Below are 114,138 nucleotides of genomic sequence, written 5' to 3'. Positions count from 1 at the left end.
CGCCGCTAGGGGTTGTTACTGAGAAGTATGTAAGACGTGCCGTCAGCTGCGCCGCGACGACACCCCGGCGGCAGGTCCCCACCACGACCGGAATCGAGGTCCCATGACCCGCACACCCACCATCGCCCTGCTCGGCGGCGGCTTCTCCGACGATCCCGACACCCTGCTGGACGACTTCCTGCTGGAGACCGCCGGGCGGCCCCGTCCCAAGGTCTGCTTCCTGCCGACCGCCAGCGGTGACGCGCCGGGGTACATCGAGGGGTTCCACGCGGCGTTCGCCGCGCGCGGGTGCGAACCGAGCCATGTGGAGCTGTTCCGGCGCACCGTGACCGATCTGCGGTCATTCGTCCTCGACCAGGACATCGTCTACGTCGGTGGCGGCAACACCGCCAACATGCTTGCCGTCTGGCGGGTGCACGGTCTGGACGCGGTCCTGCGCGAGGCGTACGCGGCAGGGGTGCTGCTGTGCGGCATCAGCGCCGGGGCCTGCTGCTGGTTCGAGAGCGCGTTCTCCGACTCCTTCGGCCCGCCCGTGCCGCTGTCCGACGGGCTGGGACTGCTGCCGGGCAGCCTGTGCCCGCACTACGACGGCGAACCGGAGCGCAGACCCGGCTATCTCGCAGCGGTCAACGACCGCTCACTGCCCGGAGGTTGGGCGGTCGACGACGGCGCCGCCGGGGTGTTCGCCGACGGCCGCCTCGTGGACGTCGTCACCCGCAGACCGGGCGCCACGCTCCACCGGGTGAGCGTCGGCGGGGACGGCTCGCCGGAGGAAGTGGCACAGACGGCGCGGCTCCTGGGGGCGTGACCCCGGTGACCGGCCTCCGGCCCGCCGTCAACTCCGTTACCGGTTGCGGGAACAGGGGTGGACCGGGGTGTCGACCAGGGGGTGGCCCGGGGGTGGACCAGGGGGTGTCGCCGACCTCCCGTCGTCCGTCCGCAGAGCGGGCCCGCGGCGCGTGGGGTGGGCGACTGCCCCGTGCGCGCCACGCCGGTTCGGTGGCTGTCAGTGGTGGCCCGTATCCTCAATGACCATGCTCGAAGACCGCATGGCAGCAGCCGACCCGATCGCGCCGAAGATCGGGCAGCAGCCGGGCCCGCAGACGCCGCCGGCTCCCTGGCCGTCCGCATATCCCCAGGGATACGCGGTGGTCGACGTCGAGACCACGGGCCTGGCCCGCGACGACCGGATCATCTCCGCCGCGGTGTACCAACTCGACGCACAGGGCGAGGTCCAGGACCACTGGTACACCCTCGTCAACCCGCAGCGGGACCCGGGGCCGGTCTGGATCCACGGCCTGACCAGCGCCGTGCTGGCCGATGCCCCGCTCTTCCCGGAGATCGTCCCGGAGCTGTCCCGGCGCCTGGCGGACCGCGTACTGGTCGCGCACAACGCCATGTTCGACTGGTCGATGATCGCCCGCGAGTACGCCCGCGCCGCGGCGACGGCACCGGTCCAGCAGCGGCTGTGCACCATCGCCCTGTCCAAGGAGCTGCGGCTCCCGCTGCCCAATCACAAGCTGGAATCCCTCGCCGCGCATTACGGCGTGGTGCAGGAGCGCGCCCACCATGCGCTGGACGACGCCCGGGTGCTGGCCGAGGCGTTCCGTCCCGGTTTGCGGCGGGCCGCACAGGAGAATCTGCGCCTGCCGCTGATGAGCTGTCAGGCGCTGACGGAGTGGTCGGACACCCCCGCACCCCGGCAGCACGCCACCGCCTCGGCGTACCGCCCCACGTCCTGGCGGCCCTCCCGTAAGCGCCCGGCGTGCCCGTACCCCAACCCGGGGCGCTACGAAGCGGGTGGCCGGCTCGTCCAGGGAATGCGGGTCGCCTTCTCCGGCGACACCTCCGTGGACCGCGAGCTGCTGGAGGACCGGGCCATCGAGGCCGGGCTCCATGTCGCCACGAGCCTGTCCCGGCTGACCAGCCTGCTGGTGACCAACGACCCCGACGCCCGGACCTCCAAGACGGCCAAGGCCGCCTCGTACGGCACGGTCGTGATCGATGAGGCGGCCTTCATGCAGCTGCTGCAGGATGTCGAGCCGGCGGGCTCGGCGCCTGCGTCCGGGTGAAGCCCGTCCAACACACCCGCCGGCACCTCGCCCCGCAGGGGTGCCGCCCGCACCCTGTGGCGCATGGCACGTTGTGAGGTCTGCGGAAACGAATACGGCATGACATTCGAGGTGCACGCGCAGGGCGCGGTGCACGTCTTCGACTGTTTCGCCTGCGCCATCCACCGCATGGCGCCGATCTGTGAGCACTGCCGGTGCCAGATCATCGGCCAGGGCGTGGAAGCCGACGGGCAGTGGTACTGCGGTGCGCACTGCGCCCGGTCGGACGGGAGGGTGGGCATCGTCGACCGGGTCTGATCCCGCCCGATCCCGCCCGGTCCCGCCCGACCCGCCCGGTACCACCTGGGTCTGATGCCACCTGGTCCGACGGCACCGGATCCGACGGCACCGGGTCTGGTCCGAAGGGCCCGTCCGGACCGGTCCGGACCGGTCCGGGCGGCCGCCCGGCCGGCCCCTCCCCCCGGCCGCTACCGGGGACCCCCGGCTCGGGGGCTTCGGCGGTCCGGGTACCGTCGAAGCCGTGTACCGCTTCCTGTTGTCCCGGCAGTGGGTGATCCTCACCCTCGTGGCTCTTGTGCTGATCCCCGTCATGATCAAGCTGGGCTTCTGGCAGCTCCACCGCCATGAGCACAAGGTGGCGCAGAACCAGCTGATCGCGAGCAGCCTGGCCGCCAGGCCGGTCCCGGTCACCCAGCTGACCGCGCCCGGCCGGGACCTGCCCCACGACGACATGTGGCGCACGGTCACCGCCACCGGCACCTACGACACCGCGCACGAGGTCGTGGTCCGTCAGCGCACCGCCGCCGACGAGCAGAGCATCGGCTACTACGTGCTGACCCCGCTGGTCCTCGGCGACGGCAGGGCCGTGCTGGTCAACCGCGGCTGGATCTCGGCGGGCAACGACCTCACCCGGTTCCCGGACGTCCCGGCCGCCCCCCAGGGCAAGATCACCGTGACCGGCCGGATCATGGCCGACGAGACCACCGCCGTCAGCGGTATCAAGGACACCAGGGGCCTGCCCGCCCGCCAGATCATGCTGATCAACAGCAAGGAGCAGGCGCAGCGGGTCGGCCGGCCGCTGCTCGGCGGCTATATCGAACAGACCGGGCCCAAGCCGCCCGGCGGCAAGCCGGAGCTGGTCCCCGAGCCGGACCACGACTCCATCGGGCCGCACATGGCGTATGCGGTCCAGTGGTGGCTGTTCGCGGCGGCGGTGCCGGTCGGCTGGGTGATCCTGGTCCGCCGTGAGCGCCGCGACCGGCTGGAGGCCGCCGCCAAGGAGGCGGCGGCAGAGGCCGAACCGGCCCCTGAGGCCGACGACACGGCGCCGGTGCCGGCCACACCGTAGCCCGTACAGCCGCCACAGCGCGTGGCGCACCCGGTGCGCGGGAAAAGGCGCTGGGTGCACCCACATATCGAGGACTATGCGCTCATCGGCGATCTGCAGACCGCCGCACTCGTCGGCCGCGACGGCTCCATCGACTGGCTGTGCCTGCCCCGCTTCGACTCCGGGGCCTGCTTCGCCGCGCTCCTGGGCCACAAGGACAACGGCCACTGGCGGCTGTCCCCCCGCTCCTCCGAGGCCCGCGCGGAGCGCTCGTACCGCGGTGATTCACTGATCCTCGACACGGTGTGGGAGACCCCCACGGGCAGCGTCCGGGTCATCGACTTCATGCCGCAGCGCGACCGTCAGCCCGATGTCGTACGGATCGTCGAGGGCCTGAGCGGCAGCGTCGAGATGCGGGGGGTGCTGCGACTGCGGTTCGACTACGGCCGGGTGGTGCCCTGGGTGCGGGCCACCGAGGGCTCCCGGGTCGCGGTCGCCGGGCCGGACTCGGTATGGCTGCGCACCCCGCACCGAAGCAGCACCTACGGCAAGGACTTCAGCACCCGCTCGGACTTCACCGTCACCGCGGGCGAACGCACCGCATTCGTGCTGACCTGGCACCCCTCGCACGAGCCCCGGCCGGTCCGGATCGACCCGTTCGAGGCGCTCCAGGACACCCTGGACGACTGGCACACCTGGTCCGCGCGCTGCCGCTACCAGGGCCCCTACCGCGAGGCCGTGATGCGCTCGCTGATCACCCTCAAGGCGCTCACCTATGCGCCCACCGGCGGCATCGTCGCGGCCCCCACCACCTCGCTGCCCGAGGAGCTGGGCGGCGTACGCAACTGGGACTACCGCTACTGCTGGCTGCGCGACGCCAGCCTCACCCTGAACTCCCTGCTCTCTGCCGGATATCTGGAGGAGGCCGGCGCCTGGCGGGACTGGCTGCTGCGCGCGGTGGCCGGCGCCCCCGACGATCTGCAGATCATGTACGGGCTGGCCGGTGAGCGGCGGCTGCCGGAGTCCGAGCTGCCGTGGCTGTCCGGATACGCCGACTCCGTGCCCGTACGCATCGGCAACGCCGCCGTCGAACAGCGTCAGCTCGACGTCTACGGCGAGGTGCTCGACTCCTTCCACATCGCGCGCGCGGCCGGGCTGCCGTCGGAGCCGCACGCCTGGAGCATCCAGCGCGCGCTGGTCGACTACCTGGAGTCCGCCTGGCGCGACCCCGACGAGGGGCTGTGGGAGATCCGCGGGCCGCGCCGGCACTTTGTGCACTCCAAGGTCATGGCCTGGGTGGCGGCCGACCGGGTGGTGCGGGCGCTGGAGGCCAATCCGAAGCTGGGCGGGGACGTCGACCGCTGGCGGGCGATGCGCGACGAGGTGCACCGGGAGGTGTGCGAGCACGGCTATGACGCCGACCGCGGCACCTTCACCCAGTTCTACGGATCGGCGGAACTGGATGCGGCGACCCTGCTGATCCCCCGGGTCGGCTTTCTGCCGGGTGACGACCCGCGGGTCTCCGGCACCATCGACACGGTGCGCCGGGAGCTGACCTTCCCCCCTTGCCCCGACCGCATGGAAGGTACCCCCCTCGGTCTGGTACGCCGCTACAGCACCGAGGGCGGCTCGGTCGACGGGCTGCCGGGCGACGAGGGCGCCTTCCTGGCCTGCTCGTTCTGGCTCGTCGACGCGCTGCGGATGAGCGGACGGCGGCACGAGGCCCGGGAGATGTTCGAGCGGCTGCTGGACCTGCGCAACGATGTGGGGCTGCTCTCCGAGGAGTACGACCCGGCGGCCGGCCGCCAGCTGGGCAACTATCCGCAGGCGTTCAGCCATATCGGCCTGGTGGGGACCGCCTTCGGACTGCAGGAGGGGGCAGGGGCAGACTAGGGCCATGGATCTTGGACTCACCGACCGGACGTACCTCGTCACCGGGGCGACCCGCGGCCTCGGCTTCGCCACCGCCCGTGAACTGGTCGCCGACGGCGCCAACGTCGTGCTGACCGGACGCACCGAGGAGAGCGCGGCCGCGGCCGCCGCCACGCTCGGCGAACGCGCCCTGGGGGTGGCGGCCGACAACGCCGACCCGGAGGCCCCCGGCCGCCTGGTGGCCACGGCCCGGGAACGCTTCGGCCGCCTGGACGGCGTGCTCATCAGCGTGGGCGGCCCGCCGCCCGGCGGCGCCCTCGACAACACCGACGACCAGTGGCAGCAGGCCTTCGAGTCGGTCTTCCTCGGCGCGGTACGGCTGGCCCGCACGGCCGCCGCCGAGCTGGCGGAGGGCGGCGTGATCGGCTTTGTGCTGTCCGGCTCGGTGCATGAGCCGATCCCCGGGCTGACCGTCTCCAACGGGCTCCGCCCCGGCCTCGCCGGCTTCGCCAAGTCGCTCTCGGTCGAGCTGGGCCCGCGCGGCATCCGGGTCCTCGGCGTACTGCCCGGCCGGATCGCCACCGACCGGATGACCCAGCTCGACGCGCTCTCCGGTGACCCGGAGGGCAGCCGCGCCCGTAACTCCGCGGCGATCCCGCTGGGCCGCTACGGCACACCGGAGGAGTTCGGCCGGGCCGCGGCGTTCCTGCTGTCGCCGGCCGCGTCGTATGTCACCGGGGTGATGGTGCCGGTGGACGGCGGGGCCCGGCACGGCTTCTGACGGGAGCCCCCCGCGCGGCCGGGCGGCCGGGCCGGGGCGCTTGGCAAGAGGCGCCCTAACTGACCCGCTCGGGCCGGTGCTTGACCGCGCGCAGCCGGACGTCTCCCGGCAGCCGGTCGAGCCCGGCCGAGCGGCGGGCGTGGGCCACCGCCTCGTCCGACAGGCGACGGACCACGGTCCCCGGGTCGGCGTGCGGGGCGAGGGACAGCAGGGCCCGGACCCGCGGTTCGCTCCGGCGGCCGGTCAGCAGTACCCCGGCCCGGTCGACGCCTTCCAGCGACTCCGTTTCGGCCGCGAGCACGCCCTCCAGCGCCCGGGCGCGCAGTGTGGCGCCCTCGCCGTCGCCGCTGTCGACGAGGATCTCGTTCAGCCGGTGCCGCCGTAGCTGGGACAGCAGCCACCACAGCATCAGCAGCACGAAGACGGCCAGGGCGGCGATCACGGCGGGCCAGAACCAGCCCTGGCCACTCCAGCGGGTGCGGGCGTGCGCCGGGAGCAGCACCTCGTCCGGCCGGGACCAGGGCCAGCCGGCCGGCAGCCGCAGCTGCCACTTCGCGGGCAGGCCGAGACCGCCGAACAGCACCGCACCGCCGGCGCCGAACAGCACCGCACCGGACAGACCGAGCAGTACCCGGTTGATCGCTCTGCCGACCCTGCGCATCGCTTCCTCATCCCTTCTTCGGGCGCCGGACGCGCACGGTCAGGCCGAGCCGGTGCGCCAGCCCCAGCTGCCGCAGGCCCTCGCCCAGCGCGATGTCGAGGTCGGCGCGGACCTCGTCCAGCCCGCGGAAGTGCGAGACGGCGTGCGCCTTGGCCTTACGGCGGCCGACCTTCATCCGTACGGACTGGACGCCGGCGACCTCCATGGCGCGGTCGCGCAGCACCAGCGCGGCGGCCGCCCGGTCCAGTCCGGCCCGGATGTCCGGCGCCGTCGGCCGCATCGGCAGCACCTGGCGCAGTCCGGGGGTGAGCGCCAGCACGATCAGCCAGCTGCCGAGCACCACCGCGAGAGCGGCGGCGGCCAGCACCCAGGGGGTGTCGAGGTGACGGGTGGCCAGTTCGCGGGCGAGCCACCGGCGCCAGGCCATCGCGGGGTGGTGGGCGCGCACCGCGACCACGTCGTAGAGCAGCAGCCCGGCGGCGGCCAGCAGCACCAGCGCGACCACCGCGGCCGGAATCCGGCGGGCCGACCAGAAGCGCCCGGTGCGGCCGTCGTCCGCCCCGTCCGTCGCGGCCGCGTCCGAGGCGGACTCGCTCCGGCCGTCCGCGGCGTCGGGCGTCTTGTCGAGCGTGGGCATCCGCCGGGTGTCCGGCTGCTCCGCGTCGTCGCTCATCGCACCCTCCCGCGGCCCGTACGCTCCTCCAGCGGGGAGTGCAGCCGCTCGACCTCCACGGCGACCTCGGGCACCTCCATGCTCGCCAACGCCTTGACCCGCTCGGTGACGTGACGGCGTACCACCCGGCACTGGGCGCCGATGTCGGAGGGGTAGCCCAGCTCCACGGCGATCCGCACCCGTGCCTCGCCGAAGTGCCGGCGGTCATCGCGCCGGTGCACGGTCACCGTCGCCTGCGCGTCCGTGCGGGCCGGCGGCGACTGCCGGCGCAGCGCCTCCCGGGCCGCCTGTGCGGCGATCTTCGCCACCACCCGGTCCGCGATGCTGGTCGCGCCCCGCTCGCCCGCCGCCACGCCGGCGGCAGCGGTGGCCTGGGACACCGTCGCCACCCGGCCTCACCGCCGCCGCTCGTAGCGGTCGCTGCTGCGCGGACGGAAGAATTCACCGGCCTGCAGATCCCCTTCCAGGAATCTGCCGACCACGAAGCCGACGGCGCCCAGCGCCGCCACCAGCACGAAGGCGCCGAAACCGCCGAAGTATCCGGCGAAGCCCAGCGCCATACCGGCCAAGAGGCCGACCACTGCCATGCTCATCGTGCGCTCCTTCGCTACCCCTCCGGACGGGCCCGGCTATTGGAGCCGCTGCTCCGGTCCCTCATCTTCGTCTTCCTCGTCGGGCAGCTTGACGTCGCTGACCGCGATATTGACCTCGACGACCTCCAGGCCCGTCATCCGCTCCACGGCGGAGATGACGTTCTCCCGGACGGAGCGCGCGACCTCGGCGATGGCAACGCCGTAGTCGACCACGATCTCCAGGTCCAGCGCGGTCTGCACCTCGCCGACCTCGGCCTTGACCCCGCGGGTCGCGGTCGCGGACCTGCCGCCACCGGGCACCCGGTCGCGTACCGCGCCGAGCGTACGGGCGAAGCCGCTGCCCATGGCATGCACGCCGAGGACGTCCCGGGCCGCCAGTCCGGCGATCTTCTCCACCACCCCGTCGGCGATGGTGGTCCGCCCACGGGTCGCGGGGTCGCCGCCACCCCGTTTGGCAGGAGTCCGGGGCCCCTCTGCATGCTGCTGGCTCTCGCTCATCGCCGTGGTCCCTTTCCGCGAGGAGAAGCGGTCTGCTTCCGCGAGGAGAAGCGGTCCGCCCGCTCCGCTGTCCACAGTAGGTCCGCATCTCCCGGTCCGCTCCGGGGATGTGGCAGCGGAGTGCTCCGCACGGCGACCGCCCGGCACACCGCCCTGCCGTACGGGCCGTACGGGCCGGTCTGCGGCAGGCTGGTGGAGTGGTGCGGGACGTGTCCGGAACAGGTCCGGGGACTTGCCGGGAAAGGGGTGACGCGGTGGCCGCGAACCAGTGGGCACAGGCGGTGCGGGTAGCGCTCGGGATCGGCCGGGTGCTGCCGCTCGGCGGGCCCGCGGACGGATCGTGGATCACCGAGCAGGCGGCAGCCGGGGTGTTGCGGGCGGCCGCCGGGACGCCGGCCGGTGTGCACCTCGGCGTGCTGCGGCTGTCCGTCGCCGACGCCGCCCGGGCCCCCCGGCCCGTGGTGCCGGCCCCGCCGAGCGCGCTGCCACCCGGCCCGCTGCGGATCGAGGCGGATTTCGCCACGGTCGCCGACCGGCCGCTGACCACCGTCGCCGACCAGGTGCGCACCGCGCTGCTGGAGGCCTCGGTCCGGGAGCTGGGGCTGGTGGTAGGTGTGGTGGATCTGCAGGTCAGCGGGCTGCTGGACGAGGGCGAGGTACCGTCACCGCCGCCCGCCGCCCGTACGCAAGGTCCCCGTGCCACTCCTGTGCCGGATGAGGGGACCGGTGCGGCGCAGGAGGGCCCGGCGGGGATCAGTGCCGTCGCGCGGGGCGTGCCGGGCGTGGCCCGGCTGGAAGCGGTGCTCGGCGGGGCGTCCCGTCCGGTGCGGTGCACCGATGGCCATGTGCTGATCCAGCTGGCGACCGCGCCCGGCTACCGGGCCCTGGATGTCTCGTGCGCCGTACGGCAGGCGGTGGCCGCCGCACCGGCGGCGCCGTCGACGGTTGCCGTGCTGGTCACCGCCGTGGAACAGAGCTGACGGGCGCCCCGGCCGGTCGGTACGCCCGTCGCGGAAGGGGTGCGGCGGGGCTACTCCCCCACGCCTGCGAGGTCACGCAGCCGGCGCGCCTGCGCGGCCCGTTCGGCGGTGCGCTGCTCCTCGTACGTACGGCCCGCGGCGCCGGCCAGCAGGGCCTTGGTCTCGATGACGGCGTCCCGCGGCGGGGCGGTGAGCGCGGCGGCCAGGTCGGTCACCGTGGCATCGAGTTCGTCCGCGGGCACCACGAGGTTGGCGAGGCCGATCCGCTCGGCCTCCTCGGCATGCACAAAGCGGCCCGTGGCGCAGATCTCCAGCGCGCGGGCGTAGCCCACCAGCCCGACCAGGGGGTGGGTACCGGTCAGGTCCGGTACGAGTCCCAGGCTGGTCTCGCGCATGGCGAACTGGACGTCGGGCGCGACCACCCGCAGATCGCAGGCCAGGGCGAGCTGGAAGCCCGCGCCGATGGCATGGCCCTGCACGGCGGCGATGGACACCAGGTCGTTGCGCCGCCACCAGGTGAACGCTTCCTGGTACTCGGCGATCGTGGCATCCAGCTCGCTGTCCGAGCCGCGCGCCAGATCGATGAACGACGGCTCGCCGTCGAAGCCTTCGGGCGTGAACGCCTGACGGTCGAGGCCCGCGGAGAAGGACTGGCCCTCACCACGGAGCACCGCGATCCGCACGTTTCCCGGCAGCAGCGAACCCGCCTCGGCGAGCGCCCGCCACATGGCCGGCGACTGCGCATTGCGCTTCGCTGCGTTGGCGAGGGTCACCGTGGCGATCGCACCGTCAACGGTGAGTCGCACACCGTCCTTGTCGAGCAGAGTCATGAGCGCCTCCGAGTCAGCCGGCCGCACCTGCGTGCGTAAGTGACTGAACGGTAACCTCCCGGTCGACTGTTCGGTCGACCGGGGGGACACCGTTGCTCCCGGAGTCGCAGCCGTCAGGCCGATGCGGCCTTCTTGCCCCTTGTGGCTCCGCCTCGACCGCGCAGGACCACACCGGATTCGCTGAGCATCCGGTGCACGAATCCGTAGGAGCGGCCGGTTTCCTCGGCCAGCGCCCGGATGCTCGCACCGGAGTCGTACTTCTTCTTCAGGTCTGCCGCGAGCTTCTCGCGCGCGGCGCCGGTTACCCGGCTGCCCTTCTTCAGAGTCTCGGCCACCCGTGCCTCCTCGTGGGAAGTGCGCTCTGGACTCTCATGATCACCCCTCCCCGGCTTCCTGGCCACCCATTCCGCAGGGTCAGTACGACATCCTTTGCCGCCCGGCGGCCGCTCATGCGGACCGGAATGCCTCATTCCGCCTCTACAGAAGGCCGCCCGTCCCCGGCTTTGTGCGAGAACGGGCAGGTCAGGCGGTATGCCGCCGAAATGGTGACGGCCGGGCCCCAAGGACCCGGCCGGATGCCGCAGACTCGCCGGTGTACGAGCCGTTCTCACTCAGATGATGGATCACACATCGGCCGAATGATCCATACGGCATGATCCATACGCCGTGATCAGGCCAGCGCGACCAGGTCCGCGTAGTCCTGGCCCCACAGATCCTCGACACCGTCGGGCAGCAGGATGATGCGTTCCGGCTCCAGCGCGTCCACCGCTCCCTCGTCGTGCGACACCAGGACCACCGCGCCCGTGAAGGTGTGCAGCGCGCCGAGGATCTCCTCGCGGCTGGCCGGGTCGAGGTTGTTGGTGGGCTCGTCGAGGAGCAGGACATTGGCGGAGGAGACGACCAGCGTCGCCAGGGCGAGCCGGGTCTTCTCGCCGCCGGAGAGCACCCCGGCGGGCTTGTCGACGTCGTCGCCGGAGAAGAGGAAGGAACCCAGCGTCTTGCGGATGGCGACCAGGTCCATGTCCGGGGCGGCCGAGCGCATGTTCTCCAGGACCGTGCGGTCCGGGTCCAGGGTCTCGTGCTCCTGGGCGTAGTAGCCGAGCTTGAGACCGTGCCCGGGGCGGACCTCGCCGGTGTCCGGTGTCTCGACGCCGGCCAGCAGCCGCAGCAGGGTGGTCTTGCCGGCACCGTTCAGACCGAGGATGACGACCCGGGAGCCCTTGTCGATGGCCAGGTCGACATCGGTGAAGATCTCCAGGGAGCCGTAGGACTTCGACAGGCCCTCGGCGGTGAGCGGGGTCTTGCCGCACGGCGCCGGGTCCGGGAAGCGCAGCTTGGCGACCTTGTCGGAGGCGCGCACCGCCTCCAGGCCGGCGAGCAGCTTGTCGGCGCGCTTGGCCATGTTCTGGGCGGCGACGGTCTTGGTGGCCTTGGCCCGCATCTTGTCGGCCTGGGTGTTGAGCGCGGCGGCCTTCTTCTCGGCGTTCTGCCGCTCGCGCTTGCGGCGCTTCTCGTCGGCCTCGCGCTGCTGCTGGTAGAGCTTCCAGCCCATGTTGTAGATGTCGATCTGGGAGCGGTTGGCGTCCAGATAGAAGACCTTGTTGACGACGGTCTCGACCAGGTCGACATCGTGCGAGATGACGATGAAGCCGCCGCGGTAGGTCTTGAGGTAGTCGCGGAGCCAGACGATGGAGTCGGCGTCGAGGTGGTTGGTGGGCTCGTCGAGCAGCAGGGTGTCGGAGTCCGAGAACAGGATCCGGGCCAGCTCGACGCGGCGGCGCTGACCGCCGGAGAGGGTGTGCAGCGGCTGGCCGAGGATGCGGTCGGGCAGGCCGAGGCTGGCGGCGATGGTCGCGGCCTCCGCCTCGGCGGCGTACCCGCCCTTGGTCAGGAACTCGGTCTCCAGGCGCTCGTACTTCTTCATCGCCTTGTCGCGGGTGGCGCCCTTGCCGTTGGCCATCCGGTCCTCGTTCTCGCGCATCTTGCGCAGCACGCTGTCGAGATCGCGGGCGGACAGGATGCGGTCGCGGGCCAGCACGTCCAGGTCGCCGGTGCGCGGGTCCTGCGGCAGGTAGCCGACGTCGCCGGAGCGGGTGACCGTGCCGGAGGCGGGGATCCCCTCGCCCGCCAACACCTTGGTGAGGGTGGTCTTGCCGGCGCCGTTACGGCCGACCAGGCCGATGCGGTCACCCTTGGCGATACGGAAGGAAGCGGACTCGATGAGGATGCGGGCGCCGGCGCGCAGCTCGAGGCCGGAGGCGGTGATCACGGAAAAGACTCCAGGGCAGGAAGACGGCGGAATGGACGGACGGTCCGAGAGCGGGCTGCGCCGTCTAATGAACCCGGGGGAGAACTGCCATGGGAGGCAGTCTAACGGCCGTGTGCAAATACTTTTCCGGGCCGCGGGCGCAGGCGCCGCCCCTGCGCGGTGCCCCGCCGGGCCTGCCGTGCGCCCCGGCCCGGGGCGGGGCGCGCCGAGCTGCGGCGGGCGGGCGGATGCCTGGTCAGGACCCGCCGCGAGACTGTGAGGCAGGTCTCAGTACGGAGTCCCGGCCCGCGCCACGGAGCCGACGTCGCCGGCCGCCCGCCACGGGGCTCAGGCGCCGCCCGTGTGGACCTGGAACGCCGCGCGCCGGACGGCCTTGGCGAGTGCCGGGTCGGGGTGGGCCGCGGCCAGCGCCACCAGCACCTGGACGGTGCGGGGGTGCCCAATGGCGCGCACCTCCTCCAGGAGGCGCGGCACCGAGCCCTGGACCGCCGAGTCGAGGTGCCGCACCAGCAGTTGGGTCTCGCCGTGGTCGGCGACGGCCGCCGCGGTGTCCACCCACAGCCAGGTCGACTCCTCACGGGTGAGCACATCGGGTGCGGTCTCCGGGTCGCCGCCCTCGTGCTCGACCAGCCACAGCAGGGCGTACGGACGCAGGCCCGGTTCGTCGGCCGCGGCGCGTACGGCGGGCTCGGCCGGGGCGCCGACCGCGCGCAGCGCCTCGAAGGCGAGGCCGCGCAGCAGCGCGTCCTCGCCACGGGCCACGGTCAGCAGCTCCTCGACGGCCGCACCGACCGAGCGGGCGGCGAGCCAGGCGCGGTATTCGGCACGGGCCGGCCCGGGGGTGAGCCGGGCACAGCCGCGCAGCATCGCCTCCGCCGACTGCTCGATATGGCCGGCCGGGCTCTGCGCGGCGACGCAGATCTGCTCCAGCTTGACCCACACCGACCAGTTGCCGAGCGGCGTCAGCTGCGCCTCGGACGCGTCGTGGAAAGCCTCGTGGACACCGTCGTGCGCACCGTCCGGCGCCACCAGCGCGCCGACGGTCAGCAGGGCGTCCAGCGCCCAGCCCAGCAGCTCGGCCAGCGACGCCCCCGCGGCGTCGTCGGCCGCCACCGCGGCATGGTCGGCGCTGCCCGGGGCCGGGTCCTGGCCGTAGGGGACCTCGCAGCGTTCGGTACGCAGCTCGGCGACGCGCTGGTCCAGCATGTCGAGCAGCACCGGCAGCCGGACGGGCCCGGCCGACAGGTGCAGCAGGGACAGCAACTGCGGCAGCGCCTCGACGACTTCGGCGACTATCGTGGGGCCGGCGGTGGCCGGCGCGGGGCGGGCCAGCGACCAGGCGTCGAAGAGCGCGACCCAGCCGCGCAGCACGGCCGTGTCGTCGCGGTCCCAGGCACGCAGCCGCCAGCCGGGGCGGGCGAGGCCGTCATGGAGCTCGACGAGACCGGCGAGCCGGGCCCGGTCCCAGTCGGTGCGGACCTGCTGCGGCGTCAGACCCAGGGCTTCGGCGGCGCGTTGCGCCGCGGCCTTCGGCAGCGCCCCGTCCGGGCCGGCGCGCAACGCGGCGCCGTCGGCCCAGCGGGCGAGGCGGGCCGCGCCGGCCAGTACGGTGCGGGCCTGCCGGGCCAGTTCCGCGGGCGGCGGCGTGCCCTCGGGCGGGCGGGGCGCCGGACGCTTGGTCCGGGTTGTCACCGCCCGGCGGGCGGCCGCAACCGGTTGACGGGGGACGATGCGGAGCCGGGAGTCGCGCGGGGTACGGGACGTCACAGGAGCAGTGTTCCCGCTGTCGGCCCGAAAGCCCAATCGGAACCCTGCCTGCGACCTGCCGGGGCCATGTCATCTTGCCGGCCCGTCCCTGATGGGGGGAGTTGTCGCCCCGTATGCCCGGGCGTCACCGGGCGCCGGCTCCCGGCGGGGGCGTCGGCGGACCCGGAGGGCGGGGCAAGTGGCCGCGGCGGGGGGCAGCGGGCGCGGCAGGGCGCAGCAGGACAGGCGGGGGGCAGCGGGACAGGCGGGGACACGTGCCCGGCTTGCGCACCGGGGCGGGGCCGCCGGACCGGGGCCGCCGGTGCAGAGGTGTCACATGAGCGGGGTGAGGAAGCGCCGCAGTGCCTCCTCGTAGCCCGGCGGGTCGGCGTTCCACATCGCGGCGTGCGGTGCGTGCGGGACCGGCTGGAAGGTGACCAGATCGGCGCGGCGGGCGGCGAGGGAACGGGAGGCCGTCCAGGGGGCGATGAGGTCGTCGGGCCCGTGGAAGAGCAGGATCGGGACGTTCAGCCCGTCCGGGTCGACGGCATCGGCCGGCCGGTCGACGGGCATCCCCGTGGCGCCCTCGGCGGCGCGTACGACCAGCGGCAGCAGGACCCGCGGGACCCGCCGGGCGGCGGCCAGCGCCCGGATGGTGGCGCCCCGGTCGAGGACCGGGGAGTCCAGGACCAGGCCGCTGATCCGGGCCCGCAGTGCGGAGTGGGCGGCGGCGCGCAGTGCCATGGTCGCGCCGGTGGACCAGCCGTAGAGGACGATGTCCTGGGCGCCGTAGCGGACCGCGTAGCGGATCGCGGCGTCGAGGTCGCGCCATTCGGTGTCGCCGAGGTGGCTGAGGCCGTCGGCGGTGCGCGGGGCGCCGACGTCGTTGCGGTAGGCCAGGTCGAGGACGGGCAGCCGGTGGCGGTGCAGGAACGGCATCACCACCATGGGGTGTTCGCGGGTGGTGCCCAGTCCGTGGGCGGTGATGATCCAGGTGTCGCGTACGCCGGGGAGGAACCACGCCGGGAGGGCGCCGAGTTCACCGGGGACGTCGACATCGGCGCAGTCCAGGCCGAGGGCGTCACGGGGGTTGCCGAGGTGCACCTGCGGGGTGAGCCGCATCCGGTTGCCCGGCTTGAGGGTGCCGTGGGTGACCCGCACCAGGCGCCGTACGACCGCGTCGGCGGGGTGCGGCACGCCGTGGATCACATCGCCGACCACCGCGTGACAGCCGGAGCCGGTGAGCCCGTAGGTGCCGGGCCGCAGGGTCGCCAGACTGCGGGTGAGGGCGATGCGGTTCTCGGTGGCGGAGTGCACGGTGAGACGGGAGTCGCCCGGGAAGGGGTCGTCGGGCGACGGTTTCAGGGCAATGTCGCCGGCGTACCGGCCGACCGCCACGGCGGCCGCCCCGGCACCGATCACGGTGGTGGCGGCCACGGCCGCCGCGGTAACCAGGCGCACCTGTTCAGTGTGCGCAGCGGCGCCGGGCGCGGCCACTTGGCGCTGCCGGGCGGGTGACCGAGGGGGACGGTGACCAAGGGGGGACGGCGACCGGGGGACGGCGGCCGGGGGACGGCGGCCGGGTGCCGCGCCGCCGTCCACGACGGGTGCTCAGCCCTGCCTGCCGTAGCCCCGCAGCTGTGCGGCGGCCGCGTCGAGCTGCCCGGCCGACAGCAGGTTCGGCGTGTGCCCCGGCACGGAGCTCGCGGTCAGCCAGACCCGGCACATCCACTCCAGCTGGGCGGTGCGGTCCAGCGCCTGGTCGAGGCTGTCGCCGTGGGTGAGGGTGCCGTGGTTCTGCAGCAGACAGCCGGTGCGGTCGCGGAGCGCGTCGAGCATGTTCGCGGCGAGCTCGTCGCTGCCGTACAGGGCATAGGGGGCGACGCGTACGGGACCGCCCAGTGCCGCGGTCATGTAGTGGACCGGCGGGAGTTCGGGGACGAGGGTGGAGACGGCGGTGGCGTACGGGGCGTGGGTGTGGACCACGGCGGTGGCCGTGGTGCTGCGGTAGACCGCCAGATGCATCGGGAGTTCGCTGGTCGGCCGGAGCGTGCCGATGATCTGGCGCCCTTCGAGGTCGACCGCGGTGGTGTCGCCCGGCCCGAGCCGGTCGTACGGGACGCCGCTGGGGGTGACCAGGACCAGGTCCTTGATGCGGCGCGAGACATTGCCCGAGGTACCGACGACCAGGCCGTCGGTGACGGTTCTGCGGGCGGTGGCGACCAGTTCGCCCCAGGCTTCGGCGAGGCGGTCGGCGCGGTCCTTCATGGGTCCTCCGGCGCGGTGCGGCGAGTGACGGATGTGTGCGCGACACCGTACGAGCAGGCCGGGGCAGAGTACGACGGGTCCTACCCGGCCGGTATCCGCCATATAGGGATATCTGTCCCTCTGTCAGAGTTTGGCCGGAGACAGGTCACCTTGCATTGGTTCTCCGTTAATGTCATCGAGGAGTCTGCGCGCGACGCCATCATGGGAACGGCTCGCCGGCACAGCTCATCAAGTTCGCCAACGGATGAGGCGGAAGTGACGCGGGGGATTCCTCCGTATGAACACTGCGGGGGCGTCATCACCGCGCCCGTCCCAGTTCACTTTCCGTTCATCCGTTCTCCGTACGGTCCCAACGTCACTGACCTTCGAACTGATTGCCTGGGTGAATGGAACACATCACGCTTCTCATCGGGATCGTGATCGTCACGGCCTTGGTGTTCGACTTTACGAACGGCTTCCACGACACGGCCAATGCAATGGCCACCACCATCTCCACCGGGGCATTGCGACCCAAGACCGCGGTGGCGATGTCGGCAGGGCTCAACCTCGTCGGTGCCTTCCTGTCCGTGGAGGTGGCCAAGACCATCTCCGGCGGGATCATCGACGAGAGCGCCGGCATCAGACCTGAAGTGATCTTCGCCGGCCTGGTCGGCGCGATCGTCTGGAACCTGCTGACCTGGCTCGCGGGGCTCCCCTCCAGCTCCTCCCACGCTCTCTTCGGCGGTCTCATCGGCGCCACCCTGGTGTCCGTCGGCACCAACGGGGTGCACGGCGACGCCGTCGTGATGAAGGTCCTGATCCCGGCGGTGGCCGCCCCGATCGTCGCCGGCCTGGCCGCGATGGCGGCGACCCGGCTCACCTACCGGCTGACCCGCAACCGCGACGAGGCGGACACCGCCAAGGGCTACCGCGCGGGGCAGATCGCCTCCGCCGCCCTGGTCTCCCTCGCCCACGGCACCAACGACGCCCAGAAGACGATGGGTGTGATCACCCTCGCGCTGATCACCGGCGGTGTGGTCGCCCCGCACGCCGACCCGCCGCTGTGGGTCATCGCCTCGGCCGGTCTCGCCATTGCCCTCGGTACCTACCTGGGCGGCTGGCGGATCATCCGCACGATGGGCAAGGGCATCACCGACATCCAGCCGCCGCAGGGCTTCGCCGCCCAGACCGGCGCGGCGGCCACCATCCTGGCCTCCTCCCACCTCGGCTTCGCGCTCTCCACCACCCAGGTCTGCTCCGGTTCCGTGATGGGCTCGGGACTGGGGCGCAAGGGCGGCGTGGTGCGCTGGTCCACGGCCGGCCGGATGGTCCTGGCCTGGGGCCTGACGCTGCCGGCCGCGGGTCTGGTCGCGGCGGGCGCCGCGTTCCTCGCCGACCAGGGCAGCTGGGGCGTGGCCGCGGTGGCCGTCCTCGCCCTGGGCATCTGCGGCGCGATCTGGGCCGCCTCCCGGCGCAAGCCGATCGACCACACCAATGTCAACGAAGGCGCGCCCGCGGAGCCGGTGGGCGTGGTGACCGCCGCGCTGCGCACCGTCTCCCCTCCCCCGGCGGGCCAGCCGGCCCCGGTGACCGATGTCCCGGTGACCGATGTCCCGGTGACCGATGTCCCGGTGGCCGACGCCCAGCCGGCCGACGCCCCGGAGACCGCCGGGATTCCGGCCCGGGCATCCGGCGCCGACACCCCCACGACACCCGCCCGGCGCGCCAAGACCGCGACGGCCTCCCGCTAGCTGTCATCACGTAAGGAACTCCATGAGCATCGACTGGGCAGCTCTCGGCCAGGTCTTCGGCGTCACCCTCGCGGTGACGGTCGGGATCGTGGGCCTGTTCACCGTCGGCATCGTCGGTACGTCCCGCAAGCCGCAGCCGGAAGGCGCCGCAGCAGCAGCCGCAGCCACGGTCGCCGCACCGGGTGCGGGGGCGCGGGCCGGCGCGGTGGCCGCCTTCGCCCTGTGCGCGGCGGCGGTGGCCTATGGCATCTATCTGATCGTCGCCGCCTGACCCCACCGGGGACGGCAGCGGGCCGCGGCAGCGGACAGCGCAAGGCGCCCGGCGGACCACGGCATCAGCCGTCGTCCGCCGGGCGCTTCGTTGCCGGTGTGCCCCGTCCGCCGAGCGCGTCATCGGCCTCCCGGGCCAACTGGTCGGCGATGGCCGTGCCGCCGCGGCCGTTGAGGAAGGCGGACACCCCGAGCTGAACGACCTTGCTGAAGGTCTGGTAGTGGGCGCTGCGCGGGCGCGGTTCGGCCGCCAGCAGCGCCTCGTGCAGGGTGCGGGGGTCGGGGCGCGGCTCCGGCGCTCCCGGGACGCCGCGCTCCGCATCGCGGGGCGGCAGCGGGCAGCGCGGCGCCGTGGGCCCGTCCCGGTACGCCGAGTCGCGGGTGGCCGCGAATCCCCGCTCCAGCAGACAGCGTTCGCTGCCCGCACCGGTCAGCGCCTCGATCAGGGACCGGGCGCCGGCCGGCCGCTTGCTGCCCGCGGAGATCGCGAGGTTCTGCCCGCCCAGCACGGACATCCGTTTGCCGTCGCTGGGGCGGGCGGGCAGCTGGGTGACGTCGAACTCCTTGCCCGGCGTGAGTTTCTCGGCGACCGAGGCGTACTCGACCGGCCAGTTGCGCATGAACAGCGCGCGGCCGTCGGCGAACCAGCGGCGGCTCTCCGTCTCGTCCATGGCCGTGGCCTCGTGCGGCATGATCGAATCGAGCCGGTTCTTCAGCTCCGCGACGCCCAGTTGCAGCGCGCCGACCTGCTCGCCCTTGGTGAAGCTGGTGGCCTCCGGGTCGCCGCCGTGGGCCCAGGCCGACTCCAGGGTGTTGACGGTCAGCCCCTCGTAGGGCCGCAGCTGGGCGACCATGCCGTACATCGTGGGCCGCTTCTTCTTGCCGGCGGCGGCGTCCCGGGCCGCCTTGTGGTTGTAGTCCTTTGCCACCTCGATCGCCACGTCCTTCAGTTCGCCCCAGTCCGACGGGGCGCCGTGGTGGTACGCGCGCAGGATGTCCTTGCGGTAGTAGAGCAGCCCGGCGTCGGTGTTGAAGGGCACCCCCCACACCTTGCCGTCGTACTCCACGGTCTTGGCCACACTGCCGAGGAAATCCCCGTCCAGGCTCGCGGGCCAGGGGCGGATCACGCCCGCCTCGGCGAACTCCGCGGTCCAGGCCACATCGAGGTTGAGCACGTCGTACCCGCCGTTGCCGGACTGGCCCGCCGCCAGCAGCTGGCTGCGCTGGCCGTCGGCGGTGTCGGGGAGTTCGACGATCCGGACCGTGCGGCCGTGCTCCTTCTCCCAGGCGTGGATCAGGTCCTGGCGGATGCCGGAGCTGCTGAGGTCGCGGCCGGTGGCGAAGACGATCGCGCCCTTCTCCGGGACGTCCTGCTCCCCCGGCGTACAGCCGCTCACCGCCAGCGTCAGCAGCAGACACAACAGGACGGCGGGCGCGGTGGTGCGCACAGCGGTCATCGGTCCCCCTGGGCGGCCGTGCCGATGGAGGCGATCCGGCCGGCCAGCGTGTCGACGGCCTGCGGGCCGGCGGGCACGCACTGTCCGTGCGAGGCGCCGGCCAGCTGCCGGAAGGCGAAGGTGTCACAGCCGGACTGGCCCATCACCAGCGCCAGGATGGGCACTTCGGGTTTCTCCTCGACGAGGGTGCTGAGCGTCCGCTCCACGCTCGCCGCACGCCGGCCCGCGCCGTCGTCCTGGTCGAGCAGGAGCACGATGGCCTTGTTGGCGGCCGGGGACTTCTTCATCGTGCGCAGGGCGCGGGTCAGCGCCTCCTCCATCGCGGCGCCGTGCTCGACCAGTTCGCCGCCGGCGATCCGGTCCAGCGCCGCCTTGCCCGGGGCCGGGTCGGCGCTGCCCGGCGGGACGAGCTCGCGCACCGCGTCGGCGTCGGCGGGGTGCGCGCGGTCCGGGAAGGCCCACAGGCCGTAGGTATGGCGCGGGCCGGCCATCTCCAGGGCGCGTCCGGCGGCGCTCAGGGCGACCGGGAGCTTGCCGCCGTCCGCCATGGAGGTGGAGGTGTCCATGAGGATCAGCACCTGGCTGGACTTCTGTGCCTTGTCGTAGCCGTCCAGCACCTGGGAGACCTGCTCCGGGCCGGCGGTGAAGGGCACGATCCGTCCGACGGGGTCGACGTCCGCGCGGCTGTCCCGCAGCGGTGAGCCCGGTGGGGGGCTCGCCTCCCGCACCCCGCGGTAGCCCTGCGCGGTGAGGGTGCGCTGCCCGCCGTCGGGGTCGCGCAGCCAGCCGGCGAAGCGCGCCACGGCGGCCTTTCGCACGGTGGCGTCCGTGGCGCCCTGCCAGTCGACGCGGACCAGGGGGTGGTCGAGCGCGGGGACGTTCTCGGGGTAGTAGGCGAGGTAGCGGTTGCGGAACGGGAGCGCGGACGGGCGGGCCGGGCAACTGCCGATGGCGTGGCCGAGGTTGTAGTCGGCGAGGGACTTCTCCGATACCAGGGGCGCGGACTTCGTGCGGTCGACGAAGCCGGCGGCGTCGCTGTCGGTGTCGGGCCGCAGCGAACACAGCAGTTCGGTGCTGCCCGCGTACTGGCTGCCCGGGGCGGAGAGCCGCTCCTCGGCCTGCCGGGCGAGGGTGAGGTCGGGCGCTCCCGTCGAGGTGCTGCCCGGGCCGTCGTGGGCGAGGTAGAGGCCGATGGTGTGCAGCAGCCCGGTGCCGGACAGCACCGGGCTGGGCCGCAGGAGTCTGAGGTCGTGGTGGGCGCCGTCGGTCCGGTCGAGCAACTCGGGCCAGGAGGCGTGGGCCGGATCGACGTCGGCCGGCCGCCGGTTCTCCGGGATGCCGACGACCAGGGGGGTGTAGGCGACGGGGGCGCTGTAGTGCAGGGTCGCCGGGGAGCCCGTGGCGGGCATACCGCGGCGGGCCTCGTAGTAGTCGGCGGTGGACTCGGGGATCCAGATGTCGGGCTGTGGTCCGGGCCGGTTGAGGGGGTCGATGCCCTTGTCGGCCGGCCGGGCCCTCCCGGTCCCCAGGGCCTCGCCCTGCCAGCGCTCGGCGGCGGCGAAGCCCTGGTCGACCTGGTCGCGGGCGGCGGAGTAGACGGTGATCTGGGCGCGGCGGCAGCCGTCGGGGAGGTCGCTCTCGCCGTTGAGGGGCCGGGTGTTGGTCTCGGACATCTCGTAGTCGAAGGCGGCCCGGCGCAGCGCGGGTTCGGCCTCGGGGGCGGTGAGCAGCCGCAGTTCGAGGGCGGGCGGACAGGGCGCCTCGCCGTGCGGGAGCCGGAGCAGGACGATGCCCGTGATGGCCGGTACGAAGATGATCGCCAGGATCAGCAGGAGTCGGGGCCAGTGCCGGAGTCGGGGCCAGTGCCGGAAGGACGACTTCAGCCGGCGGCGTAAGCGGATCCGCAGCGGGGTCGGCGGGCGGGCCTCGGGGGTGGCGAAGGACAGGATGACGTCGTCGACGGTGTTCTGCTTCGCCGAGCGCGGCTCCCAGACGTCGCCCATCGGGGTCCGCTCACCGGCCAGTTGTTCCTGCAGGGCCCGGACGAGGTCCTCGAAGGTGACGAACCGTTTGCCGGGAATGCCCCGTTCCAGGGTCCGGACCAGGGCGCGGTTGAAGACACTGCCCCCGGTGGGTTCCTCGCCGCTGAAGATCCGGCGGTTGGGCTGCGCGGCCATCAGCAGCGAGGTGGGGTTGCGGCAGGAGTGGAAGGCCTCGCTCGCATTGCCCGCGTAACAGCACTCCAGGACGATCACGATGCGGTCGGCCCGTGCGTTGTCCAGATAGGACAGCACCGTGTGCTGCCAGGAGACGGTCTTGTGACGCCGTTCCGAGGCGCCGACCATGAGGTGCAGATTGCCGCCGTCGCTGGCCACCCGGCCGTGGCCGGAGAAGTACACCAACAGCAGCCCGCGCGCCTCCTGGACGACGGTGTCCAGCGCCTGTTCCACCTCCCAGGGCTCCTGGGGCCGGCAGGTGACGACCTCGCCCTTGGTGAACAGATCGACGCCGGGGGCGAGCAGGGCCTGCTCCAGCTTCCGGACGTTGTCCTTCACCGCGGGCAGCGGGCGCAGCGTGCGGTAGTCGTCGACGCCGATCAGCAGCGCCCGGTTGACCTTGCCCCGTGCGTCGTATTCGGACATCCGGCTCAGTCCCCGTCGGTGCTGCCGCTCTCGTCCGCCGGGCTGCCGGGATCGGGGTGCCCGGGGGCCGCGGCGCCCGGGCCCGCGTCGCCGAGCGCGCACAGGTCCCCGTCACCGGCCCCGACCGCGACGGCGGGCCGCTCGCCGGTGTCGCGCTCCTCCCGGCGCCGTCGCAGCCACTCCTGCAGGGCGATGGTGAGGCTTTTGGTGATCTCGGCGGCGACGGCGCCGACGATGACCAGGATCAGGTCGTCGACGCCGACGGCCATGTCACCGGGGCCGTCGTCGCTCTCGTCCGCCGGCCGCGGCCGGAGCTGCCAGTCGTGGCCGTGCCGGTCCAGCCACGGCTCGCGCTCCAGCCAGGCCCTGAGGTCTTCGATGTCCTGGTCCGGATTGTTCGTGCCCGTGATCCTGAGGCGGATCTCGTGACGGTCAGCGCTCTGCGGCATCCCCCGGCCCCCTTCCGGCGGCCCCGTCGCCACCGTGCACCAGATAGTGACGTGAGATCAGGGGCGGGGGCAACCGTCTGTGACCTCGCTGCCACGCTGTGGCGTGCACCACAACGCGTGCCACAGGACAGCGTTGCAGGTCAAGGGCGAGTTGACGGGCATCGCGGGGCGTGGTGGACTGCCGGAGCCATTCGGCGACAGCTGAGGAAGTCCGGTGTGAATCCGGCGCGGTCCCGCCACTGTCACCGGGGAGCGTTCCTCCAGCGAAGGCCACGGTCCGCCTCGCGTACGTCCGATGACGTACGCAGGACTGGAAGGCCGGAGGATTTCGCCGATCCGGGAGCCAGGAGACTCTTGTCGCCGTCACGTCGAGCCAGGGCGCGGACCCTGAGTGAGGACACACCGCCATGCCCGGCCGCCCTTCGAGATCTCCACTGCCCGCCGCAGGGCCCCTTGGACACGCCCCAGCGGCGGTCTGACCCGATGCGCGGCGAACACGCGGGATATGCGTGCGGCGCGGCCCTCGGCTTTCTCGGCGACCTGATCGCGGCGGACCCGCGGCGCGGCCATCCGGTGGCCGCCTTCGGCCGGGCCGCGAGCGCCGTCGAACGCCGGCTGTGGCGCGATCACCGCGGCTACGGAGCGGCGCACGCCGTGCTGTGTGCGGGCGGTGCCGCCGCCGGTGCCGCACTGCTGGAGCGCACCGTACGGGCGGCCGCCCCGGCCCCTCTGCGCGACGGCGCCCGGATCGCGCTGACCGCGGCGACGGTCTGGGCCGTGCTGGGCGGCACCTCGCTCGGCCGCGAGGCGCGGGCCGTCGGTGGTGCGCTGACGGCGGGCGACCTGGACGTGGCGCGGGAGCGGCTGCCGCATCTGTGCGGCCGCGATCCCCAGGCCCTGGACGGGTCCCAGATGGCCCGCGCGGTGGTGGAATCGGTCGCCGAGAACACCTCGGACGCCGTGGTGGGCGCCCTCGTGTGGGGCGCGCTGGGCGGGGTGCCCGGCCTGGTGGCGTTCCGGGCGGTGAACACCCTGGACGCGATGGTGGGGCACAAGTCGCCGCGCCACCGCCGCTTCGGCTGGGCCTCGGCCCGGCTCGACGACCTCGCCGGCTGGCCCGGCTCCCGGCTGACCGCCGCCCTCACCGTGCTCGCGGGGCCCGACCGGCGCGGTGCGCTGCGGGCCTGGCGAGCGGACGGCGGCGCCCATCCGAGCCCCAACGCGGGCCCGGTGGAGGCGTCGTTCGCGGGTGCGCTGGGCGTACGGCTGGGCGGCACGCTGGCCTACGGCGGACGGGTGGAGCACCGGCCGCAGCTCAACGGCGGGGCGCCGCCGGTCGCGGTGCCCGACATCGAACGGGCCGTGCGGCTCTCGCGCCGGGTGGGCGTCCTTGCGCTGGCGACGACGGTGGCGGCGCGGCTGGCGGTCGGGGCGCTGCGACGGGCCCCGGTGGCCACCGCCCGCCCGGCCACGGGTGCGGTGACGCCCAGGACCGTGCGCGCACTGGCGCGTACGGCTCACGACAGCCGGAGGCCCGGCGCATGAGGAGGACCCGGTGAACGGGCGGTTCAAGGCATCGGGCGGAGCCGTCGGCGGTGGCCTGTTGGTGGCCGGTACGACGTCCGACGCGGGCAAGAGCGTGGTGACGGCGGGCATCTGCCGCTGGCTGGCCCGGCAGGGTGTGCGGGTGGCGCCGTTCAAGGCACAGAACATGTCGCTGAATTCGTTCGTCACCCGCGAGGGCGCGGAGATCGGACGGGCCCAGGCGATGCAGGCCGCCGCGGCGCGGGTGGAGCCGACCGCGCTGATGAACCCCGTCCTGCTCAAGCCCGGCAGCGACCGCAGCAGCCAGGTGGTGCTGCTGGGCAAGCCGGTGGGCGAGCTCAGTGCCCGGGGCTACCACGAGGGCCGCCAGGAGCAGTTGCTCGGCACGGTCACCGACTGCCTGGCGGAGCTGCGGCGTACCCACGACGCGGTGATCTGCGAGGGCGCCGGCAGTCCCGCCGAGATCAATCTGCGGCGTACCGACCTCGTGAACATGGGCCTGGCACGGGCCGCGCGGATCCCGGTGGTGGTGGTCGGTGACATCGACCGCGGCGGGGTGTTCGCCTCCTTCTTCGGCACCACCGCGCTGCTGTCCAAGGAGGACCAGGCGCTGGTCGCCGGCTATCTCGTCAACAAGTTCCGGGGCGATGTGACGCTGCTGGAGCCGGGGCTGGAGATGCTGCGCGGTCTCACGGGGCGGCAGACGCTGGGTGTGCTGCCCTTCTCCCACGGCCTCGGCATCGACGAGGAGGACGGCCTGCATGTGTCGCTGCGCGGCGCGGTGCGCGAGAGCGTGGTGGCTCCGCCGCACGGCGCCGAGGTGCTGCGGGTGGCGGTCGCCGCCGTACCGCTGATGTCGAACTTCACGGACGTGGACGCGCTGGCCGCGGAGCCGGGCGTGGTGGTGCGGTTCGTGGACCGGGCCGAGGAGCTGGCCGATGCGGACCTGGTGGTGCTGCCGGGGACCCGGGGCACGGTCCGGGCGCTGCAGTGGCTGCGCGAGCGCGGACTGGCGGACGCGGTCGTCCGGCGGGCCGCCGAGGGCCGTCCGGTGCTGGGCATCTGCGGCGGCTTCCAGATGCTGGGCGAGCGCATCGAGGACGACGTCGAGTCGAAGGCGGGCACGGTCGACGGGCTGGGGCTGCTGCCCGTCCGCGTGCGGTTCGCGGCGGAGAAGACCCTGGCGCGGCCGGTCGGCGAGGCGCTGGGCGAGCCGGTGGCGGGCTACGAGATCCACCACGGGGTCGCCGAAGTGACCGGCGGGGACGAGTCGTTCATGTCCGATGGCCAGGGGCGCAGCCTGGACGGGTGCCGGACCGGCTCCGTATGGGGCACGCACTGGCACGGCTCGCTGGAGAGCGACGGCTTCCGGCGGGCCTTCCTGCGGCGCGTCGCGGCGGACGCGGGCCGGGCGTTCGTGCCGGCCCCCGACACCGCCTTCGCCGCCCTGCGCGAGGAGCAGCTCGACCGGCTGGGCGATCTGATCGAGGAGCACGCGGACACCGGCGCACTGCTGCGGCTGATCGAGGAAGGGGTACCGGAGGGGCTGCCGTTCGTGCCTCCGGGGGCGCCATGAGGGTAGGCAGTGGAGGACCGCGACAGACGCAGAAGACGCAGCCGGCCGACGACCTGGAGGACGACACAGCATGACAACCGCTCACAACACCGCCCCGCAGTACCCCTTCACCGCGGTGGTCGGGATGGACGATCTGCGGCTGGCGCTGCTGCTGAACGCGGTGAGCCCCGCGGTGGGCGGTGTGCTGGTCCGCGGGGAGAAGGGCACCGCCAAGAGCACCGCCGTGCGTGCGCTGTCGGCACTGATGCCGCACGTGGACGTGATCAGCGGCTGCCGCTTCGCCTGTGCCCCGGCCGCGCCCGACCCCGGCTGCCCCGACGGGCCGCACGAGGCGGGTGCCGTCGAGGACCGCCCGACGCGGATGGTCGAACTGCCCGTCGGTGCCTCCGAGGACCGGCTCGTCGGCGCGCTGGACATCGAGCGGGCCCTGTCGGAGGGTGTGAAGGCCTTCGAGCCGGGCCTGCTGGCCGATGCGCACCGCGGGATCCTCTACGTCGACGAGGTCAACCTCCTCCACGACCATCTGGTGGACCTCCTCCTGGACGCGGCCGCCATGGGCGCCTCCTACGTGGAGCGCGAAGGCGTCTCCGTACGGCATGCGGCCCGTTTCCTGCTCGTCGGCACCATGAACCCCGAGGAGGGCGAGCTGCGGCCGCAGCTGCTGGACCGGTTCGGGCTCACCGTCGAGGTCGCGGCCTCGCGCGAGCCCGACCAGCGGGTGGAGGTGGTCCGGCGCCGGCTGGCGTACGACGCCGACCCGGCCGGTTTCGCGGCACGCTGGGCGGCCGAGGAGGACGCGCTGCGCCACCGCATCACCGCGGCACGGGAGTTGCTGCCGGGCGTGATGCTGGGGGACGCGGCGCTGCGGCAGATCGCCGCGACCTGCGCGGCGTTCGAGGTGGACGGGATGCGCGCGGACATCGTGATGGCGCGGACCGCCGCGGCGCTGGCCGCATGGGCGGGGCGGACCGATGTCCTGGAGGAGGACGTACGCCAGGCGGCGCTGCTGGCGCTGCCGCACCGCCGGCGCCGTAATCCCTTCGACGCCCCCGGCCTGGACGAGGACAAGCTCGACCGGACGCTGGAGGAGTTCGGCGGCGCGGACGAGGGCACGAACGGCGAGGGCGCGGACGGCGAGGACGATCCGGACCCGGACGGGCCGGACGGCGGCCCCGGCGGGGGCGGCCCGGACGGCGGCGGAGCACCCCCGCAGGACGGCCGGGACGGTGGTCCGCAGGAATCGCCCACGGCGCAGAGCCCCGAACTCCCGCACCAGCAGGAACGGGAGACCGCCGAGACCCCCGAGCGGCCCCAGGAGGAGCCCGCGGCCCCGGAGCAGTCCCAGGAGGGCACCCCCGCCGCGGGCGGCGAGAAGGCCGCGGTCGGCGCCGGCGAGCCGTTCCGTACCCGGCGGCTGGATGTGCCGGGCCTGGGCGAGGGCGCGGACGGCCGCAGGTCGCGGGCCCGCACCGCGCACGGCCGCACGACCGGCGCCCGGCGTCCGCACGGCGCCCTGGGCAAGCTGCACCTGGCGGCGACCGTGCAGGCCGCGGCGCCGCACCAGCGGGCCCGCGGCCGTCACGGGCGGGGCCTGGTGGTGCGCAGGGACGATCTGCGCGAGGCGGTACGCGAGGGGCGGGAGGGCAATCTGGTCCTGTTCGTCGTGGACGCGTCCGGTTCGATGGCGGCACGCAAGCGGATGAGCGCGGTCAAGGGCGCGGTGCTCTCGCTGCTGCTGGACGCCTACCAGCGGCGCGACAAGATCGGCATGATCACCTTCCGGGGCTCCGGCGCCGAGCTGGCGCTGCCCCCGACCTCCTCGGTCGAGGCCGGCGCGGCGCGGCTGGAGCAGTTGCCGACGGGTGGCCGTACGCCGCTGTCGGAGGGGCTGCTGCGGGCCCATGAGGTGCTGCGGGTGGAGCGGCTGCGGGATGCCTCGCGGCGGCCGCTGCTGGTGGTCGTCACCGACGGACGGGCGACCGGCGGCCCGGAGCCCGTCGTGCGCGCCACCCGCGCGGCCCGCCTGCTGGCGGGCCAGGGCACCGCTTCGGTGGTCGTGGACTGTGAGGCGGGCCCGGTGCGGCTGGGTCTTGCGGGCGAGCTGGCCCGTGAGCTGCAGGGCACCGCGGTCACCCTCGACGAACTGCGCGCGGACAGTGTCTCCGCGCTCGTACGGACCGTACAAGGCAACAGGAAGGCCGCGTAATGCCGCAGGGACAGCCGTCCGTCGTACCGAACGACGGGCTCACCACCCGCCAGCGCCGCAACCGCCCGCTGGTGTTCGTCCACACCGGCCAGGGCAAGGGCAAGTCCACCGCGGCCTTCGGGCTGGCGCTGCGCGCCTGGAACCAGGGCTGGCCGGTCGGGGTGTTCCAGTTCGTGAAGTCGGCGAAGTGGAAGGTCGGCGAGGAGCGGGCGCTGAAGGTGCTCGGGGAGTCCGGCGAGGGCGGCACGGTCGCCTGGCACAAGATGGGCGAGGGCTGGTCCTGGGTGCAGCGCGACATCGCCTCCAGCGAGGAGGCGGCGCGCGAGGGCTGGGAGCAGGTCAAGCGGGATCTCGCCGCGGAGACCTACAAGCTGCTGGTGCTGGACGAGTTCACCTATCCGCTGAAGTGGGGCTGGATCGACGCCGAGGAGGTGGTCTCGGCGCTGCGCGACCGCCCCGGTACGCAGCATGTCGTCATCACCGGACGGGACGCCCCCGAGGCGCTGCTCGACTACGCCGATCTGGTGACGGACATGACCAAGGTCAAGCACCCGATGGACACCGGCCAGAAGGGCCAGCGGGGCATCGAATGGTGAAGAGCGGGAGCGCGGCATGAGCAGTGGCTCGATCCCCCGGCTGGTGATCGCCGCCCCGTCGTCGGGCGCGGGGAAGACCACGGTGGCCACCGGCCTGATGGCGGCGTTCGCCGAGGCCGGGCTCGTGGTGTCGCCGCACAAGGTGGGCCCGGACTACATCGATCCGGGCTACCACTCCCTGGCCACCGGCCGGCCCGGCCGCAACCTGGACGCCTATCTGTGCGGGCCCGGCCGGATCGCGCCGCTGTTCCTGCACGGCGCGGCCGGTGCCGATCTCGCGCTCGTCGAGGGCGTGATGGGGCTGTTCGACGGGGCGTCCGGAATGGGCGAACTGTCCTCGACGGCGCAGGTGGCCAAGCTGCTGCGGGCGCCGGTGGTGCTGGTGGTGGACGCCTCCTCGCAGTCGCGGTCGGTGGCGGCGCTGGTGCACGGCTTCGCCTCCTGGGATCCGGAGGTGCGGCTGGCCGGGGTGATCCTCAACAAGGTCGGCTCGGACCGCCACGAGGAGCTGCTGCGGGAGGCGATGGACTCCTCCGGGGTGCCGGTGCTGGGCGCCCTGCGCCGGGACGGGCGGGCCGGTACGCCGTCCCGCCACCTGGGCCTGGTGCCGGTCGCCGAACGGCGGGCCGAGGCGGTGGAGTCGGTGGGCGAGCTGGCCGCGCGGGTGCGCGCGGGCTGCGATCTGGAAGCGCTGCTGGCGCTGGCGCGTACGGTGCCCGAGCTGCCGGACGCCCCCTGGGACCCGGCGGCGGAGCTGTCCGTGGCCGAGGGGGTCACCGCCCAGGAGAAGCCGCTGATCGCCGTGGCGGGCGGCCCGGCGTTCACCTTCTCGTACGCCGAGCACGCCGAGCTGCTGGCCGCGGCGGGCGCCGAGGTGGCCGCCTTCGACCCGCTGCGGGACGAACAACTGCCGCCCGGCACCCGGGGCCTGGTGATCGGCGGGGGCTTCCCGGAGATGTACGCGCCGGATCTGTCGGCGAACGCGCCGCTGCGCGCGGCGGTGGCCGCACTGGCCGCGTCCGGGGCGCCGGTCTCGGCCGAATGTGCCGGGCTGCTCTACCTTTCCCGGTCGCTGGACGGAAAACCGATGTGCGGGGTGCTGCCCGCCGAGTCCCGGATGACCGAACGGCTCACCCTCGGCTACCGCGAGGCGGTGGCGCTGCGGGACAACGCGCTGGCGGCGGCCGGGACCCGGGTGCGCGGCCACGAGTTCCACCGCACCGTGCTGGAGCCGGGCGCGGGCGCGGACCCGGCATGGGGGCTGACCCACCCGGAACGGCGGGTGGAGGGCTTTGTGTCCGGCGGGGTGCATGCCTCGTATCTGCATGTGCACTGGGCCGCCGAGCCGTCGCTGGCCGGACGTCTGGTGGCGAGCGCGGCGCGGGGCACCGTGGCCGGGAGCTCCGTGGGACGACCCGCGTGATGACCCACGTGATGGCCCACGTGATGACTCGCGGAAGCGGCAGCGGGGAGCCCGGGGGCCGCGACGGTCTCCCCGCGGTCCCGGCGGGCCGGTCCGGACCGGCCGCCGTCCTTCGGGGAGCCGCCGGCCGGGGAACCGTCGCGGTATGAGCGGCCGGGCGGCCGACCAGGCCGACGAGGCCGAGGCGCCGCTCGCGCCGCTGGTCGCCGGCGTGGGCGCGCGCCGTGGCGTCCCGGTGTCGGAAGTACTGGAGCTGATCACGGCCACCTGCGCGGCAGCGGGGTACGCCGCCCGCCAGGTCGTCGCACTGGCGACGGTGGCGGCCAAGGCGGACGAGCCGGGGCTGACCGGGGCGGCCCGGGAGCTGGGGGTGCCGTTGCGGTCGTTCCCGGCAGAGTCCCTGGCGGCCGTACGGGTACCGGAGCCGTCCGCGGCCGCGGCGGCCGCCGTCGGAACGCCGAGCGTGGCCGAGGCGGCCGCGCTGCTGGCCGCGGGGCCGGGCGCCGCCCTGGCCGCCGGCAAGCGGAAGTCGGCGCCGCCGGCCCGGGCGACCTGTGCGCTCGCCGTGCCGGCTGTAACGGACGGCGGCGTCCTTACCGCTGGTAGGGAGGGAGCGCCCGCCGTGCCGTCCGCCGGGACGGTTATCGTCATGACCTCCCCCAACCCGCCCCGCCGTGGCCCGGATCGGTGGACGGCGGTCGTCGGCGACCCGGCGCCCGGCAGCGCAACCCCCGGTAGCAAGGAGACCCAGTGACCACTCCTCCCGCACTGCTCATCGCCGGTCACGGCACCCGTGACGAAGGCGGGGCCGAGGCGCTGCGCGCACTGGTGCGCATGCTCGGCGAGCGCCACCCCGAAGTGCCCGTCGCCGGCGGGTTCTTCGGCGCCCCGGCCGCGCCGCTGCCGCTGGGCGACGCCGTCGACGGACTCGTCGAGCGGGGCGCGACCCGGCTCGCCGTCATACCGCTGCTGCCGGCCCCGACCGGGCCGGTACCGGACGCGCTGCCCTCGGCGCTGGAGCGGGCCGCGGAGCGCCACCCGGGGCTCGGCTACGCCTGCGGCGCCGAACTGGGCCCCCACCCCAAGGTGCTCGACGTACTGGAACGACGGCTGGACGAGGCGCTGGGCGGCGGCGCCCGCAGGCCCGAGGACCGGGCACGCACCACGGTGTTGCTGGTGGGGCGCGGCGCGGCCGATCCGTACGCCAACGCCGAGGTGGCACGGGCCGCGCGGCTGCTGTGGGAGGGGCGCGGCTTCGCGGGTGTGGAGACCGCGTTCGTCTCCCGGGCGGTGCCCGATGTGCCGACGGGCCTCGACCGGTGCCGGGCACTGGCGGCCGCGTCGTCGGCACGCAGGCCGGGCCGGATCGTGGTGCTGCCCTACTTCTTCTTCCCCGGCGGCCTGCTGGAACGGCTGCGGATGCAGGCCGAGGGCTGGGCCGCGGCCCACCCCCGCACGGAGGTGATCGGCGCGGAGGTGATCGGCCCGGAGGCCGAGGTGGCCGAGGCGGTCATGGAGCGCTACCGCGCGACGGTGGCGGACGATCCGCTGCTGAGCGGCGCGTCGTGCGGTTGCCGGGCGGCGGCGGACGCCCGGGCGACGGACGGCACGGCGCGGCGGACCGCCGCGGCGGCGGACGCCGGGGAGCGATGAGCATGCCGGCACACACCGGGCCCGCCCCGCTCCGGCCGCCCGGCCGGGACGCCCCGCCCCCCGTCCGGGACGCACCGCCCCACGAGCCCGACCTGCGGCACCACGGCGATGCCGAAGTACGGGGCGCGGACGGCGGATTGACGGATTTGGCGGTCAATGTCCGGACCGGCACTCCCCCGGGCTGGCTCAAGGCCACGATCGCCGCGTCGCTGGACGGTCTGGCCGCGTACCCCGACGGCAGCGCGGCACGCCGGGCGGTCGCGGCCCGCCACGGTCTGCCCGTGGAACGGGTGTTGCTGACGTCGGGGGCCGCGGAGGCATTCGTACTGATCGCGCGCGCCCTGCGGGCCCGCCGGCCGGTCGTGGTGCACCCGCAGTTCACCGAGCCCGAAGCGGCACTGCGGGACGCGGGGTACGACGTCGGGCGGGTGCTGCTCGACGCGCACGACGGCTTCCGGCTGGATCCGGCCGCCGTGCCGGAGGATGCCGATCTGGTCGTCGTCGGCAACCCCACCAACCCCACCTCGGTGCTGCACCCGGCGGGCGTACTGGCCTCCTTGGCGCGGCCCGGCCGGACGCTGGTGGTGGACGAGGCCTTCATGGACGCGGTGCCCGGTGAGCGGGAGGCGCTGGCCGGGCGCACGGACCTGCCGGGGCTGGTCGTGCTGCGCAGCCTGACCAAGACCTGGGGGCTGGCCGGGCTGCGGATCGGCTATGTGCTGGCCGCCCCGGACATCGTCGCCGCTCTGGAGCGCGCGCAGCCGCTGTGGCCGGTCTCCAGTCCCGCGCTGGCCGCCGCCGAGGCGTGCTGTACGCCACGGGCGCTGGCGGAGGCGGCGGCTGCGGCCGGGGAGATCGCCCTGGACCGGGCGCATCTGCTGGCCCGGCTGGGCGAGTTCGGGCAGATCCGGGCGGCCGGCCCGGCGGAGGGCCCGTTCGTGCTGATCCGGCTGCCCGACGCGGACGCGGTACGCGCCGCGCTGCGGGCCCGTGGCTTCGCGGTACGCCGTGGTGACACCTTCCCCGGTCTGGGCCCCGGCTGGCTCCGGCTGGCGGTACGGGACCGGGCCACGACGGACCGGTTCGCGGCGGCGCTGGGCGAGGTGCTCCGCTAGGCCGTGGGGTTCGTCGGTCGCAGAAGCGCGCCGCCGCCGGGTGGCGGGCCGGCCACCGCGTCGGCGGCCCACCGCACCCTCCATGGGCCCCGGCGAGGGTGAGGTGCGCCGCACCCGGCCGTCTCCGGCCCGGTACGGCGCACCTCGGGCCGTACTCCGCGCGCGAGGCCCCCACAGCACCGGCGCGGTGTACGGGGTCCGTCAGCCGCGGCCGCCCTGCGCGGCGTTGCGGCGCCGTCGGGCGTAGCCGACCGACCCGGCGCCCACGGCGACCAGCAGGGCCGCGCCCCCGGCGAGATACGGGGTGGCCGAACTGCCACCGGTCTCCGCGAGGTTCTCGGTGCCGGGCCGCGAACCGGTCTGCTGCACCTCGGTGCCCTTGCCGCCGGCCGGCTTGGTACCACCGTCCGGCTTGGTGCCGCCGGTCTGGCCACCGCTGGTGCCGCCGGAACCGTTGTGCTCGGGCGCCTTGACGCCCGGTGCGGTGCAGGTGGCCCGGGCCAGTGTCACCCGGCCGTGCACCTCGGCGACGCCGAGCTTCAACGGGTTGAGGGAGACCTTGAGGTCGAGCGCGGTGGCCGCGGCGCTCTTGGACAGGACGTTCTTCCGGGACAGGTCGAGCCGCACCTCGCCCACGCCCGGCACCTTGACGTCCGTCGTCCCGCCCGCCGTGAGCCTGACCCGCTTGCCCAGGACGAGCACATCGCCCAGCACGTTCGCCTCGGCCCGGGGCCGCTCGCCCGCCTCGCACACCGCCTTGGCGGTGACCTGCCGGACCTCGATCAGGGACAGCAGCGCCAGACCGGGCACCTGCACCTTCGCCTTCACGAGGTTGGCGTAGCCCTCGGTCTTGCGGCGGTCGGCGGTGGCCCGTGCGGTGGCGGCATCGGCGCGCAGCACGCTGAACGGCTTGCCGTGGTTGATGCCGTCGAGGTTGACGCTGAGCGCGGTCTTGCCGGCCGAGGCCGGGGCGTGCACCTCGTTGAGGACGGCGTTCAGCGGGACGTCGAGCGTCTTGTGGAGCAGCCCGACGTTCAGGCCGGTGCGCAGCACGACCGCGTCTGCGGTGCCGCGGGCCGGGCCGTGATCTCCGGTGGCATGCGCGGGCACGGCGCCGAGCAGGAGGGCGGGGCCGGCCGTGAGCGCGGTGGCGACGAAGGTCGCGGCGAGGCGTCGGGGCATGCCGAAGGAGCGGGCGGGACTGGTGGACACGTGTGTGGAACCCTCACAGGAGAAATGGAGCCGCCGGCCGCGCCAATGGGGGACATCACGCGGGCCGACGACCTCGACCCGCACATCGTGTCCGCACAGAGGGTGAACGGGGAGCCACGCGACGTCAGTTCATCCCAATGGGTGGTTTCCGCGTATCTATTCGATTCCTGCGGCACGTGGCACCACCCTCGCCACAGCGGCCCCACCGCCCGGGGGACCCGGGTTGACCGGGCCGGGTGGCGCCGGGACACCCGATCGGGCACCCCGGCGCCACCTGCCGCCGACTACCCCACGACCTGCCCGCGGAGCACCACCCGCCGCGGCGCGGCCAGCACCCGGACGTCCTCGCGCGGATCGCTGCCGTAGACCACCAGATCCGCCGGAGCGCCCTCGGTGAGGCCGGGGCGGCCCAGCCAGTCCCTGGCGCCCCAGGTGGTGGCGGAGAGGGCCGCCACGGCGGACAGACCGGCCTTGGTCAGCTCGGCGACCTCCTCGGCGACCAGGCCGTGGGCGAGCGAGCCGCCGGCGTCCGTACCGGCGAAGACGGGCACACCGGCGTCGTAGGCCGCCCGCACGGTGTCGTAGCGGCGTGCGTGCAGGCGCCGCATGTGGTCCGCCCAGCGCGGGAACTTTCCCTCACCGCCGTCCGCGAGCCGCGGGAAGGTGGCGATGTTGACGAGCGTGGGAACGATGGCGACGCCACGCTCCGCGAACAGCGGGATGGTGTCCTCGGTGAGCCCGGTGGCGTGCTCGATGCAGTCGATGCCGGCCTCGACCAGCGGGGCGAGGGAGTCCTCGGCGAAGCAGTGGGCCGTCACCCGGGCGCCCAGCCGGTGGGCCTCGGCGATGGCCGCCTCGACCGCCCCCTGGGGCCAGCAGGCCTCCAGATCGCCCGTGGAGCGGTCGATCCAGTCGCCGACGAGCTTGACCCAGCCGTCGCCGCGGCGGGCCTCCCGGGCGACATAGGCGACCAGGTCCTCGGGCTCGATCTCGTGCGCGTAGTTGCGGATGTAGCGCCTGGTGCGGGCGATGTGGCGGCCGGCCCGGATGATCCGCGGCAGATCCTCGCGGTCGTCGATCCAGCGGGTGTCGGACGGGGAGCCGGCGTCACGGATCAGCAGCGTGCCGGCGTCACGGTCGGTGAGCGCCTGCTTCTCGCTGGTGGGGGCGTCCACCGGACCGTGCGCGTCCAGGCCCACATGACAGTGCGCGTCGACCAGGCCGGGCAGTGCCCAGCCCGTCACGGTGGTGGCATCCCGTGCCATCACCGGCCGGTCGAAGGTGACCCGGCCGCCGACCACCCACAGCTCGTCGCGCACGTCGTCCGGCCCGACGAGGACCCTCCCCTTGAGGTGCAGCACCGCACCTTCGCTCATGGACGTCATAGGGGCACTTTAGGCGGCGGCACCGCCGGTGTGACCCGTGCGGTCACACCGGCTGCCCGGCAGCATTCCCCCGCCGTTTCCCGGACACCCGGCGCTGCGCCGCGCTTTTCGCCCCGGTCGCTCTCCGTAGACCTTCTGTACGTGCGGCGCACACTTCCGCGCAGGTTCTCCGCACGTTTTGGGACATCGTCTCGCACATGTTCTTACGGGTCTTGCCACGGGCTTGCCGCGCAGGTTTCGATGGGCCTTACGCCACGCCTTCCGGGGACGAATTCCCAATTACCCGCGCGTACAGCTTCCCGTATTCTTCTGCCCGCTTTTCCTCACCCCAAACGCCAAGATTTCGCTAGTGGCAAGTTCCGCAATTCGGACGGATCTCAGTGGTGTTACGGAGCTGTGACCGACTACACAACGTGTCCGTTTCGCCCCGAACATCCCCGTCAAATCGGGACATTCTGCGGTGGGATCGCGTGCACGGGCGCCCCCGCGCGATAACACATCTTCGGCGCTTCCGTAACCCCTGCCCACGATGCAATTTCCTTTTTCCCTGGGTAAATTTAATTTCTATGACCGCCGCACAAGCAGACCATGCAGGTGCCCGAAGCGATATCAGAGAATTGCCGGAGGGCTTCAAGCTCGACACCCCACGCGTGGAGGACGGAGCCGCGATCTGGCGTATCGCCCGCGACTCGAAGGCGTTGGACCTCAACTCCTCGTACAGCTACCTCCTGTGGTGTCGCGACTTCGCCGCCACCTCCGTCGTCGCCCGCGACACGGAGGGCGAGCCGGCCGCTTTCGTCACCGGATACATCCGCCCCGAGCGCCCGGAGACCCTCGTCGTCTGGCAGGTAGCCGTCGACGACGCGCACCGTGGCCAGGGGCTGGCGGCAGCACTCCTGGACGGGCTCGGCGCCCGTGCCAGGGACGAGCTGGGCATGCGCTTCGTCGAGACCACCATCACCCCCGACAACGCCGCATCCAACCGGTTGTTCGCGTCCTTCGCCGAGCGGCACTCAGTGCCGATCAAGCGCGAGGTGCTCTTCGACGCGGGGCTGTTCCCCGAGCAGGGCCACGAGCCGGAGGTCCTGCACCTCATCGGCCCGTTCGAGCCACCGGCCGGCCCGGAGCACTGACGCCTCCCAGGACCGCGCGGCCACCGCGCCGCAGCGGCCATGCGGGACCCGGCACCACACCCGCGACACCGCCGGCACCGCCCAGCCCCCCACAGACTTCCTGAACCTTTTCGCCACTCATCTCCCAGGAGCATGTTGTGACCATCACCCAGCCCGATCTGAGCGTCTTCGAGACCGTGGAGTCGGAGGTGCGCAGCTACTGCCGTAGCTGGCCCACCGTCTTCGACCGCGCGCAGGGCAGCCGCATGACCGACGAGGACGGCCACACCTACCTCGACTTCTTCGCCGGGGCCGGCTCGCTCAACTACGGCCACAACAACCCCGTGCTCAAACGCGCCCTGATCGACTACATCGAGCGGGACGGCGTCACCCACGGCCTGGACATGTCCACCACGGCCAAGCGGGCGTTCCTGGAGTCGTTCCAGAACATCGTCCTGCGGCCCCGCGACCTGCCCTACAAGGTCATGTTCCCGGGCCCGACGGGCGCCAACTCCGTCGAGGCCGCGCTCAAACTGGCCCGTAAGGTCAAGGGCCGCGAGTCGATCGTGTCCTTCACCAACGCCTTCCACGGCATGTCGCTGGGCGCGCTCGCCGTCACCGGTAACTCCATGAAGCGGGCCGGCGCCGGTATCCCGCTGGTGCACGGCACCCCGATGCCGTTCGACAACTACCTCGACGGCACCTACCCGGACTTCCTGTGGTTCGAGCGGCTGCTGGAGGACCAGGGCTCCGGCCTGAACACCCCCGCCGCCGTGATCGTCGAGACGGTCCAGGGCGAGGGCGGCATCAACGTCGCCCGTCCCGAGTGGCTGCGCGCCCTCGCGGACCTGTGCGAGCGCTGGGACATGCTGCTCATCGTCGACGACATCCAGATGGGCTGCGGCCGTACGGGTGCCTTCTTCTCCTTCGAGGAGGCGGGCATCGTGCCGGACATCGTCACCGTCTCGAAGTCCATCAGCGGCTACGGCCTGCCGCTCGCGCTCACGCTGTTCAAGCCTGAGCTGGACATCTGGGAGCCGGGCGAGCACAACGGCACCTTCCGCGGCAACAACCCGGCGTTCGTCACCGCCGCCGCGACGCTGGACACCTACTGGGCCGACGGCCAGATGGAGAAGCAGACTCTCGCCCGCGGTGAGATCGTCGAAGCACACCTCAAGGCCATCGCCGAGGAGCACCCGGACGCCATCGCCGAGTACCGCGGCCGCGGTCTGGTGTGGGGCATGGAGCTCAACGACAAGCCCGTCGCCGACAAGATAGCCAAGCGCGCCTTCGAGCTGGGTCTGCTGATCGAGACCTCCGGCCCGGAGAGCGAGGTCGTCAAGCTGCTGCCCGCGCTGACGACCACCCCCGAGGAGCTGGACGAGGGCCTTCGGATCCTCGCCCGCGCGGTCCGCGACTGCGTCTGACCACTCCAGAGCCCCTTACCGTTCCACAGAAAGGCACCGAGTCACCGTGATCGTCCGATCCTTCAAGGACATCGAAGGCACCGACCGCCACGTCAAGGCCAAGTCGGGCACCTGGGAGAGCAAGCGCATCGTGCTCGCCAAGGAGCGCGTCGGCTTCTCGCTGCACGAGACCACCCTGTACGCCGGGACGGAGACGTCGATGTGGTACGCGAACCACATCGAAGCCGTACTCTGCGTAGAGGGCGAGGCCGAGCTCACGAACGACGAAACCGGCGAGAAGCACCTCATCACGCCGGGCACGATGTACCTGCTCGACGGGCACGAGAAGCACACCATGCGGATCAAGAAGGACTTCCGCTGCGTCTGCGTCTTCAACCCGCCGGTCACCGGCCGCGAGGACCACGACGAGAACGGGGTCTACCCGTTGCTCACCGAGCCCGAGCCCGAGGCCGAGACGGTCTGAGGCGATCGGCACCCGCCTGCCCCGTCCGGCAGATGAGGAAGGCACGCCCACACGCACGGAAGCCAGAGCCCGTACGAGAGGAGAGGAAGGCAACACCATGACCACCGCACCCGAGCGCACCGCCGACCTGTACCCGACCCGTGGGACCGCTGAGGTCATCACCCCGCGGAAGGACCCGGTGGTGTGGTCGCAGCCCGGAACGGCCGGCCCGTTCGCGCCGTCCGAGCTGAGCGACTTCGAACGTGACGGCTTTTTCGCCATCGGGGAATTGCTCACGGCGGAAGAAGTCGCGGTGTACCGCGCCGAACTGGACCGTCTCGTCCTCGACCCGGCGATGCGCGCCGACCCGCGCTCCATCGTCGAGCCGAAGTCCGGCGACGTACGGACCGTGTTCGAGGTGCACAAGATCAGCGAGGTGTTCGCCAACCTGGTCTCCGACCCGCGTGTGGTCGGCCGTGCCCGGCAGATCCTCGGCTCGGACGTCTACGTCCACCAGTCGCGGATCAATGTGAAGCCCGGCTTCGGTGCCACCGGCTTCTACTGGCACTCGGACTTCGAGACCTGGCACGCCGAGGACGGTCTGCCGAACATGCGCACCGTGTCGGTCTCCATCGCGCTGACGGAGAACTACGACACCAACGGCGGCTTGATGATCATGCCCGGCTCGCACCAGCACTTCGTGGGCTGTGAGGGCGCGACGCCGAAGGACAACTACAAGCGGTCCCTGCAGATGCAGGACGCGGGCATCCCGTCGGACGAGGTGCTGACGAAGATGGCGGACAAGCACAGCATCCGTCTCTTCACCGGCAAGGCCGGCTCGGCGACCTGGTTCGACTGCAATGCCATGCACGGCTCGGGTGACAACATCACGCCGTACCCGCGCAGCAATGTCTTCATCGTCTTCAACAGCGTGGACAACGAAGCGGTGGAGCCGTTCGCGGCGCCGGTCCGGCGCCCCGAGTACATCGGAGCCCGGGACTTCACGCCGGTGAAGTAGTCACGGCGGGTTACGTACGGGTGGCGCGGCTGCCGCACAGCAGGGTCTGTGCGGCGGCCGCGCTTGTGTGACCGGCGGTTTCCGGTGCCCGCCGGTTTCCGGTGACCGGCGGTTTCCGGTGACCGGCGGTTTCCGGTGACCGGCGGTTTCCGGTGCCCGCCGGCAGTACGGGCGGAGTGCACCGGGCACCGCCCGTTACTGCCGGCGGTCGCTCAGGCGTCCAGCGCCGGGTAGTCGAGGTAGCCGGTGTCGTCGCCGCCGTAGAAGCTCGCCCGGTCGGGGGTGTTGAAGGGGCCGCCCTGCGCGAGCCGCCGGGGCAGGTCGGGGTTGGCGAGGAACTGCCGCCCGAAGGCCAGCAGATCGGCCGTGCCGTCCTCGACCAGCGGCAGGTCCTCGGGGCCGGTGGGGCGCCCCTCGTCGGCCGGGTTGAGGACGAAGGTCCCGGTGAAGTGCTTGCGCAGCCGGGCGATCAGCTCGTGGTCGGGGACGTCGCACAGATGCAGATAGGCCAGGCCGAGGGGTTCGACGGCCTGCAGCAGCGCAGTGTAGAGCGGCTCGGGTGCGGGCTCGTCGATGCCGTTGAAGGGGTTGCCCGGGGAGAGCCGCAGACCGGTGCGGTGGGCGCCGACCGCCTCGGCCACCGCGCGGGTGACCTCAAGGGCGAAGCGGATGCGGCCCTCGGCCGAGCCGCCCCAGTCGTCGGTGCGCAGATTGCTGTTGGGGGCGAGGAACTGGTGCACGAGATAGCCGTTGGCGCCATGGATCTCCACCCCGTCGAAGCCCGCCTCGACGGCGTTGCGGGCGGCGGCCGCGAACTGCTCGACGGTCGTGCGGATCTCGGCGTCGGTGAGCTCGTGCGGGGTGACGCAGTCCTTCATGCCGTCCTCGGTGAAGACCTGGCAGGCCGCGGCCACGGGGGACGGGCCGACCGGGACCAGCCCGTCCGGCAGCAGCACCGGGTGGCCGATCCGGCCGCCGTGCCACAGCTGCGCGAAGATCCGTCCGCCGGCGGTGTGCACCGCATCGGTCACCCGGCGCCAGCCGGCGATCTGCTCGGGCGTGTGCAGCCCGGGGGTGAAGGGGTAGCCCTGGCCCACGACGCAGGTCTGGCTGGCCTCGGTGACGATCAGCCCGGCCGAGGCGCGCTGGGTGTAGTAGGTGACCATCGAGTCGGTCGGCACCCCACCGCCCCGGGTGGCACGGTTACGGGTCATCGGTGCCATGACGATGCGGTTGGCGAGCGGGGTGCCGGCAAGGTCGACGGGATCGAACGCGGTGGTCACTGAGGGCCTCTCACATACTGCTCGGGACAAGATCGTTGCCCATTACATCAGCCGCCCCGACGCCCCGCGCCCGCCCCCTTTGTTCCCGGGCCTGGCTACCCCAGCAGGGACAGCAACCGGTCCACGTCGTCCGTCGAGTTGTAGAGGTGGAAGGCCGCGCGGAGCAGCCCGCCGCGCACCGCGATCCGCACACCCGCCTCGGTCAGCCGCTGCTCCGCGTCCGCGATCCCGGGGGTGGAGACGATCGCCGAGCCGGGCGCGGGGCAGGGCGTCAGACCGCGTTCGGCCAGCCCCGCGCGATACCGGTCGGCGAGCGCGGTGTTGTGGGCGTGGACGGCCGCCACGCCCAGCTCCTCCAGGAGGCCGAGGGACTGCTCGGCGCCCACATAGGAGAAGTAGGCGTGCGGCTCGTCGAAGCGCCGGGCGTCGGCCGCCGGCCGGATCAGGCCGTAGTTGGACGCGCCGAGATCCTCGCCGGCGACCCAGCCGGCGTGGAGGGCGGCGGGCCACTCCTCGCCCCGCCCGACGTCCCCACCGAACGCCATGAAGGTCGTCCCGCGCGGGCACAGCAGCCATTTGAAGGCCCCGGCGACGACGAAGTCGAAGTCGGCGGCACGCAGCGGCAGCCAGCCGGCGGCCTGGGTGATGTCGAGGTAGGTGCGTGCCCCGTGGGCCCGCGCCGCCTCGCGGACCGCCGCCATCTCGGCGATCCGCCCGTCCAGGGACTGCACGGCGCTGAAGGCGACCAGCGCGGTGCCGGGGCGCACCGCATCGGCGAGCGCCTCCAGCGGCACGGTGCGCAGCTTGATCCCCGGCCGGGCGGCGAGCGGATTGAGCAGGGAACTGAAGTCGCCCTCGGGGGCGAGTACTTCGGCACCGTCCGGGAGCGAGGCGGCGACGAACGCGGACTGCACCGCGACCGAGCTGCCGACGGCGACCCGCTCGGCGGGGACGTCCAGCAACCGGGCGAAGGCGGCACGGGAGGCCCCGGCGGCGGCGAAGTAGTCGCGGCCCATGGTGCCGTAGGAGGCGGATTCCTCGACGGCAGCGCGCAGGGCGGCGGCGCTGCGCGCCGGGAGGAGCCCGCTGGAGGCGGAGTTCAGATAGGTCGTCTCGGGCTCGAATTCCGCCCCGCCGAGTGGCGCACGTCGCTGCATGCCCCCACTGTGCTCGGCACATCGCGCCACGTCCATGCCGAATCCGCCGGGCCGGAGCGCAACCGTTCCTCATCGGCGCAGGTCACGCCGGGCGCGGGCGGACCGCCCCGGCTCCCTTCGCGGCTCACGTCCCGGGCACGGCGCAGCCGTCGTCACCACACACCCCGGCCTGGCCGGCCTCGTCGGCGTCGCCGGCCGCCGGCATCCGCACCGTGCCGTCGGCGTGCGCGCGCTCCAGGGCCTGCCGGAAGACCTCGGCGGGCTGACCGCCGGAGATGCCGTAGCGGCGGTCGATGACGAAGAACGGCACACCGGTGGCGCCCAGCTCAGCGGCCGCACGCTCATCGGCCCGTACCTCTGGCGCATACGCCCCGGGGTCGGCGAGCACCCGGTCGGCCTCCTCGGCGGGCAGCCCCGCACCCACGGCGGTCTCGCGGAGCACGGCGGGGTCGCCGAGCGTCCTGGCCTCGGCGAAGTTGGCGCGGTAGAAGGCGTCGAGCACGGCGTTCTGCACGCCGTACGCGGCGGCGGCGTGCAGCAGCCGGTGCAGGTCGAAGGTGTTGCCGTGGATCCGGTCGGAGCGGTAGTCCAGCCCCTCCGCGGCGGCCGCCTCTGCTACCCGGGCCTCCATCGCCTCGGCCTGCTCACGGCTCACCCCGTACTTGGTGGCGAGCATGTCGAGCACGGGGATGTCGGTGGCGGCCGGCGCCTTCGGGTCCAGCTCGAAGGAGCGGTGCACCACCTCGACCCCGTCGCGGTGCGCGAAGGCGGCGAGCCCGGCCTCGAAGCGGGCCTTGCCGATGTAGCACCAGGGGCAGGCGATGTCGGACCAGATTTCGACGCGCATGAGCTGACTTTCCTCGTCGTGGATGTGTCGGGGTGCAACCTCGGGGCGCGGCGGGCTATTCCCGGGCGGCTTACTTCCATCGGGATGCGCGAGTGGGTGCGTGTGGAGAAGACGCGCACCAGTTGCCGCCGCCCGGACACCCCCGGTGTAACGGTAAGCATCAACACCGTGGGCGGGGTGGGCACCTTCATCGAGACGGAAGCCAACCGGGCCACGGCCGAGGGAGCCGCCGACCTGGTCGAGGAGGTGGACAAGGGGTTGGGCGTACGGGGGCTTCCGACGGTCGCTCTCCCCGACCGGGACCTGGTGCTGGGGCAACGGATGAGCCGGCCCCCGCTTCAGCAGCCCGTCCCACCGGTTTCCCGGGGGCGGCCAACTGTTTCGCGGGTAGCGGCCGGGCATGACCTCGCCACAGGGATTCCTCGGGTTCTGGGAGACGACCGGGTCCGCCAAGACCTTCACCCATCCGCTCGATCCGGCGCTGCTGGACGACTACGTACCGCGGAGCGCGCGGGTGCTGGACTACGGCTGCGGCTACGGGCGGCTGACCGCCGAGCTGGCCGGGCTCGGGTACGGCGCGGTCCGCGGGGTGGATGTCTCGGCGGCGCCGATCGCGCGGGGGCGGCGGGAGCATCCGGAGCTGGGGCGGCTGGTCCGGCCCGGCGGGGTGCGGTATCCGAGCGATGTGCCGCTGCAGGGCGATGTGCTCAACCGGGAGCGGTATGCCCGGTTCGCGGAGCGCTACGGGACGTACGGGGTCTTCGAGACGCCCGATGGCGGGGTGTTCCGGCACCATCCGCCGGAGCGCTTGCGCGGGCTGCTGCGGGAGGCGGGCTTCTCGGTGCGGAAAGAGCGGGCCGGCGTGGTGGACACGCTGGACGTGCGGACGCCGGAGCGGCTGCAGATCATCGCCCGCAGGGAGCAGGCCGCGGCGGGGCCGGAGCCGTCGCCGGGGCCGGAGCCGTCGCCGGGGCCGGCGTCCGGGGCGGGGCACCGGCGAGGGCCGCGGAGAACGCGGGTGCCCGGTGGGAGGCGGCGCGGGCGCCGGTGTGCAGGGCGGCGATCGCCGCCAGGCCGACGGGAGGTGCCGCACGGACCTGGACGGCGGCCTCGTCGGTGGTCGGGAGCACGGTGTCTACGCGCCCTCGGCACGGTCGTCGACCCGGCGTGGCAGACCGAGCGGATTGTCCTCGCGCAGCTCGGGCGGCAGCAGCGCGGGCGGGGTGTTCTGGTAGGCGACCGGGCGCAGCCAGCGCTCGACGGCGGTGCCGCCGACAGAGGTCGAGGTGGAGGTCGTCGCCGGGTAGGGGCCGCCGTGGTGCTGGGCGGGGGCGACGGCGACACCGGTCGGCCAGCCGTTGACGACCACCCGGCCGGCGAGCGGGGTGACCTCGGCCAGCAGCCGGGCGCCGCGGCCCCCGTCGTCGCGGCCGGCGCTCTCCGCGTCGCCGAGCTGCAGGGTCGCGGAGAGGTTGCCGGGCAGCCGGGCGAGTACGGCGCCGATCTCGGCCTCGTCGGTGTAGCGGGCGACGACGGTGACCGGGCCGAAGCACTCCTCCAGGAGGAGGTCGTGCGGCCCTTCGGCGGCGAGGCGGGCGGCCGGCACGGAGAGGAAGCCGGCGCTGACGGTGTGCTCGCTGCCCGCGCCCGGGGTCACCGGCGCCTCGACGTCGGGGAGCTCGGCGCGGGTGCGGACACCGTCGAGGAACGCCTGCCGCATCCGGTGGTCGAGCAGCACCCCGGCCTCGGTGTCGCTGACCGCGTCGGTCAGCGACTCCAGCAACCGCTCACCCGCCGCGCCGTCGGGCGCCAGGACCAGGCCCGGCTTGACGCAGAACTGGCCCACGCCGAGCGTCATCGCAGCGGCCAGCCCGGCACCGATCTGCTCGGCGCGCTCCCCGGCCGCGGCCTCGGTGATCACGACGGGGTTGAGGCTGCCCAGCTCGCCGTGGAAGGGGATGGGGTGCGGGCGGGCCGCGGCCGCGTCGTACAGGGCGCGGCCGCCGCGCACCGAGCCGGTGAACCCGGCCGCGGTGATCAGCGGATGGCGCACCAGGTCGATACCGGCCTGGAAGCCGTGCACCAGGCTCAGCACGCCCTCCGGCAGGCCGGCCTCGGCGGCGGCACGGCGCAGCAGCGCGGCGCACAGCTCGGAGGTGGCCGGGTGGTCCGGGTGTGCCTTGACGACGACCGGGCAGCCGGCCGCGAGGGCGCTGGCGGTGTCGCCGCCCGGTACCGAGAAGGCGAGCGGGAAGTTGCTGGCGGAGTAGACCGCGACCGGGCCCAGCGGGATCTTGTAGCGGCGCAGGTCGGGCCGGGGCGGGGTGAGGCCGGGGTCGGCGTGGTCGATCCGTACGTCGAGGAACGCGCCCTCCTGTACGAGGTCCGCGAAGGCCCGCAACTGGTAGGTGGTGCGGCCGAGTTCGCCGGTGAGCCGGCCGGGGCCGAGCGCGGTCTCGGCGTCGGCGGCCTCGATGACCGCCTCGCCCGCCTCGTCGAGCAGATCGGCGGCGCGGCGCAGCAGCGCGGCGCGTACGGCACGGTCGGCGAGCGCGTCCCGGGCGGCGTGGGCCGCGCGGACCACGGTATCCACCTCGTCGGCTGTGGCCTCCACCGCAACCTGTTCCCGCTGCTTCCCGGTTCGGGGATCGACGCTCCAGACTGATGCTGCTGTCACCGTGCATTCCTCCCGGGCGATGCCTGCCGAGTCTTTCCGAGTCCTGCCGCACATCGGATTGCGTTCGATATGCTGAACGCTGTCCCAGATGGTGAACAACCGGGACTCTATGGCTGTCCGAACAGAGGGGTCAAGGGCGATGCCAGCTGCCGAGACCGGTGGATCTCAGGTCAAATCCGCGGTGCGGACGGTGGAGTTGCTCGAGTACTTCGCAGGTCGCCCCGGTATGCACAGTCTGGCCGCTGTCCAGGAAGCCGTCGGCTACCCGAAATCCAGCCTCTACATGCTGCTGCGCACCCTGGCCGACCTGGGCTGGGTCGAGACCGACGCCACCGGCACCCGCTACGGTATCGGTGTCCGCGCGCTGCTGGTCGGCACGTCGTACATCGACGGCGACGAGGTGGTCGCCGCGGCCCGGCCGACACTGGACCGGCTCTCCGACGACACCACCGAGACCATCCACCTCGCCCGCCTGGACGGCACCAACGTCGTCTACCTCGCCACCCGTCAGTCGCAGCACTATCTGCGCCCCTTCACCCGCGTCGGCCGGCGGCTGCCCGCGCACTCGACCTCGCTGGGCAAGGCGCTGCTCGCCACGTACACCGACGACCAGGTGCGGGCGATGCTGCCGCCGGCCCTCGCGCAGCTCACCGAGCACACCCTCAGCGACCGCGAGCAGCTGATCGAGGAGCTGCATGCGGTGCGCGAGCAGGGCTATGCGGTCGACCGCGAGGAGAACACCCTGGGCCTGCGCTGCTTCGGCGTCGCGATCCCCTACCGCACCCCGGCCCGGGACGCGATCAGCTGCTCGGTGCCGGTGGCCCGGCTGACCCCGGCCCATGAGCAGCTGATCAAGGACACCCTGTTCGACGCCCGCGACCGGCTGACGCTGGCCGCCCGGAGGCTGTGAGGCGGCCCCGTGCCGGTCCCGACGACGATCACCCCGCCGTACGGCGGTGACGATGCGGCGGCGGGGTGGCGGGGGACAGTGAGTGGGTCTTGATCCAGCTTCCTACCGTTTCCCTACAGCGAATGCCGTCCGTGCCTACAGCCTTGCCCTGCAGCCGGAGGAGTCCCCGCCCATGACCGCGCCCCGCACCGTCCTGCTCACCGGCGCCGCCGGCGGGCTCGGCACCCTGATGCGTGAGCTGCTGCCGCCCTACGGGTACCGGCTGCGCCCCTTCGACCAGCGGCCCGTCGACACCACGGCCGGCGAACCGGACGCGATCACCGCCGAGTTGGCCGACACCGAGGCACTGCGCGACGCGATGCGCGGGGTCGACGCGGTGATCCATCTCGCCGGCATCTCCCTGGAGGCCGACTTCGAGCAGATCCTGCGCGCCAACATCGAGGGCACGTACCGCCTGTACGAGGCGGCGCGCGAGGCGGGCGTCCGCCGCATCGTCTTCGCCTCCTCCCACCACGCCGTCGGCTTCACCCCGCGCCCCGCGGACGGCTCCGGCGCCATCTCCGTCGGCACACCCCGCCGCCCCGACACCTACTACGGGCTGTCCAAGGGGTTCGGTGAGGATCTGGCCTCGCTCTACCGGGATCTGCACGGCATCGAGACCGTCTCGGTCCGCATCGGCTCCTGCTACCCCGAGCCGACCTCGGTGCGGATGCTGTCCATCTGGCTGAGCCCGGCCGACTGCGCACGGCTGCTGCACGCGTCGCTCACCGCGCCGGACGTGGGGCACACCGTCGTCTACGGCTCCTCCGCCAACACCCGCCTGTGGTGGGACCTGTCGACCGCCCGCGCCCTGGGGTACGCACCGCAGGACGACTCCGAGCCGTACGCGGCACGGCTGATCGCCGCGCAGGGCGCACTGGACCCGGAGAACCCCGAACACGCCTTTCTCGGGGGCGCCTTCTGCACCGACCCGCCCCGGTGGCCGCGCTGACACGCCCGCCCCGGTGGCCGCACTGACGGTCCCGCCCGGTGGTCGCTCCGAGGGCCCGCACAGTGGTCACTCCGAGGGGCCCGGCCGGTGGTCACCCTGAGGGCCCCGCCCGGTGCGGCACCGCCACCGTGCAGCCCGGCCGTACGAACGTGTCCCCTGCCACCCGCGGAACCCCCGCCGCCCGGCCGGCGTCCTGGTCTGTGTACCCACCCACCGCGCAGGAACGAGGAACGCATCATGGGCATCGTCAGCTGGCTCGTACTCGGGCTGATCGCGGGCATCATCGCGAAGGTCCTGCTGCCGGGGCGGGACCCGGGCGGCATCGTCGGCACGACCCTGATCGGCATCGTGGGGTCCTTCCTCGGCGGCTGGCTCTCCACCAAATTCCTGCACCGCCCGATCCCCAAGGACTTCGGCGAACCGTCCATGTGGATCGCCTCGATCGCCGGCGCACTGGTCCTGCTGATCGCCTACCGGCTGCTCTTCGGCAACTCCCGCGAACGCCGGTGACCGGGCCCGGCGGCCATCGGACCGCAGGTAATGGAACCGCAAAGGCGAGCCGATCGTTGAGCCCGGCATGACCGCTATGACTCCTGGCTCGAACCTCCCGCTCAACGCCGTGCGGGTGGCGGTGGACGTCACCGCCCCCGTGCGGCTGGACGTGTCGGGCCTGCTGCTCGCCGCCAACGGCAAGGTGCGCTCCGACGACGACTTCGTGTTCTACAACCAGCCCAGCGGACCGGGCGTGACCCACTCCGCGGCGGCCGGCGGCGGCGACACCATCACGGTGGACACCGCCGCGGTCCCCGAGGGCATCGAGAAGATCGTGGTCACCGCGAGTCCGGACGCCGCCGGCGCGACCTTCGCCGGCACGGAGCCGACCGGCACGGTCCGCAACGCCGACGACGGCAGCGTCATCGCCTCCTTCACCCCGCCGCAGCTGGGCCCCGAGACCGCGCTGGTGGTCGTCGAGATCTACCGCCGGGGCGGTGTCTGGAAGGTCCGCGCGGTCGGCCAGGGCTATGCCAACGGCCTGGCGGGGATCGCCACCGACTTCGGCGTCAGTGTGGAGGAGCCGGCCGCTCCCGCCGCCCCGCAAGCGCCCGCCGCCCCGCAGGCTCCCGCCGCCCCGCAAGCGCCCGCCGCTCCCCCGGCCCCCGCAGGCCAGTGGGGGCCGCCCGCGGGCGCCCCGGCTCCGGCCGCCCCGCCGTCGGCCCCCACCCCCGCCGCCCCGGCGCCGGGCTCCGGCAAGGTCAACCTCGACAAGGGCCGGGTCAGCCTGCAGAAGAACCAGACCGTGTCGCTGGTCAAGGGCGGCCGCCCGCTGCTCACCTCGGTCACGATGGGCCTCGGCTGGGAGCCGGCCTTCCGCGGCAAGAGCATCGACCTGGACGCCTCGGTCATCGCCTACGGCCCGGACCGCAAAAAGGTCGACAACTGCTTCTTCGGCAAGCTGATGATCCTGGGCGGTGCGATCCAGCACTCCGGCGACAACCTCACGGGCGAGGGCGCCGGCGACGACGAGGCGATCACCGTCCACCTGGGCGGAGTGCCCCCGGAGGTGACGGGCCTGGTCTTCGTCGTGAACTCCTTCTCCGGCCAGAAGTTCTCCGACGTCGCCAAGGCGTACTGCCGCCTGGTGGACGCCCAGAGCGGCGAGGAACTGGTCCGCTTCGACCTCACCCACGCCGAGCCGCGCACGGGCGTGATGATGGCCAAGCTCATCCGCCAGTTCTCCGGCGAGTGGGAGATGACCGCACTGGGCGAGTTCGTCGACGCCCGTACGGTGCGCGGCATGGCCAAACCCGCCGCACAGGCCCTGTGAGCCGCTGACGCCCACTGACGCCCACCGTCCCTGACGGGCCCCGGGCCCGTCAGGGACGGCACCCCTGGCACTGCTGGCACCCCTGGCACCCGGCACCCGGCACCCCGCCCCCGGCTCTGCGCCCGATCGGGGCGCCGTGGGCATCGGGACGCCCGGCGGCGGTCTTCCCCGGTGCAGGAACCGCCCAGTACCGAACTTCCCTGGTGCGGGAACGGCCCAGGACCGAACTTCCCTGGTGCGGGAACGGCCCAGGACCGAAAATTGTGCCGTCCCCACCCGCAAAGCTCACCGTCTCTCCCCACCGTCCGCCTCCGCCCGCCCCGCCCGTTCCCCTTCCCGCCACGCCCTTTGGCCCCGCGCCACCCACGGCCCAGCCCGTCCCGGCGCGTCCCCACGGCACGCACGAGGAGCGTTCGATGACGCAGCAGCAGCCGCCGCCGGCCGGACCCGCGGATCCCCCGGACGGTCCAGTGCCCCCGGACCTTCCCGACCGGGTCGCGCTGACCTACGGCGAGCTCGACCTCAGCACCGTCCCCGCTTTCGCCGGCGGCTTCATCAATTTCGGCTACTGGACGGGCCTGCCCGGCCCCGCCGGCCGGCCGCTGACCGAGGCCGACCGGGTGCGCAGCGAGCAGGATCTCTACCGCCTGGTGCTCGGCACCTTCGACCGGCCGCAGGGCCGCACCGCCCTGGACGTCGGCTGCGGACGCGGGCTGGGCTCCGCGCTGGCGCTGCGGGAGTTCGGCCTGGGCACGGTCATCGGCATGGACGCACACCCCGACCAGATCGCCCGTGCCCGGGAGGCGAACGCCGCGCTGCTCGCCCCCTCCTCGGACTCCTCCGGGCGGCTGGAGTTCCGCCAGGGCGCAGCCCAGCGCATCCCGCTCCCCGACGGCTGTATCGACTGCCTCTTCTCCGTGGAGGCGGCGCAGCACTTCCGCGATCTGGCCGGGTTCGCCCGGGAGGCGGCACGGGTCCTTCGCCCGGGCGGCCGGCTGGCGCTGACGACCTTCTTCGCCCGCACCCGGGCGGCCGCCCCGTTGCTGCCCGCCATGCTGCCCCCGTACGCCGAGGGCCTGGACGTCCCACATGTGGTCGGCGAGGTCACCGACACGCTGACCGCGGCGGGTCTGCACGAGGTCCGGGTCCGGTCCATCGGCGACGGCGTCTGGGAGCACTACGACCGCTATATGGCCCAGCAGCCCGAGCTCCGCGACGAGTGGCCGCGCCGCTACCTGACGGCGTATGAGACCGGACTGCTGGACTACTACGTGCTCACGGCCTGCGCGGGCTGAGGCACCCGCCCCGTCGCCGCCGGGTACGGCTACCAGGCGCTACCGCTGACGGCCCTACCGCTCACGGCGCTACCGCTGACGGCGCTGCCGCTTCCAGGGGCCGGTGATGGCCAGCATGATGCCGGGCTCCTGGATGTTGGCGAACAGCGTGCGCCCGTCCGGGGAGAACACCGGCCCGGTGAACTCGCTGAACTCCGGCTCGTCCGCGGTGCCGATGTTGAGGTCGTTGCGGGCGATCGGGTAGGTCCGGCCGTCGTCGGTGGCCCCGAAGAGGTGCTGGACGCCCTCGCCGTCCTCGGCGATGATCAGCCCGCCGTAGGGCGAGACGGTGATGTTGTCGGGACCGTCCAGCGGACCGTCCTTCGAAGGATCCTGGTTGACGCCCAGCAGCACCTTCAGCGTCAGGGTCCGCCGCCGCGGGTCGTAGAACCAGACCTGGCCGTCGTGCTGGACCGGGCTCTCGTCACGGGCGTACGAGGACACCACGTACGCGCCGCCGTCCGCCCACCACAGGCCCTCCAGCTTGCGGGCGCGGGTGACCTCGCCGTCCTTGAACTGCTTGCGCACCGAGACCTTGCGGGCGTCGCGGTCGGGGACCTCGACCCAGTCGACGCCGTAGACGGTGCCGGCCTTGGTGGCGCGCGAGAGGTCGTCGACGAAACGGCCGCCGGAGTCGAAGCACTTGAAGGCCTCCAGCACGCCGGCGTCATCGGCCAGCGTGCGCAGCGCTCCGCGGCCGTGCCGGAATCCGTGCGGCGGGGTCCAGCGGTAGAACAGGCCGTTGGGGGTGTCGGCGTCCTCGGTCAGGAAGAGGTGACCGCGCTTGGGGTCGACGACCACCGCCTCGTGGGCGTAGCGCCCCAGCGCCTTGACCGGCTTGGGGTTGCGGCCCGCCCGGCGGTCGTACGGGTCGACCTCGAAGGCATAACCGTGGTCCTTGGTCATGCCGTGCTGGCCGGCCTTGTCCTCGTTCTCCTCGCAGGTGAGCCAGGTGCCCCACGGGGTGGTCCCGCCCGCGCAGTTGGTGGACGTACCGGCGATGCCGACCCACTCGCCGACCGGCGTACCGTCCTTGGCGACCTCGACGACGGTGCAGCCGCCGGACGCCGCCGGGTCGTAGACCAAGCCCTCGGCCAGCGGCACCGGGTGCGGCCAGTCGGCGCGCGGACCCTTCAACTCGTGGTTGTTGACGAGGAGGGTGGTGCCACGGTGGCCCGCGAAGGTGCCGGTGCCGTCGTGGTTGGAGGGGGTGGACTCGCCGCTGTCGAGCTTGGTGACACCGGTCCGCGTGATGATCTTGTACGAGAACCCGGCGGGCAGCGCGAGGATGCCGTCCGGGTCCGGGACCAGCGGGCCGTAGCCGATGCCATGACCGTGGCCGTCCGCCGCATCGCCCTGGCCGGCGTCCGGTACCTCCTCGGCGAGGGCCCCGGGCGCGGTGGCCAGCACCCCGACGCTCCCGGCCAGCGTGACCCCCGCGCCGGCGAGGGCGGAGCGCTTGGCGAAGTCTCTGCGGGTGAGCGGCATTGTCATCTCCTGGATGGCCGGTTTCTTCATCCCTGTGCCTGCGCCGCACACGCTCTCGTGCGTCGTCGAACTCCAGTTGAACGCCGTGCGACATCCAGGAAGCAGTTGGGGCCGGTGCGGCGGATCGGGACCGGGCCGGTCCTGATCCGCCGCACCGGCCCCGGGCGCAGGGGGTCTCTCCCCTGGGTGGTCCGCCCCGGCCGTGCCCGGTGTTCCGCTAGCCGGACTGCCGCGACCGCGCCTTGAACGCCGCCTTGCGGGCCTCCTTGGCCGCCTTCTTGTCCGGGTGCAGCCGGCCCATGACCTCCAGGACGTCGGCGGTGGCCGGGTGGTCCACCCGCCAGGCCGTGTCGAAGAACCCGCTGTGCTGCTCGGTCAGGCCCTGCACCAGGTCGCGCAGCTCGCCCGTGGCGTCCTCCTCGGCGCTGTCCAGCTGCGCCGCGATGGTGTCCACCGTGAGCCAGAAGATCATCTCCTGGGACGGCTCGGGGATGCCGGGCAGCGCCCGCTCGGCGAGCCAGACCCGGGCCAGGCCGCCGAGCTGCCGGTCGTCGAGCACCTCGCGCAGCGCGGCCTCGGCGTCCGGCGAGACCAGCGAGAGGGTCTGCTGGGCGGCCAGCCGGCGCCGCGGGGCGCAGTCGTCGTCGCCGCGGGCGGCGGTGAGCAGGTCCCGTGCGGCGTCCAGGGGCGTACGGGCCGCGAGCCACAGCTCGGACTCGGCCTGGGCGAGCGCCTCGGGGTAGTCGGGCAGCGCCTCCAGGAGGACATCGGCGCCCTTGTCGGCGAGGTCGCCGACCGCCGGGGCAGCCACCCCCGCGTCCAGCATCCGGGCGCGTACCGCGTAGACGCCGAGCGGGGTGAGGCGGACCAGACCGTAGCGGGAGACGTCCTCGTCCGTCAGCGGCCCCGCTGCGGAGGTCCCCTCGGAGGGTTCCTGGGCAAGGACCCTCTCGCCGTCCTCGTCGAGCTCCTCGATGAGCGCCTCGTCGACGGGCTGGTAGGCGACCAGACCGATCGGCTCCAGCACCCGGAACTGGTCGTCCAGGCGCATCATCGCCTCGGAGACCTCTTCGAGGACGTCGTCGGTGGGCTCGTCCATATCGTCCGGGACGATCATGGAGGCGGCCAGCGCGGGCAGCGGAACCTCCTGGTCAGGGCTCTCGTTCAGAGCCGTGAGCAGATAGAGGTTGCCGAGGATGCCGTCCAGCAGCTCGGCCTCCTCCTCCGGGTTCCAGTCGATCGCGTCCAGGTCGAGTTCGCCGCCCTCGGTGAGCTGGTCGGCGAGGTCGGCGAGGTCGGGGGCGGCCGCATCGGCGAGCACGGTCTCCATACCGCCCAGCCAGATGTCGAGGATGTCCTGCGGGCTGCCGGAGGTGAGCAGGCCGAGCTCCTCGCCGGGCGTGGCGAGGCCGGCGGCGGCGTCGTCGGGGAGGTCGGTACCGTCCTCGTCGTCGGTGCTCTCCTCGATCTCCACGAGTCCGGTGTCCACCGCCAGCTGCCAGGCCTCGGCGGTGTAGGCGGCGCCGTCCTCGTCGCCGGCCAGGCCCAGGTGCTCGGTGGCGGCGGCCAGCGGCTCGTCGAGGATCTGGCCGCCGACGCCGACCGGTACGCCCCGTTCGGCCCAGCGGGCGAGCTTCGCGGCCCGGGCCAGCAGGGGGGCGCTCAGCGCGTCCCTGGCCAGTTCCGCTTCGGAGTGCAGCCGCACCGGCGGCAGGGTGGGGCGGTCGGCGGACATCGGGTGCTCAGCTCCTCGGACGGACTACGGCTGGGGTACCTCCCAGCCGTAGCTGGGGGAGTGCGCCGCCCAAGCGTAGACGGAATTCGCCGTAACCCGGACGGTTCACCTTCGCGTCCCCTGCCGGTCACCGGGAGAAGCTTGACAACTCCCCTGTGTGCGCAAGAGATTGACGCAGATCGACGCGCGTAGCGCGCGCCGGTCCGGCTCCGCACGCACCTTCACCGGCCACCCCCCATATCCCTCGGAGGCATCCATGCCGTCCCGTCGTTCGCTCCGCAGACCGGTCACCCTCGGCGCGGTGGTCTGTGCCGCCCTGGCCGGCGGACTGCTGACCGCCACGCAGTCCGCCTCCGCCGCCGGCACCCGGATCCACGACATCCAGGGCAGCACCCGCATATCCCCGCTGGCCGGACAGCAGGTCAGCGAGGTGCCCGGCACCGTCACCGCGATCCGCTCGTTCGGCTCGGCGCGCGGCTTCTGGGTGCAGGATCCGCACCCGGACAAGAACCCCGCCACCAGCGAGGCGGTCTTCGTCTTCACCGGAAAGGAGACGCCGAAGGTCGCCGTCGGCGATGCGCTCACGCTCTCCGGCACGGTCAGCGAGTACTACCCGGGCGGCAAGGACGCCGGTCTGCAGTCCGTCACCGAGATCACCGACGCGACCTGGAAGACCACCTCCTCCGGCGCCCCGCTGCCGGCCGCCTTCAAGCTCAACCCGGCCTCGGTGCCGAATCGTTACGCCCCCTCCGCGGGCGGCAAGAGCATCGAGTCGCTCAAGCTGCGCCCCGCCTCGTACGCCCTGGACCGCTATGAGTCTCTGGAGGGCATGCGGGTCTCCGTCTCGAATGCCCCGGTCGTCGGCCCGACCAGCAGCTACCACGAGCTGTGGGTGACCGCCGAGCCCGGCCACGACCGCACCACCCGCGGCGGGACGCTCTACCGCTCGTACGCGGACCCCAACGGCGGCCGGGTCAAGGTGGCGTCCCTGATCCCCTTCTCGCAGCAGCCGTTCCCGGTCGCCGACGTCGGCCAGGCGCTGTCCGGCACCACCGCCGGGCCGCTGGACTACGACAACTTCGGCGGCTACACCCTGCAGGCCACCGAGCTGGGCAAGGTCACCGGTCAGAGCCCCACCCCGGAAACCACCCGCAAGCAGAAGCCCGACGAGCTGGCGGTGGCCACCTACAACGTCGAGAACCTCTCCCCCGCCACCCCGCAGGCCAAGTTCGACCGGCTGGCGAAGGCGCTGGTGCAGAACCTGTCCTCCCCCGATGTCGTGGCGCTGGAGGAGGTCCAGGACGACAGCGGCCCCAAGGACAACGGCGTGATCACCGCCGGGGAAACCCTCAAGAAGCTGACCGAAGCCGTCAAGGCGGCCGGCGGTCCGGCGTACGAGTGGCGGCAGATCGACCCGGTCAACGACCAGGACGGCGGGCAGCCCGGCGGCAATATCCGCACGGCATTCCTGTTCAACCCCGAGCGGGCGTCCTTCACGGACATCAAGGGCGGCGACGCGACCACCCCGGTGAAGGTGGTCGACGACCACGGCAAGGCCTCGCTGTCCGCGTCCCCCGGCCGGATCGCGCCCACCGACGAAGCGTGGAAGACCAGCCGCAAGCCTCTTGTCGGCCAGTTCTCCGCGAAGAGCCGTCCCGGCAGCCGGGTGTTCGTGATCGCCAACCACTTCAACTCCAAGGGCGGCGACCAGGGCCTGGACAGCCGTTTCCAGCCCCCGGCCCGCAGCTCCGAGACCCAGCGCACCGCCCAGGCCCGCCTGGTCAACACCTTCGTCAAGGATCTGCTGGCCAAGGACCCGAAGGCCGGTGTGGTGGTGGCCGGTGACCTCAACGACTACCAGTTCTCGCCGGCCCTGAAGGACCTCACCGCCGGCGGTGTGCTCACCGACCAGGTGGGCCGGCTGCCGGCCGCCGAGCGCTACGGCTATGTCTACAGCGGCAACTCACAGGTGCTGGACCACATGCTCACCAGCCGTCCGCTGACGCGGTCCGCCTACGACATCGTGCACCTCAACGCCGAGTACGCCGATCAGGCCAGCGACCACGATCCGCAGGTGCTGCGCATCAAGCCGTAGTCCGCGGCATGTCACCCCGTGTGACACTGCGGTCACCCGCCTGGCCCACGCCGGGGGGCCAACTGCCGCGGGGGGTGCGGTACTGGGAATGTAAGAAACATTCGGCGAGACATAGGGAGTCATCATGCCGAAGTCCCAGAACCGTAAGTCGGGCAACAAGGACCGTGCCGCCGAACGGCGCACCGACCAGCGGAAGCCGAAGTCGTCGGAGGAGTCCGCTTCCGAGCGGACCCAGGACCTGAAGCGTTCGCGGAATGGCCTGACTGGCGCGTGATGGGCCTGTGATGCCCGAGCGGCCGTCGCACCGGAAGGCGCGGCGGCCGCTTCGCGTTCCCGGCACACACGCTGGACGTAGCGCTGCTTAACACATCAGCCAGCACAACTAAGTGGACGTGAAATATGAGGCGCCCCCAGACTCCTGGCATGGAGACCATGACCACTCCCCTCGCACCCCCGGTGGCCGCACCGCCCTTCGGTCGTGTCGCGACCGCCATGATCACCCCGTTCACCGCCGACGGAGCGCTCGACGCCGACGGCGCCCAGCGGCTCGCCACCCATCTCGTCGACGACGGCGGCTGCGACGCACTGGTACTGAGCGGCACCACCGGGGAATCCCCGACGACCTCGGACGCCGAGAAGGAGACCCTGCTGCGGGCCGTGGTCGAAGCCGTCGGCGACCGGGCCCGGATCACCGCCGGAATCGGCACCAGCGACACCCACCACTCCGCCGCCCTGGCCCGCAGCGCCGAACGGGCGGGCGCACACGGCCTGTTGGTGGTCACGCCCTACTACTCACGGCCCACCCAGGAGGCCGTCGCCCACCACCTGCGGACGGTCGCGGACGCCACCGGACTGCCGGTGATGCTCTACGACATCCCCGGCCGCACCGGCACCGCACTGGCCGCCGGAACGCTGCTGCGGCTGGCCGCCCATCCGCGGATCGCGGGGGTCAAGGACTGCGCCTACGACCCGCTGAAGTCGGCGAAGGTACTGGCCGCAACGGGCCTGGCCTACTACGCGGGCTGCGACGAACAGATCCTGCCGCTCCGTGCGCTCGGCGGCTCCGGCTGTATCAGCACCGCCGGCAATGCCGCGCCGCGGGCGGTGCGCGCCGTACTGGACGCCTTCGATGCCGGTGACACGGCCGAGGCGACCCGCCGTCAGCTCGCGCTGATCCCGCTCATCGAGGCGGTGACCGGCGGCGAGGACCCCGGCGCGGTCACCGTGAAGGCGCTGCTCAACCACCTCGGCCTGCCCGCGGGGCCGGTCCGCGGCCCGCTGCTGGCGGCGGATGCCGAGCTCACCAGGCGGCTGGCGGATGCGCTGCAGACGGCCCTGGACCGGACTGCGGACGGGGAGACCGCTGCGGTGCCGGCGACTGTCCCTGGCTAGCGGGGAAGGGCGCGGGCGCCGCCCCGAAGCCGGCCGGCGCGCCCTGCTGCCCGTACGGCGCGCCCGGCCGGCCGTACGGCGCACCCGGCTGCCCGTACGGCGCACCGTCGGCCGGGTCGTGTCCCGCCGCGGCTTCGCCCCGGTCCGGCGCGGGCGGCTCCTCCTCGTCCGGCACCAGGTCCCGTACCAGCAGCGTCGCGCCGGCCACCGCGCCCGGCATCAGCGCCACCGCGACGAACGGGATCAGGAACAGCAGTACGACCGGGGTGCCGAAGCCGACCGCGAGCGCCTTACGGCCCCGCAGCAGCCGCAGCCGCTCCCGCACCGGAATGTCCCGGCGCTGCATGGCCACCGAGGTCAGCTCGACGGCGAGGAAGAAGCCGGAGACGCAGAAGCCGATGGCGGGGATCACGGTCTGCCCGAGGAAGGGCACGAACCCGAGGGCGAACAGCAGGATCCCGAAACCGGCGGCCCGCAGCAGCACATGGACGCTGTCGCGCAGGGCGATCCAGATCTCCTGCCACAGCGGGCGGTCCGGGGCCGGCGGGCAGTGTCCCTCGGACTGCTCGACCTTCTCCGACAGCGACTCGTAGAAGGGGTCGCCGATCAGCAGGGTGACGGCGGTGAACGTCAGCACCGACAGCATCAGCCCGCCGGCGAACAGCAGCGCCACGAACACTCCGCGCAGCAGCCCCTGCCAGGGCGAGCCCCAGCCATCGGCGAACGGCGTCGCCCAGGCCGCGATATCGCCGGACCAGAGGGCGAGCACGGTGAGCACCGCGGCGTACAGCACCAGCGCGATCAGCGCCGGAATCAGCCCGAATCCCCACCACCGGCCGTGCTGGGCGACCCAGCGCTGCCCCTTACCCAGATACCGCATCCCCGCTGCAAGATCACGCATAACGCAAAGCCTAGCGGCGTCCGGCCGGGGCCGGGACGGGGGCGGTACCCAGGCGCGCGGAGACCGTGCAGAGACCATGCGGAGACCGTGCGGAGGCGGCAACGGAAGCGGCCCGGCGGATTCTCCCGCCGGGCCGCTGACCCTGCCATGACCGGGCGCCACGCACGGCCGGTGGTGCACGGCCGGTGGTGCACAGTCACCCGTGGCCGTGCGCTCACCCGCGGCCGCGCGCTCAATGATGGCTGTGCGCCATGCCGGGCAGGGCGCTCAGTTGTGGCTGTGCAGCACCTCGTTGAGGCCGCCCCAAGTCGCCTTGTTCGGGCGGGCCTCGACGGTGCCGGTGGTGGAGTTGCGGCGGAAGAGGATGTTGTCCGCGCCGGAGAGCTCCAGGGCCTTGACGATCTGGCCGTCGGGCAGCGTGACCCGGGTACCGGCCGTCACGTACAGCCCCGCCTCGACGACGCACTCGTCGCCGAGCGCGATGCCGATGCCCGACTCCGCGCCCAGCAGGCAGCGCTCGCCGATGGAGATGATCTGCTTGCCGCCGCCCGAGAGGGTGCCCATGGTGGAGGCACCGCCGCCGATGTCGGAGCCGTCGCCGATGACCACGCCCGCGCTGATCCGGCCCTCGACCATGGAGGTGCCCAGCGTCCCGGCGTTGAAGTTGACGAAGCCCTCGTGCATGACGGTGGTACCGGCCGCGAGGTGCGCGCCCAGGCGCACCCGGTCGGCGTCCGCGATCCGCACCCCGGTGGGCGCGACATAGTCGGTCATCCGGGGGAACTTGTCGATGCTGGTGACCATCAGGTGCAGCCCCTCGGCGCGGGCGTTCAGCCGCACCGTCTCCACCTGGTCGACGGCCACCGGGCCCAGCGAGGTCCAGGCGACGTTGGACAGCAGCCCGAACATGCCCTCCAGGTTCTGCCCGTGCGGCTTGACCAGCCGGTGGCTGAGCAGGTGGAGGCGCAGGTAGGCGTCGTGCGCGTCCAGCGGCTTGTCGTCGAGGGAGGAGATGACCGTACGGACGGCGACGACCTCGACATCACGGACCGGGTCGGGGCCGATCGCCTTGAGCACGGCGGCGCCCAGGAGTTCGGTGGCGCGCTCGTCGTCGAGGCGCTCGGTGCCGGCCGGACCGGGCGCACCGACCAGCTCGGGCGCCGGGAACCAGGTGTCGAGAACGGTGCCGTCGGAGGTGACGGTGGCGAGCCCGGCGGCGACGGCGCCGGTAGTACGGGAAACAGCAGCATCGGTCATGTCCGAAACCTAACCGGAGGGCGCCCGCCGAGGCGAACCGGTCTCATCGGCCGGCCGGGACGTGGGGCGCCTTCACCGGCCCGCCGGGGCCCGCACGACGGCAGGGGCGGGCTCAGCCCAGCACCCCGGCCAGCCCGGCCCGCACCGCCTCGGGGTCGAAGGGCTGTCCGGTCAGCAGATGCTGCAACACCAACCCGTCGGTGAGGGCCACCACCGTCCGCGCCGTGCGCAGATCGCCGATCCGCTGTCCGAGCAGCCGCACCATCTCGTCCAGGCACTCGGCGGCGATCGGCCGCACCGCCTCGTGCCGCAGCGCCGCCAGATACAGCTCGTACTCCAGCTCCATCCGCCTGCGGTCACCGGTCAGCGTGTCCTCGACCAGCCTCGCGACCTCCTCCGCGAGCGGTGCCGCCGGGTCGATGCCGTCGACCCAGCGCGCGAACTCGGCCAGGCACACGACGTTGGACTGCCGCAACGCGGCGACCAACAGCTCGTCCAGGGACGCGAAGTGGTACGTGGTCGAGCCGAGCGGCACATCCGCCGCGGCGGCCACGGCGCGGTGGCTGAGCCCGGCGATCCCGCGCTCGCCGACCACGGCGATCGCCGCATCGATGATCCGCTGCCGCCGGTCCGGATCGTAGCGCCGGGCCATCAGTGCGCCCCGTCCAGACTCAGCACGACGACCCCGCCGATGACCAACAGCACCCCGAGGATCTTCAGCGCACTGGCGCTCTCCCCCAGGAAGACCACCCCGATCATCGCGATCACCGCCGTTCCGGCGCCGGACCAGATGGCGTACGCGGTGCCGACGCTCATCGACTTGAGCGTCTGGGCGAGCAGCGCAAAGGCGAGCAGATAGCCCAGCGCGGTGGCCAGCGAGGGCCACAGCCTGCTGAAGCCGTCGCTGTACTTCATCGCGGTGGTCGCGAGGATCTCGGAGAGGATCGCACCGGCGAGCGTCATATAGACCATGCGTACGAGCGTACACAACGTTGCGTACGGACGTACACAACGATTTTCGGCCCCGCTTCCGCGGAATCCGGCCGGGCCCGGCGCGCGCCCTGAACAGCGAAACGGCCGTGCCCGCCGGATTTCCGGGGGCACGGCCGTATCGGCTCGGTCTTTCGGGCGGCGACGTCTCAGACGTTGAAGCCCAGCGCGCGCAGCTGCTCGCGGCCGTCGTCGGTGATCTTGTCCGGGCCCCACGGGGGCATCCAGACCCAGTTGATCTTCAGCTCGTTGACGATGCCGTCCGTGGCGGACTTCGCCTGGTCCTCGATGACGTCGGTCAGCGGGCAGGCCGCGGAGGTCAGCGTCATGTCGATGGTGGCGATATTGGCGTCGTCGACGTGGATGCCGTAGATCAGCCCCAGGTTGACGACATCGATGCCCAGCTCGGGGTCGACGACGTCGTACAGCGCCTCGCGGACCTCTTCCTCCGAGGCCGGCTTGGTGGTGGTGGTCGGGGTGTCGGTCATGCGGTCTTCGCCTCCTCGGAGAGGGCCTTGGCCGTGGCGTCCTTCCAGGCCATCCAGCTGAGCAGCGCGCACTTCACGCGCGCCGGGTACTTGGAGACACCGGCGAACGCCACCGCGTCCTCCAGCACCTCCTCCATGGCGTCATCCGGCTCGATCTGCCCCTTGGACTGCATCAGCTCCAGGAACGTCTCCTGGATCTTCTGCGCCTCGCCGAGCTCCTTGCCGACCAGGAGGTCGTTGAGCACGGACGCGCTGGCCTGGCTGATGGAGCAGCCCTGGCCCTCGTAGGACACATCCTCAATCGTCGTGCCGTCGAGCCGCACGCGCAGCGTGATCTCGTCACCGCACGTGGGGTTGACGTGGTGCACCTCGGCGTCGCCGTCCCGAAGACCGCGCCCGTGCGGGTGCTTGTAGTGGTCCAGGATGACGTCCTGGTACATGGAATCCAGCTTCACGGCTCAGTCAGTCCTCGTCCTCATCCGCTGTGCTTGTTAACCGGCTGTGTCTGTCTAACCGAAGAAATTGCGGACGTGCTCCAGGCCCGCGACCAAGGCGTCGACCTCGGCGGGGGTGGAGTACAGATAGAACGACGCTCGCGTGGTCGCAGGAATTCCGTAGCGCAGGCAGACCGGCCGTGCGCAGTGGTGGCCCACGCGGACCGCGATGCCCTGTTCGTCCAGCACCTGGCCGACGTCGTGCGGATGGATGTCCCCGAGCGTGAAGGAGAGCGTCGCCCCGCGGTCCTCGGCCGTGCTCGGGCCGATGATGCGCAGGTCGGGGACCTCCAGCAGCCGCTTGACGGCGTACTCGGTGATCGCGTGCTCATGCGCGGCGATGTTGTCCATGCCGATCGCGTCGAGGTAGTCCACGGCCGCACCGAGGCCGACGGCCTGGGCGATCGGGGGCGTACCGGCCTCGAACTTGTGCGGCGCGGGCGCATAGGTCGAGGAGTGCATCGAGACGGTCTCGATCATCTCGCCGCCGCCGAGGAACGGCGGAAGGTCCTCCAGCAGCTCCTGGCGGCCCCAGAGGACGCCGATGCCGGTCGGGCCGCACATCTTGTGGCCGGTGAAGGCCACGAAGTCGGCCTGCAGCGCCTGGACGTCCAGCACCATGTGCGGGGCGGCCTGCGAGGCGTCGATGCAGACCAGCGCGCCGACCTCCTGGGCGCGACGGATGATCGTCTCGACCGGGTTGATGGTGCCCATGATGTTGGAGACCAGCGTGAAGGAGACGATCTTCGTCTTCTCGGTGATGATCTCGTCGATGTTGGACAGGTCGAGGCGGCCGTCGTCGGTGATGCCGAACCACTTCAGCTTCGCGCCGGTGCGCTGCGAGAGCAGCTGCCACGGGACGATGTTGGAGTGGTGCTCCATCTCCGTGATGACGATCTCGGTCTCGTGGTCCACGCGGTAGGGCTCATCGGCCCAGCCCAGCATGTTGGCCACGAGGTTGAGCGACTCCGAGGCGTTCTTGGTGAAGATCACCTCGTCGCGGCTCGGCGCGTTGATGAAGGCTGCCACCTTGTCGCGGGCACCTTCGTACAGCGCCGTGGCCTCCTCGGCGAGCACATGCACGCCGCGGTGGACGTTGGCGTTGTGGCGTTCGTAGTAGGCGTTCAGGGCGTCGAGGACCTGACGCGGCTTCTGCGAGGTCGCCGCGTTGTCCAGGTACACGACCTTCTTCCCGTCATGGATCTGGCGATCCAGGATGGGGAAGTCCTTACGGATCGCCTCTGTGTCGAGGAGGCCCGGCAGCTGTGTCACGCGGTTGCGCCACCCTTCGTGTACTCCTCGTAGCCCTCGGCCTCCAGCTTGTCCGCGAGCTCGGCGCCGCCGGACTCGGCGATCCGGCCGTTCGCGAACACATGGACGTGGTCGGGCTTGATGTAGCGCAGGATGCGCGTGTAGTGGGTGATCAGCAGGGTGCCGACCTCGCCGGTCTCGCGGACGCGGTTGACGCCCTCGGAGACGGTGCGCAGCGCATCGACGTCCAGACCGGAGTCGGTCTCGTCGAGGATCGCGATGGCGGGCTTCAGCAGCTCCAGCTGAAGGATCTCGTGGCGCTTCTTCTCACCGCCGGAGAAGCCCTCGTTGACGTTGCGCTCGGCGAAGGCGGGGTCCATCTGGAGACGCTGCATGGCCTCCTTGACCTCCTTGACCCACAGCCGCAGCTTGGGGGCCTCGCCGCGGATCGCGGTCGCGGAGGTCCGCAGGAAGTTGGAGACCGAGACGCCGGGCACCTCGACCGGGTACTGCATGGCGAGGAAGACGCCGGCGCGGGCGCGCTCGTCGACGGACATCTCCAGGACGTTCTCGCCGTCGAGGGTGACCGTGCCACCGGTGATCGTGTACTTGGGGTGACCCGCAAGGGAGTAGGCGAGGGTCGACTTGCCGGAGCCGTTGGGGCCCATGATGGCGTGCGTCTCGCCCTGCTTCACGGTCAGGTCGACGCCCTTCAGGATCTCGCGCGGGCCGTTCTCGGCCTCGACGGAGACGTGCAGGTCGTGGATCTCAAGCGTTGCCATGGGGAACTCAGGACTCCTGGGTGACGGAGACGAGCACGTCGTCCCCTTCGATCTTGACGGGGTATACGGGGACGGGGCGCGTCGCGGGAAGGCCGTTCGGCTTGCCGGTGCGCAGGTCGAAGCTCGAACCGTGCAGCCAGCACTCGATCGAGCAGTCCTCGACCTCCCCCTCCGAGAGGGAGACGTTCGCATGCGAGCAGATGTCGTTGATCGCGAACACCTCGCCCTCGGTGCGGACCAGGGAAACGGGCGTGCCGTCGAGCTCCACCCGCTTGGGGGTGTCCTCGTCCAGCTCGCTCAGCGCCGCTGCGCGTACATAGGTCATGCCGCGGACGCTTCCAGTTCGGCCTCGATCTTGCTCATCAGACGCTCTTCGACGTCCGGGAGACCGATCTGCTGGACCAGCTCGGCGAAGAAGCCGCGGACGACCAGGCGGCGGGCCTCGTCGGCCGGGATACCACGGGCCATGAGGTAGAAGAGCTGCTCGTCGTCGAAGCGGCCGGTCGCCGAGGCGTGACCGGCGCCGACGATCTCGCCGGTCTCGATCTCCAGGTTGGGGACCGAGTCGACCCGCGCGCCGTCGGTGAGGACGAGGTTGCGGTTGAGCTCGTAGGTGTCGGTGCCGGTCGCGGACGCCTGGATGAGGACATCGCCGATCCAGACCGCGTGCGCGTCCTGGCCCTGCAGCGCGCCCTTGTACGTGACGTGCGAGCGGCAGTTCGGCGCCTCGTGGTCGACCATGAGGCGGTGCTCCTGGTGCTGGCCCGCTTCGGTGAAGTACAGGCCGTAGAGCTCGGCCTCGCCGCCGGGGCCCGCGTACGTGATGCGCGGGTGCAGCCGGACGAGGTCGCCGCCGAAGGTGACCACCACGGACTTGAAGCTCGCGTCCCGGCCGACGAGGGCGTTGTGCTGCCCGACGTGCACGGCCTGGTCGTCCCAGTCCTGGACGGAGACGACGGTCAGCTTGGCGCCGTCACCGAGGAGGTAGTCGACGTTGGCGGCGAGCACCGCGTCACCGGTGTGGTCGATGACGACGACCGCCTCGGCAAAGGCGCCCAGCTCGATGACCTGGTGGCCGAAGGCCGTGCCGCCCTCACCGTGGACGGTGATCCGGATCGGCTCGGGGAGCACGGTCTCCTTGGGGACCGTGACCACCGATGCCTTCTCGAAGGAGCTGTACGCCTGGGCGGCGACCCGGTCCACGGGCTTGCCGGCCTTGCCGACCCGCGGGTCGCTGCGGTCGACCAGCTCGTGGGTGACACCCTCGGGAGCGGTGATGTCGATCTTCAGGTCGGGACCGCCCGCCTCGGCGCTGCCGTCGTGCAGGCCCTTGAGGCGCGCGAGGGGCGTGAAGCGCCACTCCTCCTCGCGGCCGTGCGGCACCGGGAAGTCCGCCACGTCGTAGGACGGCGGGGCGCTCATCCGGGTGGCGACGGTGGACTCCGCAGCCACCGCAAGGGAGCCGGTGGTCGTGGAACCCGCCGCTGGGGGTCCCCCCGCTCGAGCGGAGCCGAGAGTGGGGGAATTCTGAGCCTCAGCCATGGCTGTCGTAGTGCTCGCTTTCTGCAATCAGAGAGTCAGTCGCTGCTGGGGGCCGGGCGTCAGCCGACCGAACCTTCCATCTGCAGCTCGATCAGCCGGTTGAGCTCCAGCGCATACTCCATCGGCAGCTCACGGGCGATCGGCTCGACGAAGCCGCGCACGATCATCGCCATGGCCTCGAACTCCGTCAGACCGCGCGCCATCAGGTAGAAGAGCTGGTCCTCGCTGACCTTGGAGACGGTCGCCTCGTGGCCCATGGAGACGTCGTCCTCGCGGACGTCGACGTAGGGGTAGGTGTCCGAGCGCGAGATGGTGTCCACCAGGAGGGCGTCACACAGCACGTTGGACTTGGAGCCCGCGGCGCCCTCGCCGATCTCGACCAGACCGCGGTAGGAGGTCCGGCCGCCGCCTCGCGCCACCGACTTGGAGACGATGTTGGAGGAGGTGTTCGGCGCCATGTGGACCATCTTGGAGCCGGCGTCCTGGTGCTGGCCCTCGCCCGCGAAGGCGATGGACAGGGTCTCGCCCTTGGCGTGCTCACCCATCAGGTAGACCGCCGGGTACTTCATCGTCACCTTGGAGCCGAGGTTGCCGTCGACCCACTCCATGGTCGCGCCCTCGTAGGCGACGGCGCGCTTGGTCACCAGGTTGTAGACGTTGTTCGACCAGTTCTGGATGGTCGTGTAGCGGCAGCGGCCGCCCTTCTTCACGATGATCTCGACGACCGCGGAGTGCAGCGAGTCCGACTTGTAGATCGGCGCCGTGCAGCCCTCGACGTAGTGGACGTAGGCGTCCTCGTCGACGATGATCAGCGTCCGCTCGAACTGACCCATGTTCTCGGTGTTGATCCGGAAGTAGGCCTGCAGCGGGATGTCGACGTGGACACCCTTGGGGACGTAGATGAACGAGCCGCCGGACCACACCGCGGTGTTCAGCGACGCGAACTTGTTGTCGCCGACCGGGATGACCGTGCCGAAGTACTCCTGGAAGAGCTCCGGGTGCTCCTTGAGCGCGGTGTCGGTGTCCAGAAACAGGACGCCCTGCTCCTCCAGGTCCTCACGGATCTGGTGGTAGACGACCTCGGACTCGTACTGCGCGGCGACACCGGCGACCAGGCGCTGCTTCTCCGCCTCGGGGATGCCGAGCTTGTCGTAGGTGTTCTTGATGTCCTCGGGCAGGTCCTCCCAGGAGGCGGCCTGCTGCTCGGTGGAGCGGACGAAGTACTTGATGTTGTCGAAGTCGATGCCCGACAGGTCCGAGCCCCAGTTCGGCATGGGCTTCTTGTCGAACAGCTTCAGGCCCTTGAGGCGGAGCTTGAGCATCCACTCCGGCTCGTTCTTCTTCGCCGAGATGTCGCGGACGACGGCCTCGGAAAGACCGCGCTTGGCGGAAGCGCCGGCCACGTCGGAGTCGGCCCAGCCGTATTCGTACTTGCCCAGGCCCTCGAGCTCGGGGTGAGCAGTCTCCGTGGGGAGCGTCATGCGGGGTTCCTCCCGGCCGTGCTTGCAGATGCTGTGGTGGTCTTGCTGGTGCGTGCGGTGCTGTGAGCGGCCTTGCCGGCACCGGCCTTCGGAATGAAGGTCGTGCACACCCCGTCGCCGTGGGCGATGGTGGCAAGCCGCTGTACGTGGGTCCCGAGCAATCGGGAGAAGACCTCGGTCTCCGCCTCGCACAGCTGCGGGTACTGCTCGGCGACATGGGCGACCGGGCAGTGGTGCTGGCAGAGCTGTTCACCGAGCTGGGGATTGGGGGCGCTGCGCGCCGTAGCAGCGTACCCGTCCACGGTCAATGCCTTCGCCAGGGCCTCGGTACGGGCCTCCGGCTCCGCGCTCTCGACCGCCTTGCGGTAGCCCTCGGCCTGGGCGGCGAGCCGTGCGCGGGCGAATGCGGCGACGGCCGCCTCGCCCTGCTCGCCGCCGCCCGCGCTCTGCGCGATCCAGCGCAGCGCATCGGAGGCGAGCTGGTCGTAGGCCTGGTCGAAGGCGTCCCGCCCGCAGTCGGTGAGGGCGAAGGACTTCGCCGGGCGGCCGCGGCCACGCGTGCCGTAGACGCGCTTCTCGCGGGGCTCGACGACGCCCTCGGCGGCCAGCGCGTCCAGATGCCGGCGCACGGCGGCCTGGGTCAGCCTCAGCCGCATGGCCAGCTCGGCCGCGGTGGACGGACCGTGGTCGAGGATGGAGCGGGCGACCCGGTTGCGGGTGCCCTGCTGTTCGTCGTGCGGCGCCGGGACGGGCGCGGCGCCCGGTGCGCGCTGCCCGGTCTGCTCGGGCGCGGAGGCGGCCGGCCCTGCGGTCCGGTCGACCGCGGGCCCTTCCTGATCCTCGCTCGCGTATTTCACAACGCCATTGTTGCGTAATTCGCCGAAGCGACACAAGCCTCGTCCGGATCACGGACGGGTGGCCTCTATCACTTAGGCTGCCCTAAATTCAAGTACCTTCCGAGCCCCGGAAGCGCCGCCGACCTGCGACGGGACGGTCCCGCCCAGTGGGGCCGCACCGGAGCGCACGGAGCGGTGGAATTGCCGGGGCCGCACACCGCCGGATTGGGTACCCGGGCGCGGAGAAGCACCGGCGCCCCCATTGAAGAACCCCCCGCCACTCTCCGTAGACTGCCCGCCATGCGCAGCACCTCCCCGGGGGGCGACCCCCGGACCCCCGGACGAGAGCCTGCCGTCGAGATCGTCGGCCTGGTCAAGCGATACGGGACCAAGACCGCCGTGGACGGCCTCGACCTGACCGTCGCGCGCGGTGCGGTGACCGCCGTGCTCGGCCCCAACGGCGCCGGCAAGACCACGACGGTCGAGACCTGCGAGGGCTACCGCCGCCCGGACGCCGGCCGGGTCCGGGTCCTGGGCCTGGACCCGGTTGCCGACGCCGCGGCACTGCGGCCGCGGATCGGCGTGATGCTGCAGTCCGGCGGCGTCTACGCGGGCGCCAAGGCGGAGGAGATGCTGCGGCACACCGCCACCCTGCACGCCCACCCCCTCGACGTCACCGGGCTCATCGACCGGCTCGGTCTGGGCAGCTGCGGCCGGACGCCCTACCGGCGGCTGTCCGGCGGCCAGCAGCAGCGCCTCGCGCTGGCGATGGCCGTGGTCGGCCGCCCCGAACTCGTCTTCCTCGACGAGCCGACCGCCGGCCTCGACCCCCAGGCCCGGCACGCCACCTGGGACCTCGTACGGGAGCTGCGCACCGACGGCGTCAGCACCGTACTGACCACCCACTTCATGGACGAGGCCGAGCAGCTCGCCGACGATGTCGCGATCATCGACGGCGGCCGGGTGATCGCCCAGGGCACCCCGGACGCACTGTGCCGCGGCGGCGCGGAGAACAGCCTGCGCTTCACCGGCCGCCCCGGCCTCGACATCGCCTCGCTCCTCAAGGCGCTGCCCGCCGACAGCGCCGCCACGGAACCGGCCTCCGGCGTCTACCGCGTCCACGGCAAGGTCAACCCGCAGCTGCTGGCCACCGTCGCCTCCTGGTGCGCCCAGAACGGCGTGATGCCCGACGCGATAGCCGTCGAGCGCCACACCCTGGAGGACGTCTTCCTGGAGCTCACGGGCAAGGAGCTGCGCGCATGAATCACGGCCACACGACTTCCGGCCGGAGGTCCGGGGGTCGCCCCCCGGGCAGGCACAGCCTGGAGCTCACGGGCAAGGAGCTGCGCGCATGACCACGACCGAGGCCGGTGGCGTCACCGGTACGTTCACCCCGCGGCCCGGTGCCGCCCCGCTGCCCCGGATGATCCGCGCGCAGGCGGCCCTGGAGACCAGGATGCTGCTGCGCAACGGCGAGCAGCTGCTGCTGACCGTCATCATCCCGACGCTGCTGCTGGTGCTGTTCTCCGCCGTCGACATCATCGCGGTGCCCACCGACACGGCCGGCGGGGCGGGCAGCTCCGTGGACTTCCTGGCGCCCGGCATCCTGGCGCTCGCCGTGCTGTCGACCGCCTTCACCGGCCAGGCCATCGCGACCGGCTTCGAGCGGCGCTACGGCGTGCTCAAGCGGCTCGCCGTCTCGCCGCTGCCGCGCTGGGGGCTGATGACCGCCAAGACCTGCGCGGTGCTGGTCACCGAGGTGCTGCAGACCGCGCTGCTCACGGCCGTGGCCCTGGCGCTGGGCTGGTCCCCGCACGGCAACCCGCTCTCGGTGGTGCTGCTGCTCCTGCTGGGCACCGCGGCCTTCTCGGGCCTGGGCCTGCTGATGGCCGGCACCCTCAAGGCGGAGGCCACCCTCGCGGCGGCCAACCTGGTGTTCTTGCTGCTGCTCGTCGGCGGCGGCGTGATCGTCCCGCTGGACAAGTTCCCCCAGGCCGCACAGAGCGTGCTCGGGCTGCTGCCGATCGCGGCGCTGTCCGACGGGCTGCGTGACGTCCTCCAGCACGGCGCCCAGATCCCCTGGCGGGACCTGGGCATCCTGGCGGTCTGGTCGGTCCTGGGGCTGGGCACGGCGGCCCGCTTCTTCCGCTGGGAGTGAGCCGCCGGGAGTGAGCCGCGGGCGGCCGTACCGCCGCCGTACCGCCGCCGTTCCGCGCCGGTCCGCCCCCTGGCGCACCCCTCGTGAAAACTTGCACAAGGCCCCGCCTACGATGTCTCCCGTGCCGAAAACGCTGAATCCCCTCGAGCTGATCGCCCGCCGCTGGCAGCCGTCCGCGGCCTTTGTGCGACGGGCCGCGCTGGCCACCGTCGTGATGGCCGTGATCATCGTCGTCACGGGGGGCGCCGTCCGGCTCTCCCAGTCCGGACTGGGCTGCTCGACCTGGCCCAAGTGCACGCCGGACAGCCTGACTCCGACCGCCGCGATGGGCATCAACGGCATCATCGAGTTCGGCAACCGCATGCTGACCGATGTGCTGTGCGTGGTCGTCGGGGTGTTCATCATCGCCGCCCGCGCCCGTCACCCCCGGCGCCGCTCCCTCACCCGCCTCGGCTGGGCGCAGTTCTGGCTCGTCATGAGCAACGCCGTCATCGGCGGCATCACGGTCCTCACCGGCCTCAACCCGTACATCGTCAGCTCGCACTTCCTGGCGGCCACGGGGCTGCTCACAGTCGCCGTGCTGAGCTGGCGGCGCGCGTGCGAGGGCGACGAGGCACCGCGCGAACTGGGCGCCCGCCCGGTACGGCAGCTGGCGTGGCTGCTGACGGGGTCGGCCGCGGCGCTCACCGTCATCGGTACGGTCGTCACCGGCACGGGCCCGCACGCGGGCGACGCGAAGAAGGTCCACCGCATCCCGCTGGACTGGCAGGAGATCACCCAGCTGCACGTCGACTTCGTCTACATCGTCGTCGGCCTGACCGTCGCCCTGTGGTTCACGCTGCGCGCCGTCAAGGCCCCGGCCGCACCCCGCCGGACGGTCCTGGAACTGCTCGCCTGCCTCGCCCTGCAGGGCGTCATCGGCTACGTCCAGTACTTCATGGGCCTGCCCGAAATCGTCATCGGCTGCCACATGCTCGGGTCGGCCCTGGTGTGGATCTGTGTGCTGCGGGTCTGCCTGTCGTTGCGCGACCGCGGTCCGCTCCTGGAGGAGAAGCCCGGCGAGCCCGCCCCCGCGGGCGGGCACGAGGCACCGGAACCTCAGCCGGCCTCCGCGCTCAGCCGGTAGATCCGGCGCGCGGTCCCCGACCCGACCATCTCGGTGATCCGGCGCCCGTCCTCGGCGCCGCACAGCCCCTCGTCGGCCCACTCCCGTACGAGGCGGTCCATGGCCCGCAGAAAGAACCGGGCGCCGGTCACATACAGCTCGGGCAGCCCGCGGGCGCCCGAGGAGAACAGCAGCTTGCCGAACGGCGCCCGGCCGAGCGTCTCCTCGGGGCTGGGCCCGGCGTCCGCGTACACATGGGCGTGCACCGCGGCGAGCTCCGCCGCCCGCCGGTGGTGCGGTGCCCGAGGCAGCAGGACGAGGTCCGAGCCGATGCCGGTCGTGGCGCGCAGGAAGCCCGCCAGCGGCCGCGGATCGGGACCGTGCAGCTGCACCGGAAGGCCGGTCGCCACCGCGCTCCACAGCAGATGCCGTACGAGCGCGGGCTCACCGAGCCGCTCCCCGGGACGGCGGCGGCGCAGCCAGCGGTCCGCGGCGCGCCGTACCTCTCCCGCTTCGGGGGCGTGCCCCTCGCAGTAGGTGGCGCCGGAGGCGAAGGCGGTGGTGTGCTGGGCCGCGGCGTAGAGGGCCTCGGCGGTGTAGCCGATGAAGGAGTCGACGCTGCCGGAGGTGTCGGCGACCTGCTCGGCGAGCGGTTCGAGCCGTACGACCTCGTGGGCCCCGGCTTCGGCGGCGGCGGCCAGTTCGCCGGCCGAGGTCAGGTCGCTGGGAGTGCCGGCCTCCAGCAGGAACGTGCCGATGCCGGAGCCGCGCAGCAGCAGCCGGCCGGCCCGGTAGGCACCGACCTCACGCCTGCGGGCCAGGTAGCGGGCGGGCGGGCACCGCGGTTCCAGGCCGAGCAGCGGGGGACACCATCGGCGTATCGCCAGGCCCGTGAAGCTGTCGAAGTAGCTGGTGCCGGCGGGGGCCGGGCCGTGGGCACCGACCGCGGCGGCGAGGTGCGTCTCGAAGGAGCCGAGACCGAGCTCGCCGTGCACCGCGCCATGGCTGTGCTGATCGATGAGCGGTGGAAGTCCGTCCATCCGCTCCTCCTCGCCGTAGGCCCGCCGGGCGCGGCCGGAGCGCCACGCCTGGTCGGCTTAACGGACGAGGAGGTGGTGAGGTATCGGGCTCCGCTTCCGGCGTGCGCTCCGGCGCACGGCGCCCGGGCACCCGACCGTCAGCTGTTGGCCGGGCCGCCCACCTGGATGCCTGCCATCCGGGACCACTCGTAGCGGCCGGTACGGACCTTGGCGGCAAGGTCGCCGTCGAAGTCGTCGTGGAGAGTGAGGCCGGCCTTGCCGGCGGCGTCCTTGGCGGAGCCGAAGGTGTCCGCGACGAGGTTGCCCCACTCGCCGTCGGCCCCGACGAGGGCGATCCGGGTGCGGCCCCGGCCGATGTGCGCGAGCTGGCCTTCGGCGCTGCCACCGTGCGTGGCGGCGAAGGCGCGGATCTGCTTGGCGAGCCGGTCCGCGTGCTTGCCGGCCCTCTTGTCGGTGCGTGCCGCGGCCTTCACGTCGGCCGCCGTCTCCGTCTGCTCGTCCGCCTGCTGGATGTCTGCCATACAGACATGCTACCCATCGGTAATCAGCGAAGGAAGGGATCCACGGCGACGGCGACGAACAGCAGCGACACATAGGTGATGGACCAGTGGAACAGCCGCATCTCCTTGAGCTTGGCGCCCGTGACCCCGGCCTTGGCGCGGGACTGCAGACCGTGCGCCTCCTTGAGCCAGAAGGCGCCGCAGGCGACCGCGACGACGGTGTAGAACCAGCCCGTGTAGCCCAGCGGCTGCAGCAGCAGCGAGACGGCCACCATCACCCAGCTGTAGGCGACGATCTGGCGCGCGACGACCTTGTTGCCCGCGACGGCCGGCAGCATCGGCACACCGACGCGCTCGTAGTCGTCCTTGACCTTCATCGACAGCGGCCAGTAATGCGGCGGCGTCCAGAAGAAGATGACGAGGAAGAGGATGAACGAGGCCCAGGAAACGGAATTCGTCACCGCCGACCAGCCGATGAAGACCGGCATACAGCCCGCGATGCCGCCCCAGACGATGTTCTGGGACGTACGCCGCTTGAGGATCATCGTGTAGACGACGACATAGAAAAGCAGCGCACCGAGCGACAGCATCGCCGACAGCGGGTTGACGAGGAACCAGAACAGGGCCGTGGAGCCCACCGCGAGCACGGTCGCGAAGACCAGGCATTCGCGGGGGCTCACCATGCCGGTGACCAGGGGCCGCTGGGACGTACGGTCCATCAGCGCGTCGATGTCACGGTCGAGGTACATGTTGAACGCGGCGGCGCCGCCGGCCGAGAGATAGCCGCCGATGCAGGTCACCAGCACCAGCACCAGATCCGGCACGCCCTTGGCCGCCAGGAACATCACCGGCACCGTGGTCATCAGGAGCAGCTCGATGACCCGCGGCTTGGTCAGCGCCACGAACGCCTTGACGCGGGCCCCGAACGGCCGGTCACCGGGGCTCCCGGGGACCTGGGAAAACTCCCCCACAGCCTTAATGGCGTGGGTGGTGCCCCCACCCGCAGGACGGGATTCGACGGCCGTCACGCACACCCCTGGAAGTAACATCAGCGGCCTCTGCCGCAGAAGAGATAAGGCATGCAAGCCGCTCCGGCCGTGAATACCCGGTGAAGGGCTTGCGCGTACCACGCCACTTTAGACGTTGGCCATAAGGCGATCTTCGCGGGGGTGGGGTCGTGTTGGGCGTCGGACCCCGGGGTGGAGACGGCATCTATTCCCCGGCGGCCGCCCGGCGTTCGGGAGGCGAACGCGACCGCCGCCCGGCAGTCTGGTCGTAGGGCCGTCACCTCGGGGCCGGGAATGCCCCGAGTCCGATGTGGTTGCCCGAAGCGACGAGCCGCCATGGCACCCGCGCACCGACTGAGCGCCGAAAACACCGACTGAGCGTCGAAAAGACGCACGCCCTTGCGGGGGTAGGCTCGACACCGCCTGGCGGACATACCGTCCGCGGCATTCGACATGTGGAGAGGAGCCCTGACTCAGGGTGAGCACCAAGCCGACCACCACAGATCTCGAGTGGACCGAACTGGATCAGCGGGCAGTGGATACCGTCCGTGTCCTGGCCATGGATTCCGTGCAGAAGGTCGGTAACGGCCATCCGGGTACGGCCATGAGCCTGGCTCCGGCCGCCTACCTTCTCTTCCAGAAGCTGATGCGGCACGACCCGGCGGACGCGAACTGGACCGGACGCGACCGGTTCGTCCTCTCCGCGGGCCACTCCAGCCTGACCCTCTACATCCAGCTCTACCTCGCCGGTTACGGCCTGGAGCTGGACGACCTGAAGGCGTTCCGCACCTGGGGCTCGAAGACCCCGGGCCACCCCGAGTACGGCCACACCACCGGCGTGGAGACCACCACCGGCCCGCTGGGCCAGGGTGTCGCCAACGCGGTGGGCATGGCGATGGCCGCCCGCTACGAGCGCGGCCTGTTCGACCCGGAGGCGCCCGAGGGCAGCTCGCCCTTCGACCACCACATCTACGCCATCGCCGGCGACGGTTGCCTGCAGGAGGGCATCTCCGCCGAGGCCTCCTCGCTCGCGGGCCACCAGAAGCTCGGCAACCTCATCATGCTGTGGGACGACAACCACATCTCGATCGAGGGCGACACCGAGACCGCGGTCTCGGAGGACACCTGCAAGCGCTACGAGGCCTACGGCTGGCACGTACAGCGGGTGGCCCCGAAGGCGAACGGCGACCTGGACCCCGAGGCGCTGTACCACGCCATCGAGGCGGCCAAGGCCGAGACCGGGCGCCCGTCGTTCATCGCGATGCGCTCGATCATCGCCTGGCCGGCCCCCCACGCCCAGAACACCGAGGCCGCGCACGGCTCGGCGCTGGGCGAGGAGGAGGTCGCGGCCACCAAGCGGGTCCTCGGCTTCGACCCGGAGCAGTCCTTCGAGGTCCCCGAGGAGGTGCTCGCGCACACCCGCGCCGCGCTCGACCGCGGCCGTGACCTCGAAAAGGAGTGGGACAAGCGGTTCGCCGACTGGCGCACCACGAACCCCGAGCACGCCGCGGAGTTCGACCGGGTCGCCGCGGGCGAGCTGCCCGAGGGCTGGGAGGACCACCTCCCGTCGTTCGAGACCGGCAAGGCCGTGGCCACCCGCGCCGCGTCCGGCAAGGTGCTGCACGCGCTCGGTGCGGTCATCCCCGAGCTGTGGGGCGGCTCCGCCGACCTGGCGGGCTCGAACAACACCACGATCGACAAGACCTCGTCGTTCCTGCCCGAGGGCAACCCGCTGCCGGGCGCCAACCCGTACGGCCGCACGATCCACTTCGGTATCCGTGAGCACTCCATGGCCGCGGAGATGAACGGCATCACGCTGCACGGCAACACCCGGGTCTACGGCGGCACCTTCCTGGTGTTCTCCGACTACATGCGCAACGCCGTCCGGCTGTCCGCGCTGATGCACCTGCCGGTGACGTACGTGTGGACGCACGACTCCATCGGCCTGGGCGAGGACGGCCCGACCCACCAGCCGGTCGAGCACCTGGCCTCGCTGCGTGCCATCCCGAACCTGAACGTCGTCCGCCCGGCCGACGCCAACGAGACCGCCATCGCCTGGCGCGAGATCCTCAAGCGCTGGACGAAGGAGTACGGCGTGGGGGCCCCGCACGGCCTCGCGCTGACGCGTCAGGGCGTGCCGACGTACCCGGCCGACGAGAACACCGCCAAGGGCGGTTACATCCGGTTCGAGGCCGAAGGCGCCGACGGCGAGGCCGCCACGCCGCAGGTCGTGCTGATCGGTACCGGCTCCGAGCTGCAGCTCGCCGTCGAGGCGCGCGAGCAGCTGCAGGCCGAGGGCGTGGCCACCCGCGTGGTGTCGATGCCGTCGGTCGAGTGGTTCGACCAGCAGGACCAGGCCTACCGCGACAGCGTGCTCCCGCCGTCCGTCAGGGCCCGGGTCGCCGTCGAAGCCGGCATCGGTCTGACCTGGCACCGCTTCGTCGGTGACGCCGGGCGCATCGTGTCCCTGGAGCACTTCGGTGCCTCGGCCGATGCCAAGACCCTGTTCCGCGAGTTCGGCTTCACCGCCGACGCGGTCGCCTCCGCCGCCCGCGAATCTCTCGAAGCCGCCGCGCGCTGACGCCCGTACACGACAAGTAGGAGATGCAGAACCCATGACAGACGCACTCAAGCGCCTCTCCGACGAAGGCGTCGCGATCTGGCTGGACGACCTGTCGCGCAAGCGCATCACGTCCGGCAACCTCGCCGAACTGATCGACCAGCAGCACGTCGTCGGTGTCACGACGAACCCGTCGATCTTCCAGAAGGCGATCTCCTCGGGCGACGGCTACGAGCAGCAGCTCGCCGACCTCGCCGCCCGTAAGGTCACCGTCGAGGAAGCCATCCGCATGATCACGACGGCGGACGTCCGCGACGCCGCCGACATCCTGCGCCCGGTCTTCGACGCCACCGGCGGCCAGGACGGCCGGGTCTCCATCGAGGTGGACCCGCGCCTGGCGCACCACACCACCCCGACCATCGCCGAGGCCAAGCAGCTGGCCTGGCTGGTCGACCGCCCGAACACGCTCATCAAGATCCCGGCCACCAAGGCGGGCCTCCCGGCGATCACCGAGGTCATCGGCCTGGGCATCAGCGTCAATGTCACGCTGATCTTCTCGCTGGAGCGCTACCGTGAGGTCATGGACGCCTACCTGGCGGGCCTGGAGAAGGCCAAGGCCGCGGGCCTGGACCTGTCCCTGATCCGTTCGGTCGCGTCGTTCTTCGTCTCCCGGGTGGACACCGAGATCGACAAGCGCCTGGAGAAGCTGGGCACGGACGAGGCCAAGGCCCTCAAGGGCAAGGCCGCACTGGCCAACGCCCGACTGGCCTACCAGGCGTACGAGGAGGTCTTCTCCTCGGAGCGCTGGGCCGCCCTCGACAAGGCCGGCGCCAACAAGCAGCGTCCACTGTGGGCCTCGACCGGTGTCAAGGACCCGGCCTTCAAGGACACGCTGTACGTGGACGAGCTGGTCGCCCCGGGCACGGTCAACACCATGCCGGAGGCCACCCTGGAGGCCACCGCCGACCACGGCCGGATCACCGGTGACACCGTGCGCGCCACCTACGACGCCGCCAAGGCCGACCTGGACGCGACCGAGAAGCTCGGGATCTCGTACGACGAGGTCGTACAGGTCCTGGAGGACGAGGGCGTGGAGAAGTTCGAGGCGTCCTGGAACGACCTGCTCAAGTCCACGGAGGCGGAGCTCAAGCGCCTCGCTCCCTCGGAGGGCTGATCTCCCTTGTCTGATGCACACGGAGCCAACCCGCTTCGTGACGCCCTGGACCGACGGCTCCCGCGTATCGCGGGGCCGTCGGGCCTGGTGATCTTTGGCGTCACGGGCGATTTGTCCCGCAAAAAGCTGATGCCTGCCATCTACGACCTCGCCAACCGCGGTCTGCTGCCGCCGGGTTTCTCGCTCGTCGGGTTCGCCCGCCGGGAGTGGGAGCACGAGGACTTCGCGCAGGAGGTGTACACGGCGGTCAAGGAGCACTCGCGTACGCCGTTCCGCGAGGAGGTCTGGCAACAGCTGGTCCAGGGCTGCCGCTTCGTCCAGGGCGACTTCGACGACGACGAGGCCTTCGAGACGCTGAAGGAGACGATAAACGAGCTCGACAAGGCCCAGGGCACCGGCGGCAACTTCGCCTTCTACCTGTCCGTGCCGCCGAAGTTCTTCCCCAAGGTCGTCCAGCAGCTGAAGAAGCACGGGCTGGCCGACCAGAAGGAGGGCTCCTGGCGGCGCGCGGTCATCGAGAAGCCCTTCGGGCACGACCTGGAGAGCGCCAAGGAGCTCAACCGGATCGTCCACGAGGTCTTCCCGCCCCACGAGGTCTTCCGGATCGACCACTACCTGGGCAAGGAGACGGTCCAGAACATCCTGGCGCTGCGGTTCGCCAACACGATGTTCGAGCCGTTGTGGAACCGCGGCTATGTCGACCACGTCCAGATCACGATGGCCGAGGACATCGGCATCGGCGGCCGGGCCGGCTACTACGACGGCATCGGCGCCGCCCGGGACGTCATCCAGAACCACCTCCTCCAGCTGCTCGCGCTGACCACCATGGAGGAGCCCGCCTCCTTCGAGGCGGATGCACTGGTCGCGGAGAAGACCAAGGTGCTGGGCGCGGTCCGGCTGCCCAAGGACCCCGGCAAGGAGACGGTCCGCGCGCAGTACGCGGAGGGCTGGCAGGGCGGCGAGAAGGCCGTCGGCTACCTCCAGGAAGACGGCATCGACCCCAAGTCGAAGACCGACACCTATGCCGCGATCAAGCTGTCGATCGACAACCGCCGCTGGGCGGGCGTCCCCTTCTACCTGCGCACCGGCAAGCGCCTCGGCCGGCGCGTCACCGAGATCGCGGTGGTCTTCCAGCGTGCCCCGCACTCCCCCTTCGACCGCACCGCCACCGAGGAGCTGGGGCAGAACGCCCTGGTCATCCGGGTGCAGCCGGACGAGGGCGTGACCGTCAGGTTCGGCTCCAAGGTCCCGGGCACCTCGATGGAGGTACGGGACGTGTCGATGGACTTCGCCTACGGCGAGTCCTTCACGGAGTCCAGCCCCGAGGCCTACGAGCGGCTGATCCTCGATGTACTGCTCGGCGACGCCAACCTCTTCCCGCGTGTGGAGGAGGTGGAGCAGTCCTGGCGGATCCTCGACCCGATCGAGGCGTACTGGGAGAAGCACGGCAGGCCCGCGCAGTACCCGGCAGGCAGCTGGGGCCCCGCCGAGGCGGACGAAATGCTCGCACGAGACGGACGGAGCTGGCGTCGGCCATGAAGATCGATTTGACAGAAACCACGTCCAGCAAGATCAACAAGGCGCTCGTCGAGGGACGCCGCGCCATCGGCACCCCGGCCATAGGCATGGTGCTCACCCTCGTCATCGTCACCGACGAGGAGAACGCCTACGACGCGCTGAAGGCGGCCAACGACGCGTCCCGTGAGCACCCCTCGCGCACCCTGGTCGTCATCAAGCGGGTCAGCCGGTCGCCGCGCGACCGCGCCAAGGCCCGCCTCGACGCCGAGGTGCGGCTCGGCACGGACGCCGGCACCGGCGAGACGGTCATACTCCGGCTCTACGGCGATGTGATCGACCACGCCCAGTCGGTGGTGCTCCCGCTGCTGCTGCCGGACGCACCGGTCGTGGTCTGGTGGGCGGTGAACGCCCCGCTGGACCCGGCCAAGGACCCGCTCGGCGCGCTGGCCCAGCGCCGGGTCACCGATGCCTACGCCGCCGAGCAGCCCATCGCGGAGCTGTCGGCGCGCGCGGACACCTACACCCCGGGTGACACCGATCTGGCCTGGGCCCGCATCACGCCCTGGCGCTCGATGCTGGCGGCGGCGCTCGACCAGGCCCCGTGCACGGTCAGCTCGGCCGAGGTCACCGGCGAGGAGTTCAACCCCAGCTGCGAGCTGCTCGCGATGTGGCTGGCCGACAGGCTCAAGGTCCCGGTCACCCGCAAGGTGTCCGACGGCCCGGGGCTGACGGCCGCACGGATGGAGTCCAGCACCGGTGCGATCGTGCTGGACCGCCCGGACGGTTCGCTGGCCACGCTCTCGATACACGGCCAGCCCGACCGTGCGGTGGCGCTCAAGCGGCGGGACACCGCCGAGCTGCTCGCCGAGGAGCTGCGCCGGCTCGACCCGGACGAGATCTACGCCGGCGCCCTGAAGTACGGCGTGGACCGGATCGGTGACGGCACCGGCGGGCAGCCGGAGGCCGGGGAGCCGGAGGCCGGCAAGGACGCACCGGCCAAGCCCGCGGCGAAGAAGGCAGCCAAGAAGGCAGCCGCCAAGTGAGCGCTCCGCAGGTCGTCGTCCACCGCGACAAGGAGCTGATGGCCAAGGCCGCGGCGGCCCGGCTGATCACGAAGATCGTGGATGCCCAGGCCGCCCGGGGGTCCGCCTCCGTGGTCCTGACCGGCGGGCGCAACGGCAACGGGCTGCTCGCGGCCCTCGCCGAGGCGCCCGCCCGCGACGCCGTGGACTGGTCCCGGCTCGACCTGTGGTGGGGCGACGAGCGGTTCCTGCCGGACGGCGATCCGGAGCGCAACTACACCCAGGCCCGAGGGGTGCTGTTGGACAGCGTCCCGCTGGACCCGGCCCGGGTGCACCCCATGCCCCCGTCGGACGGCCCGTACGGCAAGGACGCCGACGCCGCCGCCGAGGCGTATGCGGCCGAACTCGCCGCCGCGGCAGGCCCCGAGGACCACGGGCCGGTGCCCTCCTTCGACGTCCTGCTGCTGGGCGTCGGCCCGGACACCCATGTGGCCTCGCTCTTCCCCGAGCTGCCTGCCGTCTACGAGCAGGAGCGGACGGTGGTGGGGGTGCACGGCGCGCCGAAGCCGCCGCCCACCCGCACCTCGCTGACCCTGCCCGCGATCCGCGCGGCGCGGGAGGTCTGGCTGCTGGCGGCAGGTGAGGACAAGGCCAACGCCGCAGCCATCGCCCTCTCCGGCGCCGGGGAGGTCCAGGCTCCGGCGGCCGGCGCACGGGGCCGTAGCCGGACCCTGTGGCTGCTGGACGGGGCGGCGGCGGCCCAACTGCCGCGCAGCCTCTACCCGCCGGCGTCGGCCTGAGCGCCGCAGCAGGAGCCGATGCCGAAGGCCCCGCGCCCTGAAAAGGGTGCGGGGCCTTCGGCATCGCCGTGGTCACCGGGCCGCGCCGCCGGCGACCACGGCCATTTCGGTGATCCCGGCTATTTCGGCGATCCCGGCGACCCCGGTGATCCCGGTGATCCCGGTGATCCCGGTGATCCCGGTGATCCCGGTGATCAACGCCCGCGCAGCTCCCGGTACTTGGTGACCAATCCGGCCGTGGAGGCGTCGAGACCCGGCACCTCCGCGCCGTCCGTCAGGGCCGGTTCGACGCGCTTGGCCAGGACCTTGCCCAGCTCCACGCCCCACTGGTCGAAGGAGTCGATGTTCCAGACCGCGCCCTGGACGAACACCTTCTGCTCGTAGAGCGCGACCAGCTGGCCCAGCACGGACGGGCTGAGTTCGCCGGCCAGGATGGTGGTGGTGGGGCGGTTGCCCGGGAAGGTCTTGTGCGGCACCAGTTCCTCGGCCACGCCCTCGGCACGCACCTCCTCGGGCGTCTTGCCGAAGGCCAGCGCCTGGCCCTGGGCGAAGAGGTTGGCCATCAGCAGGTCGTGCTGGGCGACCAGACCAGGCTGCAGGTCGTCGACCGGCCGGGCGAAGCCGATGAAGTCGGCCGGGATCATCTTCGTGCCCTGATGGAGCAGCTGGTAGTAGGCGTGCTGGCCGTTCGTGCCGGGCGTGCCCCAGACGACGGGGCCGGTCTGCCAGCCGACCCGATGGCCCTCGCGGTCCACGGACTTGCCGTTGGACTCCATGTCCAGCTGCTGCAGATAGGCGGTGAACTTGGAGAGGTAGTGGCTGTAGGGCAGCACGGCATGCGACTGGGCGTCCCAGAAGTTGCCGTACCAGATGCCGAGCAGACCCAGCAGCAGCGGGGCGTTCTCCTCCGGCGGGGCGGTGCGGAAGTGCTCGTCGACGAGGTGGAAGCCGGCCAGCATCTCGCGGAAGCGCTCCGGGCCGATCGCGACCATCAGCGACAGACCGATGGCGGAGTCGTAGGAGTAGCGGCCGCCGACCCAGTCCCAGAACTCGAACATGTTGTCCGTGTCGATACCGAACTCCGCCACCTTCTCGGCGTTGGTCGACACCGCCACGAAGTGCTTGGCGACGGCCTCTCCCCCGGCACCGAGACCGGTCAGCAGCCAGTCGCGGGCCGAGGTGGCGTTGGTGATGGTCTCGATGGTGGTGAAGGTCTTCGAGGCGACGATGAACAGCGTCTCGGCCGGGTCCAGATCGCGGACCGCCTCGTGCAGATCGGCGCCGTCCACATTGGAGACGAAGCGGAACTGCATGTCCCGGTGGGTGAAGGCGCGCAGCGCCTCGTACGCCATCGCCGGGCCCAGGTCCGAGCCGCCGATACCGATGTTGACGACGGTCTTGATGCGCTTGCCGGTGTGGCCCTTCCAGTCGCCGGAGCGGATCCGGTCGGCGAAGGTGCCCATCCTCGTCAGGACGTGGTGCACCCCGGGGACGACGTTCTCGCCGTCGCTCTTGATGGCCTCGGAGGCGGGGGCGCGCAGCGCGACGTGCAGCACGGAGCGCCGCTCAGTGATGTTGATCTTCTCCCCGCGGAACATCGCGTCCCGCAGCTCGGCCACCCCCCGCGCCGCGGCCAGGTCGCGCAGCAGCTCCAGCGTCTCGTCGGTGACCAGATGCTTGGAGTAGTCCAGGTGCAGATCGCCGACCTGGAGGGTGTAGCGCTCGGCGCGCCCCGGATCCCGCTCGAACAGCTCGCGCAGATGCACCTGCGCCAGCTGCTCCCGGTGCTTGCTCAGCGCGGTCCACTCAGGCAACTGATCGAGCCTGCTGCGGCCTTCTGCGTTCATCTCGGACATCAGCCTTCTTCTTCTCGTACCGGCCCCGCCGTCTCCCAACCTAATTGATCAGGGCGCGGTAGGAGGTATCTGTCCGCTGTCGGACGAGGCGCCGTCGGGGGGCTGAAGAACGGGTGTCAACGCGACGGCTCCCAGGGCCAGCAGCGCGGCGGCCAGCAGCGCGGGGGCGTTGGGCCCGAAGGCCGTGGCGGCCGCACCGCCGCACAGCGCGCCGAGCGGTGTCCCGGCGACGGAGACCGTACGGAAGGCGGAGCTGATCCTGCCGAGCATCCCGGCCGGGCTGCGCCGCTGCACGGCCGTGGTCTCCAGGACGTTCCACACCATGCCGGCGAAGCCGAACAGACCCAGGAGCAGCGCCGCGAGCCAGACCGAGCGCAGCGTCCCGAAGCCCACCAGGGTCACCGCCTGGAGCACTCCGGCAAGCAGCAGGGTGCGGCCGGTGCCGCCGAGCGCGGCGATCGTCCGGTCCGCGAGGAGCCCGCCCAGGACCATCCCGATGCCGTAGCCGGTGGTCACGACGGCATAGCCGAAGTCCCCGGCACCCAGCCAGCCCTTGACGACCACCACCAGGGTCGCGATCAGCGCGCCGATGCCGATATTGCCCAGCGCCACCGACACACAGAACGCACGCAGCACCCGGTCGCGCCACAACTGCCGTATCCCCTCGCCGATTTCGCGCCGGACAGTGCGCCCTGCGGTGGCCGGCCGCCCGGCCGGCGGGCCGGTGCGCAAGGAGGCGACGAGGGCGGCCGCGACGAGGTAGGTGGCCGCGTCGGCCAGGAACGGGAGCGCGGCGCCGAGCGCGATGAGCGCCGGAGCGAGCGGCCCGCCGATGAACCGCCCGGCCACCTCCTGACAGGTCATCAGGCGCGCGTTGGCGAGGCCCAGCTTCTCCTGGGGCACCACCACGGGCAGCAGGGCCGTGGCGGCGTTGTCGAAGAGTGTCTGGAGGGTGGTGAGCGCGAAGGACAGGGCGAGCAGCAGCCCGATGCTCACCCGGTCGAGCGCCACGGCCAGGGCGAAGCCGGCCATCAGCAGCCCGCGCAGCACATCGACCGCCCACATCGCCCGGCGCTGGTCCACCCGGTCCGCAACCGCGCCGCCCAGCAGCCCGAAGAGCAGCCAGGGAACGAAGCCGCAGGCGGTGACGAGTGAGATCAACAGCGGGGAACCGGTCAGGGTATAGGCGAGCAGCGGCAGCGCCGTGCCGCGCAGGGCGTCACCGAAGCGGGAGACGGCGGCGGCACCACATAACCGGCCGAAGCCACCGCCCGGGACGAGCACGCCGGCTCCAGCCGCACGTCCCCTCTCCGTACCCCACTCCGTCCCCGTACCCGCCTCCGCGCCTGCTTTTCTGCGTGCCATCCCGCCCGGCCCCCGTCCGCCTCGTGCGCCTACGAAAACAGTACGGGCGACCACTGACAGCGATCCTCGGGCACCTTCCCCATCCGCTGCCTCAGATGCGTGTACCAACGCGGTCGGCCCGGCCGGAGGGATGGTGTCCCCTCCGGCCGGGCCGACCGAGATGAGCTGGCTGGTCCGTCAGATTTCGCCGCGGAGCTTGGCAAGCGCCTCCGCGAGGATCGCCTCACCGTCGGCGTCGCTGCGGCGCTCCCGGACGTAGGCGAGGTGGGTCTTGTAGGGCTCGGTGCGCGGCGGGTCCGGCGGGCTGTCCCGGTCCTTGCCTGCCGGGAAACCACAGCGCGGGCAGTCCCAGGTGTCCGGAACCTGCGCATCGCCGGCGAAGCTGGGCTGCGTCTCGTGCCCGTTGGAGCACCAGAAGGAGATGCGGGTGCGCGGCGCGGACTCGCCGCGCTCGGCCTCCCCCATCGGCCCCGCCCCGACCCGACTTCCTCGGATCGCGTTGCCACTTGCCACGGTTGTAACTCCCTGCGTCATGGTGCTGCACAGCCTCTCGCAGCAGCTGGGCTGCGGAACGCCCCAGTCTACGTAAGGCCCAACGCGCGTCCAGTGGCTGGAGTTACCCGTCCGAGGACGCCACCCTCATGATAGGCCGCGCCTCCGACGCATTGTCAGTTGCCGAGCTTCATCAGGACGCCGAGCACGACGATGCAGGCGAACCACAACAGAGCGATCACAATGGTGATGCGGTCGAGGTTGCGCTCGGCGACCGAGGAGCCACCGACCGAGGACTGCATGCCGCCACCGAACATGTCGGACAGGCCGCCGCCCTTTCCCTTGTGCATGAGCACCAGCATCATCAGCAGCAGGCTGAAGACGATGAGGGCGATCGAGAACCCGATGACCACGGCTGGACCAACTCTCTAGGACTGACGGACGGACGTATGGATCACGATATCTGCAACAAATGGTGCGGGGCCGGGGGCGGTGCCGCTGCACCGGTCCCGGCCCCGACAGGGTACGACGAGGGCTCCCCCTCGTCATAGCTGCTACTGGTCGCGGAAGCGGACGATCTTCACAAACTCGTCCGCATCCAGCGCCGCGCCGCCGATCAGCGCGCCGTCGACGTCGGGCTGCGCCATGATCGCGGCGACGTTCCCGGACTTGACCGAGCCGCCGTACTGGATGCGGACCTTGTCGGCCAGCTCCTGGCTGTAGAGCTCGGCGAGGCGGCCGCGGATGGCGCCGCAGACCTCCTGCGCGTCCTCGGGGGTGGCGACCTCGCCGGTGCCGATGGCCCACACCGGCTCGTAGGCGATCACGACGGTCTCGGCCTGCTCGGCCGGGACGTCCTTGAGGCCGCCGTCGACCTGGGCGAGGGTGTGCGCGACCTGGTTGCCGGCCTTGCGCACCTCCAGCCCCTCGCCGACGCACAGGATCGGGGTGATGCCGTGCTTGAAGGCGGCCTTGACCTTGGCGTTGCAGATCTCTTCGTTCTCGCCGTGGTACTGGCGGCGCTCGCTGTGGCCGACGGCCACAAACGCGCACTTGAGCTTGGCCAGCATCGGGCCGGAGATCTCACCGGTGTAGGCACCGGAGTCGTGCGCGGAGATGTCCTGGGCGCCGTACTTGATCTTGAGCTTGTCGCCGTCGACCAGCGTCTGCACCGACCGCAGGTCGGTGAAGGGCGGCAGGACCGCGACCTCTACGGCGTCGAAGTCCTTGTCGGCAAGGGCGAAGGCGAGCTTCTGGACATGGGCGATGGCCTCGAGGTGATTGAGGTTCATCTTCCAGTTGCCCGCCATCAGCGGGGTACGGCCCTCGTTAAGAGCAGTCACGTTGTTCAGTCCTCCAGAGCGGCGAGGCCGGGCAGCGTCTTGCCTTCGAGGTATTCGAGGCTGGCGCCACCGCCGGTCGAAATATGGCCGAATGCATTCTCGTCGAAGCCCAGCAGTCGCACGGCGGCGGCCGAGTCACCGCCACCGACGACGGTGAAGGCGTCCGAGTCCAGCAGCCCCTTCGCGACGGCCTCGGTGCCGCCCGCGTAGTCGGGGTGCTCGAAGACGCCCATCGGGCCGTTCCAGAAGACGGTGCCCGCGTCGGCGAGCTTCGCGGCGTAGAGCTCGCGGGTCTTCGGGCCGATGTCCAGGCCCTCCTGGTCGGCCGGGATGGCGTCCGCGGCGACGGTCTCGGGGTGGGCCGGGGCCTTGGTCTTCAGGTCCGGGAACTCGGTCGACACCAGGATGTCGACGGGCAGGACGAACTCCACACCGCGCTTCTCGGCCCGGGCCAGGTACTCCAGGCAGGCCGGAACCTGGTCCTCCTGGAGCAGCGAGATGCCGACCTCGTGGCCCTTGGCCTTGAGGAAGGTGTACGCCATCCCGCCACCGACCAGGATGCGGTCGGCCTTCTCGATCAGCTGGTCGATGACGGCGAGCTTGTCGGAGACCTTGGCGCCGCCGAGCACGACGGCGTAGGGGCGCTTGACGTCCTCGGTGAGCTTCTTCAGGACGCGCACCTCGGTGGCGATCAGATCGCCGGCGGCGTGCGGAAGCCGCTGGGGCAGGTCGTAGACGGAGGCGTGCTTGCGGTGCACGGCACCGAAGCCGTCGCCGACGTACAGGTCCGCGAGGGCGGCGAGACGGTCGGCGAAGGCGGCGCGCTCGGCGTCGTCCTTGCTGGTCTCGCCCGCGTTGAAGCGAAGGTTCTCCAGAACGGCCACCTGGCCGTCGGCCAGCGAAGCGGTCACGGACGCGGCGGACTCACCGACCGTGTCGGTCGCGAACGCCACGGCCTGCCCGAGGATCTCCCCCAGCCGCTCGGCGGCGGGGCCCAGCGAGAAGGCCGGGTCCGGGGCGCCCTTGGGACGGCCCAGGTGGGAGGCGACGATCACCTTGGCGCCGCGCTCGACGAGCTTGGCGATCGTCGGGGCAACGGCGCGGATCCGGCCGTCGTCGGTGATGGTGGTGCCGTCCAGCGGCACGTTCAGGTCGGCGCGGACAAAGACCCGCTTACCCGCTACCTGGAGGTCGTCGATCGTCTTCATGAGGAGTGACTCCATCACATGGGTCGGTCGGTCGCGGAACGGGGCCCGTACGACGCCTCATCGCGTCGTACGAGCCCCGTCCCCCACATCTCGGTGTCTCGGGTGTCACCCAGAGATCAGAGCTGGCCGCCGACGAAGGTGGTCAGGTCCACCAGGCGGTTGGAGTAGCCCCACTCGTTGTCGTACCAGCCGACGACCTTGACCTGCTTGCCCTGCGACATGGTGAGCTGGGAGTCGAAGGTGCAGGAGGCCGGGAAGTTCACGATGTCCGAGGAGACGATCGGGTCCTCGGTGTACTCCAGGATGCCCTTGAGCTGACCCTCGGCGGCCTTCTGGAAGGCGGTGTTGATCTCGTCCTTGGTGACCTCGCGGTCGAGCTCCAGGACCAGGTCGGTGACCGAGCCGGTGGGGACGGGCACGCGCATGGCGATGCCGTCCAACTTGCCCTTGAGCTGCGGGAGGACCAGGGCGGTGGCCTTGGCGGCACCCGTCGAGGTCGGGATGATGTTCTCCGCGGCGGCGCGGGCGCGGCGCAGGTCGCTGTGCGGGAAGTCCAGGATGCGCTGGTCGTTGGTGTACGCGTGGACCGTCGTCATCATGCCCTTGACGATGCCGAAGTTCTCGTCGAGAACCTTCGCCATCGGCGCCACACAGTTGGTGGTGCAGGAGGCGTTGGAGATGACGTGGTGCTGGGCGGCGTCGTACTTGTCCTGGTTGACGCCCATCACGATCGTGATGTCCTCGTCCTTGGCGGGCGCGGAGATCAGGACCTTCTTGGCGCCGGCCGCGAGGTGCTTCTCGGCGTCGGCCTTCTTGGTGAAGATGCCGGTCGACTCGATGACGATGTCGGCGCCGAGCTCGGCCCACGGGAGGTTGGCCGGGTCGCGCTCGGCCATCGTCTTGAAGGTCTGGTTGCCGACCGTGATGCTGTCGTCGGTGTGGCTGACGGGCTGCTTGAGACGACCCAGGATGGTGTCGTACTTCAGCAGGTGAACCAGGGTGGCGTTGTCGGTCAGGTCGTTGACACCGACGATCTCGATGTCCGCACCCTGCTCCAGGAGCGCGCGGAAGTAGTTGCGACCAATGCGGCCGAATCCGTTGATGCCTACGCGGATCGTCACGAACCGATCTCCTCGTTGGTACGCCGGCGCAGTTACCGGCGAGCTGTATGGGATGTCCCCGACCGCCTCCGACCCTACCCCTTGCAAGAGACGTACGTGACATTGACATCGACGCCCAAAGATGCTCAAGTGAGCGCCCTTCAGCCCCTCTGACGTGCGCTCGTACGCGCCCCCGTCAGCACATCTGCGCAGAGCGGCGCCCCCGGTGCCCAGTGCGGGCGCCGGGGGCGCATACGGACGGAAGGACCGGGCTCCGGTTCAGCCCACCATGCCCTCGGCGAGTTCCTCGGTGAGGTTGGACTCGGTGCCGGGGATGCCCAGGTCCTGGGCGCGCTTGTCGGCCATGGCCAGCAGTCGGCGGATCCGGCCGGCGACGGCGTCCTTGGTCAGCGGCGGGTCGGCGAGGGCACCCAGCTCCTCCAGGGAGGCCTGCTTGTGCTCCATGCGCAGCCGGCCGGCCGCCGCGAGGTGCTCGGGGACCTCCTCGCCCAGGATCTCCAGGGCCCGCTGGACCCGGGCGCCCGCGGCGACCGCGGCGCGCGCCGAGCGGCGGAGGTTGGCGTCGTCGAAGTTGGCGAGGCGGTTGGCGGTGGCCCGGACCTCGCGGCGCATCCGCCGCTCCTCCCACGCCAGCACCGACTCATGAGCGCCGAGCCGCGTCAGCAGCGCGCCGATCGCATCACCGTCACGGACGACGACGCGGTCCACGCCGCGTACCTCACGGGCCTTGGCGCCGATGCCGAGCCGGCGGGCGGCGCCGACCAGGGCGAGCGCCGCCTCGGGCCCGGGGCAGGTGACCTCCAGGGACGAGGAGCGGCCGGGCTCGGTCAGCGAGCCGTGGGCCAGGAAGGCCCCGCGCCAGGCCGCCTCGGCATCGCAGGTCGCGCCGGAGACCACCTGCGGCGGCAGCCCGCGGATGGGGCGGCCGCGGCCGTCCACCAGGCCGGTCTGGCGGGCCAGCTGATCGCCGCCGGCCACGACCCGTACGACATAGCGGCTGCCGCGCCGCAGGCCGCCGGGGGCCATCACCACCAGGTCGGAGCTGTGCCCGAAGATCTCCAGGATGTCCTTGCGCAGCCGCCGGGCAGCGATGCCCGTGTCCAGCTCCGCCTCGATCACGATGCGCCCGCTGACCAGGTGCAGACCGCCCGCGAACCGCAGGATCGACGAGACCTCCGACTTCCGGCAGCAGGTCCGGGTGACGGGGAGCCGGGAGATTTCATCCTTCACCGCTGCCGTCATCGCCATGGGCCGATCCTTCCATGCATCCGAAAAATACGGTCGTACGCGGCTGCCAGCAGCTCCGGGTCGTGCCGGTCGGGGGCTCCCCCGGCGCTCGACCGGGCGTCGTCTCCTTGTGCGGCGACCGCCGCCAGCTCGACCTCGCTGCCGACCAGCTGCTTGGCGGCAACCGTCAGACCTTCGATGTCGGGCACGGCGGCCTTGTCGGCCAGCACCACGTCGAAGGCGAGTTTAGGGGCGTGTCGGGCCAAAACCTCCAAATGACGCTGCGGGGAGAAGCCATCGGTTTCGCCCGGTTGGGGCGCAAGGTTGAGCGAAAGGACTTTTCGGGCCTTGGTCTCCTCCAGCGCCTCGCGCAGCTCCGGCACCAGCAGATGCGGGATCACGGAGGAGAACCAGGAGCCCGGTCCGAGCACCACCCAATCGGCGTCACGTACGGCGGCGACCGCCTCGGGGACGGCCGGCGGGTCCTCGGGGACCACATGGACGGACTGCACCTCGCCGCGGGTGAGCGCGACGGTGGCCTGGCCGCGGACCGTGGTGATCGCGTCCGGCCGGCTCTCCTCATGGCCCTTGACCTGGGCCTGGAGCTCCAGGGGCACCGCCGACATGGGCAGTACCCGGCCGTGCGCGCCGAGCAGTCTGCCGACCAGGTCGAGCGCCTGGACATGGTCGCCGAGCTGCTCCCACAGTGCGACGATCAGCAGATTCCCGACCGCGTGGTCGTGCAGCTCGCCCTCGCTCGTGAAGCGGTGCTGGATCACCCGGGACCAGGTCTGGCCCCAGTCGTCGTCGCCGCACAGCGCGGCCAGCGCCTTGCGCAGGTCGCCGGGCGGCAGGACACCCAGCTCGTCACGGAGGCGCCCGCTGGAGCCACCGTCGTCGGCAACCGTGACGACAGCGGTCAGGTCACCGGTGATACGGCGCAGCGCGGCCAACGAGGCGGACAGGCCCATGCCCCCGCCCAGTGCCACCACTTTGGGGGTGGCCCCCTTCGTCATACGGCCGCTGGGGACAAACCGCCGGACCTTGCGCAGCCGTGGCGCCCGCCCGGTCACTCGCGCCCCATGTCCCGGTGGACGACGACGGTTTCCACCCCTTCGGAGACCAGCCGGCGGGCCAGCTTCTCGGACATCGCGACACTGCGGTGCTTACCGCCCGTGCAGCCCACGGCGATGGTCACATAGCGCTTGCCCTCACGGCGGTAGCCCTCGGCCACGATCCGCAGCAGCTCGGCGTAGCCGTCCAGGAACTCCTTGGAACCCGGCTGGCTGAAGACGTAGCTGGAGACCTCGTCGTTGAGACCGGTGAAGGGGCGCAGCTCGGGGACCCAGTGCGGGTTGGGGATGAAGCGGCAGTCGATGACCATGTCGGCATCGACCGGAAGGCCGTACTTGAAGCCGAAGGACATGACCGTGGCGCGCAGCTCGGGGACCTCTTCGCCGGCGAACTGGGCGTCCATCTTGGCGCGCAGTTCGTGGACGTTGAGGCTGGAGGTGTCGATGACCAGGTCGGCGTCGCCGCGCAGCTCGCGCAGCAGATCGCGCTCGGCGACGATGCCGTCGACGATCCGGCCGTCGCCCTGGAGGGGGTGCGGGCGGCGCACCGACTCGAAGCGGCGCACCAGGGCCTCGTCGGAGGACTCCAGGAAGACGATGCGGCGCTTGACGTTCTGCGCGTCGAGGGTGGCCAGCGACTCCTTGAGGTTGGCGAAGAAGCGACGGCCGCGGACGTCGACGACGACCGCGATCCGGGCGACATTGCCCTGCGAGCGGGCGCCCAGCTCGACCATCGGCGCGATCAGCTCGGGCGGGATGTTGTCGACGACGAACCAGCCGAGGTCCTCCAGACACTTCGCGGCCGTACTGCGGCCGGCGCCGGACATCCCGGAGATGATCACCAACTCGGGGATCGCGGCGCTCTCGCCCTGGTCGGTCGTGCCCGTGCTCACTTGTGCACCGTCTCTCTCGGTTTCCTGCGCTTCGTGCGGTGTACTCATCGTTCCTGCCCCCGTTCTGCCGACAACGCGACCGGTGGGGCCTCGTCATCCTCCATGATCTCTCCTGTGGCGGTGTTCACCGCAGGGGCGGACGGTGCCGCCCCCGCCAGCGCCGCGGCGACCGTCTCCGCGGTCTTGCGTCCGACGCCCGGGACCTCGCAGATCTCGTCGACGGTCGCGGCCCGCAGCTTTTTCACCGAGCCGAAGTGCTTGAGCAGTGCCTGGCGGCGGGTGTCGCCGAGGCCGGCGACGGCGTCGAGCGGCGAGGACTTCAGCCGCTTGGTGCGCTTGCTGCGCTGATAGCTGATGGCGAAGCGGTGCGCTTCGTCGCGGACGCGCTGGAGGAGGTAGAGGCCCTCGCTGCTGCGCGGGAGCACGACCGGGTCGTCGTCCTCGGGCAGCCAGACCTCTTCGAGGCGCTTGGCCAGACCGCACACGGCGACATCGTCGATGCCGAGTTCGTCCAGGGCCCGGCGGGCGGCCGCGACCTGCGGGGCCCCACCGTCGACGACCACGAGCTGGGGCGGGTAGGCAAAGCGCTTGGGGCGGCCGTCCTCGTCGGTCGGGCGGCCGGCCATGGGGTCCGGCTCCAGCTCGTCGTCGTGCGCCGTGACCGTGCCGGTGCCGGTGCCGGTGCCGGTGCCGGGTGTGATGCCGATGTGATCCGTGATGCCGGTGCCGTCCGTGACGCCGGTGCGGTCCGTGGCCCCGGTGCCGGCGGTGGCTCCGGTGCCGGCGGTGATGCCGTTGTCGTCCACCCGGGCGTCGGCGGACGGCTCCTCGGTCCACTCACCGGACTTCTGCTTCTCCTGGAGATAGCGCTTGAAGCGGCGGCCGATGACCTCGTGCATGGACCGGACATCGTCCTGGCCCTGGAAGGTCTTGATCTGGAAGCGGCGGTATTCGCTCTTCCGGGCGAGACCGTCCTCGAACACCACCATCGAGGCGACCACGTCATCGCCCTGGAGGTGGGAGATGTCGAAGCACTCGATGCGCAGCGGCACCGCATCCAGGCCGAGGGCCTCGGCGATCTCCTCCAGGGCGCGGGAGCGGGTGGTGAGGTCGGAGGCGCGCTTGGTCTTGTGCAGGGCCAGGGCCTGCTGGGCGTTGCGGCCGACCGTGGCCATCAGATCCTTCTTGTCGCCGCGCTGCGGGATGCGCAGCGAGACCTGGGAGCCGCGACGCTGGGAGAGCCACTGCGCGACCGGCTCGACGGGCTCGGGGAGCGCCGGGACCAGGACCTCCTTGGGCACGGCGTCGCCCCGCTCCTCGCCGTACAACTGTTGGAGGGCGTGCTCGACGAGACCGCTGGTGGTGACGGCCTCGACCTTGTCCGTCACCCAGCCTCGCTGGCCGCGCACCCGGCCGCCGCGGACGTGGAAGATCTGGACGGCCGCTTCGAGTTCGTCCTCGGCGAGGGCGATCAGATCGGCGTCGGTGGCGTCGGCGAGCACCACGGCGCTCTTCTCCATGGCCCGCTTGAGCGCCCCTATGTCGTCCCGCAGCCGGGCGGCGCGTTCGTACTCCATCTCCTCGGCGGCCTCCTGCATCTGCCGCTCCAGGCGGCGGAGGTAGGCGCCGGTCCGGCCGGCCATGAAGTCGCAGAACTCCTCGGCGAGTTCGCGGTGTTCGTCGGCGGAGACCCGCCCTACGCAGGGTGCCGAGCACTTGCCGATGTAGCCGAGCAGACAGGGGCGGCCGATCTGGGCGGAGCGCTTGAAGACACCGGCGGAGCACGTCCGCACCGGGAAGACCCGCAGCATCAGGTCGACGGTCTCGCGGATGGCCCAGGCGTGGCCGTACGGACCGAAGTAGCGCACGCCCTTCTTCTTGGCACCGCGCATGACCTGGGCGCGCGGGAACTCCTCGTTGAGGGTCACCGCGAGGTACGGATAGCTCTTGTCGTCGCGGTACTTGACGTTGAAGCGCGGGTCGAACTCCTTGATCCAGCTGTATTCGAGCTGGAGCGCCTCGACCTCGGTGGAGACGACGGTCCACTCCACGGAGGCCGCGGTGGTGACCATCGTGCGCGTACGCGGATGGAGGCCGGCCAGGTCCTGGAAGTAGTTGGCCAGGCGCTGGCGCAGGCTCTTGGCCTTGCCGACGTAGATGACCCGGCCGTGTTCGTCGCGGAACTTATAGACCCCCGGCGAGTCGGGGATCTGTCCCGGCTTGGGTCGATAGCTGCTGGGGTCTGCCATGCACACCACCCTACTGACCGGGACCGACAATCACCGTTCCCCGGCCGTCCCCATTCCCCGGCCGTCACCGTTCCCCGGCCATCACCATTCCCCGGGCCATCGCAGTCCCAGGCCGTCCACGTCCCAGCCCGGCGGCCCCGGTCGGCGGCCCCGGTCGGCTACGTGGCGGCGGCTCAGCAGGCGCCGCGCGGGGGCGGCGGCCGGGGAACGGCCGGACGCGCGGCGGCCTGCCCGTCACACCGACGGCATGTGACGGGCAGGCGGACCGGTCAGGCGCTGCGCCGCCTGCGCAGCGCCGCCGAGGCGGACAGCCCCAGCGCGAGCAGGGCGGCGGCGCCCGCCAGGCTCGTGGCGGCGGTCACCGGCAGGCTGTCGCCCGCGAACGCGCCCGCCGAGACGGGCCGCGGGGCGCGGCGCTCCCGACCCCCGGCGGAGGCCGCTGCCGCTGCCGCCTGCCCGTAGCCGCCGTCCTCGCCGCGCTGGTCGTGCGCGGGGCCGGGCAGCTTGTCCCCGTAGGCCCGCGCCACCCGTTTCCGGTAGGCGGCGACGGTGGTCCCGTGCGCACCGACGACCCTGCGGGCGTCCGCGTCCAGTGGCTCGACCCGGTCGCCGTGCTGCACGTACCAGGCATCGATCTGCGGCTCGTGGAAGACCGTGCCGCCCTCGATGTGCCGTGCGGCGTGCGGGATACCGGGCGCCACGGCGTGCGGGATACCGGGCGCCACGGCGTGCGGGATACCGGGCGCCACGGCGTGCGGGATACCGGGCGCCACGGCGTGCGGGTTGCCGGGGGCCACGGCGTGCGCGCCGCTGCGCTTGCGTTCGGCCGCGAAGAACCGGGCGAGGGGGTCCAGTGTTGCGGGGGCGGTGGCCGCCGCGTGCGCGGCGGCGACGCTCGCCGGGGCCGGGCCCGGGGGCCCGGGGACGGGTGCGGCCAGGGCGAGGTGCGGGGTGAGGCCGAGGAGGGCGGTGATGGACGTGCCGGTGGCGACGGCGCGAAGGGCGGTGCGGACGGCGGTGCGCTTCGTCATGGCCTCAGGCTCCTATCCGGTACCGGGAGTGTGTCCAGGAGAAGGTGCTGCCGTTCACGTAGTAGCCGAAATCGCCCCAGTTGTAGCGATTGTTGGTCGACAATGGATCATCCCAGTACACCCAGTGGCGATCCGTGTCATATCCGTAGATCACATGCATGTGGCCACTGCCGGAGGGCCACTGGATCCGGATCTCGACGGTCCGGCCGGCGTCGCTCTCGTTCCGCACACTGTCGTAGCGGAGCCAACCGGTCGTACAGGAACCGGAGTTGACCGGAGTTGATGCCCATCCAACGGGTCGTGGTGTGCCGCCCGAACTGAGGGTGCGGACGCACCGCACCGCCCCGCACCGCACCGCCCCGCCTCGCCCCGCCTCGCGCTGCGCTCCGCGCTCACCGAACGGGGCCCGCCCTCACCCGCCTCCAGCACGAGCCCGCCCGGCGCGGCGTCACCATCGGGGTGGCCAGCCTGAGTTACCGGCAGCAGGAGGCGCGGCGGCCGCAGCGCCCCGCGTCGCTGCGGGCGGTGCGCACCCTGGAGGAAGTGCCCGACCTGCCGGCGTAATCGCTGCACCGGCTGCCGGTGCCGGAGGCGGCGCCCGCCGCCTGGGGGCGGGCGCCGGAGGCGGCGCCCGCCCCCAGGCCGAGCGGCCGACAGGGACTGACGCTCAGCGGGCAGCACCGCGCCGTGCACCTCGTGGAGCAGGGGGGTACGCCCCGGGATACCGGGCATCTCCGGGGACCGGGGGGAGGCCCTGGCATCGTCTGGGACCGGGGATGAGCCCCGGGCGGCGCCGGCGGGCCGGTGCCTCAGCCCGCGATCAGCTTGCCGCCCTCGGCCTTGACCGGGACCTCGGGCAGCGGCTCGGACGCCGGCCCCTGGATGACCTTGCCGGTGGTGACGTCGAAGCGGCTGCCGTGGCAGGGGCAGCTGCCCTCCTTCTTCTCGACCTCGGCCAGGATGCAGCCGGCGTGGGTGCACTTGGCGCTGAAGCACTTGTAGGTGCCCTTGGCGGGCTGCGAGACGACGAGCCGGTCCTCGTGGTAGAGCTTGGCGCCGCCGACCGGCACCTCGGCGGCGGCTCCGAGATCGACCGGCTCGGCGGGCCGTGCCGGGGCGTTCGCGCCCGAGTCCCCTGGCGAGCAGGCCGCCAGGCCGAAGCCGGCGGCACCGGCGAGCGCGGCCCCCCGCAGCACGGTCCGTCGGGCGGGGGGCTGGCTCATGGCTGCTCCAGAGGTCATGGCATCAGTGGCGGGCGGCTCCCGACGATACCGGCACAGATCGTTCCGCTTCCGGCCGGGCCGGGCGTCCCCGCAGCAGGTCCTGCTCGGCCTCCTCCGGGCTGCGGCCCTTGGTCTCCGGCAGCAGCGGCTGTGCGAAAGGGAATGCCGACAGGGTCGTACCGGCGAAGAACAGGAAGTTGCTCCCGGGGGGGGCGACGGCGACCCGACCACCGACCGCCCGGCCGGTCACCGCCGCGCCCACCGCCACGACCTCGCCGGTCGGCTCGTGCCCCGGAACCGAACCAGCGGATGGACCGCGGCGGGCAGCTCACCGCCGAGGAGATGCCATATCGGTGCCGCACAGCCCACAGGACGTGACGCGCACGACCACCTCATCGGGCTCCGGGGGCGGGGGGCGGGGGCGGGCAGCTCGGTGACAGCGGTGCTGCCCCCCTTGCCCGGTGCGGTGACCACGAGAGCGCGCATCGGCGCCTCCTCACGACGTCGTGCGGGATGGCGACGCCGGGAAGACAGCTACGTCGTGCGGGATGGCGACGCCGGGAAGGCAGCTGGGCGTAAACGCTTACGCAAGCGTTTACGTTTTCGATGGACTGCTCGTAATGTGGTGGACCTCGCGGGACGAGGCCATGGGAGGCCGCGGCGCCGACGGGGTGCCGCACACTCGGGGAGGAAGAGCCGGATGACGACGATGACGGACGTGGCACGGCGCGCGGGGGTCTCCGTCGCCACGGTCTCGCATGTACTGAACGACACCCGTCCGGTGCGGCCCGACACCCGTGCCGCGGTGCTCGGCGCCATCGACGAGCTCGGCTACACCCACAACACCCTGGCCCGCTCCCTGGTCACCTCCCGCACCCGCTCGATCGGACTGGCGGTCTCGGCGATCAGCAACCCGTACTTCACCGAGATCCTCCAGGGTGTCGAGGCCGGCGCCCTGGAGGCCGGCTACAGCCTGCTGATCACCGATCCGCACGACGACCCGCGGCACGAGCGCAAGGTCGTCCAACTGCTGCACGAGCGACGCGTGGACGGCATGATCGTGGCGCCGTCCGCGGAGCCCGCCGAGATGGTGGAGTATCTGGCCCGCCGCGAGGTGCCCACCGTCTTCCTGGACCGGCTGGTCGGCGGCGGCCATGACCAGGTGTGCGCCGAGAACACCGGACCGGTGCGTCAACTGGTCAAGCATCTCGCCGAGTTGGGGCACACCCGGATCGGCCTGGTGGCCGGTCTCCCCGGGCTGAGCACGACCACCGAGCGGGTCCAGGGCTACCGCGAGGGCCTGCGCGCCCACGGCCTGCCGTTCGCGCCGGAACTCCTCGCCGGCGGCAACTCCGAGGCGGCGGGTGCCCAGGACGCCACCCGCCGGCTGCTGGCCGCCCCGGAACCGCCCACCGCGATCATCACCGCCAACAACGCGATGACCATCGGCACCCTCCGGGCCCTGCGCGAGCTCGGCCTGGACGTGCCCCGCGATATCGCGCTGGCCTGCTTCGACGACTTCTCGTGGGCCGATCTGTTCACGCCCCGGCTGACCGCGATCGCCCAGCCCAGCAAGGACATCGGGGCGGCGGCGGTGCGGCTGCTGCTGGAGCGCCTGGCGGAGCCGGACCGGGCCCCGCGCACCGTCCGCCTCCCCTGCACCTTTGTGCACCGTACGTCGTGCGGCTGCGCCGAAACCGTCCCGGCCACGCCCCCGGCCGCTCAGGAAAGGAACCCCCTCCCGTGATCGTTGTCGCCGGCGAGGCGCTGATCGACCTCGTCCCCAGCCCGCAGGACACTCCCCCCTCCATGGAAGGCACGGGAGGGACCACCCCCACCCCGGACGTCCGGTTGCCGGCGCTGCTGCCGCGGCGCGGCGGCGGCCCGTACAACACCGCGGTCGCGTTGGGGCGGCTGGGCTCGCCGGCGGCGTTCTGCTCCCGGATCTCGACCGACAGCTTCGGCGAGGCGCTGCTCCAGGGGCTGCTCAGCGGCGGTGTCGACACCTCCTTGGTGCAGCGCGGCAACGAGCCGACCACCCTCGCCGTGGCGGACATCAGCCCGGACGGGTCGGCGGGCTACGGCTTCTATGCGGACGGCACCGCCGACCGGCTCTTCACCCTGCCGCCCGCGCTGCCCGCCGGGGTCCGTGCGCTCTCCCTGGGCACCTGCTCGCTCGTCCTGGAACCGGGCGCGAGTGCGTACGAGTCCCTGCTGCGCCGCGAGGCCCGGCGGGGTGTCTTCACGGCGCTCGACCCCAACATCCGGCCCGGTCTGATCCCTGACCCGGACGCCTACCGGGCCCGCTTCCTCTCCTGGCTTCCCGACCTCGCCCTGCTGAAGCTGTCGGAGGAGGACGCCCTGTGGCTGGCCGGTGCCGGGGACGGGGCCAGCGCCGGGGACGGGGCGTGTGCCGGAGCCGGCGCGGCGCCGGGCGGTGCGTGGGAGGCGGTCGCCGCGGCGGCGAGGGAATGGCTGGCGGCGGGACCCGCGGCGATCGTCCTCACCCGTGGGGGCGACGGTCTGACGGTACTGAGGCGCGGCGTCGCTGAGCTGACGGTCCCCGGCGAGCGGGTCACCGTCGTCGACACCATCGGGGCCGGCGACACGGTCAACGCCGCGCTCCTGCACCGCCTGGACGCCCATGACGCCCTCTCGTACGCCGCCGTCGCCGCTCTCGGTGACGACGGCTGGCACGACATCCTGCGCTTCGCCGCCCGTGCAGCCGCCGTCACCTGCTCCCGCGCGGGAGCGGAACCGCCGTTCGCCACGGAGTTGGCGGCGTAGGCGGCGTAGGCAGCGTAGGCAGCGTAGGCAGCGGGGCGGGGCCACGGCGCCGACCGGGAAAGGGAAGCGGCGGCACAGCGAGGACGCCGCCCGGTGAGGACGCCGCCCGGCGAGGAGCGGCGGCACAACGGAATGCGGCGGCCCGCGGCGGAGCATCGTCCTGCGCACCACAGCGGGCCGTCACCGCCCCCTGGGGAGAGCGGTGACGGCCCGGCAGGAACGTGCGGCGGTGTCAGGAGGCCTTGCGGGCCCGCGCCGTCGTCTTCTTGGCCGCGGCCGCGGTCTTCTTGGCGGCCGTCTTCTTCGCCGCGGCCTTCTTGGCCACCGGCTTCTTCGCGGTGGCCCCCGCCGGGGCGGCATCGCTGACGCGGTCGCCGAGGATCTCCCGCAGGAACTTGCCGGTGTGGCTGGCCGGGATCGAGGCGACGCCCTCCGGGGTGCCCTCGGCGACGACCAGACCACCGCCGTTGCCGCCTTCGGGACCCATGTCGACGACCCAGTCCGCCGTCTTGATCACATCGAGGTTGTGCTCGATGACGATCACCGTGTTGCCCTTGTCCACCAGGCCGGACAGCACATTGATCAGCTTGCTGATGTCGTCGAAGTGCAGACCGGTGGTCGGCTCGTCGAGGACATAGACCGTGCTGCCCGTCGAGCGCTTCTGGAGCTCGCTGGCCAGCTTGACGCGCTGCGCCTCACCACCGGAGAGCGTCGGCGCGGACTGGCCGAGCCGGACATACCCGAGACCGACCTCGTTGAGCGTCTTGAGATGCCGGGAAATGGTCGGCACCGCCTCGAAGAAGCTCAGCGCCTCCTCGATGGGCATGTCCAGCACCTCGGCGATGGACTTGCCCTTGTAGTGGACCTCCAGCGTCTCCCGGTTGTAGCGCGCGCCGTGGCAGACCTCGCACGGCACATACACATCCGGCAGGAAGTTCATCTCGATCTTGATCGTGCCGTCGCCGGAGCAGTTCTCGCAGCGGCCGCCCTTCACGTTGAAGGAGAAGCGCCCCGGCAGATAGCCGCGGACCTTGGCTTCCATCGTCTCCGCGAAGAGCTTGCGGACATGATCGAAGACGCCGGTGTAGGTGGCCGGGTTGGAACGCGGGGTACGGCCGATCGGTGACTGGTCGACATGAACGACCTTGTCCACCAGGTCGTCGCCGGCCACCCGGGTGTGCCGGCCCGGCACCGACTTGGCGCCGTTCAGCTCGCGTGCCAGGTGGGTGTAGAGGATGTCGTTGACCAGCGTCGACTTACCGGACCCGGAGACGCCGGTGACGGCGGTGAACACTCCGAGCGGGAAGGAGACGTCGATGTCGCGGAGGTTGTTCTCCTTCGCGCCATGGACCGTCAGCTGCCGCGACGGGTCGGCGGGCCGCCGGATGTCCGGGGTCGCGATGACCTTCTTGCCGGACAGGTACTGGCCGGTGATCGACTCCTTGGTGGCCAGCAGCTGCTTCATCGGCCCGCTGTGCACGACCTTGCCGCCGTGCTCGCCCGCGCCGGGGCCGATGTCCACCACCCAGTCCGCGACCTTGATGGTGTCCTCGTCGTGCTCGACGACGATCAGGGTGTTGCCCATGTCGCGCAGCCGCACCAGGGTCTCGATCAGCCGGTGGTTGTCGCGCTGGTGCAGACCGATCGACGGCTCGTCGAGGACATAGAGCACGCCCACCAGGCCGGAGCCGATCTGGGTGGCGAGGCGGATGCGCTGGGCCTCGCCGCCGGAGAGGGTGCCGGCCGCGCGGTTCAGCGAGAGGTAGTCCAGGCCGACGTCGACCAGGAACTTCAGCCGCTCGTTGACCTCCTTGAGGACCCGCTCGGCGATCTTCTTCTCGCGGGCGGTGAGCTTCATGTCCCGCAGGAAGTCGGCGCAGTCGCTGATCGACATGGCCGCGACCTCGGCGATCGACCTCTCCTGGACCGTGACGGCGAGCACGATCGGCTTCAGCCGGGTGCCCTCACAGGTCGGGCAGGGCACCTCGCGCATATAGCCCTCGAAGCGCTCCCGGCTGCTGTCGCTCTCCGCCTCGGAGTGCCGCCGCTTGACGAACGGGACGGCGCCCTCGAAGGGGGTGGTGTAGGCCCGCTGGCGGCCGTACCGGTTGCGGTAGCGCACCTCGATCTGGGTCTTGTGGCCGTTCAGCAGCGCCTTCTTGGCGCGGGCCGGCAGCCCGGCCCAGGGGATGTCCGTACGGAATCCGAGGGCGTCCGCCAGCGCGCCGACCAGTCGGCCGAAGTACTCCTTGGTGTGGCCGTGCGACCAGGGGTGGATGGCGCCCTCGTCGAGGGAGCGGTCCTCGTCGGGGACGATCAGGTCGGGGTCGACCTCCATGCGCGTACCGATGCCGGTGCAGTCCGGGCAGGCGCCGAAGGGCGAGTTGAAGGAGAAGGAGCGGGGCTCCAGCTCCTCGAAGGAGAGGTCGTCGTAGGCGCAGTACAGATGCTCCGAATACATCCGCTCGCGCTGCGGGTCGTCCGCGTCCAGATCGACGAAGTCGAGGATGACCATGCCGCCGGAGAGCCCGAGGGCGGTCTCGACGGAGTCGGTCAGCCGGCGCTTGGCGGACTCCTTGACCGTGAGGCGGTCGACGACCACCTCGATGGTGTGCTTCTCCTGCTTCTTCAGCTTCGGTGGCTCGGAGAGCTGGATCGTCTCCCCGTCGACCCGGGCCCGGCTGTAGCCCTTCGTCTGGAGGTCGGAGAAGAGATCGACGAACTCGCCCTTGCGCTCGCGCACCAGTGGGGAGAGCACCTGGAAGCGGCTGCCCTCGGGGAGTTCGAGCACCTTGTCGACGATGGCCTGCGGCGACTGCCGGGCGATCGGCCGCCCGCACTCGGGGCAGTGCGGCTTGCCGATACGGGCGAAGAGCAGACGGAGGTAGTCGTAGACCTCGGTGATCGTGCCGACCGTCGAGCGCGGGTTGCGCGACGTCGATTTCTGGTCGATCGAAACCGCGGGGGACAGGCCCTCGATGAAGTCCACATCGGGCTTGTCCATCTGCCCGAGGAACTGCCGGGCATAGGAGGAGAGCGACTCGACATAGCGCCGCTGCCCCTCGGCGAAGATCGTGTCGAAGGCGAGCGAGGACTTGCCCGACCCGGAGAGCCCCGTGAAGACGATGAGGGAGTCGCGGGGGAGGTCGAGCGAGACGTTCTTGAGGTTGTGCTCGCGAGCGCCACGGACGATGAGACGGTCGGCCACGCCGGTCGGCACCTTTCTTGGGAGGGGGCGGGGGCCGCGGCTCCTGCGTCCGCCGCGCGGTGGGTGAGCAGAGGCGACGGAGCGGAGCGGAGCCCCCGACCCAGGGTATGGGGCCCGCCGCGGCACTGTGTTTGGGATGCCACACACGAGCCTATAGCACGCGCATTCGATTTAGGGGGTTCGCAAGCCCTCTTCACCCGAACGTGTGGCGGCCCCACAATCTTCCCCGCGCCGGCCGCACGCCCGTACGCTGCAGGAACTCTCCCGTCAGGCACATCCGGGCAGCGCACGCTCCAGCGCATCGAACGTGCGCCGCAGCACCTCCGCCTGTTCAACGGCCACCTCGTCCACCGGGTCACCCCCGAGCTGCCGGGCCAGCGCTTCGGCACACGCCGCCCGGATCCCCGCGACGATCAGCGCCGCGGCCAGCCGGGCGTCCCGGCCGGGGCGGTCCGCTTCACCGCCCGCCGCCTCGGCCAGCAGCACGGCCAGGGCGTTCTCCATCTCCTCGAGCGCCTCCCGGCCCCGCGCGCGCAGCGCCGGCGAGTCCAGCACCGTCCGCCAGAAGTGCTCGAACCCCTCCCCCACGGCGGCCAGCGGATGCCGCTTTGCCAGCAGCCCGAGCGCCAGCCGGCGCAGCGCGGCGAGCGGCGACTCGTCCGCACCGCGCTCGCGGACGGCGCGGGTGAGGAGCTCCCGGACCTCGGGGATCCGGTCGAGGAAGAGGTCCTCCTTGCGCGGGAAGTAGTTGAAGACCGTCATCGTGGACACCTCGGCGGCGCGGGCCACCTCGGCGACGGTCACATTGTCGAAGCCCCGCCGGATGAACAGCAGCGTGGCCTCGCCGGAGATCCGCTGCCGGGTGCGCAGCTTCTTGCGCTCGCGCAGCGTCAGCCGCCCGTCGTCCGCAAGGAAACCGGTCTCGGCCCGCCGGCCGCCGGCCTCGCCGCCCGCAGGCTCTTCACCACTGCGCCCCCCTTCACCACTACGCCGCTCCTCGTCACTACGCCGCTCCTCGTCCGTCATGGCCGAAAGGGTAGCCACGGTTTTAGCCACAACAAATTTATAGTCACTACACTTACCTCCATGAAACATGACGCAGACGTAGTAGTGGCAGGGGGCGGCCCGGTGGGGCTGATGCTCGCCTGCGAACTCGCCCTGGCTCAGGTGTCGGTCGTCGTCCTGGAGCGGCTGACCGACGTGGATACGAAGATCAAGGCGGGGGCGATCAACTCCCCCACGTCAGAGGCCCTTTACCGGCGCGGAATGCTGCCCGGCCTGGCGGCGGCACAGCGCGACGCCTACGACAGGGTCAGCTCGTTCATGCGGCAGCGCCAGGCCGCCGGCGCCACCGGGGTGCAGCAGCCACCGAAGTTCGCCGGGCACTTCGCGGGCATCATGCTGCGCGGCGACCTGCTGGACGAGTCCGACCCGGACTTCGACGGCCCCGGCCCCGCCACCGAGGTCGGCTTCGTCCCCCAGGAGCCCCTGGAGCGGCTGCTCGGTGCCCGCGCCGCCGAACTGGGGGTCGACCTGCGCCGCGGGGTGACCCTGACCGGCTTCGACGCCGACGAGGACGGTGTGCACGTCCACACCTCGGACGGGTCGCTGCGCACCGGCTGGCTGGCCGGCTGCGACGGCGGCCGCAGTACCGTCCGCCGGCTCGCCGGTTTCCCCTTCCCCGGTACGGCCCCGGAGATCACCGGCCATCAGGCCATCGTCGAGATGACCGGCGCCGACGCCCTGGGCGCAGGCTGGAACTGCACCCGGACGGGGACGTACGTCCACGGCCCGGTGCCCGGCCGGATCCTCACCGTGGAGTTCGACGGGCCGCCCACGGACCGCGAAGCCCCCGTCACCACCGAGGAGTTGCAGACCTCCTTGCGGAAGGTGTCCGGGGTCGCGGACGTCACGATCCACAAGGTGCACTCGGCGACCCGGTTCACCGATAACGCGCGCCAGGTGCCCGATTACCGGTCGGGGCGGGTGCTGCTCGCCGGTGACGCGGCGCACGTCCACTCGCCGTTCGGCGGCCAGGGCCTGAATCTCGGCATCGGCGACGCCATGAACCTCGGCTGGAAACTGGCCGCCACGGTGCACGGCCGGGCACCGGAGGGGCTGCTCGACAGCTACACGGCCGAGCGGCACCCCCTGGGAGCATGGGTGCTGGAGTGGACCCGGGCCCAAGTGGCGCTGATGCGGCCGGAGTCGCACGCCCGGGCACTGCGCGGGGTGATCGCAGAACTGGCGGAAACGGTCACCGCCACCACCTTCTTCGCCAAGAAGATCTCCGGCGTCCGGCAGCACTACGACCTGCCCGGCGACCATCCGCTGACCGGCCGCAGCGCGCCCGACCTGGAACTCCAGGACGGCACCCGGCTCGCGGACCATCTGCACGGCGGGCAGGGGCTGTTGCTCGATCTCGCCGGGGACGCCGAGGTGCGCAGGTGCGCCACCGGATACGGCGACCGGATACGGGTGCTCACGGTGGGCTGCCCGGGGCGGCCCGGTCTGGCCGGCCTTCTGGTACGTCCTGATGGGGCCACCGCCTGGGCGGTGGACGCCCCCGGCGGCCCGGACGGGCTGGACGCCGCGCTCCGGCTCTGGTTCGGGGCGCCCGGCGAAGCGGCGGCCTGACCTCCGGGCCCGAGGCCCTCGCGGGCGGCGCAGACCGGCGGATCCTCCCTGCTGCCACGCGCCGCCCGCTCCGCCCGCGTACCCCTCGATCGGCGCCGGCCCACTCCCGAACCCGCCGTGACGGCGCTAGCGTCGGACCATGACCCCCACCTCGCCCGACTTCTTGCACGATGTGGCAGCCGTTCGTGAGGCCACCGACCGGCTCCTCGTCTCGGTGAGCAAACTCGACGACGCAGCGATCGGCGAGCCGTCGCTGCTGCCCGGCTGGACCCGCGGCCATGTCCTCTCCCATCTGGCCCGCAACGCGGACGCGCTGGGCAACCTCCTCACCTGGGCGCGGACGGATGTGCCCACGCCGATGTACGCCGGCCCCGAGGCCCGTGCCGCCGATATCGAGCGGGGCGCCGACCGCCCGCTGGCGGTGCATCTGGAGGATCTCAAGGAGTCCGCCGCACGGTTCGACACGGCGATGGAGGCGCTGCCGGAGTCCCGCCGCGCCTACGAGGTCGAGATGCGCAACCACGTCGTCGAACGGGCCGACCGGCTGCCGCTGCGCCGGCTGGCCGAGCTCGAACTGCACCATGTCGACCTCGGCGTGGGCCACACCGTCGACCAGCTCTCCCCCGACTTCGTCGAGCGCCAACTGGCCTTCCTGGCCACGGTCAAGTTCGCCGGCCACCCGGATCTGCCCCCGCTGGAACTGCGGTCCGACGACGGCCGCCGGTGGCGCACCGGCCGCCTCGCCACCGGGCCGGGCGCCGAGGACCGGCCCGTGGTGGTGACGGGCTCCGCGGTCGCGCTGGTGGGCTGGCTCACCGGACGCGGCGAGGGCGGCTCTCTCGACGGTCACGGCTCCGTCCTGCCCGCGGTGCCGCCGCTCTAGAGTGGTCCCATGGGCTACAGCGGAGCAGTGAAGGTCGGCGGACCGGCCGACGTGCACGAGCTGACCGACCTGATGATCTCGAAGGTCGCGGTCGGTCCGATGGACAACAACGCCTATGTGCTGCGATGCCGGGCGACCGATGAGCAGTTGCTGATCGACGCGGCCGCGGAACCGCACACCCTTCTCGCGCTGATCGGCGACAGCGGTATCGGGTCCGTGGTCACCACGCACCGGCACGGCGACCACTGGGGCGCGCTGCGCGAGGTCGTCGATGCGACGGGCGCACGGACCTACGCGGGGCGGTACGACGCCGAAGGCATTCCCGTCCCCACGGATGTGCCGGTCGAGGACGGCGACACCCTCACCGTCGGCCGGGTCGAGCTGACCGCGCGCCATCTGGTCGGGCACACACCGGGCAGCATCGCGCTGGTCTACGACGACCCGCACGGCGCTCCGCATCTGTTCACCGGGGACTGCCTGTTCCCCGGTGGCGTCGGCAACACCTTCGGCAGCGCCGAGAACTTCACCCGGCTGATCGACGATGTGGAGCGCAAGCTCTTCGGCGAACTTCCCGACGAGACCTGGGTCTATCCGGGCCACGGCTCCGACACCACGCTCGGCGCGGAGCGGCCGCACCTCGCCCAGTGGCGCGAGCGCGGCTGGTAACGCAGGGGGACGGCCAGGGCGAGGTACCGCGGGTACTCCCCTCAGGGGACCCCTACGAACGACGGCGCCCGGTTCGCGCTCCGGTGAGGAGCGGGAACCGGGCGCCGCACGCCGTGCGGCCGGCCTCAGACGTCGATGCGCTCCTTGGCCGCCGCGTCGGCCGCGGCCTGCTTCTTCGAGGCACGCAGGCTGGTGATCGTCGTGACGACCAGCACGGCACAGATGACGCCCAGCGAGACCGGAATACTGATCTCCGGAACAGCCACCCCGGACTCGTGCAGGGCGTGCAGCACCAGCTTCACACCGATGAACCCCAGGATGATCGACAGGCCGTACGAGAGGTGGACCAGCTTCTTGAGCAGGCCGCCGATCAGGAAGTACAGCTGCCGCAGACCCATCAGGGCGAAGGCGTTGGCGGTGAAGACGATGTACGGGTCCTGGGTGAGGCCGAAGATCGCCGGGATGGAGTCCAGCGCGAAGAGGACATCGGTGGTGCCGATCGCCAGCATGACGATCAGCATCGGCGTCATCAGCCGCTTGCCGTTCTCCACGATGAACAGCTTGGTGCCGTGGTACGTGTCGGTCGACGGGAAGCGCTTCTCGACCAGCTTGAGGAAGCGGTTCTCCTCGAACTCCTCGTCCTCCTCCTCGGCACGGGCCTCCTTGATCAGCTTCCACGCCGTCCAGATGAGGAACGCGCCGAAGATGTAGAACACCCAGGAGAAGTTGGCGATGATCGCGGCGCCCGCGCCGATGAAGCCGGCCCGCAGCACCAGCGCGATCAGCACACCCACCATCAGCACCCGCTGCTGGTAGATCGCCGGGACCGCGAACTTCGCCATGATCAGTACGAAGACGAAGAGGTTGTCGACGCTCAGGGACTTCTCGGTGATGAAGCCCGCGAAGAATTCACCGGCCGGCGCGGCACCGCCGAACAGCAGCAGCCCGAGGCCGAAGAGCCCGGCAAGCGCGATCCAGACACCGGTCCAGATTCCGGCCTCCTTGAGGGAGACCTCGTGCGGTTTACGTCCGCCGATAAAGAAATCGGCGGCGATCAGGGCGCACAGACCAAGGATGGTCAGCACCCACAGGTTCAGGGAAACGTCCACTGCTCCTCCGGCAGAGTCGTACGGCACTTACAGCGTCGTCGCTGCCGGAGGTCTCTTCCGCCCCGCTCCGCCGCATGGGGGAACGGGGCCGACGCCCCGGGATCGCGTCACACTCGCGATCCGTGATGACGGGTACGTCGTAGCGGGAATACTCCCCTCCGCACCAAGAAGCGTAAAGGAAGGGCAATGAATAGTAAAGAAAAAGGCAAAAGGCCTGGTCAAGATGGCCGACGAGCGGCCGCTACCCGGCTCAGCACCTGGTGCACCACCTGACTTCCCTTCGGGGGGAGCGGTGGCTCGTACGTCCAGGCATGACCGACCCAGGGGTCGGCGAGATGGGCATCGGGCACCGGTGTGATCCGCAGCAGCGAGCGCCACAGCGGGTCGAGGACCGGACCGTATTCCCGGGCCTGGGCGCGGTCGGCGACCATCATCAGCTGCACGCCGACGGCCGGCCCCTCGTCGGCGAGGTAGCGGAGCCGGGTGAGGGCGCGGTCGTCGAAGCCGTGCGGGAAATCGTGCACGATCAGCAGCTGGCCGGCGGTGTCGAGGTCCGGCGGGAGGGAGTCCGCTGCGCGGTGGCGCACGGCCAGCTGGACGAGGTCCACCCGTCGCGTCAGCTCCTCCAGCACCGCGGTCACCCCCTGGGCGCCGGGCACCGGGGCGGCGGGCAGCACACCGCTCTCCACCAGCGGCGCAAGTGCGGGCGCAGCGGTACCGCCCGGGTCGATGACCTGGACCGCGAAGTCACCGGCGGGGTGGATGGCCAACAGCCGGGCGGCGATCGCCACGGCCGTCTCCATGGCCTGCCGGCGCAGCTCCGCCTCGTCGGGCGACCCGTCCGTGAGCGCGCTGCCCAGTTCCCGCCGGGCGATATCGCGCCCGGGGTCGGGGCCGGTGCCCGCGGCGTAGGAATCGGGCCCGCAGTCGATCCACAGCCCGCGCTCCAGGGGGAGGCGTACCAGCATCGGAATGCGCAGGTCCAGGACTTCCGGGAGGTGCAGATCGCCCAGGCGCAACGCCATTGGACGCGTGGTCGGGGCGTGGTAGCCCTGCCAGACGGGGTTGTCCCAGCGGGCGAAGGCGGGCGGCAGGGCGGGCTCGACGACCGCCGACTCGGCCGCGAGCTGTGCGAGGTCACGGTCGAGGGCGGCGCGGGCCTGGGTGACGAGGGCGGCGTGCTTGTCGCGGGCGGCGGCACGGGCGTCGTCGGCCGCCGTGCCGAGGCGGTTGCGCGGGTCGGACAGGACCTGGTCGAGCTCCTGCTCCAGGCGCGACTCGGCGAAGCCGGATGCGCTGCGGTAGGCCGCGACCGAGCGGGCCAGGTCCTCGAACATCCCCCAGACCTGGTTGTAGAGCCGCTCCTCCATGCTCCAGCCGGCGGCGTCACCGGCCACGGGCTGCGGGGGGCCGCCGGCCGACGCGGGGCTGCCGGCCGACGAGGAAGCGGGGGCGGCCGGTGCCGGTGCCGGACCGGCTGGTGCCGGGGTGTTGCGGCGCTTCGGATGGCGGTAGTCGACGGGGCCGTCGCCCACGGACGCGGGCGCTGCGCCTGCCGTGTCGGCTCCGGCCTGCGCTCCTGCCCCGGGGCCGGCCCCGAGTCCGGCCCCGGGTCCGGCCCCGGGTCCGGCCCCTGGTCCGGTCCCTGGTCCGGTCCCGGAGGGTGCCGGGCCGTCAGCTGCGGGAGGGTGCGCGGAGGACGGACCGGCACCGGGCCGTTCGGACCGGCTCGCCGCCACGGGGGCGGGCGCAGGGACCGCGCGGGCCTGTCCCCGGCCGACCGCTTCCTCGATCTCCGCGGCCAGCTCCGCCGCCTGCGGCAGGCCCTGGTCGCCGAGCATCGCCGTGAGGCCGTCGGCATACCCCTGGCCCACGGCGCGTACCTTCCAGCCGCCCTGCCGTCGATAGAGCTCCACGGCGACGACGGCGGACTCGGCGCCCAGGCCGGTGACGGTGTAGCGGGCGAGGCCGGTGCCGTCGAGGTCGGTGACCGTGACGGCGGGCGCGGCGGCCGACCCGAAGGTGGTCAGGGCGCCGGTCCCGCCGGTCAGCGCCAGCAGCACGCTCACCCGGTGGACGGCGCCCGGCAGCGCGTCGAGGTCCACCGCGATGCGGTGCTCGGCGGCCGCCTGACGGGGAACCTCGATGCCGGTGCGACGCGGCGCGCCCGGGTGGGCCACCGCCTCGGCGCCGGCGAGCCTGCCCTGCTCGTCGCCGAGGGTGACCCCGGCCATGACGGCAGCGCCCGCCGTCACCCGGATCTCCACCCGCGTCCGGTCCAGTGGATGGTTCTGCCCCCGGACCAGCTCGGCCGTCATCGTTGTTCCCCCTGGTGGTTGTGGCATGCCCGGGCCTGCCCCGGGCGCGGGCCCGGGGGTTCGACGGCGCGGCCCGGTACGCGCCGCCGCGACGGTGGTGGCTACAGGTGCGGCAGGATCGCCGGCACGAGGTCCTGGAACGTGCGGCCGACGGAGGGCTCGCCGATGGCGGTCATCTGCCAGCCGTCGCCCACGCGGTGCACCTTGGACATGACCTGTGCGGTGTAGTTGCCGCCGCCCGTCAGGGTGTACCGGGCCAGTTCCTGGCCCGTGGTCTCGTCGACCAGGCGGCAGAACGCGTCCTGCACCTCGGCGAACGTCTGGCCGGTGAAGGAGTTGACGGTGAACACGATCTGGTCGATGTGCACCGGCACCCGCGCCAGGTCGACCAGGATCGCCTCGTCGTCGCCGCCCTGGCCCGCGCCGCCGACCAGGTTGTCGCCGGTGTGCCGGACCGCGCCGTCGTCGCTGACCAGGTGCTGGAAGAAGACGACGTCTATCGGCTTCTGGCCGGCGAACAGCACCGCCGAAGCGTCGAGGTCGATCTCGCTGGTCCGCCTGCCGAACAGGCCACGGCGCGGCGCCGAGCGCCACCCCAGCCCCATCCGCACCGCGGTCAGGCTTCCGCCGTCGGACTTCTGCAGGCTGATGCCCTGCCCCTTGGACAAATTGACCGACACGCGCCGTCCCCTCTCTGTACTGTCCCCGCCCAGCTTTCCGGCGGCCCCTTCGACCCTACGCACGACGACGGGCCGGGGGCGCGCCGGACCCGCGTTTTGTGGCGCTTCTGCAACACACCGGGCGCCGCTGGACAACCCCCCGCTCACGTGCGGCGATGCCGCACCGGGACGGCTGGTGGCCGCCCGGGCGGGCAGCCGCGCACCACCCCGGCACTCCCCCTCAGCCCCTCCCTCTCAGCTCATGCCCCTCCAGCTCATGCCGCTCCCCCTTACTTCACCCCGGCCTCCCTCATTTGCCGCAGTTCCTTCTTCAGTTCGCCCACCTCGTCGCGCAGCCTGGCGGCGACCTCGAACTGCAGCTCGGCCGCGGCGGCCCGCATCCGCTCCGTCATCTCCTCGATGAGCGCGGCCAGTTCGGCGGCGGGACGGTCCGTCAGGGCCGCATCCGCCTTGCCGCCCTTGCCCTTCGCGGCCTTTCCGCCGAGCGCCGGGACCGGCGCCTTGCCCGGGGCCTCCTTGGCGTCGGCGCCCTTGCGGAACCCCGTGCCCAGCAGCTCCTGGGTGTCGATCTCCTCGCGGGCGAGGGTGGCGACGATGTCACCGATCTTCTTGCGGAGCGGCTGCGGGTCGATGCCGTTCTCCTTGTTGTACGCCAGCTGCTTCTCCCGGCGGCGGTTGGTCTCGTCGATGGCCTTCGCCATCGCCGGGGTGATCTTGTCGGCGTACATGTGCACCTGTCCGGAGACATTGCGCGCCGCACGCCCGATGGTCTGGATGAGCGCCGAACCGGACCGCAGGAAGCCCTCCTTGTCGGCGTCCAGAATGGCCACCAGCGAGACCTCGGGGAGGTCGAGGCCCTCCCGCAGCAGGTTGATGCCCACCAGGACGTCGTACTCACCCGATCGCAGCTCACGCAGCAGCTCCACCCGGCGCAGGGTGTCCACGTCGCTGTGCAGATAGCGCACCTGGATACCGAGCTCGAGGAAGTAGTCCGTAAGGTCCTCGGCCATCTTCTTGGTGAGGGTGGTGACCAGGATGCGCTCGTCCTTCTCCGTGCGCGTACGGATCTCGTGCACCAGGTCGTCGATCTGTCCGTCGGTGGGCTTGACCACCACTTCCGGGTCGACCAGGCCGGTCGGGCGGATGATCTGCTCCACGAAGCCGTCGCCCCGGGCGAGCTCGTACTTCCCGGGAGTCGCGGACAGGTAGACGGTCTGGCCGATGCGCCCCAGGAACTCTTCCCACTTCAGCGGCCGGTTGTCCATGGCGGACGGGAGCCGGAAACCGTGCTCGACGAGGGTGCGCTTCCGCGAGGCATCGCCCTCGTACATGGCACCGATCTGCGGGACCGTGACATGCGACTCGTCGATGACCAGCAAGAAGTCGTCCGGGAAGTAGTCGAGGAGGGTGTTGGGCGCGGAGCCGGGCTCGCGGCCGTCCATGTGCATCGAGTAGTTCTCGATGCCCGAGCAGGAGCCGATCTGACGCATCATCTCGATGTCGTAGGTGGTACGCATCCGCAGCCGCTGGGCCTCCAGATGCTTGCCCTGCTTCTCCATCGTGGCGAGGCTGTCCGCCAGCTCGGCCTCGATCCCGGCGATGGCCCGCTCCATGCGCTCCGGGCCCGCGATGTAATGGCTGGCCGGGAAGACGTACAGCTCCTGGTCTTCGCTGATGACCTCGCCGGTGAGCGGATGGAGGGTGGACAGCGCCTCGATCTCGTCGCCGAACATCTCGATCCGCACGGCCAGCTCTTCGTACACCGGGAAGATCTCGATGGTGTCGCCGCGCACCCGGAAGGTGCCACGGGTGAAGGCCACGTCGTTGCGGGTGTACTGGATGTCGACGAAGCGGCGCAGCAGCGCGTCGCGGTCGAATTCGTCGCCGACCTTCAGCGGCACCATCCGGTCGACGTACTCCTGCGGTGTACCCAGGCCGTAGATGCAGGACACCGAAGCGACCACGACGACATCGCGCCGGGTGAGCAGCGAATTCGTCGCGGAGTGACGCAGCCGTTCGACCTCCTCGTTGATGGAGGAGTCCTTCTCGATGTACGTATCGGACTGCGGGACGTACGCCTCGGGCTGGTAGTAGTCGTAGTAGGAGACGAAGTATTCGACTGCGTTGTTCGGCAGCAGCTCGCGGAATTCGTTGGCGAGCTGGGCCGCGAGGGTCTTGTTGGGCGCCATGACGAGCGTCGGGCGCTGCAGCTTCTCGATCATCCACGCGGTGGTCGCCGACTTGCCGGTGCCGGTCGCACCGAGCAGGACGACGTCCTTTTCACCCCCGCGGATACGCCGGTCGAGTTCGGCGATGGCCGCGGGCTGGTCGCCGTTGGGCTGGTAGGGGCTGACGACCTCGAAGGGCGCCACCGTGCGTTCGATGTTTGATACGGGCCGCATGGCATCCACCGTACGACTCGGCACTGACAATCGACGCGACCAGCGCCCTGACCTGCGATTTCGAGGTTTGTGACGGGACCGGCGGGCGCCGGGTGGTACCCGACGGGCGCCGGACCACGGCCCGCGGTCGGCCGGGGGCGGCGGACGGCGGGCGGCACGGAGCGGCGGACGGCGCGGGCCGGCGAGCCGCACCGGAGCCCGGGACACCGCAGGCCGGCGATGGCCCTCGCGCCCCGGGCCCATGGGTGCGACGCGCCCACGCACGGAGCCGGCGCGGCGGCCCGCCCCGCGAGCTGTTCGACCAAAACCGTTCAGGCGCACGAGGGGTGACGCATCATCGGTCAAGATGCGCGGATGCCGCGGCTCCGGCAAGTTGGACGGCGTCGGGGCGTACGTCTGTAGCACGGCCAATCCGGGCATCCTGCAACTGCGTGTCGCTCCGCAACGGAAAACCGGCCACTCCCCGTTCAGCGCCCGGCCACCACACGACCGCCTCCCGCTACGGCACAGCTGCGAGCCTCTGCCCGTCCGACCCGGTTCACGTCACTTCACGTCAGCTCACGTCCACGACGTCACGAGGAGTCCGTATGCGTATTCGCCCCGTTGCCGCCGGTGCGCTCATGGGTCTGTCCGCGCTCGCCCTCTCCACCACCGTCGCCCAGGCCGCACCGGACGGACGCTCTCCGGTGACGATCGCTCACCGCGGCGCCTCGTCGTACGCGCCCGAGAACACCCTGGCCTCGATCGACGCGGCCGACCGGCTCGGCTTCGGGTGGGTCGAGAACGACGTCCAGCGCACCAAGGACGGCGAGCTGGTCATCCTCCATGACAACTCGCTCGCCCGGACGACCAACGTCGAGCAGGTCTTTCCCGGCCGCTCCCCGTGGAACGTATCGGACTTCACGCTCAACGAGATCGAGAAACTCGACGCGGGCAGCTGGTTCGGGCGGAAGTTCCGCGGGGAGCGGGTGCCGACCCTCGAGGACTACATGGACGAGGTCGAGCACAACGACCAGAGTCTGCTGATGGAGCTGAAATCGCCGGAGCTCTACCCGGGCATCGAGCGGCAGACCCTCAACGAGCTGCGTCGCGGGGGCTGGCTGGACAAGGGGCACGTCAAGAGCCGTCTGATCATCCAGAGCTTCAATGCCGACGCCATCAAGGCCGTGCACCGCCTGCGGCCGGACATCAAGACGGGCTTTCTCGGCAATCCTTCCGTCGCCGACCTCCCGAAGTTCGCGAGGTACTGCGATCAGATCAACCCCGTCCACACGGCGGTCACCCCGGAGTACGTCGCCGCCGTGCACGGTCTGAAGGGCCCGCACCGCCGGCCGCTGGACCTGTACACCTGGACCGTCGACGACGCGGCAACCGCGGTCAAGGCCGCCGGTCTGGGCGTCGACGGCATCATCACCAACAAGCCCGACGTGGTCCGCGACGCGGTGGGGGGCGACGACGACTGAGCCGGAGCCGTGGCGGAGGCGGCGGGGAACGGGCTCCGGCGACGGCAGCCGGTCCGTTCCCGCCGCATTGTCAGTGGTGCGTCCTACCCTGATCAGGTGACGAATTCCGAGCAGGTTTCGCGTCCGCAGGAGCCGCCGGGCACCGCACCGGAGGCAGGGGCGGCGGCCCGGCGCGACTGGGCCTGGACACGGCTGGAGACCCCGATCGGCCCGCTGCTGCTCGCCGCGACCCGGGAGGGCCTGGTCCGCGTCGTCTTCCATGCCGACGAGCGGACGGCCCGCCGGGAGCTGACCCGTCTGGAGCAGTTCTTCGGCGGACCGCAGACGGCCGCGGTCCCTCATCTGGCGACGGCCACGGCCGAGCTCACCGCCTATTTCGCCGGGGAGCTGCAGTCCTTCACCGTCCCGTTGGACTGGTCGCTCTCCTCCGGCTTCC

Annotated in this window: 104 protein-coding genes and 1 riboswitch (1 of these 105 cut by a window edge); of the genes, 44 read left to right on the top strand and 60 right to left on the bottom strand. The window is 71.9% G+C overall.

What is annotated here, in order from left to right; translation table 11 throughout:
- Window positions 1-103: 103 nt before the first annotated feature.
- From ACF088_RS26585 to ACF088_RS26560, 6 genes are all read left to right on the top strand, one after another.
- On the top strand, window positions 104-808 hold the full coding sequence (locus ACF088_RS26585; protein ID WP_392378328.1) for a Type 1 glutamine amidotransferase-like domain-containing protein: 705 nt from the start codon (window positions 104-106) through the stop codon (window positions 806-808).
- Between the two features lie 220 nt (window positions 809-1,028).
- Window positions 1,029-2,072 (top strand): DEDDh family exonuclease, encoded by a 1,044-nt coding sequence (locus tag ACF088_RS26580; protein ID WP_392378326.1) that lies wholly within the window; start codon window positions 1,029-1,031, stop codon window positions 2,070-2,072.
- 63 nt (window positions 2,073-2,135) lie between these two features.
- On the top strand, window positions 2,136-2,369 hold the full coding sequence (locus tag ACF088_RS26575; RefSeq protein WP_030087516.1) for a hypothetical protein: 234 nt from the start codon (window positions 2,136-2,138) through the stop codon (window positions 2,367-2,369).
- A 223-nt stretch (window positions 2,370-2,592) separates the two neighbouring features.
- Window positions 2,593-3,420: an SURF1 family protein gene (locus ACF088_RS26570; RefSeq protein ID WP_392378325.1), complete on the top strand. Its 828-nt coding sequence runs from the start codon at window positions 2,593-2,595 to the stop codon at window positions 3,418-3,420.
- Between the two features lie 54 nt (window positions 3,421-3,474).
- Window positions 3,475-5,292: a glycoside hydrolase family 15 protein gene (locus ACF088_RS26565; RefSeq protein WP_392378324.1), complete on the top strand. Its 1,818-nt coding sequence runs from the start codon at window positions 3,475-3,477 to the stop codon at window positions 5,290-5,292.
- A 4-nt stretch (window positions 5,293-5,296) separates the two neighbouring features.
- Window positions 5,297-6,052 (top strand): SDR family oxidoreductase, encoded by a 756-nt coding sequence (locus ACF088_RS26560; protein WP_392378323.1) that lies wholly within the window; start codon window positions 5,297-5,299, stop codon window positions 6,050-6,052.
- Window positions 6,053-6,107: 55 nt separating this feature from the next.
- On the opposite strand, the gene amaP is transcribed toward ACF088_RS26560, so the two are convergent.
- From amaP to ACF088_RS26535, 5 genes are read right to left on the bottom strand one after another with little or no spacing between them, the layout of a single operon-like run.
- On the bottom strand, window positions 6,108-6,713 hold the full coding sequence (amaP, locus tag ACF088_RS26555) for an alkaline shock response membrane anchor protein AmaP (protein WP_392378322.1): 606 nt from the start codon (window positions 6,711-6,713) through the stop codon (window positions 6,108-6,110).
- A gap of 7 nt (window positions 6,714-6,720) precedes the next feature.
- Window positions 6,721-7,386 carry a DUF6286 domain-containing protein gene (locus ACF088_RS26550; RefSeq protein WP_392378321.1) on the bottom strand — a complete coding sequence of 222 codons (666 nt, stop codon included), beginning with the start codon at window positions 7,384-7,386 and terminating at the stop codon, window positions 6,721-6,723.
- Window positions 7,383-7,775 carry a hypothetical protein gene (locus ACF088_RS26545; protein WP_392378320.1) on the bottom strand — a complete coding sequence of 131 codons (393 nt, stop codon included), beginning with the start codon at window positions 7,773-7,775 and terminating at the stop codon, window positions 7,383-7,385. The genes ACF088_RS26550 and ACF088_RS26545 overlap by 4 nt, the downstream gene beginning before the upstream one ends.
- Before the next feature lie 6 nt (window positions 7,776-7,781).
- Complete coding sequence (locus ACF088_RS26540; RefSeq protein WP_392378319.1) at window positions 7,782-7,979, bottom strand: hypothetical protein; 198 nt, start codon at window positions 7,977-7,979, stop codon at window positions 7,782-7,784.
- Between the two features lie 36 nt (window positions 7,980-8,015).
- Window positions 8,016-8,477, bottom strand: coding sequence for an Asp23/Gls24 family envelope stress response protein (locus ACF088_RS26535; RefSeq protein ID WP_392378318.1), 462 nt, complete (start codon window positions 8,475-8,477; stop codon window positions 8,016-8,018).
- A gap of 254 nt (window positions 8,478-8,731) precedes the next feature.
- Here ACF088_RS26535 and ACF088_RS26530 point away from each other — a divergent pair, with 254 nt between their 5' ends.
- Window positions 8,732-9,457, top strand: coding sequence for a hypothetical protein (locus tag ACF088_RS26530; RefSeq protein ID WP_392378317.1), 726 nt, complete (start codon window positions 8,732-8,734; stop codon window positions 9,455-9,457).
- A 50-nt stretch (window positions 9,458-9,507) separates the two neighbouring features.
- On the opposite strand, the gene ACF088_RS26525 is transcribed toward ACF088_RS26530, so the two are convergent.
- From ACF088_RS26525 to ACF088_RS26500, 6 genes are all read right to left on the bottom strand, one after another.
- The gene (locus ACF088_RS26525; RefSeq protein WP_392378316.1) at window positions 9,508-10,287 is read right to left on the bottom strand and encodes an enoyl-CoA hydratase/isomerase family protein; all 780 of its coding nucleotides are present in this window, start codon (window positions 10,285-10,287) and stop codon (window positions 9,508-9,510) included.
- Window positions 10,288-10,400: 113 nt separating this feature from the next.
- Window positions 10,401-10,622: a helix-turn-helix domain-containing protein gene (locus ACF088_RS26520; RefSeq protein WP_006606369.1), complete on the bottom strand. Its 222-nt coding sequence runs from the start codon at window positions 10,620-10,622 to the stop codon at window positions 10,401-10,403.
- Between the two features lie 335 nt (window positions 10,623-10,957).
- On the bottom strand, window positions 10,958-12,556 hold the full coding sequence (gene abc-f, locus ACF088_RS26515; RefSeq protein ID WP_392378315.1) for a ribosomal protection-like ABC-F family protein: 1,599 nt from the start codon (window positions 12,554-12,556) through the stop codon (window positions 10,958-10,960).
- Window positions 12,557-12,883: 327 nt separating this feature from the next.
- Window positions 12,884-14,323 carry a hypothetical protein gene (locus tag ACF088_RS26510; RefSeq protein ID WP_392378314.1) on the bottom strand — a complete coding sequence of 480 codons (1,440 nt, stop codon included), beginning with the start codon at window positions 14,321-14,323 and terminating at the stop codon, window positions 12,884-12,886.
- 312 nt (window positions 14,324-14,635) lie between these two features.
- A complete protein-coding gene (locus ACF088_RS26505; protein WP_392378313.1) occupies window positions 14,636-15,763 on the bottom strand; it encodes an alpha/beta hydrolase in 1,128 nt (375 codons plus the stop codon).
- 150 nt (window positions 15,764-15,913) lie between these two features.
- The gene (locus ACF088_RS26500) at window positions 15,914-16,570 is read right to left on the bottom strand and encodes a class II aldolase/adducin family protein (protein ID WP_392378312.1); all 657 of its coding nucleotides are present in this window, start codon (window positions 16,568-16,570) and stop codon (window positions 15,914-15,916) included.
- A gap of 386 nt (window positions 16,571-16,956) precedes the next feature.
- Between ACF088_RS26500 and ACF088_RS26495 the strand changes: the two genes are divergently transcribed.
- Together ACF088_RS26495 and ACF088_RS26490 are read left to right on the top strand one after the other, a co-directional pair.
- Complete coding sequence (locus ACF088_RS26495; RefSeq protein ID WP_392378311.1) at window positions 16,957-18,300, top strand: inorganic phosphate transporter; 1,344 nt, start codon at window positions 16,957-16,959, stop codon at window positions 18,298-18,300.
- Window positions 18,301-18,322: 22 nt separating this feature from the next.
- Window positions 18,323-18,571 (top strand): hypothetical protein, encoded by a 249-nt coding sequence (locus ACF088_RS26490; protein WP_392378310.1) that lies wholly within the window; start codon window positions 18,323-18,325, stop codon window positions 18,569-18,571.
- Window positions 18,572-18,635: 64 nt separating this feature from the next.
- Here ACF088_RS26490 and ACF088_RS26485 read toward each other — a convergent pair whose 3' ends face one another.
- The 3 genes from ACF088_RS26485 to ACF088_RS26475 are packed head-to-tail and all read right to left on the bottom strand — an operon-like array spanning window position 18,636 to window position 23,118.
- Entirely contained in the window at window positions 18,636-20,027 is a 1,392-nt protein-coding gene (locus ACF088_RS26485) for an extracellular solute-binding protein (RefSeq protein WP_392378309.1), read from the bottom strand.
- On the bottom strand, window positions 20,024-22,669 hold the full coding sequence (locus tag ACF088_RS26480) for a caspase family protein (protein ID WP_392378308.1): 2,646 nt from the start codon (window positions 22,667-22,669) through the stop codon (window positions 20,024-20,026). The genes ACF088_RS26485 and ACF088_RS26480 overlap by 4 nt, the downstream gene beginning before the upstream one ends.
- Window positions 22,670-22,674: 5 nt before the next feature.
- Window positions 22,675-23,118, bottom strand: coding sequence for a hypothetical protein (locus tag ACF088_RS26475; RefSeq protein WP_392378307.1), 444 nt, complete (start codon window positions 23,116-23,118; stop codon window positions 22,675-22,677).
- Window positions 23,119-23,320: 202 nt separating this feature from the next.
- Window positions 23,321-23,472: riboswitch (cobalamin riboswitch) on the top strand.
- A gap of 129 nt (window positions 23,473-23,601) precedes the next feature.
- Here ACF088_RS26475 and ACF088_RS26470 point away from each other — a divergent pair.
- From ACF088_RS26470 to cobC, 8 genes are all read left to right on the top strand, one after another.
- Complete coding sequence (locus ACF088_RS26470) at window positions 23,602-24,663, top strand: cobalamin biosynthesis protein (protein ID WP_392378306.1); 1,062 nt, start codon at window positions 23,602-23,604, stop codon at window positions 24,661-24,663.
- Window positions 24,664-24,673: 10 nt separating this feature from the next.
- Window positions 24,674-26,239, top strand: a complete 1,566-nt coding sequence (locus tag ACF088_RS26465) for a cobyric acid synthase (protein WP_392378305.1) — start codon at window positions 24,674-24,676, stop codon at window positions 26,237-26,239.
- 70 nt (window positions 26,240-26,309) lie between these two features.
- Entirely contained in the window at window positions 26,310-28,445 is a 2,136-nt protein-coding gene (locus ACF088_RS26460; RefSeq protein ID WP_392378304.1) for a putative cobaltochelatase, read from the top strand.
- Window positions 28,445-29,041, top strand: a complete 597-nt coding sequence (gene cobO, locus ACF088_RS26455) for a cob(I)yrinic acid a,c-diamide adenosyltransferase (protein WP_392378303.1) — start codon at window positions 28,445-28,447, stop codon at window positions 29,039-29,041. The genes ACF088_RS26460 and cobO overlap by 1 nt, the downstream gene beginning before the upstream one ends.
- 16 nt (window positions 29,042-29,057) lie before the next feature.
- The gene (locus ACF088_RS26450; protein ID WP_392378301.1) at window positions 29,058-30,464 is read left to right on the top strand and encodes a cobyrinate a,c-diamide synthase; all 1,407 of its coding nucleotides are present in this window, start codon (window positions 29,058-29,060) and stop codon (window positions 30,462-30,464) included.
- A 145-nt stretch (window positions 30,465-30,609) separates the two neighbouring features.
- Window positions 30,610-31,218 carry a cobalamin biosynthesis protein gene (locus ACF088_RS26445; protein ID WP_392378300.1) on the top strand — a complete coding sequence of 203 codons (609 nt, stop codon included), beginning with the start codon at window positions 30,610-30,612 and terminating at the stop codon, window positions 31,216-31,218.
- The gene (locus ACF088_RS26440; protein ID WP_392378299.1) at window positions 31,215-32,117 is read left to right on the top strand and encodes a sirohydrochlorin chelatase; all 903 of its coding nucleotides are present in this window, start codon (window positions 31,215-31,217) and stop codon (window positions 32,115-32,117) included. Before ACF088_RS26445 ends, ACF088_RS26440 begins: the two co-directional genes overlap by 4 nt.
- 2 nt (window positions 32,118-32,119) lie before the next feature.
- Window positions 32,120-33,232, top strand: a complete 1,113-nt coding sequence (cobC, locus tag ACF088_RS26435) for an Rv2231c family pyridoxal phosphate-dependent protein CobC (protein WP_392378298.1) — start codon at window positions 32,120-32,122, stop codon at window positions 33,230-33,232.
- Between the two features lie 201 nt (window positions 33,233-33,433).
- Here the strand turns inward: cobC and ACF088_RS26430 are convergent, their stop codons facing one another.
- Both ACF088_RS26430 and ACF088_RS26425 read right to left on the bottom strand, forming a co-directional pair.
- Window positions 33,434-34,414 (bottom strand): SCO1860 family LAETG-anchored protein, encoded by a 981-nt coding sequence (locus tag ACF088_RS26430; RefSeq protein WP_392378371.1) that lies wholly within the window; start codon window positions 34,412-34,414, stop codon window positions 33,434-33,436.
- Between the two features lie 314 nt (window positions 34,415-34,728).
- Window positions 34,729-35,820, bottom strand: a complete 1,092-nt coding sequence (locus tag ACF088_RS26425) for an amidohydrolase family protein (protein WP_392378370.1) — start codon at window positions 35,818-35,820, stop codon at window positions 34,729-34,731.
- 575 nt (window positions 35,821-36,395) lie between these two features.
- Here ACF088_RS26425 and ectA point away from each other — a divergent pair.
- The 4 genes from ectA to thpD all read left to right on the top strand — a co-directional run bounded on the left by ectA (window position 36,396) and on the right by thpD (window position 39,828).
- Window positions 36,396-36,962 (top strand): diaminobutyrate acetyltransferase, encoded by a 567-nt coding sequence (gene ectA / locus ACF088_RS26420; RefSeq protein ID WP_392378297.1) that lies wholly within the window; start codon window positions 36,396-36,398, stop codon window positions 36,960-36,962.
- A gap of 137 nt (window positions 36,963-37,099) precedes the next feature.
- Window positions 37,100-38,368: a diaminobutyrate--2-oxoglutarate transaminase gene (ectB, locus tag ACF088_RS26415; RefSeq protein WP_392378296.1), complete on the top strand. Its 1,269-nt coding sequence runs from the start codon at window positions 37,100-37,102 to the stop codon at window positions 38,366-38,368.
- Window positions 38,369-38,414: 46 nt separating this feature from the next.
- Window positions 38,415-38,831, top strand: a complete 417-nt coding sequence (locus ACF088_RS26410) for an ectoine synthase (RefSeq protein ID WP_392378295.1) — start codon at window positions 38,415-38,417, stop codon at window positions 38,829-38,831.
- A 97-nt stretch (window positions 38,832-38,928) separates the two neighbouring features.
- Complete coding sequence (thpD, locus tag ACF088_RS26405; RefSeq protein ID WP_392378293.1) at window positions 38,929-39,828, top strand: ectoine hydroxylase; 900 nt, start codon at window positions 38,929-38,931, stop codon at window positions 39,826-39,828.
- A 212-nt stretch (window positions 39,829-40,040) separates the two neighbouring features.
- Here thpD and ACF088_RS26400 read toward each other — a convergent pair whose 3' ends face one another.
- The 5 genes from ACF088_RS26400 to ACF088_RS26380 all read right to left on the bottom strand — a co-directional run bounded on the left by ACF088_RS26400 (window position 40,041) and on the right by ACF088_RS26380 (window position 45,792).
- Window positions 40,041-41,111 (bottom strand): alkene reductase, encoded by a 1,071-nt coding sequence (locus tag ACF088_RS26400; protein ID WP_392378292.1) that lies wholly within the window; start codon window positions 41,109-41,111, stop codon window positions 40,041-40,043.
- 95 nt (window positions 41,112-41,206) lie between these two features.
- Complete coding sequence (locus tag ACF088_RS26395) at window positions 41,207-42,268, bottom strand: aminotransferase class V-fold PLP-dependent enzyme (protein WP_392378290.1); 1,062 nt, start codon at window positions 42,266-42,268, stop codon at window positions 41,207-41,209.
- 124 nt (window positions 42,269-42,392) lie between these two features.
- Window positions 42,393-43,115, bottom strand: coding sequence for a DsbA family oxidoreductase (locus ACF088_RS26390; protein ID WP_392378289.1), 723 nt, complete (start codon window positions 43,113-43,115; stop codon window positions 42,393-42,395).
- 905 nt (window positions 43,116-44,020) lie between these two features.
- The gene (locus tag ACF088_RS26385; protein ID WP_392378288.1) at window positions 44,021-44,245 is read right to left on the bottom strand and encodes a hypothetical protein; all 225 of its coding nucleotides are present in this window, start codon (window positions 44,243-44,245) and stop codon (window positions 44,021-44,023) included.
- Window positions 44,246-44,250: 5 nt separating this feature from the next.
- A complete protein-coding gene (locus ACF088_RS26380; RefSeq protein ID WP_392378287.1) occupies window positions 44,251-45,792 on the bottom strand; it encodes an aldehyde dehydrogenase (NADP(+)) in 1,542 nt (513 codons plus the stop codon).
- 139 nt (window positions 45,793-45,931) lie between these two features.
- Between ACF088_RS26380 and ACF088_RS26375 the strand changes: the two genes are divergently transcribed.
- From ACF088_RS26375 to ACF088_RS26355, 5 genes are all read left to right on the top strand, one after another.
- A complete protein-coding gene (locus ACF088_RS26375) occupies window positions 45,932-46,702 on the top strand; it encodes an IclR family transcriptional regulator (protein ID WP_392378286.1) in 771 nt (256 codons plus the stop codon).
- A 172-nt stretch (window positions 46,703-46,874) separates the two neighbouring features.
- Window positions 46,875-47,693, top strand: coding sequence for an NAD-dependent epimerase/dehydratase family protein (locus ACF088_RS26370; protein ID WP_392378285.1), 819 nt, complete (start codon window positions 46,875-46,877; stop codon window positions 47,691-47,693).
- A 237-nt stretch (window positions 47,694-47,930) separates the two neighbouring features.
- Window positions 47,931-48,203, top strand: coding sequence for a GlsB/YeaQ/YmgE family stress response membrane protein (locus ACF088_RS26365; RefSeq protein ID WP_159480269.1), 273 nt, complete (start codon window positions 47,931-47,933; stop codon window positions 48,201-48,203).
- Between the two features lie 76 nt (window positions 48,204-48,279).
- Window positions 48,280-49,518, top strand: a complete 1,239-nt coding sequence (locus tag ACF088_RS26360; RefSeq protein WP_392378369.1) for a TerD family protein — start codon at window positions 48,280-48,282, stop codon at window positions 49,516-49,518.
- 416 nt (window positions 49,519-49,934) lie between these two features.
- Window positions 49,935-50,813 carry a class I SAM-dependent methyltransferase gene (locus ACF088_RS26355; RefSeq protein ID WP_392378284.1) on the top strand — a complete coding sequence of 293 codons (879 nt, stop codon included), beginning with the start codon at window positions 49,935-49,937 and terminating at the stop codon, window positions 50,811-50,813.
- 69 nt (window positions 50,814-50,882) lie between these two features.
- Here ACF088_RS26355 and ACF088_RS26350 read toward each other — a convergent pair whose 3' ends face one another.
- Both ACF088_RS26350 and ACF088_RS26345 read right to left on the bottom strand, forming a co-directional pair.
- Complete coding sequence (locus ACF088_RS26350) at window positions 50,883-52,340, bottom strand: alkaline phosphatase PhoX (protein WP_392378283.1); 1,458 nt, start codon at window positions 52,338-52,340, stop codon at window positions 50,883-50,885.
- Window positions 52,341-52,557: 217 nt separating this feature from the next.
- Window positions 52,558-54,075: a hypothetical protein gene (locus ACF088_RS26345; protein WP_392378282.1), complete on the bottom strand. Its 1,518-nt coding sequence runs from the start codon at window positions 54,073-54,075 to the stop codon at window positions 52,558-52,560.
- Window positions 54,076-54,331: 256 nt separating this feature from the next.
- On the opposite strand from ACF088_RS26345, the gene ACF088_RS26340 reads away from it, so the two are divergent.
- The 3 genes from ACF088_RS26340 (at window position 54,332) to dapA (ending at window position 57,562) form a co-directional block, all read left to right on the top strand.
- A complete protein-coding gene (locus ACF088_RS26340; protein ID WP_392378281.1) occupies window positions 54,332-56,170 on the top strand; it encodes an endonuclease/exonuclease/phosphatase family protein in 1,839 nt (612 codons plus the stop codon).
- A gap of 124 nt (window positions 56,171-56,294) precedes the next feature.
- Entirely contained in the window at window positions 56,295-56,444 is a 150-nt protein-coding gene (locus ACF088_RS26335; RefSeq protein WP_176956553.1) for a hypothetical protein, read from the top strand.
- A 149-nt stretch (window positions 56,445-56,593) separates the two neighbouring features.
- On the top strand, window positions 56,594-57,562 hold the full coding sequence (gene dapA / locus ACF088_RS26330; RefSeq protein ID WP_392378280.1) for a 4-hydroxy-tetrahydrodipicolinate synthase: 969 nt from the start codon (window positions 56,594-56,596) through the stop codon (window positions 57,560-57,562).
- On the opposite strand, the gene ACF088_RS26325 is transcribed toward dapA, so the two are convergent.
- The 12 genes from ACF088_RS26325 to ACF088_RS26270 all read right to left on the bottom strand — a co-directional run bounded on the left by ACF088_RS26325 (window position 57,471) and on the right by ACF088_RS26270 (window position 67,605).
- Window positions 57,471-58,463 (bottom strand): EI24 domain-containing protein, encoded by a 993-nt coding sequence (locus ACF088_RS26325; RefSeq protein WP_392378279.1) that lies wholly within the window; start codon window positions 58,461-58,463, stop codon window positions 57,471-57,473. The genes dapA and ACF088_RS26325 overlap by 92 nt on opposite strands.
- Window positions 58,464-58,730: 267 nt before the next feature.
- On the bottom strand, window positions 58,731-59,720 hold the full coding sequence (dapD, locus tag ACF088_RS26320) for a 2,3,4,5-tetrahydropyridine-2,6-dicarboxylate N-succinyltransferase (RefSeq protein WP_392378278.1): 990 nt from the start codon (window positions 59,718-59,720) through the stop codon (window positions 58,731-58,733).
- A gap of 112 nt (window positions 59,721-59,832) precedes the next feature.
- The gene (locus ACF088_RS26315; RefSeq protein ID WP_392378276.1) at window positions 59,833-60,372 is read right to left on the bottom strand and encodes a TetR/AcrR family transcriptional regulator; all 540 of its coding nucleotides are present in this window, start codon (window positions 60,370-60,372) and stop codon (window positions 59,833-59,835) included.
- Entirely contained in the window at window positions 60,372-60,692 is a 321-nt protein-coding gene (locus ACF088_RS26310; protein WP_392378275.1) for a DMT family transporter, read from the bottom strand. Before ACF088_RS26310 ends, ACF088_RS26315 begins: the two co-directional genes overlap by 1 nt.
- A 167-nt stretch (window positions 60,693-60,859) precedes the next feature.
- Window positions 60,860-61,198, bottom strand: coding sequence for a metal-sulfur cluster assembly factor (locus tag ACF088_RS26305; protein ID WP_328687343.1), 339 nt, complete (start codon window positions 61,196-61,198; stop codon window positions 60,860-60,862).
- On the bottom strand, window positions 61,195-61,653 hold the full coding sequence (gene sufU / locus ACF088_RS26300) for a Fe-S cluster assembly sulfur transfer protein SufU (protein ID WP_392378274.1): 459 nt from the start codon (window positions 61,651-61,653) through the stop codon (window positions 61,195-61,197). Before sufU ends, ACF088_RS26305 begins: the two co-directional genes overlap by 4 nt.
- 54 nt (window positions 61,654-61,707) lie before the next feature.
- Window positions 61,708-62,964 (bottom strand): cysteine desulfurase, encoded by a 1,257-nt coding sequence (locus ACF088_RS26295; RefSeq protein ID WP_392378273.1) that lies wholly within the window; start codon window positions 62,962-62,964, stop codon window positions 61,708-61,710.
- A complete protein-coding gene (gene sufC / locus ACF088_RS26290; protein ID WP_392378272.1) occupies window positions 62,961-63,725 on the bottom strand; it encodes a Fe-S cluster assembly ATPase SufC in 765 nt (254 codons plus the stop codon). Before sufC ends, ACF088_RS26295 begins: the two co-directional genes overlap by 4 nt.
- A 7-nt stretch (window positions 63,726-63,732) precedes the next feature.
- A complete protein-coding gene (locus ACF088_RS26285) occupies window positions 63,733-64,050 on the bottom strand; it encodes a non-heme iron oxygenase ferredoxin subunit (RefSeq protein ID WP_392378271.1) in 318 nt (105 codons plus the stop codon).
- On the bottom strand, window positions 64,047-65,267 hold the full coding sequence (sufD, locus tag ACF088_RS26280) for a Fe-S cluster assembly protein SufD (RefSeq protein ID WP_392378270.1): 1,221 nt from the start codon (window positions 65,265-65,267) through the stop codon (window positions 64,047-64,049). Before sufD ends, ACF088_RS26285 begins: the two co-directional genes overlap by 4 nt.
- Window positions 65,268-65,326: 59 nt before the next feature.
- Entirely contained in the window at window positions 65,327-66,748 is a 1,422-nt protein-coding gene (sufB, locus tag ACF088_RS26275) for a Fe-S cluster assembly protein SufB (RefSeq protein ID WP_260638218.1), read from the bottom strand.
- On the bottom strand, window positions 66,745-67,605 hold the full coding sequence (locus ACF088_RS26270) for a helix-turn-helix transcriptional regulator (RefSeq protein ID WP_392378269.1): 861 nt from the start codon (window positions 67,603-67,605) through the stop codon (window positions 66,745-66,747). The genes sufB and ACF088_RS26270 overlap by 4 nt, the downstream gene beginning before the upstream one ends.
- 279 nt (window positions 67,606-67,884) lie before the next feature.
- On the opposite strand from ACF088_RS26270, the gene ACF088_RS26265 reads away from it, so the two are divergent.
- The 3 genes from ACF088_RS26265 to ACF088_RS26255 all read left to right on the top strand — a co-directional run bounded on the left by ACF088_RS26265 (window position 67,885) and on the right by ACF088_RS26255 (window position 70,868).
- Window positions 67,885-68,847, top strand: a complete 963-nt coding sequence (locus ACF088_RS26265) for an ABC transporter ATP-binding protein (RefSeq protein ID WP_392378268.1) — start codon at window positions 67,885-67,887, stop codon at window positions 68,845-68,847.
- A gap of 88 nt (window positions 68,848-68,935) precedes the next feature.
- Window positions 68,936-69,742, top strand: a complete 807-nt coding sequence (locus ACF088_RS26260) for an ABC transporter permease (protein WP_392378267.1) — start codon at window positions 68,936-68,938, stop codon at window positions 69,740-69,742.
- 121 nt (window positions 69,743-69,863) lie between these two features.
- Window positions 69,864-70,868, top strand: a complete 1,005-nt coding sequence (locus tag ACF088_RS26255; RefSeq protein ID WP_392378266.1) for a heme A synthase — start codon at window positions 69,864-69,866, stop codon at window positions 70,866-70,868.
- Here ACF088_RS26255 and ACF088_RS26250 read toward each other — a convergent pair.
- From ACF088_RS26250 to ACF088_RS26240, 3 genes are all read right to left on the bottom strand, one after another.
- Window positions 70,841-71,887 (bottom strand): amidohydrolase, encoded by a 1,047-nt coding sequence (locus ACF088_RS26250; RefSeq protein WP_392378265.1) that lies wholly within the window; start codon window positions 71,885-71,887, stop codon window positions 70,841-70,843. The genes ACF088_RS26255 and ACF088_RS26250 overlap by 28 nt on opposite strands.
- A 137-nt stretch (window positions 71,888-72,024) precedes the next feature.
- Window positions 72,025-72,408: a hypothetical protein gene (locus ACF088_RS26245; protein WP_392378264.1), complete on the bottom strand. Its 384-nt coding sequence runs from the start codon at window positions 72,406-72,408 to the stop codon at window positions 72,025-72,027.
- Between the two features lie 23 nt (window positions 72,409-72,431).
- The gene (locus ACF088_RS26240; protein WP_392378368.1) at window positions 72,432-73,421 is read right to left on the bottom strand and encodes a heme o synthase; all 990 of its coding nucleotides are present in this window, start codon (window positions 73,419-73,421) and stop codon (window positions 72,432-72,434) included.
- Window positions 73,422-73,872: 451 nt separating this feature from the next.
- On the opposite strand from ACF088_RS26240, the gene tkt reads away from it, so the two are divergent.
- From tkt to pgl, 5 genes are read left to right on the top strand one after another with little or no spacing between them, the layout of a single operon-like run.
- Window positions 73,873-75,975 carry a transketolase gene (gene tkt, locus ACF088_RS26235; protein ID WP_392378263.1) on the top strand — a complete coding sequence of 701 codons (2,103 nt, stop codon included), beginning with the start codon at window positions 73,873-73,875 and terminating at the stop codon, window positions 75,973-75,975.
- 34 nt (window positions 75,976-76,009) lie between these two features.
- The gene (gene tal / locus ACF088_RS26230) at window positions 76,010-77,128 is read left to right on the top strand and encodes a transaldolase (protein WP_392378262.1); all 1,119 of its coding nucleotides are present in this window, start codon (window positions 76,010-76,012) and stop codon (window positions 77,126-77,128) included.
- 6 nt (window positions 77,129-77,134) lie between these two features.
- Window positions 77,135-78,667, top strand: coding sequence for a glucose-6-phosphate dehydrogenase (gene zwf, locus ACF088_RS26225; protein ID WP_392378261.1), 1,533 nt, complete (start codon window positions 77,135-77,137; stop codon window positions 78,665-78,667).
- The gene (opcA, locus tag ACF088_RS26220; protein WP_392378260.1) at window positions 78,664-79,689 is read left to right on the top strand and encodes a glucose-6-phosphate dehydrogenase assembly protein OpcA; all 1,026 of its coding nucleotides are present in this window, start codon (window positions 78,664-78,666) and stop codon (window positions 79,687-79,689) included. The genes zwf and opcA overlap by 4 nt, the downstream gene beginning before the upstream one ends.
- A complete protein-coding gene (gene pgl / locus ACF088_RS26215) occupies window positions 79,686-80,468 on the top strand; it encodes a 6-phosphogluconolactonase (protein WP_392378259.1) in 783 nt (260 codons plus the stop codon). Before opcA ends, pgl begins: the two co-directional genes overlap by 4 nt.
- 72 nt (window positions 80,469-80,540) lie before the next feature.
- Here the strand turns inward: pgl and ACF088_RS26210 are convergent, their stop codons facing one another.
- The 16 genes from ACF088_RS26210 to ACF088_RS26135 form a co-directional block, all read right to left on the bottom strand.
- Complete coding sequence (locus ACF088_RS26210; RefSeq protein WP_392378258.1) at window positions 80,541-80,666, bottom strand: hypothetical protein; 126 nt, start codon at window positions 80,664-80,666, stop codon at window positions 80,541-80,543.
- Window positions 80,663-82,315, bottom strand: a complete 1,653-nt coding sequence (pgi, locus tag ACF088_RS26205) for a glucose-6-phosphate isomerase (protein WP_392378367.1) — start codon at window positions 82,313-82,315, stop codon at window positions 80,663-80,665. Before pgi ends, ACF088_RS26210 begins: the two co-directional genes overlap by 4 nt.
- 57 nt (window positions 82,316-82,372) lie before the next feature.
- A complete protein-coding gene (locus tag ACF088_RS26200) occupies window positions 82,373-83,608 on the bottom strand; it encodes an MFS transporter (protein WP_392378257.1) in 1,236 nt (411 codons plus the stop codon).
- 258 nt (window positions 83,609-83,866) lie between these two features.
- The gene (locus tag ACF088_RS26195) at window positions 83,867-84,202 is read right to left on the bottom strand and encodes an RNA polymerase-binding protein RbpA (RefSeq protein ID WP_006606296.1); all 336 of its coding nucleotides are present in this window, start codon (window positions 84,200-84,202) and stop codon (window positions 83,867-83,869) included.
- 155 nt (window positions 84,203-84,357) lie between these two features.
- Window positions 84,358-84,594: a preprotein translocase subunit SecG gene (gene secG / locus ACF088_RS26190; protein ID WP_392378256.1), complete on the bottom strand. Its 237-nt coding sequence runs from the start codon at window positions 84,592-84,594 to the stop codon at window positions 84,358-84,360.
- A 141-nt stretch (window positions 84,595-84,735) separates the two neighbouring features.
- Complete coding sequence (tpiA, locus tag ACF088_RS26185) at window positions 84,736-85,491, bottom strand: triose-phosphate isomerase (protein ID WP_392378366.1); 756 nt, start codon at window positions 85,489-85,491, stop codon at window positions 84,736-84,738.
- A gap of 38 nt (window positions 85,492-85,529) precedes the next feature.
- Window positions 85,530-86,732 (bottom strand): phosphoglycerate kinase, encoded by a 1,203-nt coding sequence (locus ACF088_RS26180; RefSeq protein ID WP_392378255.1) that lies wholly within the window; start codon window positions 86,730-86,732, stop codon window positions 85,530-85,532.
- A 116-nt stretch (window positions 86,733-86,848) separates the two neighbouring features.
- Window positions 86,849-87,853 carry a type I glyceraldehyde-3-phosphate dehydrogenase gene (gene gap / locus ACF088_RS26175; RefSeq protein WP_336049419.1) on the bottom strand — a complete coding sequence of 335 codons (1,005 nt, stop codon included), beginning with the start codon at window positions 87,851-87,853 and terminating at the stop codon, window positions 86,849-86,851.
- 258 nt (window positions 87,854-88,111) lie between these two features.
- Window positions 88,112-89,101, bottom strand: coding sequence for a DNA-binding protein WhiA (whiA, locus tag ACF088_RS26170; RefSeq protein ID WP_018091880.1), 990 nt, complete (start codon window positions 89,099-89,101; stop codon window positions 88,112-88,114).
- Window positions 89,092-90,153: a uridine diphosphate-N-acetylglucosamine-binding protein YvcK gene (gene yvcK / locus ACF088_RS26165; RefSeq protein ID WP_392378254.1), complete on the bottom strand. Its 1,062-nt coding sequence runs from the start codon at window positions 90,151-90,153 to the stop codon at window positions 89,092-89,094. Before yvcK ends, whiA begins: the two co-directional genes overlap by 10 nt.
- Window positions 90,150-91,094, bottom strand: a complete 945-nt coding sequence (rapZ, locus tag ACF088_RS26160; protein ID WP_088797133.1) for an RNase adapter RapZ — start codon at window positions 91,092-91,094, stop codon at window positions 90,150-90,152. Before rapZ ends, yvcK begins: the two co-directional genes overlap by 4 nt.
- Window positions 91,091-93,295 (bottom strand): excinuclease ABC subunit UvrC, encoded by a 2,205-nt coding sequence (gene uvrC, locus ACF088_RS26155; RefSeq protein WP_392378253.1) that lies wholly within the window; start codon window positions 93,293-93,295, stop codon window positions 91,091-91,093. The genes rapZ and uvrC overlap by 4 nt, the downstream gene beginning before the upstream one ends.
- Window positions 93,296-93,564: 269 nt before the next feature.
- Window positions 93,565-94,326, bottom strand: a complete 762-nt coding sequence (locus tag ACF088_RS26150; RefSeq protein WP_392378252.1) for a hypothetical protein — start codon at window positions 94,324-94,326, stop codon at window positions 93,565-93,567.
- A gap of 4 nt (window positions 94,327-94,330) precedes the next feature.
- Window positions 94,331-94,555 carry a hypothetical protein gene (locus ACF088_RS26145; protein ID WP_392378251.1) on the bottom strand — a complete coding sequence of 75 codons (225 nt, stop codon included), beginning with the start codon at window positions 94,553-94,555 and terminating at the stop codon, window positions 94,331-94,333.
- Between the two features lie 580 nt (window positions 94,556-95,135).
- Complete coding sequence (locus tag ACF088_RS26140; RefSeq protein ID WP_392378250.1) at window positions 95,136-95,549, bottom strand: Rieske (2Fe-2S) protein; 414 nt, start codon at window positions 95,547-95,549, stop codon at window positions 95,136-95,138.
- A 22-nt stretch (window positions 95,550-95,571) separates the two neighbouring features.
- A complete protein-coding gene (locus ACF088_RS26135; RefSeq protein WP_392378249.1) occupies window positions 95,572-95,811 on the bottom strand; it encodes a hypothetical protein in 240 nt (79 codons plus the stop codon).
- A gap of 438 nt (window positions 95,812-96,249) precedes the next feature.
- On the opposite strand from ACF088_RS26135, the gene ACF088_RS26130 reads away from it, so the two are divergent.
- A complete protein-coding gene (locus ACF088_RS26130; RefSeq protein ID WP_392378248.1) occupies window positions 96,250-97,296 on the top strand; it encodes a LacI family DNA-binding transcriptional regulator in 1,047 nt (348 codons plus the stop codon).
- Window positions 97,293-98,336 (top strand): carbohydrate kinase, encoded by a 1,044-nt coding sequence (locus ACF088_RS26125; RefSeq protein WP_392378247.1) that lies wholly within the window; start codon window positions 97,293-97,295, stop codon window positions 98,334-98,336. The genes ACF088_RS26130 and ACF088_RS26125 overlap by 4 nt, the downstream gene beginning before the upstream one ends.
- Before the next feature lie 232 nt (window positions 98,337-98,568).
- Here the strand turns inward: ACF088_RS26125 and uvrA are convergent, their stop codons facing one another.
- Together uvrA and ACF088_RS26115 are read right to left on the bottom strand one after the other, a co-directional pair.
- Window positions 98,569-101,544, bottom strand: coding sequence for an excinuclease ABC subunit UvrA (gene uvrA / locus ACF088_RS26120; protein ID WP_392378246.1), 2,976 nt, complete (start codon window positions 101,542-101,544; stop codon window positions 98,569-98,571).
- A gap of 267 nt (window positions 101,545-101,811) precedes the next feature.
- Window positions 101,812-102,570, bottom strand: coding sequence for a TetR/AcrR family transcriptional regulator (locus tag ACF088_RS26115; RefSeq protein WP_392378245.1), 759 nt, complete (start codon window positions 102,568-102,570; stop codon window positions 101,812-101,814).
- Window positions 102,571-102,630: 60 nt separating this feature from the next.
- On the opposite strand from ACF088_RS26115, the gene ACF088_RS26110 reads away from it, so the two are divergent.
- The 3 genes from ACF088_RS26110 (at window position 102,631) to ACF088_RS26100 (ending at window position 105,730) form a co-directional block, all read left to right on the top strand.
- Window positions 102,631-104,181 (top strand): FAD-dependent monooxygenase, encoded by a 1,551-nt coding sequence (locus ACF088_RS26110; protein ID WP_392378244.1) that lies wholly within the window; start codon window positions 102,631-102,633, stop codon window positions 104,179-104,181.
- A gap of 139 nt (window positions 104,182-104,320) precedes the next feature.
- Window positions 104,321-105,064, top strand: coding sequence for a maleylpyruvate isomerase family mycothiol-dependent enzyme (locus tag ACF088_RS26105; protein WP_392378243.1), 744 nt, complete (start codon window positions 104,321-104,323; stop codon window positions 105,062-105,064).
- Between the two features lie 9 nt (window positions 105,065-105,073).
- Window positions 105,074-105,730 carry an MBL fold metallo-hydrolase gene (locus ACF088_RS26100; protein WP_392378242.1) on the top strand — a complete coding sequence of 219 codons (657 nt, stop codon included), beginning with the start codon at window positions 105,074-105,076 and terminating at the stop codon, window positions 105,728-105,730.
- A gap of 125 nt (window positions 105,731-105,855) precedes the next feature.
- Here the strand turns inward: ACF088_RS26100 and ACF088_RS26095 are convergent, their stop codons facing one another.
- The 4 genes from ACF088_RS26095 to uvrB form a co-directional block, all read right to left on the bottom strand.
- Window positions 105,856-106,839, bottom strand: coding sequence for a TerC family protein (locus ACF088_RS26095; RefSeq protein WP_392378241.1), 984 nt, complete (start codon window positions 106,837-106,839; stop codon window positions 105,856-105,858).
- A gap of 218 nt (window positions 106,840-107,057) precedes the next feature.
- Entirely contained in the window at window positions 107,058-109,157 is a 2,100-nt protein-coding gene (locus tag ACF088_RS26090) for a TerD family protein (protein ID WP_392378239.1), read from the bottom strand.
- Between the two features lie 101 nt (window positions 109,158-109,258).
- Entirely contained in the window at window positions 109,259-109,837 is a 579-nt protein-coding gene (locus tag ACF088_RS26085) for a TerD family protein (RefSeq protein ID WP_392378238.1), read from the bottom strand.
- A 269-nt stretch (window positions 109,838-110,106) separates the two neighbouring features.
- Window positions 110,107-112,239, bottom strand: coding sequence for an excinuclease ABC subunit UvrB (uvrB, locus tag ACF088_RS26080; RefSeq protein ID WP_392378237.1), 2,133 nt, complete (start codon window positions 112,237-112,239; stop codon window positions 110,107-110,109).
- 587 nt (window positions 112,240-112,826) lie between these two features.
- Here uvrB and ACF088_RS26075 point away from each other — a divergent pair.
- Both ACF088_RS26075 and ACF088_RS26070 read left to right on the top strand, forming a co-directional pair.
- Window positions 112,827-113,702, top strand: a complete 876-nt coding sequence (locus ACF088_RS26075) for a glycerophosphodiester phosphodiesterase (protein WP_392378236.1) — start codon at window positions 112,827-112,829, stop codon at window positions 113,700-113,702.
- Between the two features lie 96 nt (window positions 113,703-113,798).
- On the top strand, window positions 113,799-114,138 hold the 5' portion of the coding sequence (locus tag ACF088_RS26070) for a methylated-DNA--[protein]-cysteine S-methyltransferase (protein ID WP_392378235.1). The gene runs 260 nt beyond the window's last position; the window shows 340 of its 600 coding nt (coding positions 1-340); the start codon lies at window positions 113,799-113,801; its stop codon lies beyond the right edge, outside the window.

Origin of the sequence: Streptomyces sp. NPDC015125 (assembly GCF_043080045.1) — a bacterium.
In the GTDB taxonomy this organism is placed as follows: domain Bacteria; phylum Actinomycetota; class Actinomycetes; order Streptomycetales; family Streptomycetaceae; genus Streptomyces.
The sequence above is the reverse complement of the archived record's forward strand: the minus strand, read 5'-3'. Positions and strand labels throughout refer to the sequence as shown.

What these genes read in the sequence shown, in the direction of transcription:
- ACF088_RS26110 (WP_392378244.1), top strand. Translation starts at nt 102,631, where the DNA reads ATGAAACATGACGCAGACGTAGTAGTGGCAGGGGGCGGCCCGGTGGGG.
- ACF088_RS26250 (WP_392378265.1), bottom strand. Translation starts at nt 71,887, where the DNA reads ATGGACGGACTTCCACCGCTCATCGATCAGCACAGCCATGGCGCGGTG.
- ACF088_RS26370 (WP_392378285.1), top strand. Translation starts at nt 46,875, where the DNA reads ATGACCGCGCCCCGCACCGTCCTGCTCACCGGCGCCGCCGGCGGGCTC.
- ACF088_RS26305 (WP_328687343.1), bottom strand. Translation starts at nt 61,198, where the DNA reads ATGACCGACACCCCGACCACCACCACCAAGCCGGCCTCGGAGGAAGAG.
- ACF088_RS26390 (WP_392378289.1), bottom strand. Translation starts at nt 43,115, where the DNA reads ATGCGCGTCGAAATCTGGTCCGACATCGCCTGCCCCTGGTGCTACATC.
- amaP (WP_392378322.1), bottom strand. Translation starts at nt 6,713, where the DNA reads ATGCGCAGGGTCGGCAGAGCGATCAACCGGGTACTGCTCGGTCTGTCC.
- sufB (WP_260638218.1), bottom strand. Translation starts at nt 66,748, where the DNA reads ATGACGCTCCCCACGGAGACTGCTCACCCCGAGCTCGAGGGCCTGGGC.
- cobC (WP_392378298.1), top strand. Translation starts at nt 32,120, where the DNA reads ATGCCGGCACACACCGGGCCCGCCCCGCTCCGGCCGCCCGGCCGGGAC.
- ACF088_RS26365 (WP_159480269.1), top strand. Translation starts at nt 47,931, where the DNA reads ATGGGCATCGTCAGCTGGCTCGTACTCGGGCTGATCGCGGGCATCATC.
- ACF088_RS26375 (WP_392378286.1), top strand. Translation starts at nt 45,932, where the DNA reads ATGCCAGCTGCCGAGACCGGTGGATCTCAGGTCAAATCCGCGGTGCGG.
- ACF088_RS26105 (WP_392378243.1), top strand. Translation starts at nt 104,321, where the DNA reads ATGACCCCCACCTCGCCCGACTTCTTGCACGATGTGGCAGCCGTTCGT.
- ACF088_RS26460 (WP_392378304.1), top strand. Translation starts at nt 26,310, where the DNA reads ATGACAACCGCTCACAACACCGCCCCGCAGTACCCCTTCACCGCGGTG.
- ACF088_RS26500 (WP_392378312.1), bottom strand. Translation starts at nt 16,570, where the DNA reads ATGAAGGACCGCGCCGACCGCCTCGCCGAAGCCTGGGGCGAACTGGTC.
- cobO (WP_392378303.1), top strand. Translation starts at nt 28,445, where the DNA reads ATGCCGCAGGGACAGCCGTCCGTCGTACCGAACGACGGGCTCACCACC.
- ACF088_RS26395 (WP_392378290.1), bottom strand. Translation starts at nt 42,268, where the DNA reads ATGCAGCGACGTGCGCCACTCGGCGGGGCGGAATTCGAGCCCGAGACG.
- pgi (WP_392378367.1), bottom strand. Translation starts at nt 82,315, where the DNA reads ATGAACGCAGAAGGCCGCAGCAGGCTCGATCAGTTGCCTGAGTGGACC.
- rapZ (WP_088797133.1), bottom strand. Translation starts at nt 91,094, where the DNA reads ATGAGTACACCGCACGAAGCGCAGGAAACCGAGAGAGACGGTGCACAA.
- ACF088_RS26075 (WP_392378236.1), top strand. Translation starts at nt 112,827, where the DNA reads ATGCGTATTCGCCCCGTTGCCGCCGGTGCGCTCATGGGTCTGTCCGCG.
- ACF088_RS26130 (WP_392378248.1), top strand. Translation starts at nt 96,250, where the DNA reads ATGACGACGATGACGGACGTGGCACGGCGCGCGGGGGTCTCCGTCGCC.
- thpD (WP_392378293.1), top strand. Translation starts at nt 38,929, where the DNA reads ATGACCACCGCACCCGAGCGCACCGCCGACCTGTACCCGACCCGTGGG.
- ACF088_RS26535 (WP_392378318.1), bottom strand. Translation starts at nt 8,477, where the DNA reads ATGAGCGAGAGCCAGCAGCATGCAGAGGGGCCCCGGACTCCTGCCAAA.
- ACF088_RS26100 (WP_392378242.1), top strand. Translation starts at nt 105,074, where the DNA reads ATGGGCTACAGCGGAGCAGTGAAGGTCGGCGGACCGGCCGACGTGCAC.
- ACF088_RS26475 (WP_392378307.1), bottom strand. Translation starts at nt 23,118, where the DNA reads ATGCCGCAGAGCGCTGACCGTCACGAGATCCGCCTCAGGATCACGGGC.
- ACF088_RS26150 (WP_392378252.1), bottom strand. Translation starts at nt 94,326, where the DNA reads ATGACGAAGCGCACCGCCGTCCGCACCGCCCTTCGCGCCGTCGCCACC.
- ACF088_RS26575 (WP_030087516.1), top strand. Translation starts at nt 2,136, where the DNA reads ATGGCACGTTGTGAGGTCTGCGGAAACGAATACGGCATGACATTCGAG.
- ACF088_RS26430 (WP_392378371.1), bottom strand. Translation starts at nt 34,414, where the DNA reads ATGCCCCGACGCCTCGCCGCGACCTTCGTCGCCACCGCGCTCACGGCC.
- ACF088_RS26450 (WP_392378301.1), top strand. Translation starts at nt 29,058, where the DNA reads ATGAGCAGTGGCTCGATCCCCCGGCTGGTGATCGCCGCCCCGTCGTCG.
- ACF088_RS26340 (WP_392378281.1), top strand. Translation starts at nt 54,332, where the DNA reads ATGCCGTCCCGTCGTTCGCTCCGCAGACCGGTCACCCTCGGCGCGGTG.
- uvrB (WP_392378237.1), bottom strand. Translation starts at nt 112,239, where the DNA reads ATGCGGCCCGTATCAAACATCGAACGCACGGTGGCGCCCTTCGAGGTC.
- ACF088_RS26335 (WP_176956553.1), top strand. Translation starts at nt 56,295, where the DNA reads ATGCCGAAGTCCCAGAACCGTAAGTCGGGCAACAAGGACCGTGCCGCC.
- ACF088_RS26310 (WP_392378275.1), bottom strand. Translation starts at nt 60,692, where the DNA reads ATGGTCTATATGACGCTCGCCGGTGCGATCCTCTCCGAGATCCTCGCG.
- ACF088_RS26445 (WP_392378300.1), top strand. Translation starts at nt 30,610, where the DNA reads ATGAGCGGCCGGGCGGCCGACCAGGCCGACGAGGCCGAGGCGCCGCTC.
- ACF088_RS26485 (WP_392378309.1), bottom strand. Translation starts at nt 20,027, where the DNA reads ATGACCGCTGTGCGCACCACCGCGCCCGCCGTCCTGTTGTGTCTGCTG.
- ACF088_RS26350 (WP_392378283.1), bottom strand. Translation starts at nt 52,340, where the DNA reads ATGCCGCTCACCCGCAGAGACTTCGCCAAGCGCTCCGCCCTCGCCGGC.
- ACF088_RS26580 (WP_392378326.1), top strand. Translation starts at nt 1,029, where the DNA reads ATGACCATGCTCGAAGACCGCATGGCAGCAGCCGACCCGATCGCGCCG.
- ACF088_RS26470 (WP_392378306.1), top strand. Translation starts at nt 23,602, where the DNA reads ATGCGCGGCGAACACGCGGGATATGCGTGCGGCGCGGCCCTCGGCTTT.
- uvrC (WP_392378253.1), bottom strand. Translation starts at nt 93,295, where the DNA reads ATGGCAGACCCCAGCAGCTATCGACCCAAGCCGGGACAGATCCCCGAC.
- ACF088_RS26355 (WP_392378284.1), top strand. Translation starts at nt 49,935, where the DNA reads ATGACGCAGCAGCAGCCGCCGCCGGCCGGACCCGCGGATCCCCCGGAC.
- dapA (WP_392378280.1), top strand. Translation starts at nt 56,594, where the DNA reads ATGGAGACCATGACCACTCCCCTCGCACCCCCGGTGGCCGCACCGCCC.
- ACF088_RS26490 (WP_392378310.1), top strand. Translation starts at nt 18,323, where the DNA reads ATGAGCATCGACTGGGCAGCTCTCGGCCAGGTCTTCGGCGTCACCCTC.
- ACF088_RS26345 (WP_392378282.1), bottom strand. Translation starts at nt 54,075, where the DNA reads ATGTCCGCCGACCGCCCCACCCTGCCGCCGGTGCGGCTGCACTCCGAA.
- ACF088_RS26560 (WP_392378323.1), top strand. Translation starts at nt 5,297, where the DNA reads ATGGATCTTGGACTCACCGACCGGACGTACCTCGTCACCGGGGCGACC.
- tpiA (WP_392378366.1), bottom strand. Translation starts at nt 85,491, where the DNA reads ATGGCGGGCAACTGGAAGATGAACCTCAATCACCTCGAGGCCATCGCC.
- ACF088_RS26550 (WP_392378321.1), bottom strand. Translation starts at nt 7,386, where the DNA reads ATGAGCGACGACGCGGAGCAGCCGGACACCCGGCGGATGCCCACGCTC.
- ACF088_RS26090 (WP_392378239.1), bottom strand. Translation starts at nt 109,157, where the DNA reads ATGACGGCCGAGCTGGTCCGGGGGCAGAACCATCCACTGGACCGGACG.
- sufC (WP_392378272.1), bottom strand. Translation starts at nt 63,725, where the DNA reads ATGGCAACGCTTGAGATCCACGACCTGCACGTCTCCGTCGAGGCCGAG.
- ACF088_RS26495 (WP_392378311.1), top strand. Translation starts at nt 16,957, where the DNA reads ATGGAACACATCACGCTTCTCATCGGGATCGTGATCGTCACGGCCTTG.
- ACF088_RS26245 (WP_392378264.1), bottom strand. Translation starts at nt 72,408, where the DNA reads ATGGCAGACATCCAGCAGGCGGACGAGCAGACGGAGACGGCGGCCGAC.
- ACF088_RS26525 (WP_392378316.1), bottom strand. Translation starts at nt 10,287, where the DNA reads ATGACTCTGCTCGACAAGGACGGTGTGCGACTCACCGTTGACGGTGCG.
- ACF088_RS26260 (WP_392378267.1), top strand. Translation starts at nt 68,936, where the DNA reads ATGACCACGACCGAGGCCGGTGGCGTCACCGGTACGTTCACCCCGCGG.
- ACF088_RS26265 (WP_392378268.1), top strand. Translation starts at nt 67,885, where the DNA reads ATGCGCAGCACCTCCCCGGGGGGCGACCCCCGGACCCCCGGACGAGAG.
- dapD (WP_392378278.1), bottom strand. Translation starts at nt 59,720, where the DNA reads ATGACCGATGCTGCTGTTTCCCGTACTACCGGCGCCGTCGCCGCCGGG.
- whiA (WP_018091880.1), bottom strand. Translation starts at nt 89,101, where the DNA reads ATGGCGATGACGGCAGCGGTGAAGGATGAAATCTCCCGGCTCCCCGTC.
- sufD (WP_392378270.1), bottom strand. Translation starts at nt 65,267, where the DNA reads ATGGCTGAGGCTCAGAATTCCCCCACTCTCGGCTCCGCTCGAGCGGGG.
- ACF088_RS26425 (WP_392378370.1), bottom strand. Translation starts at nt 35,820, where the DNA reads ATGAGCGAAGGTGCGGTGCTGCACCTCAAGGGGAGGGTCCTCGTCGGG.
- ACF088_RS26585 (WP_392378328.1), top strand. Translation starts at nt 104, where the DNA reads ATGACCCGCACACCCACCATCGCCCTGCTCGGCGGCGGCTTCTCCGAC.
- ACF088_RS26115 (WP_392378245.1), bottom strand. Translation starts at nt 102,570, where the DNA reads ATGACGGACGAGGAGCGGCGTAGTGACGAGGAGCGGCGTAGTGGTGAA.
- ACF088_RS26315 (WP_392378276.1), bottom strand. Translation starts at nt 60,372, where the DNA reads ATGGCCCGGCGCTACGATCCGGACCGGCGGCAGCGGATCATCGATGCG.
- ACF088_RS26285 (WP_392378271.1), bottom strand. Translation starts at nt 64,050, where the DNA reads ATGACCTATGTACGCGCAGCGGCGCTGAGCGAGCTGGACGAGGACACC.
- ACF088_RS26360 (WP_392378369.1), top strand. Translation starts at nt 48,280, where the DNA reads ATGACTCCTGGCTCGAACCTCCCGCTCAACGCCGTGCGGGTGGCGGTG.
- tal (WP_392378262.1), top strand. Translation starts at nt 76,010, where the DNA reads ATGACAGACGCACTCAAGCGCCTCTCCGACGAAGGCGTCGCGATCTGG.
- ACF088_RS26480 (WP_392378308.1), bottom strand. Translation starts at nt 22,669, where the DNA reads ATGTCCGAATACGACGCACGGGGCAAGGTCAACCGGGCGCTGCTGATC.
- ACF088_RS26325 (WP_392378279.1), bottom strand. Translation starts at nt 58,463, where the DNA reads ATGCGTGATCTTGCAGCGGGGATGCGGTATCTGGGTAAGGGGCAGCGC.
- ACF088_RS26180 (WP_392378255.1), bottom strand. Translation starts at nt 86,732, where the DNA reads ATGAAGACGATCGACGACCTCCAGGTAGCGGGTAAGCGGGTCTTTGTC.
- opcA (WP_392378260.1), top strand. Translation starts at nt 78,664, where the DNA reads ATGAAGATCGATTTGACAGAAACCACGTCCAGCAAGATCAACAAGGCG.
- ACF088_RS26140 (WP_392378250.1), bottom strand. Translation starts at nt 95,549, where the DNA reads ATGAGCCAGCCCCCCGCCCGACGGACCGTGCTGCGGGGGGCCGCGCTC.
- ectA (WP_392378297.1), top strand. Translation starts at nt 36,396, where the DNA reads ATGACCGCCGCACAAGCAGACCATGCAGGTGCCCGAAGCGATATCAGA.
- ACF088_RS26540 (WP_392378319.1), bottom strand. Translation starts at nt 7,979, where the DNA reads ATGAGCATGGCAGTGGTCGGCCTCTTGGCCGGTATGGCGCTGGGCTTC.